The following is a 111,641-nucleotide window of genomic DNA, read 5'->3' on the forward strand; positions in this document are numbered from 1 at the left end:
CCTGCAAAGCGTTGGACCGCAGCGCAGGGGCAAACCTTAACACAAAACAAACACACAAGATCGGACTAGGATCTGGGGCGGTGACGGGGGCTATATCTATCGCGGTCGCATGGACTGTAGAGGTGGGCTCTATTTCGGTCGAGTTGCCGTGATCAGAGTGGACAGCGAGGCACAATCAATATTCGGCGCGGTGGAGCGATTTGAGTTGGTTGTATCCGGGCGAGCTGTCGGAAATGGCTTCACGTTTTCAGGCCATGTCGTAGGCGCAGATCAAATGCGGCTAAGAATGCGGATGCTTTCCGCAAGACGAATGGCTGCTGAATAGCGGTGTCGCCTGACGGACAGTTGGGGCAGGGCTTTGCCTTGCCCCATCCGCGCGCTTAGAATGAACAGGTCAAGGTGGCGCGCTTTGCCGATTTGCCTGCCGAAAAGGCGGCAGTGATGATCGCCGCGATGGCCAAGGCCTTTGCCACACTCTGATCTTTTCAACGGCTGATCCACGCGCTGAGGGCCGTGACCGTCCGCGGGTGGGCGTGCGGCGATTGAACCCCTTGGTTTATGGTGCAGCCCCGAACGACGTCGCGCTTGGCCCAAGGTTGCCATCGCGCCCGCCCGAGGGGGCGGACGGGCGCGGCCCGGCTGGTCGCCGGGCGGGACTTCTGATCAAAGGATCAAGTCAGCTTCAAAGGATGCGCCAAGGATGAACCTTTCCAACAAAACCGCCCTCGTCACCGGCGGCAATCGGGGCATCGGGCGGGCGGCGGCTTTGGCTTTGCTGGGGGCTGGGGCGCGGGTGTCCTATACGACGCGGCGGGCGGGGGAGCCGATTGCCGGGGCGACAGAACATATCTGCGACATGCTGGATGCGCCGGGGATGGACGCTTTGCTGGGGCAGGGGTTCGACATTCTGGTGAACAACGCCGGGGTGATTGGGCCCATCGGGCGGCTGGATCAGGTGGACCCTAACGCATGGGCCAAGAACATCGCCACGAATCTGACGGCGGCCTTTCGGGCGGTGCAAACGGCGCTTCGTGCGCGGGGGCCAAGGGGGTTGACGGTTGTCAACCTATCCTCGGGCGCGGCCCGGCGCCCCTTGGAAGGGTGGAGCGCCTATTGTGCGGGCAAGGCCGGGCTTGCCATGCTGACGCGGTCTTTGCATGAGGAATTTGGCGGGCAGGGTCTGCGCGTCTTTGGTTTTGCGCCGGGGGTTGTCGATACGGGGATGCAGGGTGAAATCCGCGCCTCGGGGATCAACCCGGTGTCCCAAGTTCCGCAGGGTGATCTGGCCAATCCCGCCGAGCCGGGGCAGGCGATTGCCTGGCTTTGCAGCGCTGCGGCAGACCAGTATTGCGGCCAAGAGGTGGATATTCGGGATGCGGCCTTCCGTCAGGCTTGCGGCCTGCCCGCGCTTTAGGGCCGCCCGGCGGGGCCATCGAGGCCCCTTCGTGCGGTGGGGGCTTCCGCCCCCACGGTCACTGCGTTCCCTCCCCCGAGGATATTTTGAAGAAAAGATGAGGGGTTAGGGTGCGGCGCGAAAGGCGGCGGCCAGATCTTCGGGCAGCGGGAATTCCGCCAAAACCCGGGCGCGGCCTTCGGGTGACATTTTGCGGGCGGTTTTCTCGACGATCTTTAGCACCGCCTCAGCGGGATGTTTGGCGGCGAAGGGCGCGAAATACCAGCGGAGGAAGGTGAAGCAGATCACATCCTCCAGCGCCTGCACTTCCGCATCGCGCTTGATCCCCTCTTTCCGCAGCATCACGCCAATGCGCGCCTGATCTTCCGCCGAAAACCCGGCGTCGGCCATCATGCCTGCGACCCGATCCGCATGACGCCGCCCCAGATCGCGCCGCCATGTGAGATAACCCTCTCGCCCTTCGGGGTAAGTTTCCCGCGCCACCTGCCAGCGTTCGACATGCTGCCCGCGCGCTGCGATTTGCAGCAGGGGCGATGCCTCGGGGAACAGGCGGGCCAATTCTGCGCTCATACGCTCACCATAAAGCAGGGCGGCGGGGCGGCCATCCTCAAGGTTCGGATCAAGGGCATTGGCGGCGTCAATGGCGGCCAGGGTGCGGGCGAGGGGGCTTGCTTGGGTCATGGGGCGATGATGCCGGAAGCCCCAAGCCCTGCCAAGCCGATTCCGGCTTTACGGCAGGACGCTGCCGCGCGAAAAGATGCTATGACAAAATTCAGTTTCGACCTGCAAGCCACCGATGGCCGCGCCCGGACCGGCGTGATCCACACCCCCCGTGGCGATATCCGCACGCCCGCCTTTATGCCCGTGGGCACGGCGGCGACCGTCAAGGCGATGCTGCCCGACAGCGTGGCGGCGACAGGGGCCGATATCCTTTTGGGCAACACCTATCACCTGATGCTGCGCCCCGGCGCGGAACGGGTGGCGCGCTTAGGTGGGCTGCACAGGTTCATGAATTGGGACAAGCCCATCCTGACGGACAGCGGCGGGTTTCAGGTGATGAGTCTGGCCGATCTGCGTAAGCTGACCGAAGAGGGCGTGCGGTTCAAATCGCATATTGACGGATCGACGCATATGCTGTCGCCGGAACGCAGCATGGAGATTCAGCGGCTTTTGGGCTCGGATATCGTGATGTGTTTCGATGAATGCCCGGCGCTGCCTGCAACAGAGGCGGAGGTGGCCAAGTCGATGCGCCTGTCGATGCGTTGGGCGCAGCGTTCGCGGGATGCTTTTGGCGACCGTCCGGGTCATGCTTTGTTCGGCATTCAGCAGGGCGGTGTGACGCAAGAGTTGCGGGCGGAGAGCGCAGAGGCGCTGAAGGCGATTGGTTTTGAAGGCTATGCGGTCGGTGGTCTGGCGGTGGGCGAAGGGCAAGAGGCGATGTTTGGCGTGCTCGACTATGCACCCGATATGCTGCCTGCGGACAAGCCGCGCTATCTCATGGGCGTCGGCAAGCCGGATGACATCGTGGGAGCGGTCGAGCGCGGCATCGACATGATGGATTGCGTGCTGCCCAGTCGTTCGGGGCGCACAGGGCAGGGCTGGACCGCGCGGGGTCAGGTGAACCTGAAAAACGCGCGTCATGCCGATGATCCCCGGCCCTTGGAAGAGGGGTGCGGTTGCCCGGGGTGCCGGAACTACAGCCGGGCCTATCTGCACCATGTGGTAAAGGCGCAGGAAATAATCGGGTCAATGCTGCTGACCTGGCACAACCTGCATTACTATCAGGTGCTGATGGCGGGGCTCAGGGCGGCGATTGCCGAACAGCGCCTGGCAGGTTTTGTGGCCGATTTCCACGCGCGCCGCGCCGAAGGCGACATCGAGCCACTGTGAAGGCGGCCTCTTGCCCCCGCCGGGCAACAGCGCCATGATCGCGCATTCGTGGTTGAAACTTTCGGGTTCAGATCACAGATAGAAGCATCCGGGGGAACGAAGGCTGCCGATCATCGGGGCCGGGATTCCTGCCAGAACCAAGGATACGCGAATGAGCGAAGATTTTACCGCCTCTTTCCCCGTGCTGCCTTTGCGCGACATCGTGGTCTTTCCGCATATGATTGTGCCGCTGTTCGTCGGCCGTGAAAAATCGGTCCGGGCCCTGGAAGAGGTGATGGGCGATGACCGCCAGATCCTTTTGTCGAGCCAGATTGACCCGACGGTGGATGATCCGGCGGCGGATGGGATCTACCGCACCGGTGTTTTGGCCAATGTGCTGCAACTGCTGAAACTGCCCGATGGGACTGTCAAGGTTCTGGTCGAAGGCAAGGGCCGGGTGACGATCACTGAATTCGTCGAAAATGCCTCGTTCTTTGAGGCCTATGCCGAGCGGTTGGAAGAAACGCCAGGTGACCGTGCCAGTGTCGAGGCGATGCTGCGCGCCGTGGCCGAGGAGTTCGAGCGCTATTCGAAGATCAAAAAGAATATCCCGGAAGAGGCCCTGGCTGCGGTGTCCGAGGCGCGCGATCCGGCGCGGCTGGCCGACCTTGTGGCCGGGCATCTGGGCGTGAGCGTCGCACAAAAGCAAGAGCTTTTGGAAACGCTGGACGTGGGTGAGCGGCTGGAAAAGATCTTTGGCCATATGCAGGGCGAGATGAGCGTCCTTCAGGTCGAGAAAAAGATCAAATCCCGCGTGAAAAGTCAGATGGAGCGGACACAGCGGGAATACTATCTGAATGAGCAGATGAAAGCCATTCAGAAGGAGCTGGGCGATGGCGAGGATGGCCAGAACGAGCTGAACGAGCTGGAAGAAAAGATCGCCAAGACCGCGCTTTCGAAAGAGGCCCGGGAAAAGGCCGAGGCCGAGCTGAAAAAGCTGAAAAGCATGTCCCCGATGAGCGCCGAGGCGACCGTCGTGCGCAACTATCTGGATTGGTTGCTGGGCGTGCCGTGGGGCACGAAAAGCCGGGTGAAAAAGGATCTTGGGGCAGCGCAGGCTGTGCTGGATGCGGATCACCATGGTCTGGAAAAGGTCAAGGAACGGATCGTCGAATATCTGGCGGTGCAGGCGCGTTCGGCCAAGCTGAAGGGGCCGATCCTGTGCCTTGTCGGCCCTCCGGGCGTGGGGAAAACCTCGCTGGGGCGGTCGATGGCCAAGGCAACGGGGCGTGAATTCATCCGCATTTCGCTGGGCGGTGTGCGCGATGAAAGCGAAATCCGGGGCCACCGGCGGACCTATATCGGGTCGATGCCCGGCAAGATCATTCAGGCGCTGAAAAAGGCGAAGACGACCAACCCGATGATCCTGTTGGATGAAATCGACAAGATGGGCCAGGATTTCCGGGGCGATCCGGCGAGCGCTTTGCTGGAGGTGTTGGATCCGGAACAGAACAACACGTTTGTCGACCACTATCTTGAGGTGGAATACGACCTGTCGAACGTGATGTTTGTCACCACGGCGAACAGCTATAACATGCCGGGGCCGCTGCTGGACCGGATGGAGATCATTCCGCTGTCGGGTTACACCGAGGATGAAAAGCGCGAAATCGCCAAGGGCCACCTGATCCCGAAACAGATCAAGGCACATGGTTTGAAAAAGGGCGAGTTCAGCATTGACGATGCGGCGCTGACCGAGGTGATCCGGGTCTATACGCGGGAAGCCGGGGTTCGGAACCTCGAACGCGAGCTGGCAAAGCTGGCGCGCAAGGCCGTGACGGAAATCGTCAAGGGCAAGGTCAAATCGGTGGATGTAACCGAGGATAAGCTGGAAAGCTTCCTTGGGGTGAAACGCTATCGCTATGGTCTGGCCGAGCTGGAGGATCAGGTTGGTGTCGTGACGGGTCTGGCCTGGACCAGCGTGGGCGGCGATCTTTTGCAGATCGAAGCTTTGCGCCTGCCGGGCAAGGGCCGGATGAAGACGACCGGCAAGCTGGGCGATGTGATGAAGGAAAGCATCGAAGCAGCGGCGTCCTATGTGCGATCGATCAGCCCAGAAATCGGGGTGAAGCCGCCGAAATTCGAAACGGTGGATATCCATGTCCACGTTCCGGAAGGGGCGACGCCCAAGGATGGGCCTTCAGCGGGTCTTGCGATGGTCACCAGTATCGTGTCTGTTCTGACCGGCATTCCGGTGCGCAAGGACATTGCGATGACGGGTGAGGTCACCTTGCGCGGCAATGCCTTGGCCATCGGCGGCTTGAAGGAAAAGCTGCTGGCGGCGCTGCGCGGCGGGATCAAGACGGTCTTCATTCCGGAAGAGAATGAAAAAGATCTCACCGAAATCCCGCAGAACGTGAAGGATGGTCTGACGATCATTCCGGTTCGGCATGTAAAGGAAGTGCTGGCGCAGGCCTTGGTCCGGCAGCCCGAGGCGGTGGAATGGGATGAAGCGGCGGAAGAAGCCGCCGCTGCGGCCCGGAAACTGGCGGCCGACCCGGCCACTGGCCAAACGGCGCATTGATGACCGGGCCGATATGACCATGAACGCGCCGCAGTTTTCTGCGGCGCGTTTTCTTTTGCAAGGGGATGACAGGATGGCGACGAAAAAGAAGGTGGAAGAACCAGTGCAGGCCGAGGGCAAATCAGATGGCGCAGGGGCGACGGTGACCCGAGTGGGCGATCTGATCGACGCCGTGGTCACGGCCACTGGCGCAAAGAAGCCGCAGGCGAAGCCCGTGGTCGAGGCCACCTTGACCGCGCTGGGGCTGCTTTTGGCCGACGGGCAAGAGCTGAACCTGCCGGGACTGGGCAAGCTTCAAGTGATGCGGCGCAAGGAGCGTCCGAACGGTGAGGTTATTATCGTAAAACTGCGTCGCCCCGGTGAAAAGGCTGCTGGTGAAAAGAAGGCGAAAACCCCTCTTGCACCCGCGCCCGAGGAAAGCTAAACCCCGCGCCACGGGCGATTAGCTCAGCGGTAGAGCGCTTCGTTCACATCGAAGATGTCAGCGGTTCAAATCCGTTATCGCCCACCATAATTCTGAAAACGCCAGAGCATTGTCTCTGGCGTTTTCTTTTGCGCTAGACTTTGAAACATACCAAACGTATGGTTTCTTTAAATTTAGGAGATTCCCATGTCGCCCATCCACGCCTATTCAATCCTTTCCGTGGCCATCGTGCTGGAGGTGATCGGTTCCACCTTTCTGGCGAAGTCGGACGGGTTCACAAGGCTTTGGCCGACACTGGGGGTGGTGGCCTTTTATGTTGCCTCCTTCTTCCTGCTGTCGCAGGCACTGAAACTGATCCCGCTGGGCGTGGCCTACGCGGTCTGGTCAGGGGTGGGGATTGTGCTGACGGCGATGGTGGGCACCTTGGTTCTTCGGCAGTCGCTGGACTTTGCGGCGATCGCAGGGATTGGCCTCATCATCGGCGGGGTCTTAGTGATCAACCTGTTCTCGCAGGCCGGGGGGCACGGATGACTGCCGCCCATAGTCGCAAGAAAAACCCTGAGGGTATCCGGCGGGCCTTGCTGGATCATGCCGCACGCTTAGCGGTGGAGCAGGGGCTGCATGCGGTGACGGTGCAGGCAGTCTCCGACGCGGCAGGTGTGACCAAAGGCGGTCTGATGCACCATTTCGCGACGAAACAGGCCTTGGTCGATGCGATGTTTGCCGAACATCTGGAAGCCTTGGGCAAAGTGCTGGCCGACCAGATGCAGGCCGATCCAGAACGCCGTGGCGCCTTTACGCGCGCCTATCTGCGCAGTGTGTTCGAACTGGAACCGACGGAAAAGGGGGGGCCTTGGGCTTCAGTTTATGTGGCGATGCTATCGGATGCGCGGCTGCGCGCTATGTGGGCGAATTGGTTTTCTGGTCAGGTTCAGGCGAATAGCGTGACGGATAGCGATCCAGTTCTGACCATCGTGCGGTTGGCAGCGGATGGGGCTTGGCTTGCCGATATGTCGGATATCGTTTTGTCCAATCGGGCAGAATTGCTGGCGCTTTTGTTGGCCATGACGCGCGGCTAGGTTTTCTCTGGCGCTTTTGTCATGCAAGCGTCACATCCTTTGGGCATGGCCGGGAAAACCCTGGGGGATGCTATGACCGCAACCGCGCTTTTGTTTGATCTGGTGCAGGCCGTGCCGATGCCGATGGTGGCCATCGGGCCGGATGAGCGGCTGATGGCGATGAATACGGCGGCAGGGGCCCTGATCGATCCGGCGGCGCTGGGGCGGCATCATGCGATGGGGATGCGGCAGCCGGGTTTGATGCAGGCGGTAGAGCGTGCTTTGGCGCGGGGGGAACGGGCGGTGGTTCAGCCAATATCGTTTGGCGGTGCCCATGAATCGCTGTGGCGTGTGACGGTGACGCCCTTGGAGCAAAGCGATGGGCGCGGGGCGGTCTGCGTGTTCGAGGATCTGACGGAGCAGGAACAGATAGGGCAGGTGCGGCGCGATTTCGTGGCGAATGTCAGCCATGAACTGCGCACCCCGCTGACGGCGCTGATCGGTTTCATCGAAACGCTGCGGGGGCCCGCGCGGGATGATGCGGCGGCGCGGGAGAGGTTTCTGGACATCATGGAGCGTGAGGCCACGCGGATGACGCGGCTGGTACGCGACCTTTTATCGCTCAGCCGGGTGGAGGCGCAGGAACGGCAGAGGCCAACGGAACAGGTGGAGGTTCAAGCCTCGATCCAAGGGGTGTTGGCGATCCTGCGGCAGACGATCGATGAGGCGCAGGTCAGGGTGGTGCTAGAAGGCTGCAAGACGCCAGTGACGGTGCCCGCCGATTCAGATCAGTTGGGGCAGGTCTGGCAGAACCTGATCGAGAATGCGGTGAAATACGGCGGTGCGGGTAAGCAGGTGACGGTACGTGTCACAACGAATGATCACGATCCGATGCTGCGCGGGCCCTCGGTCCGCGTGGATGTGGTGGATCAGGGCGAAGGCTTGGACCCGGTGCATATCCCGCGTCTGACCGAACGATTCTATCGGGTAGATTCGCACCGGTCGCGGCGGCAGGGCGGCACGGGGCTGGGGCTGGCAATTGTAAAACACATCGTCAACCGGCACCGGGGGCGGCTCAAGATTGAAAGCGCCCCGGGGCAGGGCAGCACTTTCACTGTGATTCTGCCACGTTAGCGGACCGAGTGGGCAAATCTTGCGCCTGCCGCGGCCTGCCAGATTGCGGGCAGAAATATCGCTGAAAAGCCATCTGTCATATCACTGTTACAATACTGTCGCAAAAGCGTGGCCTGCGGGCTTTAGACGCCAAACCCAAGGGGGCGCTGCTTGCGTCGCCGGACCAGGCTGATGACAGGAGTATCCAATGTCGCCGATGAAAATGACCGCCTCGACGCTCGCGCTGATTGCCGCGTCTGCCGTGACCGCCTCTGCCCGTGATCAGGTGCAGGTGACCGGTTCTTCGACCGTGCTGCCCTACGCCACCATCGTGGCCGAGGCCTTCGGCGAGAACTTTGAATTCCCGACCCCGGTGGTCGAAGGCGGCGGTTCGGGCGCTGGCCGCAAGAAGATGTGTGAAGGCGTGGGCGAAAACACCGTCGACATCGCGAACTCGTCCTCGAAAATCTCCAAGTCGGACGTGGAGCTGTGTGCCACCAACGGCGTAGGCGAAATCATGGAAGTGCGGTTTGGCTATGACGGGATCGTCTTTGCCTCGGACGTGAACGGCGCCGAATTCCCGCTGACCCCGGCGGATGTCTACAACGCGGTCGCCGCGCAGGTTCTGAAAGACGGTGCCATCGTCGACAACGCGGCTGCGCAATGGTCGGAAGTGAACGCAGCCCTGCCCGCGCAAGACATTCTGATGTTTGTGCCCGGCACCAAGCATGGCACGCGCGAAGTGTTCGATGACAAGGTCATCGTGAAAGGTTGCGAAGACAGCGGCGCTTTCGAAGCCTTTGCCGCAGCGAACGGCGGTGATGAAGACAAGGCCGAAGAGCTGTGCATGAAGCTGCGCACCGATGGCCGTTCGGTGGACATCGACGGTGACTATACCGAAACGCTGGCCCGTCTGGATGCAGACAAGAACGCCATCGGCGTGTTCGGTCTGTCCTTCTATCAGAACAACACCGACAAGCTGCGCGTTTCGACGATGAACGGCGTGATCCCGACAGTGGAAAGCATCGCAGCCGGCGACTATCCGGTGTCGCGTCCGCTGTATTTCTACGTCAAGAAAGCCCACATCGGCGTGATCCCCGGCCTGAAGGAATATGTGACCTTCTTCGTCAGCGACGAAATGGCAGGCCCGGATGGCCCCTTGGCCGAATACGGTCTGGTGTCGGACCCGGAACTGGCCGCGACCCAAGCGGCTGTTGAGGCCGAAACGCCGATGGCCCCGCTGGAATAAGCTGATCACTGCGGCCCCCGGTTTTATGCCGGGGGTCGCTTTCCCTATCCGAACCGGAAGGTTTCCATGTCTGTTTTCATGACTCTGGTCGTGCTCTTGATCATCGCTGCCACGGCCTTTGTGCTGTGCCGCCAGAGGGCGTTGGCGATGGTAGCGGGCGATGCTCGCAAGCTGCATTCGCTCCCCGGCTTTCACGGTTGGCATGGCGTGGTGATGGCCCTTGTGCCGTCGATCCTGATGCTGGCCGTCTGGCTGATCGCCCAGCCGATGGTGGTGGAACGGCAGGTCTTTGCCCATATGCCGACCGAGATGACTGCCGATGCTTCGGCGGCGCAACTGGTGATGGCCGATGTGCGCCGCTTGGCGCAGGGCTTGGAAACCGCTGTGGAAACCGGGCGTCTTGGGGCAGAACAAGCCACCAGCCCGACGCTGGACCCTGTCACACTGCGTGGCGTTCTGGCCGAAGTGGGCGTGGCGCTGGGGTCGGAAGTGACAGCGCCAATCCTGAACGGCGCGCAGGAGTATCGCAGCCTGCAATCGAATTTTGCCCTTTGGCGTACCATTGTCATTCTGGCTGTCGCGGCCTTGGGCGTCGCTTGGGCCGTGCGGCTCACGCAGCCCGACTTCTGGGCGCGCAACCGGGTGGAAAAGGTGGTGCTGGGTCTGTTGATCCTGGCCTCGACCATCGCCATCCTGACGACCTTTGGCATCGTCTATTCGATGCTGACCGAGACGATCCATTTCTTCCAGCAATATCCCATCGCCGACTTTTTCTTTGGCCTGACATGGTCGCCCAATTTTAAGGGCGGGTCGGAACTGGGGGTTCTGCCGCTGATCTGGGGCACGCTTTACATCAGTCTGGTGGCCATGGTGGTGGCGGTGCCGATTGGCCTGTTCGCCGCCATCTATCTGTCGGAATATGCGACACCCAAGGTCCGTGCCTGGGTCAAGCCACTGATTGAGGTGATCGCCGGGATCCCAACCGTGGTGTTCGGTCTGTTCGCCCTTGTGACCGTTGGCCCCTTGCTGCGCGATTGGTTTGCCGAACCGATGGGGCTGGGCAACAGCGGATCGTCGGTGATGACCGCAGGCATCGTGATCGGGATCATGAACATCCCCTTCATCAGCTCGCTGTCGGATGACATCATCAACGCCGTGCCCCAGGCGATGCGTGATGGCTCGCTGGGGTTAGGGGCGACCAAATCCGAAACCGTGCGTCAGGTGGTGCTGCCTGCGGCACTGCCGGGGATCGTGGGGGCCGTGCTGATGGCTGCCAGCCGCGCGATTGGGGAAACCATGATCGTGACGCTAGGGGCTGGGGCTGCGGCGAAGCTGAGCCTGAACCCGTTCGAGGCGATGACCACCATGACCGTAAAAATCGTCGGCCAGTTGACCGGCGACACCGATTTTGCCAGCCCTGAAACGCTGGTGGCCTTTGCCCTTGGGATGACGCTGTTCGTGATCACCCTTTGTCTGAACGTGCTGGCGCTGATCATCGTGCGCCGCTACCGGGAGCAATACGAATGACCGACGCAACCGCAAACCAGATGCCCGCTTCGGGTCCGGCGGCCAGGTCAAAGCATGGGTCCATCTTGGTGCAGGCGCCCAGCATGCGCGCCCGCAACCGCGCCGAAGCCCGCTTTAAGGCCTATGGACTGGCCGCGATCGTTCTGGCGCTCACGATGCTGGCGATCATGCTGACGACCATCTTGTCGGATGGGCTTTCGGCCTTTCGTCAGGCCAGCCTGACCTTTCCGGTGACGCTGGACGCCGCCACGCTGGACAAGAGCGGCAACCGCGATGTGGCCGAGATGAGCAAGGCGACAACGGTGACCTATGGCAAGGTGATGGCGCAAAGCTTTGTCGCCCATCTGGTGGCGCAGGGCATCTCGACCGAAGGCGTGTCAGAAAAAGAACTGGCCGCAATGCTGTCAAAAGATGCGCCCGCGGCGCTGCGGAATGATGTGCTGGCCAACCCAGATCTGCTGGGGCAAACCATCGAGGTGACGGTTTTGGCGAATGGCCGGATCGACGGCTATCTGAAAGGCCGCGTCACGATGGAAAGCGCGCAAAAGGACAGCAATATCAGCCCAGAACAACTGGTTCTGTCCGATGCCCTGCGCAAGGCAGGCATCCTCACCAGCGGCTTCAACTGGGGCTTTCTGAAGAACCCCGATGCGTCCGACCAACGGCCCGAAGCGGCTGGTCTGGGCGTGGCGATGATTGGTTCGGCATACATGATGGTCTTGGTCTTGATCATCACCCTGCCCATCGGGGTCGCGGCATCAGTTTATCTTGAGGAGTTCGCGCCCAAGAACAAATGGACTGATCTGATTGAGGTCAATATCTCGAACCTGGCTGCTGTGCCGTCGATTGTGTTCGGGATCCTTGGGTTGGCAGTCTTTATCAATTTCGCAGGCTTTCCGCAGTCATCCTCGCTGGTGGGTGCCTTCGTTCTGTCGCTGATGACGCTGCCAACCATCATCATCGCCACGCGTGCCAGCCTGAAAGCGGTGCCGCCCTCGATCCGCGATGCGGCGCTGGGTGTTGGCGCGTCCAAGATGCAGACGGTCGCCCATCATGTGCTGCCCTTGGCCGCACCCGGCATCCTGACCGGCACCATTCTGGGTCTGGCCCGCGCTTTGGGCGAAACGGCCCCGCTGCTGCTGATCGGCATGGTGGCCTTTGTCGATAACTACCCCTCTGCCCCGGCTGAAGGGGTGCTGGATCCCGCCACCGCCTTGCCGGTGCAGATCTACACCTGGGTCCAACGCTCGGACCCGGCTTTCGTCGAACGGTCGAACGGCGCGATCATCGTGCTGCTGCTGTTCCTGATGGTGATGAACGTCACCGCCATCCTGCTGCGCCGCCGCTTTGAACGGCGCTGGTAAAGGGTTAGAAAAATGAATGATATGCGACTGCTGGAGCGCGCTGTGGATACCCAAGTGAACAAGATCACCGCCCGCAAGGTGCAGGTCTATTATGGCCAGAACCATGCCCTAAAGGATGTTGATGTCGACATTCTGGACAAGACGGTGACGGCCTTTATCGGCCCGTCGGGCTGTGGGAAATCCACCTTCCTGCGCTGCCTGAACCGGATGAACGACACGATTGCCGTTTGCCGCGTGGAAGGTCGGATCGATTTGGAAGGGGAGGACATCTACGACCCTCGCGTTGATCCGGTGCAATTGCGCGCCAAGGTGGGGATGGTGTTCCAAAAGCCGAACCCCTTCCCCAAGTCGATTTACGACAACGTGGCTTATGGCCCTAAAATCCACGGTCTGGCTCGCAAAAAGGCCGATCTGGACGAGATCGTCGAAAGCAGCCTGCGCAAGGCGGCGCTGTGGAACGAGGTCAAGGATCGTCTGGACGCCCCCGGCACCGGCCTGTCTGGGGGGCAACAGCAGCGCCTGTGTATCGCCCGCGCCATTGCTACCAGCCCCGAAGTTCTGTTGATGGACGAACCCTGTTCGGCGCTGGACCCGATTGCGACCGCGCAGGTCGAGGAGTTGATTGACGAACTCCGCAGCCAGTTTTCCGTGGTGATCGTGACCCATTCGATGCAGCAGGCCGCGCGGGTGTCGCAGCGGACCGCCTTTTTCCACTTGGGGTCGCTGGTCGAGTACGGCGAAACCGGGCAGATCTTTACCAACCCGAAAGATCCGCGCACTGAAAGCTATATCACGGGCCGGATCGGCTAAGGGGCAGAATGATGAACAACGAAAAACACATCGCCAGCGCCTTTGACCGCGATCTGGAGGCGGTTCAGGCGATGATCATGAAGATGGGTGGTCTGGTTGAGGACGCCTTGCTGGAATCCTCACGCGCTTTGGAAGAGCGGGACGTGGAATTGGCCCAGCGGGTGCGGTCGGCCGACAGTGCCATCGACGCCCTAGAAATGCAGGTGAATACCGAAGCGGCGCGGCTGATTGCCATTCGTGCGCCAACCGCCAGCGATTTGCGCACCGTTCTGACCGTGATGAAAATCGCCAGTGGACTGGAGCGCTGCGGTGATCACGCCAAAAACCTGGCGAAACGCACGCTGGTCTTGTCCGATATGGCCCCGGTTGGCGCCTCGGCGGGTTCCATCCGTCGTTTGGCGAAATCGGTGCAACTGATGCTAAAAGATGCGCTGGACGCCTATATCCGCCGCGATGTCGCCATGGCGCAAGAGGTGCGGCAGCGCGATCAGGAAATCGACCAGATGTACAACGCTTTGTTCCGCGAGTTCCTGACCCATATGATGGAAGATCCGCGTTCGATCAGCGCCTGCATGCACCTGCATTTCATCGCAAAAAACATCGAGCGGGTGGGCGACCATGCCACGGGGATCGCCGAACAGGTGATTTATCTGGTGACGGGCGATGTACCCGATGAGGCAAGGCCGAAACTGGATACGGTCTCGCTGCCTGGTGCAGAGGGATGAATGCGATGACCGGGGTGGGGCAACCTTTGGTTTTGTTGGTCGAGGATGAACCGGCGCAGCGCGAGGTTCTTTCCTATAACCTTGAGGCCGAAGGCTTTCGGGTGGTGCAGGCCGAGGATGGGGAAGAGGCCATGTCCTTTGTGCGCGAGGAATTGCCTGATCTGATCGTGCTGGATTGGATGATGCCAAACCTTTCGGGACTGGAGGTCTGCCGTCGGCTGAAATCCCGGCCCGAGACGCGCAAGGTGCCGGTGATCATGCTTTCCGCCCGCTCGGAAGAGGTGGACCGGGTGCGGGGTCTGGAAACCGGGGCCGATGACTATGTGATCAAGCCCTATTCGGTCGTTGAACTGATGGCGCGCGTCAAAGCGAACCTGCGGCGCGCCCGGCCTTCGACCGTGGGCGTTCTGCTGGAGTTTCAGGACATCCGGCTGGACAGCGAAACCCACCGCGTTCACCGCGGGGAAAAGGTTTTGAAACTGGGCCCGACCGAATTTCGTTTGCTGGCCACTTTTATGGAAAAGCCGGGCCGGGTCTGGAGCAGAGAACAGCTTTTGGATCGTGTCTGGGGCCGCGACATCTATGTCGAAACCCGCACCGTCGATGTCCATATCGGCCGGTTGCGCAAAGCCCTTTGCCAGTTTGGTGGTGAGGATCTGCTGCGCACCGTGCGCGGCGCAGGTTATGCCTTGGGATGATCAATCAGAAGGGGGCGTTGGCCCCCTTTTCTATTTCTCTGGCAACAGCCCCCTTGGGCTGAACCGCAGCACCAGCAGCAGGATCACCCCCAAAGTCAGCAACCGCATATGCGGCGCGGCATCGACCAGATGCGCTTTCAGCGGCCCGTCACCCATGCCGACCGTGACCATCCCCATCAGCGAAGGCCCAAGGCTTTCGGCGATCAGCCATAGCCAGCCGATCAGCAGGCCGCCCAGAACCGCCCCCCAGTTGTTGCCCGAACCGCCCGCGATCACCATCACCCAGATCAGGAAGGTCCAGCCCAAGGGGTTATAGGTCGTGGGCGTCAACTGGCCGTGCATCGAGGTCAGCATCGCACCGCCCATACCCACAATGGCCGAGCCCAGGATGAACACCTGCAAGTGGCGGCGGGTCACGTCCTTGCCCATCGCCTCGGCCGAGACTTCGTTGTCGCGGATGGCGCGCATCATGCGGCCCCAGGGTGATTTCAGCGCGCGTTCCAGCATCCAGATCAGCAGGACGAGAACCGTGCCGAACATGGTGCAATAAACCAATTTGACAAAGATGGAGGAGGCGGTGACCGGATTGGCCCCAAAGGCGGCGGCCAGATTGATGAACCATTCCTGCGTCTGGATGTTCACCTCAAGCGGCACAGGCCAAGGCCGGGGCAGGCTGATCACGTTCTTGACTCCGCGGGTCAGCCAGTCTTCGTTCTTCAACACGGCGACGATGATTTCCGCAATGCCCAGCGTGGCAATCGCCAGATAGTCCGACCGCAGGCCCAAGGCCACCTTGCCGATGCCCCAAGCCGCCAGTGCCGCCAAGACCCCGCCCACAGGCCAGGCCAGCAGCGGGTTGATGCCCAAGCCACCCAAATTCCCCGCCGTCGCGGGATTGAACGCCTCAACCGCCATGACGGCAGGGTCAAAGACCCAGCGAAACAGGACAAAGCCGCCGATCAGAATCGCGGCAACGGTCAAGGCGCGCGCGCGGCCCTTTTCCATGTGGTTCCAGCCAAAGATCGCGGCGGCAATCGACGCGGCCCCCAGAAACAGACCCAGCAAAATGCCCGGCCCACCGGCATCCCACCCCTCGGCCACAGGCTTGGCGGCGACCAGAACCACCGCCAGCCCGCCCAAGGCCGAAAAGCCCATCAGGCCGGTGTTGAACAGCCCCGCATAGCCCCATTGGATGTTCAGCCCCAAGGCAATGATGGTCGAGGGCAGAACAGCGGTCAGGATCGATAGCGCCAAGTTCCAGCTTTGGAAAAAGCCGGTCAGCGCATAAAGGGCAGCAACGCCCAGAAACAGCAGAAAGGTGCGGTTCATGTGGATTTGCCCTTGAAGATGCCCGTGGGCATGAACAGCAGAACGATGATCAGAATGCCGAAACTGACCGCGAATTTGTAATCGGTGGACATCAGTTGCAGCAGGCTGTCTGGGGCCATGCTGTCCGGCAGCACATAGGTTGCCACTTTTTTCCAAGCATAGGTCACCATCACCTCGCTAAAGGCGATGATGAAACCGCCGGCGATGGCCCCCAAAGGGTTGCCCAGACCGCCGACGATGGCGGCGGCAAAGATGGGCAGAAGGAGTTGGAAATAGACAAAGGGGCGGAAGCTCTTGTCCAGACCGTAAAGCACCCCGGCAATGGTGGCGAGGGCAGCGGTGATGATCCAAGTGACGGCGACGACGCGGTCGGGGTTGATGCCCGACAGCAGCGCCAGATCCTCATTGTCTGAAAACGCGCGCATGGACTTGCCTGTGCGGGTGCGGTTCAGGAACCAGAACAGCCAAGCCACACAGATCACCGCCACGACCAGCGTGATGGCTTGCGTTGATTTGATCGCCAGCCCCTCGGCCAGCCCCGTTGCGGCTTTGAAGTCGCCTGCCGAGATCAGGAACCGCCCGCCATCGGCGAAATTCTGTTCCTCAACCCCGATGATCAGGCGAACGACGCCGTTCATCACCAGCATGACACCGAGTGAGACGATCACCAGAATGGCCGGATTTGCCTTTTGCTTGCGGTAAAAGCGATAGACGACGCGGTCGGTGCCCAGCACGAACAGAGCGGTGCAAAGGATGCCAAAGGGCAGGGCGATCAGGGCTGTGGGCAAAAGGCCCGCGGTGATACTCATCGACTGAAACCACCAGGTGAACAGGATCGTCACCATCGTCCCAAAGGCCATGGTGTCACCATGGGCAAAGTTGGAAAACCTGAGGACGCCATAGATGAGGGTTGCGCCCAAGGCCCCAAGGGCAAGCTGCGCGCCATAGGCGACGGCGGGGACGAAGACGAAATTTAGAAAAGCCACAAGGGCGTTCAGCAGGTCCATCAAAGGCCCCCTTCGCTGCATCTTAGGAAACGAACCCAGCCTTCCTTCCGGTCGCTTTCTGGCCGAAAAGTCCATATAGCCTCTTCGGAAGAGAGGGAGGTCAGCATATGGATTTCCTCATTTTCAAACCACATGAGCGGCCCAGCCATCGACATGTTGATCGCATCCTGACCGACACCGTTTAGCAACATCTTGTATTCGCCCACACCGTGACGATCCTCGTTCCCAGAAAACTCAAAGGTATAGTCAGAAGCTTTATCGCGGCATTCGCCGTGAACATCGCATTCTTTTGTAAGTTGACATTCAACCTTCATAACTGCATTCATATCCTCTGACACTTGAGCGGATAGCGTAGCGGGCCAGATTGCCAGCACCGCATATGCCAGAAATTGTGAAGATCTTGGTTTCACCATCGCCTTATCCGGGGCTCTGGCAGGTGCCAGTCCAGTATTCTTCGTGTAGATAGGTTTCTTGCAGGCTGGCGAGCGTCAGCTTGGCCGCCCCTTCCGGCGTGTGGCTGAACCCGCCATCCAGCCCTTCGTGGTCAAAGATCACATAGACGCGCTGCGGTTCGGTCATATGGGTTTTCAGCTCCAGCAGACGGTCGCCGCCACCCGGCCCGATGCCCTTGGTTGCCAGATACCAATTCTCACCCTCGGCATAGATCTGCGCCGTGGCTTCGCTGCCCGTGGGACAAGACCCATCCGTATCCCGCGCCATATCGCAGGCTTGCAGGGTCATGGCACAGGTCAGGTTGTTGTAGTCGGCCAAGGCGGGCAGGGGGGCCATGACCGCGCCCAAAAAGATGAAACGCCCGATCATCACTGGCTCCCTGGAAAATTGCAGGAAGCCTTGATCACTTTTACTGGCTCCGTAGGTGAATAAGCACGGTCTGACGTGACAATTGTCAGGTTTGCTGCATTTTGATTGTCGTTATTGTAGTCATACCATGCGGCCTCGGCTAAGCCATCATATGCGAGCGCTTTCTGCAACGCAGTTTCAGTACTTTCGAAGGGTGCGCCAGCCATTTCTGCGAAAGTGAAAGCCTCAAACCCCATTCCCTCGAATTCGTTGTGATTGTTTTTCACCCAGACACTCACGACTTCGCCGGCAGCACTCACATCAAAGGACATGATGATTTGGGTGGCATCTGATGTCTCGCGACAATCAAGCGGCCATTCCGCTTTGCATGTCGCGTAGACGCTACACGAACCCAGATACATGGTGGATTGTTCCGCATGGGCAGAAAACCCGCCCAGCAAAATCTGTAGCGCGCATGCAAAAAAACCGAGGCTGGAACGCACAGCCATCACATCCCCCCCAAAAAGGTCCGCCGCACGTCCGGATCGGCCATCAGCGCCGCGCCCGTATCGGTATAGCGGTTCGCCCCCTGCACCAGAACATAGCCCTTGTCGGCAATCTCCAGCGCCTGCCGCGCGTTCTGTTCGACCATCAGGATCGAAATACCCGTCCGCGCCACTTCGATGATCCGGTCGAACAGTTCATCCATCACGATGGGCGAAACCCCTGCCGTCGGTTCGTCCAGCATCAGCACCTTCGGCTGCGTCATGAGCGCGCGCCCCACAGCCACCTGCTGCCGCTGCCCCCCCGACAATTCCCCCGCCGCCTGATGCCGCTTGGTTTTCAGGATCGGGAACAGCTCATAAACCTGATCCATCGTCGCGCGAATGTCGTCCCGCCGCAGGAAGGCCCCCATTTCTAGGTTCTCTTCCACCGTCATGGTCGTGAAAATGTTCTGTGTCTGCGGCACAAAGGCCATGCCCTTGGCCACGCGCGCCTGTGGTGACAGCCCGGTGATATCCTCACCCGCCAGCCGCACATGCCCCCCGCGCAGGCGCAGCATGCCAAAGACGGCTTTCATCGCCGTCGATTTGCCCGCCCCATTCGGCCCGACGATCACGGCAATCTCGCCCTTTTCGACGGCCAAGGTGCAGCCATGCAGAATGTCGACGGCCCCATAGCCCCCGGTCATGTTCTCGCCCACCAGAAAGGGCACCGTCCCCGGTTTGTTGTCTTTCACGAAACTGTCGCCATTCCCTGTCATCTTTTCTTGTTTATGCACCGGCAGCCCGGCGCCCGTCAAATTGCAATGGCCCCGCAGAGGGGCCATTGCCTGCAATTCATGCAAGGGTTGTTCAGTCCAGCGCCGCCGTCCGCACGCCCACTGTCACAGCCCCAATCACCGTCAGCGTTTCCGGATCGACAATCGGATAGCTGACTTGGGCGATGTAATCCCCGGTGGAATCGTCGCGTTCTGCCGCACCGTAATCCACCCCTTCCGGCCCTTTGCCGGCCGAGTTCTGAAATTTCGGCTCGTCGCCTTGCCAGAAATCCGAAGGCGCTTGCGTCGCGGCCACGTTCAGCCCCTTGGCGTCCATCACGATCACCTCGGCAATCGCCCCGCCTGAACCTTCGTTCTTTTTGCGCAGGAAATCGGCCAGCTTGCCGCTGATCACCTTTTTGATCAGCGGATCGGTGCCCGCCTCGACCACGGCACGCCATTTTTCATCCAAAGCGATGATTTCGGCCTCAGAGAAATCTTTCGACACCTCATTCTGTTTGCGCACCTCGCCCAAAATCAGCGGGTCTTGCAGCCAGGGTTGGATGTTCAGCTTTGCAAAGCTTGCCAAGGCTTTGGACGAATCTTCAGCCATAGCAGAAACAGGGGTCAGCATGATTGCAAGCAGCAGCCCCTTGGTCAGGTTGTTCAGTTTCATTGGTTCCTCACTCCCACACAACGGCATGGGGCTCATGCCGCACAATCACAAACGCCTTCCTCGGGGCGTTAGGGGCAATGTGATCCGCAATTGTGCTTTTTTAGGGCCGAAGCGGGGCTAGGATAAGATTGCTCAGGCGGTGATCTTGTTCTTCAAACCCCGGCCCAGATAGGCCTCGATCACCCGTTCGTCGTTCTTCACCTGATCCACCGTGCCCTGCGCCAGAACCCGGCCTTCGGCCATCACGATCACCGGGTCACACAGCCGCCCGATGAAATCCATGTCATGTTCGATCACACAGAACGTGTAGCCCCGTTCCTTGTTCAACCGCACAATCGCATCGCCGATGGTGTTCAGCAGGGTCCGGTTCACGCCCGCCCCCACCTCGTCCAGAAAGACGATCTTGGCATCGACCATCATCGTCCGCCCCAGCTCCAGCAGCTTTTTCTGCCCGCCCGAGATATTCGCCGCCTTTTGGTCGGCCAGATGGCTGATCGTCAGAAAATCCAGCACCTCATCCGCCTTGTCGCGCAAGGCCCGTTCTTCCGATGCAATCCGGCCCCGGTTGAAAAAGGCGTTCCACAGCGTTTCACCCGACTGCGCGGCAGGCACCATCATCAGGTTTTCCCGCACGGTCATGGAGCCAAACTCATGCGCAATCTGAAAGGTCCGCAGCAGGCCCTTGTGAAACAATTCATGCGGCGGCAGGCCGGTGATATCCTCACCATCCATGAAAACGCGGCCACTCGTCGGGGGCAGACGCCCCGCAATGACGTTGAACAGCGTCGTCTTGCCCGCGCCGTTCGGCCCGATCAGCCCCGTGATGCTGCCCTTGGCAATTTCAATGCTCGCCCCGTCCACGGCGCGAAAGGCCCCGAAATGCCGGTGCAGGTCTTCAACCTTGATCATGTCGTTCCCCTGATGGTCCGCCACTTGGCCGGGCAGATCCGTCCTTGTGCAAAGGCCCGGCGCAAAGCACCGGGCCTTTCCGTTCAGCAGGCCTTAGCGGAAGCCGACCGTTTCGTTCTTGCCGTCCTTGATCTCGATCTGGCGATAGCGACCTGCGCTTTCACCCGGTCCGATCAGGGTCACAGCGGTCGCCCCTTCATAGTCAATCGCTGTGCCAGCGGCCAAGAGTTCAAGACCTTTCGCCAGTTCGCCCGGATAGATTTTCTCGCCCGGACCGTTGGCGATTTCCATGATCTTGCCCTTGTAATCCGCCGGGTTCGACGATTTGGCGGCCTGCATCGCCAGGGCGATCAGGGCAGCCGCGTCATAGGATTCCGGCGAATAGGCCGAGGTGCCGTCAAAGCCAGCCGCCGCAGCCATCTCTTCGTATTTCTTGGCCCCTTCCGAATCCGAACCGGCGATCTGGCCATAGGAACCCGTCAGCCCTTCGCCAATCGCGGTGGGCAGGCTGTCGCCAATCATGCCGCCCGGCAAGCCAAAGGTGCTGAAAGCGCCAGTGTCGAGCGAGGCCTGGATGATGCCTTTGCCGCCCTGATCCAGATAGCCCGCCACGACCAGAATGTCGCCGCCCGCCGAGGCGAGCGCCGCGACTTCGGCCGAATAGTCGGCCTTGCCGTCTTCATGCGCGGTGTTGATCGTGACCGTGCCGCCCTTGGCGGTAAAGGCCGCGGCGATCGATTCCGCAAGACCCTTGCCATAGTCGTTGTTGGTATAGGTCAGCGCGATGGACTTCACGCCTTTCTCTACCAGAATGTCGGCCATGACTTCGCCTTCGCGCGCATCCGACGGCGCGGTGCGGAAGAACAGCCCGTCATCTTCGGCCGTGGTCAGCGCAGGCGAGGTGGCCGAGGGCGAGATCATGACCATTCCGTTCGGGCGCGCCACGTTTTGCAGGATAGCGCCGGTCACGCCGGAACAGTCCGCCCCCATGATGCCCTTTACCTGATCGGCCGTGATCAGACGCTCCGCCGCCGCCGTGCCCGCCGCGCTGTCGCCGCAGGTCGTGTCGGCGCGCACCGGCACCAGGGTAGAGCCATCCAGGAACTTGCCCGAGTCGCTCAGTTCTTTCAGCGCCATTTCGGCACCGGCGGCCATAGCCGGGGCCAGCGATTCAATCGGGCCGGTGAACCCGATCAGAACGCCAATCTTGACCTCTTCCGCCTGAACGGCACCGGCCATAAGCGCGCTGGCAGCCGTGGCGATGAGCAGCTTTTTCATTCGTTTCTCCCATGTCGGATCATTATCCTGAGCGTGAGCCTAGACCGGGCGAAAACAAAAGAAAAGCAGGGAAAAGCGGGCGAAATACTGCCCATTGCCGGAACAATGATGTGAACAGGGCTGGATTGTCGGGCTTTTGTTCCTAGCTGGGGAACAACAGCAGGAGAAGATGATGCAGAAACTGGGACTGACGGCAGGGCTTTTGTTCATGGGCGCGACCGGCGCTTGGGCCGAGGTGCTGGGCACTTCGCTCGGCGATATGGAGGTCAGCCCCGTGGTGACGGGCCTGACCGAGCCTTGGGCCTTGGCTTTTCTGCCCGACGGGCAGTTTCTGGTGACCGAACGCGACGGGCGGCTGATGCTTTATCCGGCGGGTGGCGGTGAGGGGCAGGCGGTTGAGGGCCTGCCCGCAGTCTATGCCAGCGGTCAGGGCGGCTTGCTGGATGTTCTGATCCCCGCCGATTTCGCCACCAGCCGCGCCGTCTGGCTTTCCTATGCCGAACCGCGGGGCGATGGTGCGGGCACCGCTGTCGGCTGGGGCACCCTGTCACAGGACGGCACCCGGCTGGAAGGCTTTACCCCCATCTTCCAATCGCCCCAAGGCGGCCAGGGCGGGCGACACTTTGGCTCGCGCCTTGTCGAAGGGGCGGATGGGACTGTCTATCTGACCATCGGCGACCGCGGCACCGGCCCTGATGGGCTTCAAGCCCAAGACCCTTCGCGGCCCGAGGGCAAGATCATCGCCCTGACCCGCGACGCCGTTGCCCCCGCCGCCATCGAAGGTGCCCTGCGCGGCGTGCAGACCTTGGGCCACCGTAACCCCCAAGGCCTTGCTGTCGATGCCCAGGGTCAGATCTGGGCGGTGGAACATGGCGCGCAGGGTGGCGATGAATTGAACCGCATTGAACCCGGCAAGAACTATGGCTGGCCGGTCATTTCCTATGGCGAGAATTACGGTGGCGGCACCATCGGCGAAGGAACCGCGAAGGCGGGCATGGAACAGCCGGTCAAGATGTGGGATCCCTCCATCGCCCCCTCTGGCCTGATGGTCTATCAGGGATCAATGTTCCCCGAATGGCAGGGCGATTTCTTTACCGGCAGCCTGAACAGCGACTATCTTTCCCGGCTTGACCCCGAGATGGCCTATGCCGAGGAACGCCTGTCCAGCGCAGAAACCGCCCGCGTCCGCGACGTGGTCGAGGCTCCGGATGGTTCAGTCTGGTTTTTGTCTGTTACTGACGGGACCGTTTATCGTATCGCCCGATGAGAATAACGGTGCGGCCTGCCAAGGCGCAATTGGCCTTGCGGGCCGCCTTTCACTTCTTCACGGCCCGCTACAGGTTTTTGGCAAATTATACGCAAAGGTGATGGCAGCGTCAGGGCTCCGTGTTAGCAAGGGGCAGGAGGGCCCATGCTGAAGGTTCTGAAAACATCTTGGCCGCTGCTGTTGGGCATCTTGCTCTTGATGGTCGGCAACGGACTGCAAGGCTCGCTTCTAGGGATCCGGGGCACGATTGAGGGTTTTACGACCTTTCAATTGTCGATCGTCATGTCGGGCTATTTCGTGGGTTTCCTGTTCGGCGCCCGCGTCACCCCCGGCATGATCCGCAAGGTCGGCCATGTCCGCGTCTTTTCCGCCCTTGCTTCGATGATTTCGGCCGTTCTGGTGATCTATCCCGTCGCCCCCGAATGGCTGGTCTGGACCGGCCTCCGCGTTCTGATCGGCTTCTGCTTTTCCGGCATCTACATCACCACCGAAAGCTGGCTGAACAACACGGCGACCAACGAAACGCGGGGCCAGGCGCTATCGGCCTATATGATCGTGCAGATGCTGGGCATTATCGCGGCACAGGGGCTGTTGAACGTGGCCGAGCCGACGGATTTCACCTTGTTCGTCATTCCTTCGGTGCTGGTTTCGCTGGCTTTTATGCCGATTTTGCTGACCCCCACGCCTGCACCCACCTTTGACACCACCAAGGGCCTGTCGTTCCGGGCACTGTTCCGAATCTCTCCGCTTGGCTGCATGGGCATGTTGCTGACCGGGGGGATTTTTGCCGCGATGTTCGGCATGTCGACCGTCTGGGGTGCGCAGACGGGGCTATCGGTTCGGCAGATTTCGATCTTTGTCGGCGTGATGTATCTGGGCGGCCTGATCCTGCAATATCCCGTTGGCTGGGCGTCAGACAGGATGGACCGGCGCAACCTGATCTTGGGCCTTTCAGCGGTGGGCGGCGTGGTGATGTTGGTGGCCGCCTTGGCCGATTTGCCGTTCTGGGCCTATCTGACAGCAGGCTTGGTTCTGGGTGGGGTGATCAACCCGCTGTATTCGTTGCTCATTGCCTATACGAACGATTTTCTGCCGACCGATCAAATGGCTGGCGCCAGCGCGGGAATGATTTTTCTGAACGGGCTGGGGGCGATTGGCGGGCCCTTGGTGACAGGCTGGGTGATGGGTGTCGTCGGACCTGGCGGATACTTTCTGGTGATTTCGCTGCTGTTTCTGGCGCTAGCGGGCTATGCGGCTTGGCGGATGACGCAACGGGCCGCCCCAGCCGGGACGGCGGGTTTTGCGGGGCTGACGCCCACGGCCTCGGCTGTGGCGGTCGGGGTTGTGGTTGAGGATGAGGGAAGGAAGACCGATGGCAGACCCGCGTGAGGTGCTGGATTTCTGGCTGGGCGAGATTGGCGAAGAAGGCTGGTATAAAGGCGGCGACGAGATCGACCTGCACTGCCGCCTCACCTTGGGGGAGGATGTCGAGGCCGCGGCGCTGGGGCATCTGGACCATTGGGTGGACGGGCCTGCGGCGACCTTGGCCTATCTGATCCTGACCGACCAATTGCCGCGCAACATCTATCGTGGAACGGCGCAGAGTTTCGCCAGCGATCCGCTGGCCCGGTCTGCCGCCCGCAAGGCCTTGGCCAAGGGCTGGGATCTGGACGTGCCCGAACCCGAACGGCAGTTCTTTTATCTGCCGTTCGAGCACTCCGAAAACGCCGTTGATCAGGAACTGTCGGTCAAGCTGTTTACCGAACGTGTTCCCGGCAGCCCAGAAAACATCCTGCATGCCAAAGCGCATCAGGCTGTCATTGCAAAATTCGGGCGCTTCCCGACGCGCAACGCGGCGCTGGGGCGTGCAACGACGCAATCGGAACAGGATTGGTTAGACGCGGGCGGCTATATGGCAGAAGTTCAAGCCTTGAAAGCCTAGCCATGCGTCTGCTGCAAGGGGCCACGGCGCGGGCTGCGTTGCAGCGCAAAGTAGAATAGTTTAAGGCTAAACCAGTTTTTCAGGGAGGAAGACATGGCAGCACAGACCTTCGACATGATCGTGATCGGGGCAGGGCCAGGGGGCTATGTGGCCGCCATTCGCGGGGCGCAACTGGGCCTGAAAGTGGCTATTGTCGAGCGCGAACATCTGGGGGGCATCTGCCTGAACTGGGGCTGTATTCCGACGAAAGCGCTGCTGCGTTCGGCCGAGGTATTCCACCTGATGCACCGCGCCAAGGAGTTCGGCCTGTCGGCGGGCAACATCGGCTTTGATCTGGACGCCGTCGTTCAACGCTCGCGCGGCGTGGCGAAACAGCTATCGGGCGGCATTGGCCATCTGATGAAAAAGAACAAGATCACCGTTTTTATGGGGTCGGCGACCTTGGCGGGCAAGGGTCTTGTCAGCGTCAAGACCGACAAGGGCGCAGAAGAACTGACCGCCAAGTCCATCGTTCTGGCCACCGGCGCACGAGCGCGGGAAATTCCAGGGCTTGAAGCGGATGGCGATCTCGTCTGGTCCTATAAGCATGCGCTGGTCGCCAAACGCATGCCGAAAAAGCTGCTGGTCATTGGTTCTGGCGCGATTGGCATCGAATTCGCCTCCTTCTTCAACACCCTGGGTGCCGATACGACCGTGGTCGAAGTGATGGACCGCATCCTGCCGGTCGAAGACGCCGAAATTTCCGCCTTTGCGAAAAAGCAGTTCGTCAAGCAGGGCATGAAAATTCTGGAAAAGGCGGGGGTCAAAAAACTCGACCGCAAGCCGGGTGTGGGGGTGACGGCCCATATCGAACAAGACAGCAAGATCACGACGCAAGACTTTGACACGGTGATTTCCGCCGTGGGCATCGTCGGCAACGTCGAAAATCTGGGGCTAGAGGCCTTGGGCGTGAAAATCGACCGCACCCATGTGGTGACCGACGAATTCTGCCGCACGGGGATCGACGGGCTTTATGCCATTGGCGACATCGCCGGGGCACCCTGGCTTGCGCACAAGGCCAGCCATGAGGGCGTGATGGTCGCCGAGCTGATCGCGGGGAAACATCCGCATCCGATCAAGCCGAACTCGATTGCCGGCTGCACCTATTGCCATCCGCAAGTGGCCAGCGTCGGCCTGACCGAGGCAAAGGCGAAAGAGGCGGGCTATACGGTCAAAGTGGGCCGCTTCCCCTTTATCGGCAACGGCAAGGCGATTGCCTTGGGCGAGGCCGAGGGGATGGTGAAAACCGTGTTCGACGCCAAAACCGGCGAACTTCTGGGCGCGCATATGGTGGGCGCCGAGGTGACCGAACTGATCCAGGGCTATGTCGTGGGTCGTTCGTTGGAAACCACCGAAGAAGACCTGATGAACACCGTCTTCCCGCATCCGACCCTATCGGAAATGATGCATGAATCGGTGCTCGACGCCTATGGGCGAGCGCTGCACATCTAGCGGCTAATAGCTGCTTTCACCGGGGCATTGTCCCAATTGCTGGCCCATGACGCGCAAAATGGCCGCGTCGCGGGCCAGACCTTTTGCAGTCAGAAAATCTGCTTGCAAAGCATAGGCTTGGGCCTCTAGCCTTCCGTGGCAGTGCATGGGCAGACCGGACTGATGTTGCGCTGCATGGGCCAATTCGTGCAGAAGATAACTTTGGCCATAGGCGCTGCCCAGATCAAGATCGGCCGCTAGGGTAATGACGCCTGTCGCCGGATCATAAGCCCCAGCCTGCGCACGAAGGGCATCGCCTTCGGGCAAGGTGCCGATTTGAATGGGCGGGCAGGCGGCAAGCGCGGGAAGGCTGCTGTTCTGCGCCATCCAAGCTGCCAATTTACTGGCCAAGGCGCAAAGTGTTGTGTCCTGCGGCGTGGAAAAGGCGGGCAGGGCAGGCAGGATCAGCAGGGCAAGGGCGCGGCGGATCATGCAAATAACAATGAACTTTCGTGAAAGATTTGCAAGGCTGTTACGAAACTGTGCCGTTCGCGCGGATGGCTTGGCATTCCGCAGGATGGCGGCTAGGCAGGCGACAGGCAGAGGAGAGCGGGATGCGCAATTTTTGGATCGTGATCGCCATCTGGGCCGTTAGCCTTGGTGCCGCGGCGCAGTTCGGAAAGTTCGCGGTTCTGTTTGACCGCGTGGCGCTGGCCTATCCCGGACAGCCCCTGCCGATGATCGGGCTTGTCGTGTCGACCGTCGGCTTCGTCGGTTTGATCTTTGGCACCACCGCGGGGCTTTTCGTATCGGCCTTGGGTTATCGGCAGGTGTTGGTGGTGGCGCTTTTGGCAGGGGCGGCGATTTCGGCTGTTGAGGCGCTGATGCCGCCCTTGCCCATCTTGCTGGGCCTTCGCGCGTTGGAGGGCCTGTCACATCTGGCGATTGTCGTGGCGGCCCCGGTGATGACGGCGCAAGTCTCATCGCCGCGTTGGCAGGGGGCGGCGATGACGCTTTACTCGTCATTCTTTGCCGTCTCCTTTGCGGCATTGGGACTAATTGGGCCAAGCGTGGCTGATTGGGGCGGTCTGCCTGCAATCTATCTGGGCCATGCCGCCTATATGCTGGCGGGGGCGGTGCTCATGGCGCTTTTGCTGCCGCGCGATTTGCGTGGACCCCTGCCGCGCCTGACGCTGCCTGCGCTCTTGACACAGCATGGTCGCATCTATGCCAGCCCCTATGAGGCCGCACCTGCGATGGGTTTTGTCTGCTATACAATCACCTATGTGGCGTTTTTGACTTTGATGCCGCAGCAGTTTCTGGGGCGGCCGGAACAGGCCGTGCTGGCAACCTTTATGCCATTGGTCAGCGTGGGCATTTCGCTGACATTGGGGGTCTGGGGGCTTTCGCGTTTTGGCGCGGTGCGTATGGTGCAGGCGGGCTTTGCGGCCGGGTTGGCCTTTGCGCTGATGCTGTGGCTCGTCTGGGGTCAGGCGACGCCCACGGTCTGGGCGGCGTTTGGCGTTGCGGCGGCCCTGGGGGTGGTGCAAAGCGCCTCTTTTGCCACCATCCCGCAACTGAACCCAGAACCAGAGGCGCGCGCGCGGGCAGCTGGGGCCATCGCGCAACTCGGCAACCTTGGCACGACCAGTGGCACGCCACTGCTGGTCTGGTTGATTGCGCAGGCGGGCGGCACGGGCCTCGCGCTTTTCTTGGGATTGTTCTGCGCTTTGGGGATCGCGATCCATGCGGCGCAGGCCGCACGGCGGGGTTAGACCTGTTCTACTGGGCCCCCTGCGGCGACCCAATCGGCGAGACCTCCGATGTTCCAGACCGTTTCGTGTCCCATCTGACGCAGCAAATCTGCCGCGCGCCCGGCTCTTCCGCCTGCCGCACAATAGATGGCCACGGGCCGGTCAGTCGCGATTTCGGTCGCCTTCAAGGGCAAAAGCGCCAAGGCAATATGGCGTGCACCTTGGGCTTTGCCGCTGGATTGCAATTCGGACAATTCGCGCACATCAATCAGATGAATTTCCCCGGCCTGTGCCATACGGGCAAGGTCAGTGATCGCAGGGCATTGGGTCATGGTCGCCTCGTTGGTTGTGGTATTATATATATTGCATAATTTGAATATGTAAACACCCGCCAAGAAGTTCACACTTCGTTCACTTTTTCCGGTTGGAGACTCGCCGCCAATGCCCTATCTATAGGCCCGGACCCTGGGGATAGATCATGTCGGAACAAAAGTTCATTTCGGTACGCGGGGCGCGGGAACATAATCTCAAGGGCATTGATGTCGATATTCCCCGTGACCAGTTGGTGGTGATCACCGGGCTTTCGGGGTCGGGGAAATCCTCGCTGGCCTTTGATACGATCTATGCCGAAGGCCAGCGGCGTTATGTCGAAAGCCTTTCCGCCTATGCCCGCCAGTTTCTGGATATGATGGGCAAGCCCGATGTCGATCATATCTCGGGCCTGTCGCCTGCCATTTCCATCGAACAAAAGACCACCTCGAAGAACCCCCGTTCAACCGTTGGCACGGTGACGGAAATCTACGACTACCTGCGCCTGCTGTTCGCCCGCGTCGGCACGCCCTATTCCCCGGCCACCGGCCTGCCGATCACAGCCATGCAAGTACAGGATATGGTCGATGCCGTGATGGCGATGGAGGAGGGTTCCCGCGCCTATCTGCTGGCCCCCATCGTCCGCGACCGCAAGGGCGAGTATAAAAAGGAATTTCTGGAGCTGCGGAAACAGGGTTTCCAGCGGGTCAAGGTCAACGGCGAATTCTACGAGTTGGAAGAGCCGCCAACGCTGGACAAGAAATTCCGCCACAACATTGATGTGGTGGTTGACCGCATCGTGGTGAAGGAGGGCCTTGAGACCCGACTTGCCGACAGCTTTCGCACCGCTCTCAATCTGGCCGATGGCATTGCCGTCATCGAAACCGCGCCCGCCGAGGGCGAACCGCAGCGCATCACCTATTCGGAAAAATTCGCCTGCCCGGTGTCGGGCTTTACCATCGCCGAAATCGAACCACGCCTGTTTTCGTTCAACGCGCCGTTCGGCGCCTGCCCGAAATGCGACGGGCTGGGGGTGGAGCTGTTCTTTGACGAAAGGCTGATCGTGCCAGACACGGCGCTGTCGCTGGTGCAGGGGGCTTTGGCCCCATGGGCCAAGTCGAAATCGCCCTACATCACCCAGACGATTGAGGCGCTGTCGAAACACTATGGTTTTGACAAGAAAGCGAAATGGAAGGATCTGCCAGCCGATGTGCAGAACCTGTTCCTTTACGGCTCGGGCAAGGAAGAGATCACCTTCCGCTATGACGAAGGCGGACGCGTCTATCAGGTAGACCGGGTTTACGAAGGCATCATTCCGAACATGGAACGGCGCTATCGTGAAACCGACAGCGCCTGGAGCCGTGAGGATATGGAGCGCTATCAGAACAACCGCCCCTGCGGTTCCTGTGGCGGCTATCGCCTGAAGGAAGAGGCGTTGGCGGTGAAAATCGCGGGCCTTCATGTGGGGCAGGTGGTCAGGATGTCGATCCGCGAGGCCTTTGATTGGGTGGAAACGGTGCCCGCCAGCCTTACCGCGCAAAAGAATGAAATCGCGCGGGCGATCCTGAAGGAGATCCGCGAACGGCTGGGGTTCCTGAACAATGTGGGGCTGGAATATCTGACCATGGCGCGAAACGCGGGCACGCTTTCGGGCGGAGAAAGCCAGCGGATTCGGCTGGCGTCGCAAATCGGCAGCGGCCTGACGGGGGTGCTTTATGTGCTGGACGAGCCCAGCATCGGCCTGCATCAGCGCGACAATGACCGCCTGCTGACCACGCTGAAAAACCTGCGCGATCAGGGGAATACGGTTCTGGTCGTGGAACATGACGAAGACGCCATCCGGGAGGCGGATTATGTCTATGACATCGGCCCTGGTGCCGGGGTGCATGGCGGGCAGGTTGTCTCGCACGGGACGCCGGCACAGGTGGCCGCCGACCCGGCCAGCGTGACGGGGCAATATCTGTCAGGCAAGCGCGAGATCAGCGTGCCCAAGGTCCGTCGCAAGGGCAGTGGCAAAAAGCTGACTGTGGTGGGGGCCACGGGCAACAACCTACAAAATGTGACGGCGGAATTTCCCTTGGGGAAATTCGTCTGCGTGACGGGCGTTTCGGGCGGTGGCAAATCGACGCTGACCATCGAAACCCTCTTCAAGAACGCCGCCATGCGGCTGAACGGCGCGCATGAAACGCCCGCGCCTTGCGAAACGATCAAGGGCTTTGAGCATCTGGACAAGGTCATCGACATTGATCAGCGCGCCATCGGGCGCACCCCTCGATCGAACCCCGCCACCTATACCGGGGCCTTTACGCCCATCCGCGATTGGTTCGCGGGCCTGCCAGAATCAAAGGCGCGGGGCTATGGGCCGGGACGATTCAGTTTCAATGTCAAAGGCGGGCGGTGCGAGGCTTGTCAGGGCGATGGCGTCATCAAGATCGAGATGCATTTTCTGCCCGATGTCTATGTAACCTGCGAAACCTGCAAAGGGCATCGCTATAACCGCGAGACTTTGGAAATCAAGTTCAAGAACAAAAGCATCGCTGACGTTCTTGATATGACCTGCGAAGATGCGAACGAATTCTTCGCGGCGGTTCCGGCGATCCGCGACAAGATGGCCGCGCTGTGCGAGGTGGGGCTTGGCTATATCAAGGTTGGCCAACAGGCGACGACGCTGTCCGGGGGCGAGGCGCAGCGGGTGAAGCTGTCGAAAGAACTGTCGCGGCGGGCGACGGGGCGGACGCTGTATATTCTGGACGAACCGACAACCGGCCTGCATTTCGAAGACGTGCGCAAGCTGTTGGAAGTGCTGCATTCCTTGGTTGATCAAGGCAATACGGTTGTGGTCATCGAACACAATCTGGATGTGATCAAGACGGCGGATTGGATCATCGACATCGGTCCCGAGGGTGGCGATGGCGGTGGGCAGATCGTGGCTGTGGGCACGCCCGAAGATGTGGCCAAGGTTTCGGCAAGCCATACGGGGCGTTATCTCAAGGATATGCTCAACCCCCGGCGGGTTGCTGCCGAATAGGCGTCTGATGGGTGGCGGGGCTTGGCCTATGGCCGGACCGCCGCCTTGGCAGGCCCTGATGGGGGGTGCATGGTCCGGCCCGAAACAAAACGGGCAGGCTTATGGCAGGGCGAAACGGATCGGCAAAGCTGGACTTTCGCGGCGCTAAGGCGTCTCGGCAAGGAACAGGACGGGGTATGCTGGCAGGCGTGTGGAGCGGGTTTCAGGCCCTGATCATTTTGGGTGTGCTGGCCATTCTGCTGGCGGCTTTGCATGTGCAATTGCAGGGATCGGTCCGATTGGCGGCGCAGGCCGCCGTGCTGATCTGCGGCTTTGGCGTGGCTTTGTGCTGGCATCTGGGGCAGGGGCGCGTGGCCTTTGGCCTGCTGGCCCTGATGCTGGCGGTGGGGGCCGTCTGGTGGCTGACCATCCGCCCGTCAAACAACCGCGACTGGGCGGATGAAGTGGCGCATGGCGTGACCGGGGCCGAAGCGGATGGCTGGGTACAACTGTCCAACGTGCGGAATTTTCAGTGGAAAACGCGCGAGGATTACGTTCCGGCATGGGAAACCCGGCGCTACAATCTGGCGGGGCTGAATAGGCTGGACATCTTTACCTCCGCCTGGGGCAATCCCGGCATTGCCCATCTGATGGTCAGCTTTGGCTTTGAGGATGGTCAACATGTGGTGTTTTCCACCGAAATCCGGCGCGAAAAGACCGAGAAATTCTCTATCCTTGGCGGTTTCTTCAAGCAGTTCGAGGTGGTTTTGGTGGCGGCGGAAGAATCCGACATCATCCGCCTGCGCACCGATATTCGCGGCGAACAGGTGTCGATGTTCCAACTGGACGTGCCGCCTGCGGTGATGGCCGATGCCTTCCGCAACTTTCTGGCGCTGGGGAATGATCTGGCGGAAAGCCCGCGTTTCTACAACACCTTGACCAACAATTGCACGACAATCCCTTGGCGGCTGGCTCGTGAAATCGCACCCGGCAATGTGCCCTTGGATTGGCGCGTGGTGCTTTCTGGGCATTTCCCTGCCTACATGCAGGACATCGGCCTGACGGGGCAGGGGCAAAGCCGCGACGATATGCTGGCTTGGGCCCGTTTGCGTGGGCCGGGGCCAGCGGCGGAGGATCCGCTGGCCTATTCGGCCGGGCTTCGCACCAGCCCCTAATGGGCGGCCTTGGCTTTGCCTGTCACGCTCGCCCAAAGCGGCGTGATCACGCGCGTTGCCACCGGGATAAGCAACAGGCCAAGGATCAAGCCAAACACGCCATCCAACCCCGCCGTCACCGTCCATTCCAGAAAACCTGCGGCCTGCGGGACAGCATGGGCGGCGGCTTCGGCGATGTGGTGGATCTGGTTGTAAAGCCAGCCCCAGCCCAGATCCGATGCCCCATGCAGAACGATTGACCCGCCCACCCACAGCATCGCCGCTGTGCCGACAATCGACAGAAACGCCATCAGCTTTGGCATAAATGCCACCAAACCCCGCCCCAAGGCCCGCCAAGCCGCCGTCCGGCCAGTTGCCGCCATATGCAGCCCCATATCGTCCATCTTGACGATCAGCGCCACCGTTCCGTAGACCGCCACCGTGATCAGCGTGCCGACCACCGCCAAGGTGATCGCTTCCATCCAGAAATTGCTTTCCGGAATTGCCGCCAAGGCAATCGTCATGATTTCTGCCGACAGGATGAAATCCGTCTTGATCGCCCCCGCGACCTTTTCTTCCTCAAGATGTGCCTTGTCTTTGACGTCCATATCGGCGGCGACATGCGCGTCACCATGCGGGAACAGCCAGTGAAAGACCTTTTCTGCGCCTTCAAAACAAAGATAGGCACCGCCCAACATCAGCAGCGGCGTGATCAGCCAAGGCGCAAAGTTCGACAGCAACAGCGCTGCCGGCAACAGGATGATCAGCTTGTTCTTCAAGGACCCCAGTGCGATCCGCCGGATGATTGGCAATTCCCGGTGCGCGTCAAAGCCATGCACATATTTCGGCGTCACGGCGGCATCGTCGATCACCACGCCCGCCGCCTTGGCTCCGGCCTTGGCCGCCGCCGCCGCAATATCATCGACCGAGGCCGCTGCCACCTTGGCAATCGCCGCCACATCATCCAACAGCGCCAAAAGTCCGCTCATACCCATCCCTTTCGTATTTCATCCGGATATAGGGCGGCCTGCCCCTCGCGCAAAGCGCTTTTCCTTTTGCAAAGCACCGCTTATCGTCTGCCCGAAACAGGGGATGGCCACATGACCGACCGTATCGCTTTGGTGCTGGCCCTGATCATCGCGGCGGCGGTCGCCTATGACTATTTCCAAAATGATGGCGAAGTCCTGCTTTTCCTGGCCCGCAAAGCGCTGGACTTTCTGGATTATGTCATCTTCTGGCGCTAGAAGGGCAAAAGCAGCGTTGATTTCGCCGGGAATAAGGTGATGTTAGCGCCAACAGATACATCGAGTCGCAGGAGGGCTTCGCATGACAGTGAAAGTGGCAATCAACGGCTTTGGCCGGATCGGGCGGAACGTGCTGCGGGCGATCATCGAATCCGGGCGCACCGATATTCAGGTCGTGGCGATCAACGATCTGGGGCCGGTGGAAACCAATGCCCATCTGCTGCGCTATGACAGCGTCCATGGCCGCTTTCCGGTGAATGTCACCACCGGGCCGGACTGGATCGACGTGGGCCGTGGCCCGATGCGCGTGACGGCACTGCGCAACCCAGCGGAACTGCCGTGGGGCGATGTCGATATCGTTATGGAATGCACGGGGATTTTCACCTCGAAAGAAAAATGCATGGCGCACTTGGAGAATGGCTCCAAGCGCGTGCTGATCTCGGCCCCCGGTGACGGTGCCGACAAAACCATCGTCTTTGGCGTCAACGACAACACGCTGACCAAGGATGATCTGGTCGTGTCGAATGCCTCTTGCACCACGAACTGCCTGTCGCCCGTCGCCAAAGTGCTGAACGAGGCGATCGGCATTGAAAAAGGCATGATGACGACGATCCACAGCTACACGGGCGACCAGCCGACGCTGGATACGATGCACAAAGATCTGTATCGCGCCCGCGCCGCTGCGCTGTCGATGATCCCGACCTCGACCGGGGCCGCCAAGGCCGTGGGGCTGGTGCTGCCGGAGCTGAAGGGCAAGTTGGACGGTTTCTCGATCCGCGTGCCCACGCCAAATGTTTCGGTTGTCGATCTGAAGTTCATCGCCAAGCGCGCGACGAGCGTCGAGGAAATCAACGCCGCGATCAAGGCCGCCGCCGATGGACCGCTGAAGGGTATTCTGGGCTATACCAACGAAAAGCTGGTTTCGTCCGACTTCAACCACGACCCGCATTCCTCGGTCTTCCACATGGATCAGACCAAGGTCATGGATGGCACCTTTGTGTCGATCCTGTCGTGGTATGACAACGAATGGGGCTTCTCGAACCGCATGTCCGACACTGCCGTGGCGATGGGCAAGCTGATCTGAGAACGGCAAAAGCCTTTGGAAGCACAGGAAGGGGTGGCGCAAGCCACCCCTTTTTCGTTTTCAGACCTATGCAGTGCGCGCATAGCCGCACCGCAGCATTGTGCGTTGTTAGCGGGAACATCAGGGCGCATATTCCGGTCATGGGAACAGCAAAGGCCAACCGGGCCGCGCAGGGGTTCCCCGAGGAACCGAAAGGGACAAGTTATGACTGTTATCGCCAATCTGAAAGAAGCCGCTGCAAAACGCGCTTTGTATCGTAAGACCCGTGACGAAATCGCGCAACTGCCGCTGGATATCGCGCTGGATCTGAACATCTTCCCGGGCGACGCTGGCAAGATCGCCTATGAAGCCGTCTACGGAAAAGCCGCCTAAGGGCAGGCTAAAGCATTGCGCTGAACGCAAGGCGGTCCCATCGGGCCGCCTTTTGTTTATTGAAACTTCGCCTGCAAAGCCTGCTCCACCGCAGGCGGTACGAACTTCGACACATCCCCGCCCAGCCGCGCAATCTCTTTAACCAGCTTCGATGCAATCGCCTGCCGCCGCGCATCCGCCATCAGAAAAACCGTCTCGATACTGCTGTCCAGCGCGCGGTTCATCCCGACCATCTGGAATTCATATTCGAAATCCGCCACCGCCCGCAGGCCCCGGATGATCACCGTGGCCCCCACGTCGCGCGCGCAGTCGATCAGCAGGTTTTCAAAGGGATGAACGACGATCTCGCCCCCCGTCTTGTCGGTGATTGCCGCGCATTCGGCGCGCAGCATGGCCACCCGTTCCTCCAGCGAAAACAGCGGCCCCTTATCACGGTTCACCGCCACGCCAATCACCAACCGATCCACCAAGGCCATCGCCCTTTGGATAATGTCGGTATGTCCCAAGGTCACGGGATCGAACGTCCCCGGATAAAGCCCGATGCGCATGGTCCACTCCCCTTGACCGCCCCTGCCAGACCATCAAATCGGGCAGGGGGATGCAAGGGGGATCAGTGACCCTTCACCATATCTTCCAGCGCATCACGCTCCATCGCCAACTCGCCCAGCCGCATCTTGACCACGTCCCCGATGGAAATGACGGCCACCATCTCGGCCCCGTCCATCACCGGCATATGGCGGAAACGCCCGTCCGTCATGCGCTGCAACACCTCGACGGCACCATCCGTTCGGGTGCAGGTCACCAGCTTTTCCGTCATCACCACCGTCACCGGATCGCCCAGACAGGCCGCCCCCCGCTTGCCCACTTCGCGCACGATGTCGCGTTCCGACACAATACCCAGCGGCACCTTGCCGTCACGCGACACGACAAGCGCGCCGATGCGGCGGGCCGACAGGATTTCGGCGGTTTCGGCGATGGTGGACGTGGGGGGAACGGTATACACCGGGCCTTCCCCCTTGACCCGCAAGATTTTCATCACGGTCATGGTGGTCTCCCTTCCAGCCAACCCAGCGTCGGCCCGATCCCGGATTCTGTCAAGAAATTCCTTCCAGCCGCGCCAGTTCGCGTCTGACCCCATCGGCCAGCGCCGCCGCAAAGCGGTTCAACCGCTCGACCCGCCCATCGCTTTCATGCCGGATCAACCAAAAGGCGCGGCGCAGAGAAACATGGTCGGTCATGACCTTGACCAGTTCCGGGGCCGAGGGCAAAGCGAAGTCATGCACGACGCCAATCCCCGCCCCGGCCCGCAGCATGTTCAACTGCACCGACACGGAATTTGACGCCAGTTGCGCCAAAGGCGCACCGGTTTCGGTCAGATAATCCAGTTCTTTGTCAAAGATCATGTCGGGGATATAGCCGACCATCCGGTGCCCCTGCAGATCCTCGGGCCGCTGCGGCCAACCCATCCGGTCCAGATAGCCCCGTTCTGCCGCCAGATGCAGGCGGTAATCGGTCAGCTTTTGCACCGTCAGCCGCCCGGCGGTGGGGCGGGAAACCCCGATCGCCATATCCGCCTCGCGCTTGGAAAGGTTGAACACGCGGGGCAGGGCGACCACCTGCACCTCAAGCCCCGGATGATCCTGCGCCATCTGCGCCAGAACCGGGGGCAGCAGATAATTCGCGCATCCATCCGGCGCGCCAATCCTGATCTGCCCCGTCAACTCCCCCGTTGCCCCGGTCAACGCCTCTGACGCCCCCTGCATCGCGGTTTCCACTTGTTCCGCATGATCCAGCAGCCGCTGGCCGCTTTCCGTCAGCGCATAGCCCTGCGGACCCTTGGCGAAAAGTTGCGCTTTCAGCGCCTCTTCCAGCCGGGCAATCCTGCGCCCCACGGTGGCCGCATCAATGCGCAAGGCCCGCCCCGCGCCGGACAGGCTTTCAGCCCGTGCCACCGCCAGAAACACCCGCAGATCATCCCAATCCATCGCGTTCCCTTTGCAAAAATGCAAAACAGTGGCGCGATACTTCCTGTTTATCTGGCGTTTCCGCAAGGGTATTGTGCCGCAAACCGAATGGAGGATCAGATGCAAGACATTGGACACTGGATCAACGGCAAGCTGGTGGCAGGCACCTCGGGCCGCTTTGCCGACGTTTTCAACCCCGCGACGGGCGAGGTTCAGGCGCGCGTGGCGCTGGCGTCGCAAGCCGAACTGGACGCTGCCGTTGCCGATGCTGCCAAAGCCCAGCCGAAATGGGCCGCCACGAACCCGCAGCGCCGTGCGCGCGTGATGATGGAGATGGTGCGCCTTCTGAACCGCGATATGGACAAGCTGGCCGAAGTCCTGTCGCGCGAGCACGGCAAGACCATTCCCGACGCCAAGGGCGATATCCAGCGCGGGCTGGAAGTTGTCGAGTTCTGCATCGGTGCGCCCCATCTGTTGAAAGGTGAATTCACCGACAGCGCAGGCCCCGGCATTGACATGTATTCCATGCGCCAGGCGCTTGGCGTGGCGGCAGGCATCACGCCCTTCAACTTTCCTGCCATGATCCCCTTGTGGAAAATGGCCCCGGCGCTGGCTTGCGGCAACGCGTTCATTCTGAAACCCTCGGAACGTGACCCTTCGGTGCCACTGATGCTGGCCGCATTGTTTAAAGAGGCAGGGCTGCCCGACGGTGTCTTGCAGGTCATCAACGGCGACAAGGGCGCGGTCGATGCGATCCTTGACAACGAAACCATCGCCGCCGTGGGCTTTGTGGGTTCCACGCCGATTGCCGAATACATCTATGCCAAGGGTTGTGCCAACGGCAAACGGGTACAGTGCTTTGGGGGTGCCAAGAACCATATGATCATCATGCCCGATGCTGATCTGGATCAGGCGGCGGATGCTTTGGTTGGCGCAGGCTATGGTGCTGCGGGCGAACGCTGCATGGCGATTTCGGTGGCGGTGCCGGTGGGCGACGAAACGGCGGATCGTCTGATCGAAAAGCTGATCCCCCGGATCGAAAAGCTGAAAGTCGGCCCCTATACGGCAGGCAATGACGTCGATTACGGCCCCGTTGTCACCGGGGCGGCCAAGGCGAATATCCTGCGGCTGGTGGAAACCGGCGTTGCGGCGGGGGCCAAGCTGGTCATCGACGGGCGGAATTTCAAACTGCAAGGCTATGAAGAGGGCTTTTTCGTCGGCCCGCATCTGTTTGACCATGTCACGCCGGATATGGACATCTACACCAAGGAAATCTTTGGGCCTGTGCTATCCACCGTCCGCGCCAAATCCTATGAAGAGGCGCTGAAGCTGGCGATGGACCACGAATACGGCAACGGCACCGCGATCTATACCCGCGATGGCGACACGGCCCGCGACTTTGCGGCGCGGGTGAATGTGGGGATGATCGGCATCAACGTGCCAATTCCCGTGCCCTTGGCCTATCACACCTTTGGCGGCTGGAAGAAATCGTCGTTCGGCGATCTGAACCAGCACGGGCCGGATGCCTTCCGCTTTTATACCCGCACCAAGACCATCACCTCGCGCTGGCCTTCAGGGATCAAAGAAGGCGCAAGCCTGAACTTCAAGCCGATGGAGTGATGGATGGGCCATCGGCCCTTCCCCTTCAAAGCAAAAGGGGCGCCCAAAGCGGGCGCCCCTTTTCTCATATTCCACCGATCAATTGTCGGTCGCGGGTTCCTCGACCTCTGGCATCACCACCGGCGTTGTTGCCGCAGGGGTGACAACTGCCGGGGCGGTGCTTGCCATCAGCGCCGGATCCAGCGGCGGGGGCGCGGGCAGGTCTGGCAGCGCCGGCTCCACCACAGCCTCAACCGGTTTCGGCTTTTTCGGCGCCGGCGGCGGTAAGGTCAACTTTGTCGGGCGCGATCCATCACGGTTCAGCACCACAACCTTGGCCCCGATCTGTGCCCGCTCAAACAGGTCGATCACATCCTGGTTGATCATGCGGATACAGCCCGACGAGGCGTTCGACCCAATCGAATTCCATTCGGGTGTGCCGTGAATACGATAGCCGTAGTCCACCCCATTTGTCGTCAAATACAGCGCCCGAGCACCCAGCGGGTTGGTCAACCCCCCCGGTTGGCCCTTGGCCCATTGTGCCAGCGAAGGTTTCCGCTCAATCATTTCTTTCGGCGGCGTCCAGGTCGGCCAGTGCTTGGCCTCAGTGATCAATGCTTCACCCGACCATTCAAAGCCCGACTTGCCAACGGCGATACCATAGCGCAGCGCCTTGTTCTTGCCGGTCACCAGATGCAGCGTCCGTTGTGCTGGGTTGATGATGATCGTGCCCACTGCGTCTTCCGAGGGGAAATACACCTCTTGCCGCTGATACTGCGTGGGCACCTTTTCGGTGGGAATTGCCGGGATCGTAAAGGCCCCGTCTTTTTTCGCGACATAGGCATTCGGAACCAGCTTCGGCTCGGGGGCCTTGACTGCGCCCGACGCCACGAGGGCCGGGTCGGGAACGCAGGCAGGCAAAGCGGCCAAAGCGGCCAAAGTCGCAATGAGTTTCAGTCCATTCAGACGCATGACACAACCTTTTCTGGCCGGAATCGCAGGGCGAAATCCGGAATATTCTGATGCCTTAGCGCAGCATCACGATTCCGTCAAAGGCGGAACATTGCCGAGATCGGCGAAGCGGCGCAACTTTTGGTGAACAGATGACCTTTGCAGCATCACGTCACCGCCGCGCGCACCTTGTATTCCGGCCGGTCCCAGAGACGACCGCGCATCACCTCGGTCAGGATGGCAACGGCTTGGTCAATCTCGTTGACGCCGATGTAAAGCGGGGTGATGCCAAAACGCAGGATATCCGGCGCACGGAAATCGCCGATGACGCCCCGGGCGATCAGGGCCTGCATGATGGCATAGCCTTCGGGGTGGCGGAAACTGACCTGACTTCCCCTTGCGCCGTGGTCGCGCGGAGTCGCCAGTTGCAGCATCGGGCAACCCGCCAGCACGCCGTCGATGAAACGGTCGCCCAGTTCCAGCGCTTTGGCATGAACCGCCGCCGGTTCAACCCCCTCCCACACATCCAAAGCCGCCGAAAGCGCCGCCATTTGCAGAATGGCTGGGGTTCCCACGCGCATCCGGTCAATGCCATGGCCGGGGCGATAGTCGGGGTCAAAGGCAAAGGGCGCTTCATGCCCCAGCCAGCCGGAAAGCGCAGGTAGGGCCATCTGCGCATGTTTCGGCGCAACATAGATGAAGGCGGGGCCACCGGGCCCGGAATTCAGGAATTTATACGTGCAGCCCGCCGCAAAATCGGCCCCCGATCCCGCTAGGTCCACTGCCACGGCCCCGGCACTGTGCGCCAGATCCCAAAAGGCCAGCGCACCCTTTTCATGGGCTAGCGCCGTCAGCGCCGCCATGTCGTGCCGCCGCCCGGTGCGATAATCGACCTCGGTCAGCATGGTCACAGCGACCGTCTCATCAATCGCCCCAGCCACATCCTCGGGTGCAACCGTCACCAGCCGATAGCCATCGCCCAACAAACGTGCCAGACCCTGCGCCATATACAGGTCCGACGGGAAATTTCCGGTATCCGACAGGATCACCCGCCGTTCCGGACGCAGCGCCAAGGCCGCGGCCAAGGCCTGCCAGACTTTGATCGACAAAGTATCGCCCAGAACCACCGTCCCCGGTGCCGCCCCCACCAAGCGCCCGATCCTGTCGCCCAGAACACGCGGCTGATCCATCCATCCTGCCCGGTTCCAGGCGGTAATCAGCATCTGCCCCCATTCGTCCTGCATCGTCGCAGCCACCCGGGCCATGGCCGCCTTAGGCAAAGGCCCCAGCGAATTGCCGTCCAGATAGATCACCCCTTCGGGCAATTCGAACATCTTGCGGGTCACGGCAAAATCAGGGTTCATGCGTTTCTCCTTCGCCCGCAGGCTTGCGCAGGCATCAGCAAGGGTCAAGGGCGCGTTAGCGTTACCATGATTCGATCAAAAGTTGCCATTCCGCCTTTGGGTTGCACAGGGGCCGCGCAAGGCATGACAAATCCGCCGATAGTTCTTTCAGGGCGCGCAAAATCGGCCTTTGCGCCTTGCATCTTGCGGATGGGCACGTTTGAACATTGCCAACGAATTCTTGCGGAGGGGCGGAATGAAAATCGGGGCCTTGGCCGAAACCTTTGACGGCGAAAACCGGGTGGCGATGACACCCGAAAGTGCAACGCAACTGATCAAGCTGGGCCATGCCTGCCTGATCCAGTCGGGGGCGGGCAAAAGGGCCGGTTTCTCGGATGCTTTGTACCAAGCGGCGGGGGTGACGGTTCTGCCTTCGGCCACCGCCTTGGTCGAGGCTTCGGATGTTCTGGTCAAGGTCCGCCCGCCGGAACTGGCCGAGGTAAATGCCCTCAAATCCGGCCAGACGTTGATTTCCTTCTTCTGGCCCGCCCAGAATGCCGAACTGCTGGAGGCCGCCAAGGCCCGTGGGGCCACCGTGGTTGCCATGGATATGGTGCCCCGCATTTCCCGCGCGCAAAAGATGGATGCGCTGTCGTCCATGGCCAATATCGCCGGTTACCGCGCGGTGATCGAGGCGGGGAACAATTTTGGCCGCTTTTTCACCGGGCAGGTGACAGCGGCAGGCAAAGTGCCGCCCGCCAAGGTGCTGATCGTTGGGGCAGGGGTGGCCGGTCTGGCTGCCATCGGCACATCGACCGCCTTGGGGGCCGTGACCTTGGCCTTTGACGTGCGGCCCGAAGTGGCCGAACAAATCGAATCCATGGGGGCCGAATTCGTCTATCTGGATTTCGCCGAACAGCAGACCGACGGCGCGGCGACCGGGGGCTATGCCGCCCCCTCCAGCCCCGAATTCCGCGAAGCGCAGTTGAAAAAGTTCCGCGAACTGGCCCCGCAGGTCGATATCGTCATCACCACCGCCCTGATCCCCGGACGGCCCGCGCCAAAACTCTGGCTGGCCGATATGGTTGCCATGATGAAACCCGGTTCGGTCATCGTCGACCTAGCCGCCGAACGCGGCGGCAACTGCGATCTGACCGTGCCCGACAAAAAGATCGTCAGCGAAAACGGCGTCACCGTGGTCGGCTATACCGACTTCCCCAGCCGCATGGCGGCGCAGGCCAGCACACTTTATTCCAACAACATCCGCCACATGCTGGCCGACCTGACCCCCGCCAAGGACGGCGTCATCAACCATAACATGGAGGATGATGTGATCCGCGGGGCCACCGTCGCCCATGCCGGGGCCATCACCTATCCGCCGCCACCGCCCAAGATCGCGGCCATTGCGGCGCAAAAGCCCAAGGAAAAGACCCGCGAACTGACGATCGAGGAACGCCGCGCCAAGGAAACGGCGGAATTCAAAGCCCAGACCCGCAATCAACTGGCCCTGCTGGGCATCGGTGGCGGATTGATCCTGCTGGCGGGCCTTTACGCCCCTGCCAGCTTCATGTCGCATTTCATCGTCTTCGTCTTGGCCTGCTATGTCGGCTTTCAGGTCATCTGGAACGTCAGCCATTCGCTCCACACGCCCTTGATGGCCGTCACCAACGCCATTTCCTCGATCATCATCCTTGGGGCTCTGATGCAGATCGGTTCGGGCAATTGGCTGGTCGTCGGGTTGGCCGCGCTTTCGGTCTTTATGGCCGGGATCAACATCTTTGGTGGCTTCATGGTCACCCGGCGCATGCTCGCCATGTTCCAGAAATCGTAAGGGGCACGTCATGGCTTATGGATTCACCACTGCCGCCTATGTTGTCGCGGCTGTTCTTTTCATCCAGTCGCTGGGCGGTCTTTCGGGGCAGGAAAGCGCCAAGCGCGCCGTCTGGTATGGTATCGTCGGTATGGCCTTGGCCGTTGCCGCCACGCTTTACGGGCCGGGGGCCGGTTACTGGTATATCTCGCTGGCGATGATCGCGGCAGGCGGGGCCATCGGCTGGTTTGTCGCACAAAAGGTCCAGATGACCGAAATGCCGCAGCTTGTGGCGGCGATGCACTCGCTGGTTGGTCTGGCCGCCGTCTTTATCGGTTTCAACACCCATATCGAAATGACCCGCATCGCCGGCATGGATGAGGCCGCAAAGGCCGCGCTCGATGGCTTTGCCGCCGTCGTCGCCCATAAGACCGGCGTCGAACTCGCCATCCTGCGCGTTGAAACCTTTCTCGGCGTCTTCATCGGGGCCGTGACCTTCACCGGCTCGATCATCGCCTTCGGGAAACTGGCAGGCAAAGTCGACGGCAAGGCGAAAAAGCTGCCGGGCGGCCATTTGCTGAATGCTGGGGCTGCCGCTTTGTCGCTGATCCTGCTGATCGTCTATCTGCAAACGGGCTCCAGCCTTGCCCTGATCGGCATGACCCTCGCCGCCTTCTTCATCGGCTATCACCTGATCATGGGCATCGGCGGGGCCGATATGCCGGTCGTTGTCTCGATGCTGAACAGCTATTCCGGCTGGGCGGCGGCGGCCATCGGCTTTTCGCTGTCGAACGATCTGTTGATCGTCGTGGGGGCCTTGGTAGGTTCCTCGGGTGCGATCCTGTCCTACATCATGTGCAAGGCGATGAACCGTTCCTTCATCAGCGTGATCCTTGGCGGCTTTGGCGGTACCACCGGCCCCGCGATGGAAATTGCGGGCGAACAGATCGCCATTGATGCCGAAGGTGTCGCCGCAGCCCTGAACGAGGCCGACAGCGTGGTGATCGTGCCGGGCTATGGCATGGCCGTCGCACAAGCGCAGGGCTCGGTCTCGGAACTCACGCGCAAACTGCGCGCGGCGGGCAAAGAGGTGCGCTTTGCCATCCATCCGGTGGCGGGCCGTCTGCCGGGCCATATGAACGTGCTGTTGGCCGAGGCAAAGGTGCCCTATGACATCGTGCTAGAGATGGACGAGATCAACGAAGATTTCCCGTCAACCGACGTCGTCATCATCATCGGCTCGAACGACATCGTGAACCCCGCTGCCCAAGAAGACCCGAACTCGCCCATCGCCGGGATGCCGGTGCTGGAGGTCTGGAAGGCGAAACAGGTCTTCGTGTCCAAACGCGGGCAGGGGACCGGCTATTCCGGCATCGAGAACCCGTTGTTCTATAAGGACAACACGCGGATGTTTTATGGTGATGCCAAGAAGTCACTGGATCAGTTGCTGCCGATGATAGACTAGCAAAAACGGGTGTGGGCGATGAAGCTGTGTCTGCCGCTTTTAGTCTATCTCGCCTGCGCAATCACTGCGCAGGCCCAGGAATGCGGAAAGGTGGAATTTGATCGCGGTAGCGGTTTTGCTCAACTTGCCGGGATGATTATTAGCGCAGATGTGCCTGCGACTGGTGTAATTTGTTACTCCGTACCAATCAGTGGAGGACAGGATACGAAGGTCAGGCTTCTGTCGGGTGAGGGTATCATGTGGAGTTGGACAGGATTTGACCCCAGAGAGGGCGTCACCGGACCGATGTCCGCCGACTCGACCATTTTTGAGTTCAAGAACAGGGCGACCCTGTTCATAGCTCAGGTCGAAGGGGCGACGAAAATGCAACGCATCAAGATTTCGATTTCAACGAACCCCGACGATGATTGATTGAATGGCGGCGTGCGTCTCTCAAGAGATGGTTTAGGAATCCTGAAAGCCAAAAAAAACGCCGCGCAGATCACTCTGCGCGGCGTTTTCATTCTGACCAATACTCTCAAAGCATCGCTTTGACCTTGGCCGCAGTATCTTCGGCAGTGATGCCGAATTCCTTGTACAGACGGTCCGCCGGAGCCGAGGCACCAAAGCCCTCCATCCCCACAAATGCCGCCTTGTTTTCGCGACCGCCTTGGCCCAGCAGCCAACGGTCCCAGCCACCAGCGCGCACGCCAGCCTCAATCGCCACCCGCACCGGGCCGGGCGGCAGGATCTTGCGGCGGTAAGCCTCGTCCTGGGCTGCAAACAGCTCCATGCAGGGCATCGACACGACCCGCGTGCCAATTCCCGCTGCTTGCAGCAGGTCACGCGCCTTCAGCGCAATTTCCACCTCGGAGCCCGTCGCCATCAGGATCGCCTGACGCTTGCCCTCGGCCTCAGCCAGCACATAGGCCCCTTTGGCGACCATGTTGCTGTTCGTATGGGTCTTGCGCACCGCAGGCAGGTTCTGCCGCGACAGGGCCAGCACTGTCGGGCGCTTCTTCTCGGTCAGCGCGATTTCCCAGGCTTCGGCCGTTTCCACCAGATCGGCGGGGCGGATGACCAAGGTGCTCGGCGTGCTGCGCGAAATCGCCAGATGTTCCACCGGCTGGTGGGTCGGCCCATCCTCACCCAGACCGATGCTGTCATGGGTCATGACATAGACCACCGGAATCCCCATCAGCGCCGACAGCCGCATCGAGGGGCGGGCATAATCGGTAAAGCACATGAAGGTGCCGCCATAGGGCCGCACCCCGCCATGCAGCGCCATACCGTTCATCGCTGCCGCCATCCCATGCTCGCGGATGCCAAAGTAAACATAGCGGCCTTTGCGATCCTCAGGGCTGAACACGCCCAGATCAGCGGTTTTGGTGTTGTTCGAACCGGTCAGGTCGGCCGAACCGCCCAGCGTTTCGCCCATCACCGGGTTGACTGCTGTCAACACTTTTTCCGAAGCTGCGCGGGTGGCAATTTTCGGAAGCGCTTCGACGGCGTCCTTCTTGACCTTGCGGATGGTCGCAGCCAATTTTGCGGGCGCATCACCCGCAAAGATCCGCGCGAAATCGGCTTGCTTCGCGGGCGAAAGCGCCGCCAGCCGGGTTTCCCAAGACTTGCGCGTCACCGCCCCACGGGCGCCAATCGCCGACCACATGGCCCGCACATCGCCCGGAATTTCAAAGGCGGCATGGTCCCAGCCATAAGCGGCCTTCGTATCGGCAATCAGCTTGGCATCGGTCAGCGCACCATGGCCTTTCGACGTATCCTGCGCCGACGATCCCAAGGCGATATGCGTCTTGCAAGCAATCATCGCCGGCTTTGCGCTGGCCTTGGCCTGCACCAGCGCCTTGTCAATCGCCACCGGGTCATGCCCGTCGCATTCAAACACATCCCAGCCGCTGGCCGCAAAACGCGCCATCTGGTCGGTCACATCGGCAATCGACACCTTGCCGTCGATGGTGATCCCGTTGTTGTCCCACAGTACGATCAGCCGCGACAGCTGCTGCTTGCCCGCCAGCGCAATCGCCTCTTGGCTGACGCCTTCCATCAGGCAGCCATCGCCCGCGATGACATAGGTGTAGTGGTCCACAATCTTGGAACCCCAGCGGCCCCGCAGCGATTCCTCGGCCATGGCAAAGCCCACGGCATTGGCAATGCCCTGACCCAAGGGTCCGGTCGTCGTTTCCACGCCTGTCGCATGGCCGAATTCCGGATGGCCCGCGGTGATCGCCCCCCATTGGCGGAAATTCTTCACCTGCTCCAGCGTCATATCGGCATAGCCCGTCAGATGAAGCAGCGAATAGATCAGCATCGACCCATGGCCAGCCGACAGGATGAACCGGTCGCGGTTCGGCCACAGCGGGGCCGAGGGGTCAAAGTTCAGGTGCTTTTCATAAAGCACGGTCGCCACGTCGGCCATGCCCATCGGCATCCCCGAATGGCCCGAATTGGCGGCGGCGACGGCATCCAGCGTCAAGGTGCGGATGGCAGCGGCCTTTTTCCAGTGATCGGGGTGCTGGCTGCGCAGGGTGGCGATGTCCACTTTGGTGTCCTCTCCCAAGTTCTCCGCAAGTTTCTTATTGGCCAGTATCGGCAAGTTCAAGCGTGCAAGGGGGCAAAGACCAGAAAGGGGGCGCATTTCATGGCTTTGCGCGCTAAAGTTCACCAATTGTCCGGAAAATGCGATTCGCAGCCGGGCCGCAAAGCCCGCAAAGGGCGGCAGATGGGGGCAGGACAGATGTCCGATCTTGATGATTACCAGCGGCGGATCGCCGCGGCCTTGGACCGGATTGGTCAGGCCATGGCGCGGCCTGCGCCCGCCCAAGGCGGTGATGAATTGGCGCGCCTGACCCGTGCCTTGGAAACGGAAAAGGCCAAGTCGCAGCAGTTGGATGAGCGCCTGCGCGCCCTGAAATCCCGCGACGGGGCCGCCTCGCAGGATTTTGAGGAAAAGGTTGAAGTTCTGACCCGGCAGTTGGATGTCCAAGGCCTTGAACTGCAACGCATGCGCAAGACGACGATTGCTTTGCGCGAACAGTTGCGCGCGCTGAATGAGGCGACGCTGAATGGCGGGGCCGAAGGGGCGGCGATCAACAAGGCGCTGCTGGCGGAATTGGAGGCTTTGCGGGCGACGCGGGCCTCTGAGGCAGCGGAACTGGATGAAATCCTGTCGGAACTGACGCCCTTGGTGCAGGAGGCTGTGGAAAATGCCTGATCTTGAAATTCAGATCGGCGGTCGCGCCTTTCATGTGGCCTGCCAGCCGGGCGAAGAACATTTTTTGCGGACGGCGGCGGGTCTTTTGGATGGGGAAGCCCAGCCGCTGATTGCCCAGATGGGGCGCTTGCCCGAGGGGCGGATGCTTTTGATGGCGGGGCTGATGCTTGCCGACAAAATGGCCGCAATGGAGGATGAAGTGAAATCCCTGCGCGCGCGTCTGGCCAGCGGTGAGGTTGGTGTTGCGGCACCTGTGGATCTGTCTGGCTTGTCCGACCTTGTGACACGGGCCGAGGCGATGGCGGCGCAGGCCGAAGCGCGTCAGGTTTGATCCAGCGGATGTTTTTGGCGGGCTTTGGCCTTTATATGGCCTATGGGGCAGGCATGGTCGCCCTGCATCCGTCCTTTATCTATCCCTTTGCGCAAGGCGAATGGCCGCTGCCCTTGACCTATGAGGCCGTGCCACTGCCCGACCGCGAACCCGCCCGGCTGCGCGTGGCGATGGGGGACGGACCGGCTGTTTTGTATTTCATGGGCAACGCGGGGTCGATCGGGCTGTTTGGCACCTCACTGGAACAGCATCGGCGGGCTGGGCGGACAGTGGCGGCGCTGGAATATCGCGGTGGCGGCGGGCTTACGGGCTGGCCTTCGGAAAAGCTGCTGAAAGAGGATGCCTTGGCCGCCTATGACTGGCTGGATGCACAAACGGACCAGCCGATTGTTGTGCATGGCTATTCGCTGGGATCAGGCCTTGCGCTGCATGTGGCGGCAGAGCGGCCCGTCGCAGGCGTGATCCTGGATGCGCCTTTTGCCCGGCTGTGCGAATTGATGGCCCGCGCCTCGGCCTTGCCCGCCTGCTGGCTGCCGGTGCAGCGCTGGGATTCTTTGGCCTTGGTGAATCAAGTAACGGCTCCGGTGCTGATCCAGCACGGTGGGAAGGATGCGCTGATCCCGCCGGAACAGGGCGAACGACTTGCGAAAGCGCTGCAAACAAACGGGGAGCAGGTGGAGTTTCACCTGCTGCCCAAGGCCGATCATCTCGATATCACCAGCGACCCAGAATGGGGTCAGGCGGTGGAGGCGTTTTTGCGGTAGATGAGCCAATGGCCCATCCTACGCGACGGTAGGATGGGCAATCTGCCTATCCCCTAAAATCAACCATTCGCCTCACGGATCTTGTTCGCCGCGTCCTTGTCAAAGGTCACGCCCTTGGCTTCAAACAGCGCGTCCAGCTCCCCCGACAGCGTCATTTCAGTGACGATGTCACAGCCGCCGACGAACTCACCCTTGACATAAAGCTGCGGGATGGTCGGCCAATCAGAGAAATCCTTGATCCCTTGGCGGATTTCGGCATCGGCCAGAACGTTCACGTCCTGAAACTCCACCCCCATAAAGTTCAGCACCCCCGCCACGCGGGAGGAGAAGCCGCAAGAGGGCATCATCTTGGTGCCCTTCATGAACAGCACCACATCGTTGCTGTCGACCACTGCCTTGATTTGCTCTTGTGCGCTCATCTTCGTCTTCCTTGTGCGATGGGGCCAAAGCCCACCAATCCTTATTCCGGTGCCTTCGTCGTCAGGGCCAGTGCGTGCAGCACGCCGTTCGGCCCGTCCATCTTGCCTTTCAGGCTGGCATAGACCGCCCGCTGCTGCTGCACCCGGTTCATGCCCTTGAAACTTTCGTCGATCACTTCCGCCGCCCAGTGGTTCCCATCCCCCGCGAGGTCGGTGATCGTGATCTTTGCCTGCGGAAAACCCTCGCGGATCAGGGCTTCAATCTCGTGGGCTTCCATGGCCATCGGGCATTCTCCATCTCTGACCTTCAAATTAGGCCCGCCCGCGCGCCGCCGCAAGCCTCAGCGCGAAAGGATCATGCGGTTGCCTGCCATCTCGATCCGATAGCGCCGCAGATAGTCCATGCCCAGCAGCGGAATATCCAGTTCACCGTCGTTCACATAGGCCGTGATGCGTTGGTCGTCATAGGGGCCAAGACTCACGTCATCCAGAAACACCCGCGCCGTGCGCACGGCACCGTTGGCGGTGAAGGCTTGGCCGGAATAGTCCAGCGTAGCCAGATCAAAGCCCAAGCGTTCCGCCGCCGCCCGGTTCAGCACCACATCGCTGGCCCCGGTGTCGATCATGAAGTCGACCATGGTTCCGCCAATCTCTAGCGTGGCATAGTAATGCCCGTCTTGGGCCATGGGGAGTTCGATCCGGCCCTGATCATCCACCATCAGGCGGCCGGTTTCCCGCCCTCGTATGTCGTTCCATAGACCGTACCCCGCGGCCACGGCGACAAAGATCGCCCCCCAGGCCATCATCATCCGCATGCCTGCACCAAGGCGGCCCCGATATTCGACCAAGGCCCAGCCGATCAGCGCGGCGGAAAGGATGCCCAGATAGGTCAGGCGCATCAGATCTTCGGTTTCCATCAGCCGACCAGCCCCGTGCCCTTGACGCCATCAATCACGAACTGCACCGAAAGCGCTGCCAGCAACATCCCCAGCAGGCGGGTGATGACCAGGGTTCCGGTGCGGCCCAGCCAGCGTTCGAAGGTGTCGGCGGCCAGCAGGAAAACAAAGGTCACGGCGACGACGACGAACATCAGGCCGATGACCGCCCCGGTCGCTGCCCAATCGCCGCCCGCTTGACCCACTAGCAGGATCATCGTGGCAATCGCGCCGGGGCCTGCGATCAGGGGCGTGGCCAAGGGGAAGACGGAAATGTCATGTTCGGGTTCCGCCTGCTGCCCCTCGCGCCGCTGGGTGCGGCGTTCGAAGAGCATGTCGAGGGCGGTCAGGAACAGAAGGATGCCGCCCGCGATGCGGAAGGCGTGGATGGTGATGCCAATGAAACCCAGGACCGCCTCGCCCGACAGGGCAAAGACGGTCAGGATACCCGCCGCGATCAGACAGCCCCTTTGGGCGATGGTCCGCCTGCGGTCGGGGGACATGCCGCGCGTCAGGGCGATGAACATCGGGACCAGACCGGGCGGGTCCAGCACGACGAACAGGGTGGCAGCGGCAGTGATCAGGAAGGCTGTGTCCATGGGGTAGGTGTAGGGAAGGGTTGGGGCTGGCGCAAGCCGCAGATGAGTTTGCAGGTGCCGGGGGCGTTTGAACGGAGTGGGGTGCGAAGCGGCTGGCGGATTGATTTCACGCGTGAAATGGGTCGTAAATCCATGATATGTCTTGTGTATGCAACTTGTTGAATGTTTTGCAGTGCCAAGAAGACGTCTGAGGAAGTGCGATGAACATGGGCAGCAGACCGGGCGGGTCAGGCTTTACGAACAGGGGGCAGCGGCGGTGACCAGAAATGTTGTGTCCATAGGGTCGGTGTAGGGAGGGTTTGGTCTGGTGCAAGCCGCAGAAGTGTTTGCGGTTGTGAGCGGTATTGGGCAAGGATTGGTGGGCGAAGGGTGGGCGGTGAAGATGAAGAAAAGTAGGGAAATGCGTGAGGAGGAACGGGCGTTTCTGGAGAGGGAGTTGTCCCGTTTAGCCGTGAAAACACCAGACTGGGCGCTGCTGTCTCTTTTCGTTCCTGTTGCTGGGATTCTATCTTTCGTCGTGGGTATTATATTTTTGTTGCTCGCGCGTGTCTTGGGTTTTGATGTGAGAAATGGCGCTTGGATGGAAAATTCAGTGACTTGGTGGGGCATTGTTGCAATTACGGCAGTCGTCGTAGTGGGATTTGCTTGGAGTATTTGGAACAATTATCGTCAAAACCGTCTGCATCGACAAAAGCTAATGCAATCAATACAGCACGAATTGCTTGCTGGAAAAGTTCGAGATGAAATTATCGAAGTATATGACGTTAAGATTCTTCAAGAACCTGAACACGGAATGTGCTGCGTCTTTCTAAAGCTGATAGGAGAAAAAGTCTTTGCTATGATGGATTACGATTCCGTCGGAAACGACCTGCATGTCGAAGACGCGAAACCTTCTATCGTGGTACGGTCTAATCTTCATTTGATCACATTCCCGAAATCTAAATTGCGTAAATGGTCTTTTTCAGGGGATGTTCTGCCTTTGCCTTCACCAACCCCAATGGGGATTGACCCGGACCGATGGCCTGAGGACGAGACATTCCTTCGGGTCAAATGGCACAATATCGAAAAGCATTATGGTGGCAAGAAGCCCCCCACCCCTGACCCCTCCCCACCGGGGGGAGGGGAAGGCTCCCGGATTTCAAAGGGTGGTGCCTGACAATGAAGCGCACCCCGACGCCCTGTGGGGCAGGGATGGGCTGTTGGCGTTACGCCGCCGCTTCCAGCTTTTCCTGTGCTTTCAGCCACATGGCTTCGGCGCGGTCTTGGGCTTCCATCACCTCGGCGTATTTCTTGTTCCAGGTTTCCAGCTCGCCCACGCGGCCATCTTCATACAGCGCCGGATCGGCGAGTTTCGTCGCCAGTTTGTCGCGCATATCGGATATTTTTTGCAAACGTTCCTCACATTTGCGCAGTTCGGCCTTTAGCGCCAGAATTTCATCCCGGCTGGCTTTTTTCGGCTTTTCCACCACTTTCGCGGGTTTCGCCGGTTCATCCCCCGCCAAAAGCATGGCGCGATAGGCGTCCAGATCTTCGGCATAGGGCTCCACCGCCCCGCCTTTGACGAGCCACAGACGATCCGCCACCAAAGACAGCAGGTGCATGTCGTGGCTGACCAGAACAACCGCACCGCTATAGGCCGTCAAAGCCTCCACCAAAGCCTCACGGCTTTCGATGTCGAGGTGGTTGGTCGGTTCATCGAGGATCAGCAGATGCGGCGCGTCGATGGTGGCCAGCAGCAGCGACAACCGCGCCTTTTGGCCGCCTGACAGACGGCCCACCACAGTATCGGCCTGTTCCACCATCAGGCCAAAGCCTGCCAGACGGGCGCGGTTCTTGGGCTGGCCTTCGGCGGGACGCAGGCGTTGGACGTGTTGCAGCGGCGTTTCGTCGAGGTAAAGTTCATCCACCTGATGCTGGGCGAAATAGCCGATGCGCAGTTTCGAATGGCGATGAATCTGGCCGTGCTGGACATTCAGCTTGCCCGCCAACAGCTTGGACAGCGTTGATTTACCTTCGCCGTTGCGGCCCAGAAGGGCGATGCGGTCGTCTTGATCAATCCGCAGCGACAGGTTTTTCAGCACCGGCGGGCCGCCATAGCCAACAGCCGCGCCATCCATATTGATGATGGGCGGTGACAGTTCCTCAGGCTCGGGGAAGGTGAAGACCTGCTTGCGCGCCTCTTCGGGCGCGGTGATCGGCGTCATTTTTTCCAGCATTTTCACGCGGGATTGCGCCTGAACGGCTTTGGAGGCCTTGGCCTTGAAGCGGTCCACGAAGGATTGCAGATGGGCGCGGCGGGCCTCTTGCTTTTTCGCCTCGGCCGCCTGCACGGCGCGGCGTTCGGTCATCTGGCGGACGAATTGGTCATAGCCGCCCTGCCAATAGGTCAGTTTGCGGTTGTCGAGATGCAGAATGCCCTGCACGGCGCGGTTCAAGAGGCCGCGGTCGTGCGAGATGATGATCACGGTATGGGGGTATTTCGCCAGATAGCTTTCCAGCCAAAGCGCGCCTTCCAGATCCAGATAGTTGGTCGGCTCGTCGAGCAGCAGATAATCGGGCTGGGCGAACAGAACGCCCGCCAAGGCGACGCGCATCCGCCAGCCGCCGGAAAAGTCGGAACAGGGCATCAACTGTTCTTCGGCGGTAAAGCCCAAGCCGCGCAGGATGGCACTGGCGCGGCCTTCGGCGCTCCACGCGTCAATATCGGCCAGACGCGCCTGAATATCGGCAATGCGGTGTGGGTCAGTCGCCGTTTCGCTTTCGGCCATCAGCGCCGCGCGTTCGGTGTCGGCCTGCAAAACGGTGTCGAGCAGGCTGGTCGAGGAGGAGGGCACCTCTTGCGCCACGCCGCCGATTTTCGCCCGCTGCGGCAGGCTGATCCCGCCGCTTTCCAGCGCCAACTGCCCCCGGATCAGGCGGAACAGCGTGGTTTTGCCCGCGCCATTGCGGCCGACTAGGCCGACCTTGTGGCCCGTGGGAATGGTGGCCGTCGCCCCTTCAAACAGGGGGCGGCCTTCGACGGAATAGGTGATGTCATCAATCTTGAGCATGGGCAGGCCTTGCCTGATGCCAAAGGGAAGGTCAACGCCCGTCAGGATACTCGGCCGGGCCCTTGATCTCTAGCTTGTTGCCGAAGGGATCGAAGATATAGAAGGAATGCCCCACGCCCCTTGCGCCGCCATGCACCGCCTCACGGTCGATCTGCACGTTGTGGGCGGCAAGATGGGCGCGCATGGCGTCAGGGGCAAAGGGGCTGGTCGCAATGCAAAGGTGATCGACGTTGCGCCCACCCTTGACCGGGGGAATGGCGCTGGTGGCACCGGGATGGGTCACATCCCACAAGACGATCAGGGCCGCGCCGCACCAGACCTGTTCCATGCCCAAGGCGGGATAGGAATAGCCGGGGACACAACCGATGACCTCGCCATAGAATTTCAGAGCGCGGGGCATGTCATCGACAAGGAAAACGACATGATCAATGCCGACAAGGGAGAAGGGGGGCATGGGCTGATCCTTTTTCGGGCAGTGAACCCCGGCCATGCCCACTTTTCAACCCCGGTTCCGCGTGATAGCAGACGCGCGCAATCCGGGGCCTGATGCCCCATTCCCTATGAGGCAAGACATGGCCGTTGAACGCACCCTTTCGATCATCAAACCCGATGCCACCAAGCGCAACCTGACCGGCAAGGTCGTTGCGAAGTTTGAAGAGGCCGGCCTGCGCGTCGTCGCCTCGAAGCGCATCCATCTGTCGGCAGCCCAAGCCGGCGAGTTCTATGCCGAGCATAAAGAGCGCGGTTTCTATGGCGAGCTGGTGGCCTATATGGCGTCGGAGCCGGTCGTTGTGCAGGTTCTGGAAGGCGAAGGCGCGATCCTGAAGAACCGCGAAGTGATGGGGGCCACCGACCCGGCCCAAGCGGCTGACGGCACGATCCGCAAGGAATTCGCTTTGTCCAAGGGCGAAAACTCGGTCCACGGCTCGGACAGCCCGGAAGCGGCGGCGCGTGAGATTTCGTTCTTCTTCTCGGGTCTGGAGCTGGTCGGCTAAGGCCGAAGCGCGACAGATTTGAACGGCAAAGGGCAGGTTTTCCTGCCCTTTTCTTTTGAGCGCCCCTGTCGATCATGCGGCATCGAAACCGCAAAGGATGCGCAAGATGCCGGATTTTCATGGAACGAATTTGCCTGACAATCTGATTGGATTGGAAGGGAATGATCGGCTGGTGGGTTGGAACTCCAGCAATCTGCCGGGCGACGAAGGCCCATCGAATGACAATGACAGCCTTGATGGCCAGGGGGGTGATGATACGCTTTGGGGTGGCGCGGGCGACGATGAACTGGTCGGCGGGCTGGGCAATGACCTGCTGTATGGCGGGGCAGGCGACGACCTTTTGATTGCGGGCCATGGCGCTGACAGCCTGTTCGGTGGCGAAGGGCGGGATCACTTTGTGATGAATGCGCGTTTTTCCGGGCTTTTGGACGGCGGTGCAGGGGTGGATATCTTGCAGATCAGCTTTGCCGATCAGGGGCAAGCCGTGCATCTGAACCTGACAAACCCCGAGCGTTTGCAGAAACTGCCCGGCGGTGTCGGTGTTGTGAATATGGAGCGCGGGTTGGTTTCGGGCGGCGATGGCGATGACCGCTTGATCGGCGGGCAAAGGGCCGATGCTTTTCACGGCGGGCAGGGGGATGACTATCTTAGGGGCGGCAAGGGGAATGACTTGCTGTCTGGGCAGGGCGGGAATGATCGGCTGATGGGTGGGGCAGGCCAAGATCGCTTTCAGGATTTGCAGGGTGAGGATGTGCTGACCGGCGGAGGTGGCGCCGACAGTTTCATCTTCAATGACACTTTCGCGCATGATGGCACGCCCTCCATCACAGACTTCCAGACGGGGGTGGACGTCCTTTGGGTCGGACAGGGTGTCGCTTTCGGGATGAAGCCGGGAAAGCTGGCGGCGGATGCCTTTTGCTTTGGCCCTGCGGCGCGGGACGCAGAGGATCGGTTTGTTTATGACAAGGCCGAGGGCGTTTTGTATTTTGATCGGGATGGTTCGGGTTCGCAGGCCATGGTGCAGGTGGCGCAGTTCAACCCTAGCACGGCGATCCGTCATTTTGATTTCATGATCTTTAGCCAATAGGCCAAGCCAATAATCGAGGGGGAGAGGGCAGGTTTTCCTGCCCTTTTCTTTTTGGCCACCTCTGCAAGGATCAGCCGCAACATCCAACAGACGCGAGGGGCCGATATGGCAAAGATCACGGGGACGAACAAATCCAACACCCTTTTGGGCGGTGCCAAGGGGGATCTGATCCAAGGTTGGGCCAAGACCAACGCGCCCGGCAACCAAGGGCCCGCGACCGATGAAGATACGCTTGTTGGCATGGCAGGCAACGACACGCTGCGCGGTGGCAATGGTCGTGACCTGCTGTTTGCGGGTGAGGGGCATGACCAATTGTTCGGTGGCGCGGGGGCCGATGAACTGCTGGATGAGGCAGGCCGTGACCGGCTGTATGGCGGGGCAGGCGATGACACGCTGGACGTGGGGGATGGGCAGGACCGGGCCTATGGCGGCAAGGGGCATGACCTTTTTCTGGATGGTGCCGGCGGTGACCGCTATTTTGGGGGTGCGGGCCAGGACACCATCGCCTCGGCCTTGGGGCGGACTTGGGCCTATGGTGGGGCGGGCGATGATCGGATGATTGCCCATGCGGGTTTCGCCACCACCCTACTGGATGGCGGCAAGGGTATCGACCTTTTGGAATTGCATCTGACGGACCGCATGCAGGGTGTGGCGATCAACTTGGGCATTACGGGGAAGATACAGAAGACCGTCGGTGGGCTGACCTTTAAAGGGATTGAACGACTGGAGTTCAACGGCACGCAAGGGAACGATACCGTCACTGGCGGCCAATATGACGATGTTCTGGCGGGCGATGGGGGCGACGATCGGCTTTATGGCGGCGCTGGGGATGATTTTGTCTGGGGCGGCAGTGGCAACAATCGCCTGTTGGGCGGTGCGGGCAAGGATACTTTGATCATGAGCCCGGACGGTCGCGGCCTTGTCGACGGCGGCAAAGGCATCGACATGCTGCATATGAACCAAAGCAACAGCACGGTGGCGCTGATGCTGGATCTGTCGAAGCCCGGCACGCTGCAAAAACTGGCTTCGGGTGTGAGTGTAGTCAATCTTGAACAGGGCATCATCACAACGGGCAGCGGCGACGACCGACTGACCGGGGGGCGTTTTGCCGACATGTTCTTTGGCGGCATGGGCGACGACTGGCTGATCGGCGGCGGGGGGAACGATACACTTTCCGGCGATGCGGGGAATGACACCCTGATCGGCGGCGCTGGCAAGGATGAGTTCTTGGGCTTTCAAGGCAATGACCGGCTGACCGGCGGGGCAGGGGCCGACACCTTCCGTTTTGAAAATGTGATCGGCACCGCCTATGCCCCCACCATCACGGATTTTCAGCATGGGGTGGACAAGATCGCCCTGAACCAAGCGGTGGTGAGCACGCTGGACCTTGGAAATGTTCCCGCCCACGCCTTTGCCTTGGGAACCCAAGCGCAGGATGACACCGATCGTTTGATCTATGATGGCGGCACGGGGCGGCTTTATTACGACGCTTGGGGCAATGTCGGTGAACCGCCCGTGCTGATCGCCATTTTCAACCCCGGCACGCAGATTACGGCCAGCGATTTTTCGATCATTGGCGTTTAGGCGGCTTTCCCGCACTGTCGCTGGACAGGGCGGGACCGGCCCTGTAGCCCTAGGCGCAGAATTGCGATGAAGGATACCCGCGATGGCGAAAGTCTATGGAACCAATACGCCTGACAATCTGTTGGCAGCCCCCGGCGGCGACGCGCTTTTCGGCTGGGACAAGAGCAATGCGCCGGGCCGTGAAGGGCCAAGCACCGACCATGATACGCTGACCGGCGGCGCTGGCGACGACACGTTGAGCGGCGGGCAGGGCAATGATGTGCTTTTTGGTGGCGAAGGTCGCAATCTGCTGCTGGGTGGCAATGGCGATGATCGCGTGACGATGCTGCTGGGTTTTGGCCGCGACACGGCCGATGGCGGCAATGGGGTCGATGTTCTGACCATCGACGCCTCGGCCCAGACCAAAAAGATCACCCATGTCTTTGGTGCCGCCGACACCGAAACCGCGCTGGGCGATGGCTCGACCTATATCGGTTTTGAACGGCTGAATTTTCTGGGCGGGAAGGGCGATGACTACGTGATTGCGGGCGCCCTGTCCGACCGGCTTTACGGCGGCGAGGGCGATGACCGGCTGGTGGCGGGCGGGGGGCGCGATCAGATCTGGGGGGATCAGGGCGATGACCGCATTTACGGCGAATTGGGCCGTGACCGGCTTTATGGTGGCGACGGGGCCGATGCGCTGGGCGGGGGCGATGGCGACGATACGCTGATCGGCGGTCTGGGCAAGGACACGCTGTTTGGCCAAGAGGGCCGCGATGTGTTTGTGTTCAACGAGGCGGGCGAGAAAAACTTTGACATGATCGAGGGTTTTGATGGGTCTGAGGACCGGATCCATCTGTCTGCGGCCTTGTTCGACGATCTGGCCAAGGGCGCGCTTCGTTCCGGCCAATTTGTGGTGGGGGCCGAGGCGAAAGACGCCAATGACCGCATCATCTATACCAACGGCACAGGCAAAATCTGGCTGGATGTCGATGGTGCGGGCGGTGCTGAAAAGGTGCTTCTGGCCCAGATCGAAAAGGGCCTGATCCTGAATGCTGGGGATTTCCTGATTATCTAAGGGATCATCCCCCTTGCTCCTTCCGCGCCCTAAGGCTATCAGGGCGCGGTTCGGGTGGTTAGCTCAGTTGGTAGAGCATCTCGTTTACACCGAGATGGCCGGGGGTTCGAGTCCCTCACCACCCACCATTCCCGCGCATCCCTTTGTGACTGTGGCTTTTTTCCCCTTTATCCGGCGGAAAGCTGCGGATTTTTTCCGGCCCATCAACTCTGTCATTGACCCTTTGCCCCGCCTGCCTAGCCTGCGCGCTGCCGGGATTGATTGGTGGGGACTTATTTGTGTCCGGCAAAATCATAAACCGAAGGGACATGGAATATTATGGCGACGCAATACGGAAGCAATGTCAACGACACGCTTTTGGGCTCGGTCGAGGGCGACGAGATCTATGGCTGGGCGCAGGGCAATGCTGCGGGCGATGAGGGCCCTGCCAGCGACAACGACCATTTGGTTGGTGATCTGGGGAACGACACCATTCGCGGCGGCAACGGGGTTGATTACCTTTGGGGTGGGGCGGGTGAGGACCTGCTTTATGGCGGTGCTGGGGATGATTTTGACAACGCTGGCGATCCTGTTGAAGGTGCGCTTTCCGGTGGCGAGGGCAACGACACGGCCTATGGCGGGGCCGGGCGCGATCTGTTGTTCGGCGATACGGGCAACGACTCGTTGTTTGGCGATGCCGGGGACGATGATGCTCTGGGCGGCGAAGGCCATGACTCTCTTTTCGGCGGCGCGGGCAACGACCGGCTTTGGGGCCAGGAAGGCCAAGACAGCCTGATCGGTGGCGAAGGCAACGACTATTTTGAGGGCGGTGATGATTCCGATACGGTCGATGGCGGTATCGGGCAGGACAGCGTCTGGGGTGGCCGTGGGGCTGACCGGGTGATTGGTGGTGCGGGCAACGACCAGTTGGTGGGTGACCGCGGGGCGGAAGACACCGAAGGCGGCAATGATACGCTGCTGGGCGGGGATGGTGATGATTCCATCTGGGGTGAATCCGGGGCTGACCGTCTGGACGGTGGGGCTGGCAAAGACGAATTGGCAGGCGGCATCGGCAAGGACACGTTGTTGGGCGGTGCGGGCGATGATGTGGTCTTTGATGATCTGGGCGACGGGCTGGATTCGCTCAATGGCGGGGCGGGCACCGATTGGCTGGTGCTGGACCGGAGCGGGATGACCACGGGCCTGACTGTCAGCTTTGCCGCGGCAGGCAAGATCGGCAATGCAGACGGGGTGCGTTATACCGGCTTTGAGCGTTTCGCGGTGGATGCGGGATCAGGCAATGACAAGATCACGGGCAATGTGGGCAGCGATGATTTTGACGGCAATGCCGGGAATGACACGCTGACCGGCGGCAAGGGCAATGACGAGATCGAAGGCGGTCTGGGCCGCGATGTGTTGAGCGCGGGTGCGGGCAAAGACTGGTTCATCTTTGCCGATACGCTGGGGGGCAACAACATCGACCGGGTGATCGATTTCGTCAGCAAGGACGATACCTTCCGGCTGGATGATGGGGTGTTCAGCGGTGTTGCCTTGGGCAAGCTTGCGGCGGGGGCCTTCCGCCAGGGCAAGGTGGCCGGTGATGCCAATGACCGCATCATCTATGACAAGGCGGCGGGCAAGCTGTACTTTGACGCCGATGGCAACGGGGCCGGGGCTGCCGTGCAATTCGCCACGGTGAAGGTTGGCACGGCGATCGTCGCCGACGATTTCTTCGTGTTCTAAGGGTGATGTTGCTGGGCCCGGCCAGTCCGGGCCCAGCAAAGGACCACTTCATTCAGCGTCGAGATTTCCTGCCAACCGCGCCGCGCGCCGCGCAGTATCGTCCAAACTCGCACCCATCACTATGCCGGTGACCATAGATTGGCCCTGCGCTGCGGGTAAAAGGGAACCGTCCAATAGCCGCGTTGGCAGGAACCATCCCTCCTCGGCCGCTGGAAGAAATCGATCGATCATATCGGCCAGCGGAAGCTTGCCAGCAAAATGAAAGCCCCGGGCCGCGATAAGGCCTGAACGCTTTGACATTGCGGGATAGAACATTGCCAAAGTTGTCGAAGAGGTAAAACGAAAGTTCGGGTCAAAGACAATTAATCGCCCATCCGTCATTTGTCCAATGTCAAAGCCCGCCAAGCCCCGAAATCCGAGCTTGCGAGCTGTTTCGCCTATTCGGCGTGACAAGGCTTCGCCGTCCGCAGGAAACGGCGCCTGCGGATTGATCACACTGCCTGACAACTTGCCTGGGCTCGCGAATTCCTGTTCGGCCCAGCCTGCAAAGGCGACATCCGTGTCGTTCACAGCGATGCTGGCGCCCCAGCAGTGGTGCACCGGAACATCGTCTTCCAAAATAACGTTCGTGACGCCCGGTAGAGCTGCCAGATCGTTCAGCCCTTTATGATAGGTCACCAAATCAACGCACGGCCGAACCGCGTAGCCCCACCCCGTTGCCTGCATACCAGCGGCCTTCAGCCAGACCGGCCCATTCGGCACATGCGCAGCTGCTTGCGCCAAGGTCATGATCCGCCGCCCGGGCAGGTTTTCCGGCGGCACAAGATCGGCCAAGCGGTCTTTTGCATTCAACTGTTCCCAAAGCGCGGAAGGAATCAGCAACCCGCTTTCAGCGAAACGCCCCTCGGACAAAGGATATGGATAAAGTAGCTTGTGTCCTTTGGATATTAATTGATCCGCCAGCGCTTCCGCTTGCTCACCGCTTTCATAGACATGTAGGTCTTCATCCACCCGCATGCCCATGCGTCGATAGACATCAAGGATCGCCGGTGTCGCGCCCGACCGATGTCGGATGGTGGCCATGCCTGACATCAGGCCGAACAAGAGCGATGTTACGGTGTCCTGATTGACGGGCCGAAAACCGAGCAGGCGGGTTTTCTCCAACGATGTCCGTGCCATGAAAGCGGTCTTTGCTGGGAACATTTGTTCCGTTCGCAGGCTGGGTTCAAGAAAGCTTGTCATAGGTAATCATGTATCCCAGATGCCAGACGACGCAGGCGTGGACTTGCCGGGTCGCCAACAAAGGCCGGTGTCTTGTTGGCATCCAATAGGACGGCCCGACCCTCGTGCATCACGTAGTCAAATTTACCGAAATCGAAACCGTGCATTGCCCGCAGGGCTTCTAAGCCTTCGGGAATGTCTTCAAGGTAGTCATGTTTCACCATTGTCCCACCCTTAGCCAAAGGATGCGTCGAGTAAAGCTTCCAGCCATAGCTTTGCTGGCCCAGAAACATCCAACCCCGCACACAATAATAACCGCTATCGATCTCGGGCAGAAATTTCTCAACGATCAATCGTTTGTCTTCCCACACCCAAGGCGGAACCTTCCGTAGCCCTGACAAAACTGGGTAGTCCTTGAATGGAAGTTCTCTGGCTAGTTGCCAAGAAAATTTGGCGACTTGTGATCTCAACTTTGCTTTCCAGGATGGCTTTTTTCCCTGAGCCTCCGGGATTCCAAAATGGTTCAGATCGGTCTTGATGATGACACGACCGTCCCAGTTGCTTTCTGGCGTCACGAGCAAACTGGAAATGACTCGTTTTGAGATGTCCAAAGCTTTGCCATTCAGCAGTCGCCCACCATTCGGAATTATGGGCACTTCATTTGGTTTGATCCGCGTCTTGTTGAGGTGCAGAAAACCAAGATCCGCCCCTTCGGCCCATTTGCGCCCGGCGCTGACCTTCAAGCCGTCCTCGGCCCAGAGCTTTGCCATGACCGAGACAACATATTTGTCATGCAAGCCGCCCCGGTGATGAATGATCGAAACATGCGCCAATGGATACCTGCCTGTGCTACAAGAATGCACAGCATTTGCGCGGCGTTGGCCGATGGTGTCAACGTCATCCTGCGCTATCTTGCAAGGCAGCAACAGGAGGCACCGATGAGCTGGAACCCCATTCTTGATCCATCCATTCCCTTGGGCGATGCCGTGGACGCCATCGAAACGGTCGTCGTCGCCCGTGCCCGCGATCTGGGCGGGTTCGAGGTGCGTCGCGCGCTGCCCTCGGCCCAGCGGCAGATGGTCGGGCCTTTCATCTTTTTTGACCAGATGGGGCCGGCAGAATTTCTGACGGGGCAGGGCATCGATGTGCGCCCCCACCCGCATATCGGCCTTGGCACGGTGACCTATCTGCTGAAAGGCAAGATGCACCACCGCGATTCCCTTGGCACGGATCTTTGGATCGAGCCGGGGGCGGTGAACTGGATGCAGGCGGGGCATGGCATCACGCATTCCGAACGCACTGACGGCGAAATCCGCAAGGCACCCCATGCGCTGTTCGGTCTGCAAACCTGGCTGGCCTTGCCCAAGGACCGTGAGGATGATCCCGCCGGTTTTGCCCATGTGCCCGAGGTTGATCTGCCCGTGCTGGAGGGCGAGGGCAAAAAGCTGCGTCTGATCCTGGGCCGCGCCTGGGGGGAAAGCGTGCCTTTGGAGATGCCGTCCGAAGTGTTTTACGCCGATGCGATCCTGCAAGCCGGGGCGAGCCTTCCGCTGCCGGATGATCACGAAGACCGGGGTGTCTATGTGCTGTCAGGCTCGGTCGGGCAGGGCGGGCAAAGCTATGGGGCGGGCCAGATGCTGATCTTTCGCCCCGGCGATTCCATTTCGGTCAAGGCGGGCGAGGCGGGGGCGCATATCATGGTGCTGGGCGGGGCCACGATGGACGGGCCACGGCATATCTGGTGGAATTTTGTGGCGAGTTCCAAGGAACGGATCGAGGCCGCGAAAGAGGCTTGGCGCGCGGGGGATTGGATGCACGGAAGGTTCAAACTGCCCCCCGAAGACAATGCGGAATTTATCCCGGCGCCGGAAAGGTGATCGCGTATCGGTTGTGGGCGGGCTAGGGTTGGGGGATGTGATTCCTATATTCTGACCCGAAAGCTGTCCGCATGCGTTTGCGCTTCCTTGCCGTCTTGATGGTTTTTCCAGCTTTGGTGGTGGCAAAGGAACCTGATTTGCTTTGCGCTGGCCGCTACGCCTTGGCGCAAGAAATGCTGGATTCTGCCTACGGAAAGTATGGCACCCTCTACTCTGGCGGCAATGGTGTGCATTCTTCGGACAATGTCGGCGCGACGTTAGATCTTTATCGTCTTTGGAGTGGCCGTCCTGATCAGAAATTTAGGGATACAAATTCCGCCGATGGGATCAGGTATTGGGAGGACATTGAAACCCGCGCGACACACTTGCCAGAGCTTTTGGCGATAGCGCGTGCAACGGAACCCAGCGGGTATTTCGGCCCATCAGCTGTTTATCGCGGAACGGGGCGGGACTGGATCGAAAAGGCCTATCGTGACGTTTTTCCCTTGGCGAGTTCTACCGGACTGCTGGAGATTTCAGATTTTGAAAGACAAACCGTCGCTGCATTTTATGACGTGATTTCATTGCCCTCCCCGCCGGGTTGGTGGCTGGATGATACCAGCGCCCTTTATTCTCCACAAACAAGAGCCACGATTGCACGTTGGTCGGAGGACGATTTTCTGGTGGACTGGCTTCAAGGTATTGCATCCGCGTCAGACGATCCTGACGACGTCATTTCCTATGTCTTGCCCGGTCCTACGATTTCAGAAATGGAGATTCGCGAAAAACTGCTACGTCACTATCTTGCGATCTTTCAGAACACCGGTAACTTGGCGGCAGCGGTCGCCGCGGTTCACTTTGAAACGCCCGGTGCCAAACCTGCATTGCCATTTAGGGAATGGGAGGATGCCGTCATAAACTGCGCCGCAAGCGACGCAGTTTATGCGGCCTATGCAGTGGCGGTTTTTGAACAACGTTTCCAAGATTGGAATGACGGTTCGGAGTGGATGGACCGCCTGTATCGTCTACCGCCCGTCATGCGCGATGTCGCAATTGCGCGCGAAGCGTTGCGGGTTTTCGCGGGAGAATTTCATCTTGGTGACCGGATGGAACTATACCGGCGAGGTGACGCTTGGTCGCGCTTTGACCAACTGGCGTCGATCACCCAAAACGAAGCGCTACGCTCTTGGTTGAATGTCGGGCAAACCTATCTGTCAGATTCAATCGAGCAGGTCATTGCGGCAAACGCCGATGGACCGTTAGATCCACGAACACTTCGCGGCCTTAGTCTGCTTTCATCGCGGGATCTCTACAAATTTGCCAAAAACTTTGAAGGTGACAATGACGTTCTCTTTGACATTTATCGCGTGGCGTATTTGCGTGCCGTCGCCTTGCGAGACGCCGATTTGGCAAGGATAATTGGCAAGGAAATTATCATAAGGATGCCAGAACTTTCCAAACGTTTTTCGGGGTTCGACGAAGGAGCAGCCTCGTCGATTGAACTGGCAAGGTTTGCGCTTAGCCTTCCAGACACGCGACCTTATTTGATCAAGAGAGATGAGTCGTACCTTTTTCAAAGGGACGTTGGGATTGGCCTTCGTGAACAAAGTTTGTATACTTCGGACTTGCCCATCGAATACCGAATGGGGGGCATTTTGCAGCGCGATGTCGAAGCGTGGATGATGCTACCGTCGGGCTGGCAAAGGGCGTACCGCGGGATGCGGGGCTATACGCTGGGTTCCCTAGAGCGCGGTATTCGGCGCGGACTGGCGGAGGATTTCCCGAACCTTTCTATCGTCGCCTATCCGCCGCAAGGGCCGGGTCGTGAGGGCGTTCCGTTCGGCAAGCTGGTTGCCATTCCTGAGCTTCTACGTTTTGGCCCCGAGAATGGTCTGGTGCAAATTTTGAGCGAGGATGTCATCCGATGGGCAGAAACGGCACCTACAACTTGGTCGATCTGGCGCTGGTCATCTTATGAAGAAATGGCCGACGCCCTTGCGAAGATCGTCGCCCTGAACAAGCATAGGAATGTCGGCGAAGTGGACGGGGTTTTCCCCGGCAAGCGTGCTTTTGACCTGTTGCACCAACGTTTTGCTTTTACGGTTGCAGCGCGAAAAACCAAATACTGGCATCTTTGCGAACACGAGCGTTGCGAACGCTGAATATTCTCTTACTCGCGCCGACAAACCCCCCTTGACGTCCCCCGCACTGCCCCCTAGAACGCCCCCACATCCGGGCGGGCCTGGGTGGCGGATGCGGTGGTAGCTCAGTTGGTTAGAGTACCGGCCTGTCACGCCGGGGGTCGCGGGTTCGAGCCCCGTCCACCGCGCCAGCCGCCGCCCGCCCGCCCCGGATGTCTGAAAATGCGCGGTGGTAGCTCAGTTGGTTAGAGTACCGGCCTGTCACGCCGGGGGTCGCGGGTTCGAGCCCCGTCCACCGCGCCATTTTTCCAAAAAAGGGGGCTGTCCTGAACATCGCCGGACCGCAGACCGACCAGAACCGGCGCACCGTTGCCCGTCTGAACCGCATGGCCAGCCTGACTGGGGCCAAGCGCTATCTGGAGGTGGGGGTTTTCAAGGGCCAGACCTTTACCCATCTGCATTTCGTGCAGCAGGATGCCGTCGATCCGGCCTTTCAATTCAACACTCAACTGCATCAGGCCCCCGGACGGCGGTTCTTTCCGATCACCTCGGACGAGTTTTTCCGCACGGGGCAGGCCCTGCCCAGTTATGATCTGATCTTTCTGGATGGGTTGCACACTTTTGAGCAGACCTTTCGCGATTTCTGCGCGAGCCTCGCCCATGCCCATGCGGCGACGGTTTGGGTGATTGATGACACCGTGCCCTCGGATCTGTTTTCCGCCCTGCGCGATATGCAGACCTCGTTGAAACTGCGGGCCGAGGCGGGGCTGAAGTCGCGCAAATGGCATGGCGATGTGTTCAAGACCCTGTTTGCCATTCACGATTTCTTCCCCACCTTTGATTTCCGCACCGTGGTGGATGATGGCAATGAACAGACCATCATCGCCCGCAGTCCGCGTGCCGGGTTTGAACCGCGCTGGAATGATCTGGAGGCGATTTCGCGCCTGTCCTATCTGGATTTTCAGGCCAACCGCAGCTTGCTGAACGAAGTGTCCAGCGAAGAGATGTTCGGCTGGCTGACGGGCCTGGATCTTTCGGCCAAGCGCTAGAATCCGCCGACTCGCGCGGCTTTCGTCCATCCATATTGATCCGACTCGCCTTTGGCGCGATCCTTTGCCTGCCGGAATTTGTCGGCAGTTTTCAGAAATGCATTGGATGGAGCGATAGGATGCCCGTGGAAAATGGCACGATTGGGCCTGACACCCTGTATGGTGGGGCTGGGGATGACACGCTGAATGGTCAGGGCGGTGATGACAGCCTGCTGGGCCAAGGCGGCGCGGATGAGCTGAATGGCGCGGCAGGGAATGACACGCTGCTGGGCGGTGAGGGCGACGACAGCCTGTTCGGCGGCGGCGGGGCTGATTTTCTGGCGACCTATGGCGGTGGTCTGGAAAGCCTGCGCGGCGGGCGCGGCGATGACACGATCCTGATCACCATCGAGGCGGCGGATGGCAGCCTGATGAATGGGGATGACGGCAATGACCTTTTGCAAGTGTTCAGCGTCGCGGATTGGGTGATCCATCTGGGCAATGGCATGGCGGGCTTTGGTGCGACCGCATTTGACATCGCTGGATTTGAATCCGTCGAAGGTGGCTTTGGCGATGATGACATCCGGGGCGGCACCGGGGCGGATTGGCTGGCTGGGTTGCAGGGGGATGATTCCGTTTTTGGCCTGTCGGGCCATGACACGATTGCCCAAGGGGCCGATGGCGACGACAATTTCGCCTATGGCGGGGCGGGCAGCGATCTGCTGGATCTTTCGGATTCGACCGCGGGCTGGAGCCTTTTTGCGAACGGGCAGGGTGCGGCCAGCGACGGGATGACCGAACTGACCTTTTCCGGCTTTGAACGGGTGACGGGCAGCGCGCAAGGCGACACGGTTGAAGAAGGCACCAGTACGGATACGATCCTTGGCGGGGCGGGTTCCGACAGCATTTACATCAACGACCTTGCCTCGATGAACGACCATTTCGATGGTGGGGCGGGGACGGATTATCTGTCTTGCGAGGCGTTCGGGGGCAATCTGCTGATTGACCTAGACGCCGGAACCCTGACCGGCCACGGCGCCGCGCTGAATTTTGAAGGGGCCTCGGGCGGGTCGGGTGATGATACGCTTTTGGGCACCACGGCGGGCAACAACCTTTCGGGCTATATCGGGGCTGACAGTCTGGTGGGTCGGGGGGGGCAAGACACTTTGGCGGCAGGCAGCGCCAATGACAGCGTTTTCGGCGGCGCTGGGGCGGATCTGGCCTATGGTGGCACGGGCGCTGACCAGATCAACGGCGGGGCGGGGGCGGATACGCTTTATGGTTCTGAAGGGGCTGATACCCTTAGCGGTGGGGCGGGTGTCGATGCCTTGTGGGGCAACAGCGGGGCGGATGTGTTTGTCTGGAACACGGCGGGCGATTCCGGCACCGGCAACAACCGCGATGTTGTTCATGATTTTGCGGTGGGGGTTGACCATCTGGATCTCTCGGCCTTGGGCGATCTGACCTATATCGGCGAAGACGCATTCAACGGTGTCGCGGGCGAGGTGTCGTGGAATGTCGAAGAGGGTGCGACAATCCTGCGCGTCGATCTGAATGGCAATGGCAGCGCGGAATTTGCCATTCGCCTAGAAGGTTTGGGCGAGGGGCTGGGGGCTGGCGATCTGATCCTTTGACCACCGCAAGACCGGTTCCGAAAGGCCCTTCTGGCCCGCCGGGATCGGTCAATAGATGTAGCGGATTTGTTCCGTCCAGTAACGTTCCATCCGTTTGAGCGCCTGATTGATATCCTCCATCCCGCTGGCCGCGGTCACGCCGCGTCTGGCCAGCCCGTCGGCATGGCGCAGGAACAGTTCCGACAGCACCGCACGGACGCGCCGCCCCTTTTCTGTCAGCTTGACCCGCACCGAACGGCGATCCACTTCGGACCGCTGATGGTGCATATAGCCCAGTTCCACCAGCTTTTTCAGGTTATAGCTGACGTTCGACCCTTGATAGTAGCCGCGCGATTTCAGCTCCCCTGCCGTCACCTCATTCTCGCCGATGTTGAACAGCAGCAGCGCCTGAACCGAGTTGATTTCCAAGATACGCAGGCGTTCAAATTCATCTTTGATCACGTCCAAGAGCAGGCGGTGCAAGCGTTCCACCAGCGCCAGATTTTCCAGATAGCCCAGCATGAACGCCTTCTGCGTTCCGTCGAGGACCATGTGTTCCTGTGTCATTCATTCCCCTTCGCCCATGGCTGATGGCTCAGCATCGGCGGAAAAGGAAAACACGGGGTAAACTTGGGCCTTGTTTGGCGAAAGTTTTAGCTATTCCGCCGAAAACCGGGCACGGGCAAAGGTGCCGATCAGGGCAATCAGCGCCGCATGCGGGGCAGGGGCTGCCTGCTGGCCCAGCACCCAGGGCAGCAAGTCCTGATCATTCTCGTCCAGCAGCGCCTCATAGGCGTTGAGCATCGGGTCTGGCATTTCCGCCAGATGGGCATCGGCATAGGGGCCAAGGATCAGGTCCATCTCTTTCGTGCCCCGCCGCCAGGACCGCATCTTCAACCGTTTCAGCCGGTTTTCTGCCGTCTCGCCCATCGCCATTTCCCTTGCTCTGACTGCCCCTTGGCCCTAAGACGGCCAGCGCGAAACGTCAACAAAAGTGATCCGATCCATGGCTTTCCTGTCCGATACCCTCGCCCGCGTCAAACCCTCGCCCACCATTGCTGTCACGACGAAGGCAGCCGAGCTGAAAGCGGCTGGCAAGGATGTGATCGGTCTTGGGGCTGGTGAGCCTGATTTCGACACGCCGCAGAACATCAAAGATGCGGCGAAACGCGCCATTGATGAAGGTAAGACGAAATACACCGCCGTCGATGGCATCCCGGAACTGAAAAAGGCGATTTGCGCGAAGTTTGAACGGGAAAACGGGCTGAAATATGCGCCGAACCAGATCACCGTCGGCACGGGCGGCAAGCAGATCCTGTACAATGCGCTGATGGCGACCTGCAATCCGGGGGATGAGGTGATCATTCCCGCGCCCTATTGGGTGTCTTACCCCGATATGGTGCTGCTGGCCGGCGGCACGCCTGTGGCCGTCGCGGCGGGGATTGAAACGCAGTTCAAGCTGACGCCGGAACAGTTGGAGGCGGCGATCACGCCGAAAACCAAATGGTTCATTTTCAACTCACCCAGCAACCCCACCGGCGCTGGCTATACCCGCGCGGAACTGCGGGCTTTGTGCGATGTGCTGCTGCGTCATCCGCAGGTCTGGATCATGTCGGACGACATGTATGAACATCTGGTGTTTGACGGCTTTGAATTCACCACCCCGGCGCAGATTGAACCGGCGCTGTATGACCGGACGCTGACCTGCAATGGCGTGTCGAAATCCTATGCCATGACTGGCTGGCGCATTGGCTATGCGGGCGGGCCTGCGCATCTGATCAAGGCGATGGGGACGATTCAGTCGCAGTCGACCTCGAACCCCTCGTCGGTGTCGCAATATGCGGCGCTTGAGGCGTTGAACGGACCGCAGGACTTTTTGGCGCCGAACCGTAAGCTGTTTGAACGCCGCCGCGATCTGGTGGTGTCGATGCTGAACGAGGCGGCTGGGGTGACCTGCCCCAAGCCTGAGGGCGCGTTCTATGTCTATCCCGATATTTCGGGCTGCATCGGCAAGACCAGTGCCGGTGGGGTGAAGATCACCGATGACGAGGCTTTTGCCACGGCGCTGCTGGAGGAGACCGGGGTTGCGGTGGTGTTCGGTGCGGCCTTTGGCTTGTCGCCAAACTTCCGCGTCAGCTATGCGACGTCAGAAGAGGTGCTGACCGAGGCTTGCAAGCGTATCCAGACTTTCTGTGCTGGGCTGAAGTAGGGCCAAGATGAACGAGCTGCCGGATTATTATTTTCGGGTGCGCGAAAACGGGGCGGCGGTGTTTCGGGTGGACCCGGAAAACCGCGCCCGGCGGATCGACCTGATTGAAATCGCGGCGGTCAACATCAAGAACGGCAATGTCAAAGCGCATGGCGACCGGGCGCTGACCGAGGCGGATCAAACGGCCATCGCCGATTGGATTGCCAAGCGGCAAGCCGAACTCGCCGCGCGCGACATTGACGACATCCTGCGCGCTGTGGACCATCTGAACCTGACCGCCCATTGGGCGAACAGCAAAGCCAGCGATGCCGAGTTGGAGGTGGTCACGGATCGTCTGTTGCTGGCCATGCACGACCTGCGGCAGGTGCTGATCCGCCGCAAGGCAGACCGGTTGGGGCAAGCCGATTGAAGCCAGAAACGCGAAGGGGTTAGAACCAGCCCGCCACGCGGTTCGCCCCGCCCGAGATGTCACGCCCCACGCCATCGACGGTGGCACAGGCGGACAGGGCGGCCAAAAGGGCCAGTGCGGTGATTACCCGGATTCTCTTCATCTGCTTCACTCCTCAGACCACCAGACATCCGGGTTGAATCCCAGAAAATCCCCATACAGCGGCAGTTTTTCAGGATAATGCAGATGTTTCGCATGGGCAATGCGCGACCGGTCCAGATACCACATCGGAATGACATAGCGGCCCGCCGTCAACACCCGGTCCAGCGCATGGACGGCTGTGGTGAAATCTTCCGGGCTGCGCGCGGCCAGCATGGTGGCAATCATCGCGTCGGCTGCGGGGGAGTTCACGCCCATCCAGTTGCGCGTGCCGGGTTCAGTGAACCCTTTCGAGCCCCAATACAGTGTCTGTTCATTCCCCGGAGAAAGCGACAGTGCGCGGATGTAGTGGGTCATGTCAAAATCATAGGCGCCGGTCCGTTCGACATATTGCGCGCCGTCCACCACGGTCAGGCGGGCGTCAATCCCCAAGGGCTTTAACGCCTCGATATAGATATTCGCCGCGTCGATCATGTTTTCTTGGCCCTGCTGTAGCAGGATTTCAAAGGCAAAAACCTCGCCCTTGGCGTTCTTCAGCTTGCCATCTTCGGCCACTGACCAGCCTGCTTCTTCCAGCAGGGCCATTGCCGCCCGCAAAGCCTTGCGGTTGGATTCCGTGCCGTCGCTGGCGGGCAGGGTGTAGCCCTCGAGTGTGCCGGGCGGCAGGTCGGCCTTGAAGGGTTCCAACAGGGCGAGTTCACCGGCGCTTGCCGGTTGTGCCATATCGGCGCCCAGGATCGAGTTGGAGAAATAGCTGGCGATACGCGGCAGTTTGCTGTCGTTGATTGTCTTGTTCACCAGTTCAAAGTTGAAAACCGTGATCAGCGCTTCGCGCACACGCCAATCGGCAAACAGCGGCTTGCGGGTGTTCATCGCGAAACCCTCAATCCCGCTGGGTCGCCCGTGCGGGATTTCCGACTTGACCACCTCGCCCGCCGTCAGCGCCGGGAAATCATATTTGATGTCCCAATCGACTGGGCTCGCCTCGGTATAGGTGGTCAGTTCCCCGGCCTTGAACGCCTCAAAGATTACCGTCGCGTCGCCGAAATATTCATAGCGGATTTCATCGAAATTGTGCAGCCCGCGATAAAACGGCAGATCCTTGCCCCACCAGTTCGGGTTGCGCTGATAGCTGACAAAGACGCCTGCCTTGTAGTCGCCCACGACATAAGGCCCCGAACCGATGGGGGCATCAAAGCCACTGGCGGTGAAATCCTTTCCGTCCCACTGCGCCTTTTTCAGCACTGGCCGCAGGCCCATGATCAGCGGCAATTCCCGGTCTTCGGTGTTGAAGGTGAACTTCACCTTGTTCGGCCCGGTGATTACCGATTTTGCCACCTTGGCCCAAGCCGCCGCATAGCGCCCGTGGCCTTGCGTGCCCAAAGTCTCAAAGCTCCAGATCACGTCCTCGGGCGTCACCGGGCTGCCATCGGCGAATTTCGCCTCGGGGCGCAGGGTGAATTCCACCCAAGTCCGCGCCTCATCCGTTTCCACCGATTCGGCCAAAAGCCCGTAAAGCGTAAAGGGTTCGTCATAGCTGCGGCCCATCAGCGTCTCGACCGTCAGGGCCGCAAAACCCACGGCCGGGTTGCCCTTTTGAATGAACGGGTTCAGCGAATCGAAGGCCCCGCTGGCCCCAAAGACCACCCGACCGCCCTTGGGGGCATCCGGGTTGGCATAGGGCAGCGACACAAAATCCGGTGGGAGGGCCGGTTCGCCATACATAGCTATACCGTGCTGGGGTTCGGCCAGCGCCATTCCCCCCCACAGAATCGCCAAACTGGCCAGCAAACCACGGCGCATCGGGGCGATCAAAGCCTGTCTCATTCCGGCAACATCCCTGTGACTGTTCTGATTGTTGCCGCAAACCATACGCAGGGTTTCCAGCCATATCAAACTTTTAACTTGGCCACCGGCAGGCATCGGCGTATATAGGCCTTACTGCTCGATAGGTTTCTTGCCTGTATGAAACCTGCCTCAAGAACTGAACGCCGGCCTTGTGCCGGCGTTTTTTTATGGCGTTTTCTGCGCTGTGGCGTGATTTTTGCAATTGCAGCGTCTATGTTTGCACAAAGCGAACGGAGACTTTCATGAATCTGACAGGCAAGACGGCCATCATCACCGGATCGACCTCGGGCATCGGTCTGGGCGTGGCAGAATCACTGGCCGCCGCAGGGGCGTCGGTGGTGATCAATTCCTTCAGCGACCGGCCCGAAGACCATGCCCAAGCGGCGGGTTTGGCGGAGAAATACGGTGTTCCGGTCCGTTATATCGCTGCCGACATGTCTGATGGGGCCGCTTGCCGGGCGCTGATCGAAAAGGCCGGGGCCTGCGATATTCTGGTGAACAATGCGGGCATTCAGCATGTGTCCCCCATCGACCAATTCCCGGTCGAAAAGTGGAACCAGATTCTGGCCATCAACCTGTCATCCGCCTTTCATACCACCGCCGCCGCCTTGCCGCTGATGCGGGCCAAGGGGTGGGGCAGGGTTGTCAACATCGCCTCGGCCCATGGTCTGACGGCCAGCCCGTTTAAAGGGGCCTATGTGGCGGCCAAGCATGGGGTTGTGGGCTTTACGAAAGTGACCGCCTTGGAATGCGCGGGGCAGGGCATCACCGCCAACGCGATCTGTCCCGGCTATGTGCTGACGCCACTGGTTGAGGCGCAGATCCCCGATCAGATGAAGGTTCACAACATGGACCGCGAGGCCGTGATCCGCAACGTTCTGCTGGAACGCCAGCCCTCGAAGCAGTTCGCGACGGTGGAACAGGTGGGCGGCACCACGCTGTTTCTTTGCAGCCCCGCCGCCGATCAGATCACCGGCACCACGATCAGCGTTGATGGCGGATGGACGGCCCTGTGACCCGCCTGAACCTTGCGCTGCAGGGCGGTGGCGCGCATGGAGCCTTTACCTGGGGTGTGCTGGACCGCCTGCTGGAGGAAGAGGCTATTGAAGTCGCGGCCCTGTCCGGCACCTCGGCCGGGGCGCTGAACGCGGCGGCTTTCAAGGCGGGCTGGGTCAAGGATGGTCGCGCCGGGGCCAAGGCGGCGCTGGCTGATCTTTGGGCCAAGGTCGGCACCGTGGGTGATCTGCGCATGGCTGAATGGATGAAACCCGTCCTGCCCTTTGCCGCTGCTTGGAACCGCGCGCTGGAAAGCACCTTTGCCCTGTCGCCCATGGGCATTGCAGCGCAACTTACCTCACCCTACGCTTGGGGTTCCGCTTGGCGCAACCCCTTGGCCCGTGTGGTCAAAACGCTTGATATGGGGGCTGTCTGTTCCAGCGAAGGGCCAAGGCTTTATGTCGGGGCGACCAATGTCCGCACAGGCCGTATTCGCGTCTTTTCGGGGGCCGAGGTCTCGCTTCGTGCCATTCTCGCCTCGGCCTGCCTGCCGACCGTCTTTCAGGCGGTGGAAATCGATGATCCCAAAACCCAGCGGCGTGAGGCGTATTGGGATGGCGGCTATACTGGCAACCCGCCCCTGTTCCCGCTGTATGACAAGGGCCTGCCCGACGACATTCTCATCGTCGCCATCAACCCACTGGTCCGCGACGATGTGCCGGATACCGCAGTCGAAATTCAGGACCGCATCAATGAGATCAGCTTCAACTCGGCCCTTATGGGGGAGTTGCGCGCCGTCCATTTCGTCCGCCGTCTGATTGCTGCGGGGCAGCTTTCCCGCGAGGACAAAAAGGATGTCCGCCTGCATCTGATCGCCGATGATCGGCTGATGAACGAACTTTCCGCCTCTAGCAAGATGCTGGCCGAACCTGCGCTGATCGAACGGCTGCGCGCCGCGGGGCACAAGGCGGCCCACGGCTTTCTGAAACGCCACCGCGAGGATCTGGGCAACAGGCCCAGCCTCGATCTGGCGGCGCTGTTCGGCTAAGCCTCGATCACTTTGGGTGTCGGCGTCACCAAACCTGCCGAGACGACCATCTTGGCCGTGTCTTCTGTCGACATGTCCAGCATGATCACATCCTTTGCGGGCACAAAGATCAGCGCGCCCGAGGTAAAGGGCGTCAACGCGACGAAAACACCGATATAATCCTCACCGCCCGGCAGCCGCTCGGCAATCTCGCCCTTGGGCTTGCTCGCCACAAATCCCAATGCCCATGCGCCCTTGCGGGGAAATTCCACCAGACAGGTCTTATCGAAACTTTTTTCCTTGGTGCCAAAGAATGTTTCTGTGACCTGTTTTACCCCGCTATAGACCGACCGGATCACCGGTGTCCGGTCGAGCAACCCTTCGGCCCAGTTGATCACCGACCGCCCGATCAGCCCCTTGGCGATCCAGCCGATGATGATGGTGAAAATCAGAAAGACGATGACGCCCAGCCCCCGCACCGGGAAATTCACCTCGGGTCCGAACATCCGTTCCAGCAGCGCCTCGGGCTGATAGGCGGCGGGGATCAGGGGCAGGATCCAGCCGTCAATCCAGCCAATAAAGGCCCAAGCGATATAGAGCGTCAGGCCCACGGGCAGAACGACAACCAGCCCCGTCAGGAAACTGGCCCGCAGGCTGGCCAACACGCCGCGTTTACGCGGAGGAGGAATCTGAAACTCGGTCATATGGGCATCCTTGGGGCCGGTCACCCTACAGATAAGGCAGCGATCGCATTCGCCGCAATGGGCAGGGTTTGAAAAACTGAGACAGCAGGCGCGCCACAATTCAAAAGAAGGGTGATACTGAGGTTCTTTTGAAGGGAATTGGCTGGGGTGCTAGGATTCGAACCTAGGAATGGCGGTACCAAAAACCGCTGCCTTACCACTTGGCGACACCCCAACCGTGCGGCGGTGTTTAGCGAAGGGCCTAGGAGGCCGCAAGGGGGTTTTCGACAAAAATTCATTGCCTTGCCCGCCGACGCATCGCGGCCTATGCCAAGGCATGGAATCCTATGATGTCATTGTCTTGGGGGCTGGGGCGGCGGGGCTTTTTGCCGGGGCCACGGCGGCGCGGCGGGGGCGGCGGGTCTTGGTCATCGATCATGCGGCCAACCCGGGCGAAAAGATTCGCATTTCGGGCGGGGGGCGCTGCAACTTTACCAATCTGAACACGCGACCGGACCGGTTTCTGTCAGAGAATCCGCGCTTTGCGGCCTCGGCCTTGGCGGGGTTCACGCCGCGCGATTTCCTTGCAAAGGTGGAAAGAGCAGGCATCGCCTATCACGAAAAGACCTTGGGCCAGCTGTTCTGCGATGGTTCGGCGCGGCAGATTGTCGATCTGTTGTTGCGCGATCTGCGCGAGGCGGGGGGCGACTTGCGGCTTTCGACAAGTGTTGAATCGGTGGACCGTGTGGGGGAGGGGTTTAAAGTTCTGACCGGAGCGGGCCTTTTGCAGGCGGGATCGGTGATTGTGGCGACGGGGGGGAAGTCGATCCCCAAGATGGGGGCGACGGGGTTTGGCTATCGTCTGGCCGAACAGTTCGGGCTGCGGCTGGTGGAAACGCGGCCGGGTCTGGTGCCGCTGACCTTTGGGCCGGATCAGTTGGAGCATCTGGCACCGCTGTCGGGCCTGTCTGTGTCGGGGCGGGTGAGCGTTGGTAAGACGCGCTTTGACGAGGCATTGCTATTCACGCATCGGGGCCTATCGGGGCCGGCGATCCTGCAAATCAGTTCCTATTGGCGCGAGGGGGAGGAGATCCTTCTGGATCTGGCGCCCGAACGTCCGGTGGGGGCAGAACTGCGCGAGGCGCGGCAGAAACAGGGGCGGGTGGCCTTGCGGACGGTTCTGGGGGCGTTTCTGCCCGAACGGCTGGCGCGGCTGATGGAGGGGCTTTCGGGGCTGCAAGGCAATCTGGCGGACCAGAACAATGCCAAGCTGGATCAGTTGGCGGGGTTGATTCACGGCTGGCGGCTGAAGCCCACGGGGAGCGAGGGTTATCGGACGGCCGAGGTGACTTTGGGCGGGGTTTCGACCGCCGATCTGGACGCCAAGACGCTGCAAGCGCGGGCGGTGCCGGGGCTGTTCTTTGTGGGCGAGGTGGTGGATGTGACCGGCTGGCTGGGGGGCTATAATTTTCAATGGGCCTGGGCCTCGGGCTTTGCGGCGGGACAGGTGGCGTGACTTTTTTCGCGTGACATGGCAGGCTTCCCGAAAAGCGGGAGGGGGCGATGGCCAAGCGGGTTCTTCTGGGGACGACAAAGGGGGTTTTTCTGCTGGACCCGGCGAAGGGCTATGCGGTCAGCGGGCCGCTTTGCGACGGCTGGCCCATCAACCATGTGATCGGTGATCCGGCGACGGGCCGTCTTTGGGCGGCGGGTGGCGGCGATTGGCATGGGGCGGGGATCTGGCGGTCGGAGGATGGGGGCGAAAGCTGGGTCTTGGCGAAGCTGGCGAATGGCAAGCTGGATGAATGGCTGACGAATGATCCGGCGATGGCGGAGCAGATGGGGGTGCAAGCATCCCCGCCTGCGCCCTTTACGGGGAAGATCAACAATTTCTGGTCGCTGTGCTATGCGCATGGAGTGCTTTATGCGGGGGCGAAGCCCGCGCAGTTGCTGCGCAGTCTGGATGGGGGCGTGACTTGGGAAACGCTGCATGGGCTGACCGATCATCCGAGCGCGGAGGGATGGGAGCCGGGGGCGGCGGGGCTGGTGCTGCATTCGATTCTGACCGATCCGGGGGATGCGCAAAAGCTGTTCGTGGGGATTTCGGCGGCGGGGTTCTTTGCGTCCGAGGATGGGGGCAAAAGCTGGGAACGGCGGGTGAAACGGTCGAATGCCGATGCGGTGCGGACGGGCAATGAGGAGATCGGTTACTGTGTCCACAACATCCAACGGGCGCCGGATGGGACGATTTGGCAGCAGAACCACTGGGGCACCTATCGCAGCACGGATGAGGGGCGGACGTGGAACGAGGTGGGGCAGGGTCTGCCCTCTACCTTTGGCTTTCCCATTGGGGCACATCCGGGGGATGCGTCTTTGGCCTATGTGCTGCCCCTGAACGGCGACAGCATGGGGCGTTTCCCGCCGGATGCGCAATGTGCGGTCTGGCGGACGCAGGATGGGGGCGAAAGCTGGCAGGCGATGCGGAATGGGCTGCCGCAGACGGGATGCTATTTTACGGTGCTGCGTCAGGCGATGGCGACGGATGCGAGTGCGCCGGGTTCGGTCTATTTCGGGACCAATTCGGGGTCGGTCTTTGCATCGCTGGATCAGGGGGAAAGTTGGAGCGAGATCGCACGGCATTTGCCGACGGTTTTGGCGGTGGAGGTGTTGGCGGGTTAGGGACGGGCGCTGAACCACGCCTTGGTCTTGCCCTGAACCCAATCCCATAGGCCTGGCGCGCCGCGGGCGATTTTGTGGCCTACGCGGGCCTCGAGCTGTTCGTAGGTCACGGCATATTCAACCCATGTGCCGCCACCCGAGGCGAGGTTGGCCATGACGGGGGGGAGGCGGTCGAGGGATTTGGCAAAGCGGGCGTCGGGGGTTTCGTTCGCCTCAAACTCATCCCACAGCGCGCGGAAGGCTTGGGCCTGATCGGCAGGCAGCAAACCAAAGAGGCGGTCGGCGGCGCGTTGTTCGGCGGCCTGGGTTTCAAGGCTGGCATGGGCGGCACCATTTGCCGAATGGATGGGCACGTCGCCTGTGTCGATTTCGACCAGATCATGCAGCAAAAGCATGCGGATCACGCGGTCGATGTTCACGCCGGGCGCGGCCTGTTCGGCCAGAACAAGCGCGTAAAGCGCCACATGCCAGGAATGCTCGGCGGTGTTTTCGCGGCGCGAGCCGTCGTGCAAGGTCGTCGCGCGGTAGACGGATTTCAGGCGGTCGGCCTCGGCCAGAAAGGCGAATTGGGCGTCGAGGTCGGCGGGCATCACGTTCCCAGATGGGGATTCGGTTTGGGCGGCACGGGATCATCGCCGAAAGCGGCCATCGCCTCGGAGATCATGCGGGCCTTGGCGGCGGCCGAGACATTGGATTTCGGTTTGGCCTCGGGCGCGGGTTTGGCGGCAGGGGCTGCGGCGGCGACAGCCGGGGCGGCCATCATCACAACCGGTGCGTCATTGCGCGGGCCCATCGTTGCGGCAACCTCTTTGGCGGTCACGCCACGCACGGCAGCCAGGGTTTCATAAAGAAACAGGCGACCGCGTTCTTCGGCGAGATACATCTTGATCGCGGTCATGAAAGCCTCTTGCATCGTGGGCGAGGCGGCCCCCAGAACCTTGCTGACCTTTTCGTGGAAATAGTCGTCGCCCAGTTCTTCGCGCGATGCCAGAACATCGCGCGCCAAACGTTCGCCAAGGTCTTCAATCAGGCTCATCTAACTACCGTGTCGTTTCCGTCAGACGGCGGCGGACGTAATTGCTGACCGTGTCGATCATCGGCTTCATATGCGCCTCTTCGTCACGGAAGAAATGGTCGGCCCCGTCGATCTGCGTGTGGGTGATCGTGATTCCCTTTTGTTCGTGCAACTTGTTGACCAAATTAAGGGTATCTTTGGGCGGCGCGACTTTGTCTGCCGTGCCATTGATCACCAACCCGGAGGAGGGGCAGGGGGCAAGGAAGCTGAAGTCATACATGTTGGCGGGGGGCGCGACCGAGACGAAGCCCGTGATTTCCGGGCGGCGCATCAAAAGCTGCATGCCGATCCAAGCGCCGAAGGAAAAGCCCGCGACCCAGCAATGTTTCGCGTTCTGGTTCTGCGCCTGAAGATAATCGAGCGCCGAGGCGGCATCCGACAATTCGCCAATGCCCAGATCATATTCGCCTTGGCTGCGCCCCACGCCGCGAAAGTTGAAGCGCAGGACGGAGAAGCCCAGATTGTAGAAAGCGTAATGCAGGTTGTAGACGACCTTGTTGTTCATCGTGCCCCCAAACTGCGGATGGGGGTGCAGAACGATGGCGATGGGCGCATCGCGGTCCTTTTGCGGATGATAGCGGCCTTCGAGACGGCCTTCGGGACCGGCAAAGATTACTTCGGGCATAAGTCGAACCTGGTCCTTCGCTCTGGGAAATTGTTGACAATTTCGGTCAGAGAACTTAGAAAGTTTCCAAACCGGCGGAATGCCGATCCGGTGATTGTTTCAGTTAGTCGCGCAGGGGCTGCGCGTCAATGGCCGTAAGGGCGTTGGAGGGGTGGAATGAAGCTTTCGACAAAGGGTCGCTATGCGATGGTGGCTTTGGCCGATCTGGCGCTGGCGCGGGGCGAGGATCTGACGACGCTGGCCGAGGTGTCGAAACGGCAGGACATCAGCCTGCCCTATCTGGAGCAGTTGTTCGTGAAGCTGCGCCGGGCGGGGATTGTAGAGGCCGTGCGGGGGCCGGGGGGCGGTTACAAGCTGGCAAAAGCGCCCGGGGATATAAGGGTCAGCGAGATTCTAGAGGCGGTGGAGGAAACCGTCAGCGCGATGCATACGGGGGCCGGGGCGAGCGGGGGCGTGTCGGGCACGCGGGCGCAGTCGATGGCCAACCGTCTGTGGGAAGGGCTTTCGGCGAACGTCTATGTGTTCCTGCATCAGACGCGGTTGTCAGATGTGATCGGCAATGGGATGAAGCCCTGCCCGGCGGTTCCGGCGCTGTTCCGGGTGGTGGACGAGTGACGGGACGGGTCTATCTGGACTGGAACGCCACCACGCCTTTGCGGGCCGAGGCGCGGGCGGCCATGGTTGCAGCGATGGAGGTGCTGGGCAATCCATCGTCGGTTCATGCCGAGGGGCGGGCGGCGAAGGCCTTGATGGAAAAGGCGCGGGGGCAGGTGGCGGCGGCTTTGGGGGCCGAGGGTGCGGATATCGTCTTTACCTCGGGTGCCACGGAAGCGGCGGCTTTGGCTTGTGCGGGGCGGGGCCTTTTCTGCGCGGATATTGAGCATGAGGCAGTGTCGGCTTGGTGCGAGCCGTCGTTGGTTGTGGATGGGCTGGGGCGTGTGATGGTGAGTGACCCGGCGCAGACGGCCTTGCAACTGGCGAATTCGGAAACAGGGGTGATGCAGGATTTGCCTGAAGGTCTGGCGGTCAGCGATCTGACACAGGGGTTTGGCAAGGTGCCCTTGGCGTTCAACTGGTTGGGCTGTGCGATGGGGCTGGTTTCGGCGCATAAGCTGGGCGGGCCCAAGGGGATTGGGGCGCTGGTGATCCGGCGGGGGCTGGATGTGGCGGCGCAGTTGAAGGGTGGCGGTCAGGAAATGGGCCGCAGGGCGGGGACGGAAAACTTGATGGGCATTGCGGGTTTTGGGGCTGCGGCAGAGGCGGCGGCGCGGGATCTGGCGGATGGGGTTTGGGCGCGGGTGGCCGAACTTAGAAATATTCTAGAACAGGCATTGTCGGCCCCCGGCGATGGGTCTATTTGTGCAGGACTTGGGGCGGCGCGGCTGCCCAACACGTTGAACCTGATCACGCCCGGCTGGAAGGGGGAGACTCAGGTGATGCAGATGGACCTTGCGGGGTTTGCGGTGTCGGCAGGCTCGGCCTGTTCCAGCGGCAAGGTGCGCGAAAGCCGGGTCTTGCGGGCGATGGGATTTGACGGCGTTCAGGCCGCATCAGCGATACGGATTTCGCTGGGGCCGGACACCAAACGGGATGATGTGCTGCGGTTTGCTGATGTCTGGTCGGCGGCGCGGGCGAAACGGTTGAAGGCGGGAGCGTAAGCGATGGACGGGGCAACGGAACTGGAATTGCGCGAAGGCGTGGATCGGGAAACCATCGAGACGGTTCAGGCGATGGCCGGAACCTATAAATACGGCTGGGAAACCGAGATCGAGACGGAATATGCCCCGAAAGGCCTGAACGAAGGCATCGTGCGGTTGATCAGCGAAAAGAACGGCGAGCCGGAATGGCTGCTGGAATGGCGTCTGGCGGCTTTCGCGCGTTGGCAGGGGATGGAAGAGCCGCGTTGGGCGATGCTGAACTATCCGGAAATCGACTATCAGGACCAGTATTACTATGCCAAGCCAAAGAGCATGGGGGTGAAGCCGAAGTCTTTGGATGAGGTGGACCCGAAGCTGCTGGCGACCTATGCGAAACTGGGTATTCCGCTGAAAGAACAGATGCTTCTGGCGGGGGTTGAAGGCGAAGAAGCCCCGCGCAAGGTGGCTGTGGATGCGGTGTTTGATTCTGTTTCCGTAGGGACGACGTTCAAGGACGAGTTGAAAAAGGCCGGGGTCATTTTCTGTTCGATTTCTGAGGCGGTGCGGGAATATCCGGATCTGGTGAAAAAGTATCTGGGGTCGGTCGTGCCGCCCAGCGACAATTTTTTCGCAACCTTGAACAGCGCCGTGTTTTCGGATGGGTCGTTCGTTTACATCCCCGAAGGCGTGCGCTGCCCAATGGAATTGTCGACCTATTTCCGGATCAATGCGGAGAATACGGGCCAGTTTGAACGGACGCTGATCGTTTGCGAAAAGGGGGCCTATGTCAGCTATCTGGAAGGCTGCACGGCCCCGAAGCGGGATACGCATCAGCTTCACGCCGCTGTCGTGGAAATCGTCATTCTGGACGATGCCGAGGTCAAATATTCGACGGTGCAGAACTGGTATCCGGGCGATGAGGAAGGCCGGGGTGGGATTTATAACTTTGTGACCAAGCGGGCCGATTGCCGGGGGGCGCGGGCCAAAGTGATGTGGACGCAGGTGGAAACGGGTTCGGCGATCACCTGGAAATATCCGTCCTGCATCCTGCGGGGGGATGAATCGCAGGGCGAGTTTTATTCCATCGCGATTGCGAACAACGCGCAGCAGGCGGATACGGGCACCAAGATGGTGCATCTGGGCAAGAACACCAAGTCGCGGATCGTTTCGAAAGGCATCAGTGCAGGCCGGGCGCAGAATACCTATCGCGGTTTGGTCAGTATGCACCCGAAGGCCTTGAATTCGCGGAACTATACGCAATGCGACAGCCTGTTGATCGGCGACAAGTGTGGGGCGCATACGGTGCCCTATATCGAGGTGAAGAACACCAGCAGTCGCGTTGAACACGAAGCCACCACGTCAAAGGTGGATGATGATCAATTGTTCTATTGCCGTTCGCGCGGGATGGGCGAGGAAGAGGCGGTGGCGCTGGTGGTGAACGGCTTCTGCCGTGAGGTTTTGCAGGCTCTGCCGATGGAATTCGCGATGGAAGCGCAGGCGCTGGTGGCGATCAGCCTTGAAGGCTCGGTCGGATAACTATGTCGCGCCATGTCCTGTTCACGGCGGTCAAGAACGAGGCCCCGTTCCTGTTGGAATGGATCGCTTATCACAAGGCGATTGGTTTCGACACGGTGATCGTGTTTTCAAACCCGTCGGATGATGGGACAGATGAGCTGCTGGCGGCTTTGGCGGTGGCGGGCGAGATTACGCATGTGCCGCACGAGCCCCCGGTGGGCGTTTCAGCGCAGGGCAATGCGGCGCGTTTGGCCAATGAGATGGGGCTGATCGTCGATGGCGATTGGGTCATGTGGCTGGATGCGGATGAGTTCCTGAACGTGCATGCGGGTGAGGGCAAGCTGGCGGATCTGATCGGCAGGATCGGGGATGCGGCGGGGATGCTGATCCCTTGGCGGATCTTTGGGGATGGCGGAAACAGCCATTTTCCGGGCCGGTTCATTTCAGACGATTTCGTGACGGCGACGGCAAAACATTTCCCCCCGACACGCGAGATAAAGACTCTGTTTCAAGCGTCGCCGAAAACTGCCGGATTCGCGATGTCCGGGATTAACAGACCTATTGTAGCGCCATCTGCAACACCACCACTGTTCCTGTCGGCGGCAGGCACTGCCATTTCAAATTCTGATGTCAATTTGCAATGGCTTGCCGGTCAGGACGTTGCTGCAACAAACAGGGCCAAGCCTGCCGATTTCAGTTGGCGGCTGGCGCAAATCAACCACTACATGCTCCGCACCCCGGAATTCTTTAGATTGAAGCGGCTTCGTGGGCGTGGTTGGGCGACAGGTCAGGCCGGCGCAAGCAACAGTCGCCATACCGACGCCTTTTACGCCAAGATGAATAGAAATGACCGGCAGGACCGCTCCATCCTGCGTCACCGCGCCGCGACGGATATTCAAGTCAAGCGTATACTGTCCTTGGAGGGGGTGGCCGAGGCCGCAGCTTTCGCCGAGCGGGCCACAGCAATGGCGCTGATGCGGGCGGCCTGCCGCCGCGAGGCAGAGGCAAATGTGCAGCCCGAAGATTTCAAGCTGACCCTGCCCGCGCCAGAGGCAGCGCTTTTGCGCGAGACTTATGCTGGGGCCGAAGTGGTGCTGGAATATGGCTCGGGCGGATCGACCTTTGTTGCGGCCCGTAGCGCGGGTCAGGTGACTGCGGTTGAGAACGATCCCGATTGGGCGCTGCGTATGGCCACGGCGTTGGGAAATGGTGGCCTTGGCGGCGTAGCAAGGGTGCATTTCGAAGACGTCGGGTCTGTGGGTGAATGGGCGCGTCCGACCTCGAGCGCGGGGTTTCGGCTGTATCACCGCTATGCCTCGGCGGTTTGGGAAAAGCCTTGGTTCGTTCATCCGGATGTGGTGCTGATTGATGGGCGTTTTCGGACATCCTGCTTGATCAACGCGATCATGCGGGCTGAAAAGCCGATGACGGTGCTGTTTGATGATTATGCCGAGCGACCGAACTATTTCTGGGTGGAGCAGATCGTAAAGCCGCGCCAGATCGTGGGGCGTATGGCGGTTTTTGAGATTGTGCCCGGCATGGCTATTCCCGCCGCCGTGATGGCCCGCGCCCTGGGAAGCTTTACCGATGTCGAATGACGGCCAGACCCTCATCGCCATCCGCACCCACAAATGGGACGAGGACGCGCAGCGCCTGTTCGGGCAATTGCATCCGGTGCTGGGCGATGATCTGGTCGTGGCTTTCCACAATCGGCCCGAGGGGCTGGAGCTGCCTCTGCCGGTGGTCGATCTGAATGACGCCTGGCTGGCGGCGCAGGGTTTGCAGCATTTGCCCGACTGGGGCTGGCGTTGTGGGGATTACTTTCTTTACGCGGTCCGGCAGGTCTATCCGCAGGCGAGGCATATCTGGCTGATCGAGCCGGATGTCTATTTCACCGGCGATCCGGCAGAGTTCTTTGCCAAGGCAGGGCAATCGTCTGCCGATGTGTTGGGGGTGGACGTGCAGCCCATGCCGCGTGGGCATCGGTTTAGCCGGGGCTTACCGGAACTGCCGATCTTTCGGTCAATCTTTGCGCTGTCGCGCTTTTCGGGGCGGGCGGTGGACCGTCTGTTTCCGCTGCGGCAGGCCTATGCAAAGCGCGGATTTGGCCCCCGCTTTTACGCCAATGATGAGGTTTTCTGCTTTTCCCATGCGATGGCCGATCTGGACATGGGCTGCGAAAGCATGACGCGGTTGATGCCGGAATGGCTGGGTCCGGGCCAGATGCAGACCGATCCGGATATTCTGGTCGACACGCTTTTCGCCCATCCGGGGCCGGGGGTGTTTCATCCGGTGCGGGGGCATGCCAGCTTTGCCGGGGCGCTGGCGGGGCGGCTGGTGAACACGATGGCCTTTGTGCGGCATATGGCGCCCTCGCTGGCGGTTTTGACGGCCGAAGAGCGTGCGGGAATCGCTTTGGATGTGGCGCGTCGAACACAGGCACTGCTGGATGGCACCGCCGCGACCCATGCGCGCCGCCAACGGAGGCGGTCATGATTATCGTTGCTTTGCAGGAGGTTGCAGGGCGGGGTTTTGGGTTGCCACATCCTCGACAGATTTCCGCCGTGAAAACTTGCGGGAAATTGCCCGACTTTGATCTACTTCCGCCGCCTTTCGGTCATGCTGTAACGATACAGATGGGGCCGATCAAAGTCTGGGGGACGGATCATGATGAATGTGCAGCAGAACGAATTCGCGGCGCGGATTCAACGGATTCAGAACGCACAGGGTTCGTTCCGTTCGACTTTGTATGTTGGCGACGACCAAAAGCCGATGCCGGGCTTTTCAAAGCGCAAAGCCAAAGAGCAGGCTCAGCAGGCCAACAGCTTTTTGGTGATGGACGAGGATCGACCGCAAAAAAGCAAGGCGACGCGACTGCTTTTGACGCCGCTGGCCTTGGCTTTGGGGGCCGCGACGGTCGTGGCTTTGCGGGCGGTGGATTTTCATGTTCCCGGCCTGACTTTGACTTTTGGCAACGCGGCCCAGACGATGGCTGTCACCTTGGCCTTGGCTACGATGTTTGCGATTTTGGCCGGACAGGCGATCGGTCTGACAAAACCGCAGCACGTTCTGGCGGCGTTTGTCGGCGTTCTGGGGGCGATGCTGGGGATGCACAATCTGGTGCATCTGGCACCCGACCAGTTCGCGACGATCTTTTCGCCGGCCTGGGTGGCGCAGATTCAGGCGACAATGCCGGCGAATTCGGTGGTCGTCGCGGGCGTGGTTCATCCCTTCGGCTGACGCGAGGAGCCTTTACAAAAGGCGGTCCGACAGGCAATTTCCGGGCATTGAACAATGCCTTGGGGGAGTTGGGACATGGCCAAGAAGAAAGACACGACGACCTACGTCGACACCAAGGCTGCCCCGACCTTTACCAAGGGCACGATCTATATTGGCATGAACGAAACGCTGGAGGTTCTGCCGCAGACGCAAGCCAAAAGGCGCGCGCGAGCGGAAAGCCGGGGGCTGTTGTTTCTGCCAGTGACGATTGCCGTGTCGTTGTTGGTGGGCGGGTTGGCCTACGCGGCCGTGCGGTTCGGGCGGTTCCGTTTCATGGCAGAGCAGGGCTTGCCGCCAGAGACCGATACGACGATCTGGTTGCAGAACGGCGGGGCAGCGGCGCTGCTGGCGCTGGTTTTGGCGATGGTGCTGGGGCTGCGCTCGCCCTTCCGGCTGCTGTGCGTGCTGGGGGGCGTGGCGCTGGCGATGGCCGGGTTCCACAATCTGGTGCATCTGTATCCCGACACCTTTGCGCAGGTCTTCTCACCCGAATGGGTAAGCCGTGTGCGCCTGTCAGCGCCGAACGAAAGCTGGCTGTATATGGGCGAATTCAAACCCTTCTGACGCATAAGCGCAGATCACAAGACAAGACCGGGGCCTGCGTGGCGGGCACCCGGCTGAACCTGTTCTAAGGACTGAAAAAATGCTAGAAATCAAGAACCTGCACGTCAAACTGGAAGAAGAGGATAAGGTGATCCTTAAGGGCGTGAACCTGACCATCGAACCGGGAACGGTGCATGCGATCATGGGGCCAAACGGGTCGGGGAAATCGACCCTGTCCTATGTTCTGGCGGGGCGTGATGGTTATGAGGTGACAGACGGCTCGGCCAGCCTTGAGGGCGAGGATCTGCTGACGATGGAGCCAGAGGAACGGGCGGCGGCGGGGCTGTTTCTGGCGTTCCAATATCCGGTGGAAATTCCGGGCGTGGGCAACATGACCTTTTTGCGGACGGCGTTGAATGCGCAGCGGAAAGCGCGGGGCGAGGCAGAGTTGAGCGCGGGCGATTTCCTGAAACTGGCGCGCAGCACGGCGGCAAGCCTGAAGATCGACGCGGATATGATGAAGCGGCCGGTGAACGTGGGCTTTTCGGGCGGCGAGAAGAAGCGCAACGAGATCATGCAGATGGCGCTTTTGCAGCCGAAGATGTGCGTGCTGGATGAAACCGACAGCGGTCTGGACGTGGACGCGATGAAGCTGGTGTCGGAAGGGGTGAACGCGCTGCGGGATGCGGGGCGGTCGTTTCTGGTGATCACGCATTATCAGCGCCTGCTGGACCATATCAAACCGGATGTGGTGCATATCATGGCCGATGGGCGGATCATCCAAACGGGTGGGCCGGAACTGGCGCTTGAGGTGGAAAACAACGGCTATGCCGATCTTCTGGCCGGGGGCAAGTGATGGGGGCCTTGGTTGAGGCAAAGCAGGCGGCGCTGGCCGCGCTTCTGGCGGGGTTGGGCGATATGCCCGCTTTCGCGGGGGCGGCGCGGGCGGCGGCCTTGGCGCGCGTGCAGGGGCAGGGCTTGCCTGTCAAACGCGATGAATACTGGCGCTATAGCGATCCATCGCGGTTGACCACGCCCCAGGCCAAGGCCGGGGTGGCGGTGGAGGATGCTGGTTTTGAAGGCATCGATGCGCTGCGGATTGTCTTTGTGGATGGTGTCTTTGACGCCGGTGCCTCGGATGATCTGGGCAGCGCGGGGGTAGAGATCACGCTGCTGTCGAAGGCCGGGGGCGATCATTGGGCCGGGGCCGATTTCGGCGTGCTGGAGGCGGAGGGGCAAGTGCCGGTGGCGCGGCCTTTGGCGGGCCTGAACACGGCTTTCGCGGCTGAGGGCGTGCTGATCCGTGCCACGGGGGCTGCAAGCCGCCCGGTGGCTTTGGTGCATCGGCAGACGCGTGCGGACAGCGATGTGATGCTGCACCATGTGATCCGGGTGGAGGAGGGCGCGAGCCTGACCCTGCTGGAAAGCGGCACGGGCGGGGCGCGGTTCAACCATGTGGCCGAGGTTCTCGTGGGCGAGGGCGCGGCCTTTCATCACATCCGCGTGCAGGGGCGCGATGAGGCCCGCGCGGCGCTGACGCACCTTTTTGCCCGGGTTGGGGCAGAGGGTCTGTTCAAAAGCTTTACCCTGACGATGAATGGCAGCCTGACGCGGAATGAGGCGATCCTGACGCTGGCGGGCGATGATGGTGTGGCGCATGTCGCCGGTGCGGCGATTGGCGATGGGGCTTTCCATCACGACGACACCGTGTTCGTCACCCATCAGGCGCTGCGTTGCGAAAGCCGTCAGGTCTATAAAAAGGTGCTGAAAGGCGGCGCGGTCGGGGTTTTTCAGGGCAAGATCCTTGTGAAACAGGGTGCACAAAAGACCGATGGCTATCAGATCAGCCAGTCGCTTTTGCTGGACGACGACAGCCAGTTTCTGGCCAAGCCAGAGCTGGAAATCTATGCCGATGATGTGAAATGCAGCCATGGTTCGACCAGTGGCGCGATTGACGAAACGGCACTGTTCTATCTGCAATCGCGGGGCGTGCCGGAACCTGTGGCGCGGCATTTGCTGATCTTGGCTTTCCTCGCCGATGCGATGGCGGAGATTGAGGATGAGGCGATTGCCGAGCATCTGGGCAGCCTGCTGCGCCGTTGGCAGGGGATGGCAGAAGACTGATGTCGATTGTCGATGACATTCTGGCCAGCTATCGCCGCCCACGCCAAGTGATCGCGCGCAAGCTGGCCGATGGGCCGCGTGAAGACCGGGCCTTGGCCACGGTCATGGGGGCCTGCGCGATGGCCTTTGTTGCGCAATGGCCCAGCCTGTCACGCGCTGCCGCGCTGGACCCATCGGTGCCCTTGCAGGCGCGGATGGGGGCGGCGCTGTTGGCCTCGGTCTTTCTGCTGCCGCTGATCCTTTATGCGCTGTCGCTGATCAGCCATGGGGTTGCCCGATCGGTTGGGGGTAGGGGCAGTGCCTTTGCCTCGCGTATGGCGCTGTTCTGGGCGATGCTCGCCATCGCGCCGCTGATGTTGCTGCACGGGTTGACGCGCGGCTTTCTGGGCGATGGTCTGCAAGCGGGTGTGTTGGGCGTGCTGGTGCTGGCGGTGTTTCTTTGGATGTGGCTTTCCATGCTGATGCAGGCGCATAGGGGGGCGTGATGCCGGTCGGGCTGATCCAGTTGGCAAGACTGACCTGGACCGACCCGGCCTTGGCCTTTCGGCAATTGTTGGCCTTGCGCTTGCCACCCGCCGCGATCTGGCAGGCGACGATTGTGCTGGCCATCCTGTTGGTTGCGATCAACCTGCTGCCGGGGCCGATGCCAGTGAAATATGCGCCGGACGGGTTGCCAGCGCCTTTCGTGCAATTTGCGTTGCAATTGCTGTTTCTGGTGGTGCCAGCCGTCATGATGCAGGCCGTTGGCCATGCCTTTGGCCGCACGGCCGCCTTGACCGATTGCCTTTTGGCGATCATCTGGGCGCAGCTTGTCGTGTTGCCAATTCAGGCGCTGTTCGCCTTGACGCTGTATCGCGCGTCCGGGCTGGCCGGGGGCTTTGTGTTGGTATTGATCATCGCGACGCTGTGGTTTCTGACGGTCTTTGTCACGGAACTGTTCGGCTATAGCTCTCGCGGGCGGGTTTTGCTGGCTTTGCTTGTTGCCATGATGCTGATCAGCGCGATTGCGCAAAGCGTTGTGCCGCCGGGCATGATCTGAAGGAGTTGAAAAATGTATGATGTCACGCAGATCCGTGCCGATTTCCCCATTCTGTCGCGGCAGGTGAATGGCAAGCCGCTGGTCTATCTGGACAATGGCGCCTCGGCCCAAAAGCCGCAGGTGGTGATTGATGCGATGACGCAGGCCTATTCGATGGAATATGCCAATGTTCACCGGGGTTTGCACTATCTTTCAAACCTTGCGACCGACAAGTATGAGGCCGTTCGCCAGACCGTCGCGCGTTTTCTGAATGCGGGTTCGGAGCATGAGATCGTCTTTACCACAGGTTCGACCGAGGCGATCAATCTGGTGTCTTATGCTTGGGCCGCGCCGCGTTTGCAGGCGGGGGATGAGATCGTTCTGTCGGTGATGGAGCATCACGCGAATATCGTGCCTTGGCATTTCCTGCGGGAACGCCAGGGCGTGGTGCTGAAATGGGTCGAGGTGGACGCCAAGGGCGATCTGGACCCGCAGGCGGTGCTGGATGCCATCGGGCCGCGCACCAAGCTGGTGGCCGTGACGCATATGTCGAACGTGCTGGGCACGGTGGTGGATGTGGCGGCGATCTGCCGGGGGGCGCGGGAAAAGGGCGTGCCGGTGCTGGTGGATGGGTCGCAAGCGGCGGTGCATATGCCGGTGGATGTGCAGGCCTTGGGCTGCGATTTCTATGCGGTGACGGGGCATAAGCTGTATGGGCCCAGCGGGTCGGGGGCGATCTATATAAGGGCCGAACGGCAGGCCGAGATGCGGCCCTTTCTGGGTGGCGGTGATATGATCCGCGAAGTGTCGCGCGACCGGATCACTTGGGCCGATCCGCCGATGAAGTTTGAGGCGGGGACGCCGGGGATCGTGCAGCAAATCGGGCTGGGCGTGGCGATTGACTATATGATGGGCCTTGGGATGGAGAATATCGCGGCCCATGAACAGGCGATCCGCGATTATGCGCGCAGCCGTCTGGCCGGGTTGAACTGGCTGAATGTGCAGGGGAATTCGGACACGAAGGGCGCGATCTTTTCCTTTACCCTGCAAGGCAGTGCCCATCCGCATGACCTTTCGACCGTGCTGGACAAGCGCGGCATTGCCGTGCGGGCGGGCACGCATTGCGCGATGCCGTTGATGGAACATATGGGCATCACGGCCTCTTGCCGGGCCTCGTTCGGGCTTTACAACACGGTGGAAGAGGTGGACGCGCTGGTTTCGGCGCTGGAATTTTGCCACGAACTTTTCGGCTGATTTCCCGTTGCAACCCGCCCGGCTTTGCCCTATCTGGGCAGGCGAAGCACCCGTAGCTCAGCTGGATAGAGCGCTGCCCTCCGAAGGCAGAGGCCACACGTTCGAATCGTGTCGGGTGCGCCAAATCTTTCATGATTAACCTCGCGGTAACCCTTCGCTGTTAGGGCTGGTTTAACCAGTTCGGGGCGCGGGTTATGACGACGGGATATGGCGGCACGATCATTCTGGGGCCCGAGGCGGGGGCTGGTTTTGGCAGTCGGGTGGCCGCGATCGGTGACATCAACGGCGACGGGCATCAGGATTTCGCCGTCTCGGTACCGACAGCCAGTGACGGCTATGCCGAGACACCGGGTTTGCTGGCCACGGGGCAAATCTTTGTCTTCTACGGTGGCAATGGCGATCTGGCGCGACAGATCGATTTGGCCTTTGCAGGCGGGCTGCCTCCCGACGGACAAATCTTTACGGCTATACAAGGCGATATCGCCAATGCGGGTATCGGTGGCGTCGTCGCTGCCGCCGGTGACGTCGATGGGGACGGGCTTGACGATCTTCTGATCGGAGCATCCGATTACGGTGGAACTGGCGCGACCCGACAGGGATACATCCTCTATGGTCACTCTGGTGGGTGGGGCGACGTGGTATCGGCGGCAGCACTGCAACCGGGACAGGCCACCAAACTGATCCTGCCAGAAGGGGTGGGCGGCGATTTCACCTTGGCCGGTTTGGGCGATATCAACGGCGATGGGTATCGAGACATTTTGGTCGGAGATCCCGCCGGCACGCAGGTGCATGTCTTGTTTGGCGACGGTGCACGTCACCCTGACAGTCTTAACCTGCTGGTAAGCCCCTTTTCTGGCAATGATGTTTATCAGAATGCGACGGGCGGTTTTGCTGTTGGCGATCTCAACAAGGACGGGCTGGCCGATCTGGGTCTGCGGACGACGGCGGGCTTGATCGTCGTCTTTGGTGCGGCCGCGATGGGCGGTCGGACCAAAGACGCGCAAGGTCTGCCAATGGGGGCAGGCTTGGGTTTCAACGTCCCTTTGGCAGAACTGACGCGGGTCGAGCGGCTGTTTGACATCAATGGCGACGGGGTCGACGATCTGCTGATCGAAGGGCGCGAAGATAGTCTTTCGGCGCAAACCACCAGTTTCGTGTTGTTTGGCAGGACGACCGGTTTCGCAAACAGCGTGGATCTGGCGGCGCTGGATGTCAGCCAAGGTTTCCGGATGGAGGGGGCGGGCGTCAGCCTTGCCGCCGGAGGGTATGGTGACGCGAATGGCGACGGTCTGCGGGATTTTTTGGTGGCAGGCGGCGACCGGGTCGATCTGGTTTTCGGTCAGGCGCAGGGTTCGGCCGCAAGTCTTAATCTGGCGAACCTCGACGGCAATCGGGGTTACATCATCGAAGGTCTGGTTGGCGATCAGGCGGGTGGCGGTCAACTTGCGGATGTCAATGGCGATGGTTTCGCGGATCTCATACTCGGACTGCCGGGCCGCGAAGGGGCCGCGATTGTCTATGGCGGGCCGCGGCGGATGGCCGCCTTGGATGCCGCGGACGGCATATTGGATGGGGTGCTGCATTTGGCGCAAATTGGGTCGCTGCTGACCTTTACCGAACCGGACCCTGTGCCCGTGGGCGGTGGAAACGCGGGCCATGCCGCACCGACCGCCCTGAACGACACTTTGTTGGGCACCGCGGGGGACGATCTTGTCGATCTCTTGTCTGGCCACGACAGTTATGCTGGCTTTGCCGGCGATGATACCGTCCAGGGCGGCGCGGGTCGGGATTCCATTTTTGGTGATACCGGAAATGACAGCTTGCAGGGCGGCAGCGATGCCGATCTGCTGTCAGGTTCCACCGGCGACGATTGGCTGGATGGCGGCGCAGGCAATGATACCCTTGAAGGCGGTATGGGGGATGACACCTTTGTTGTGGACGGCCTGGGCGACGTCCTTTTGGAAATTGTTGGTGGCGGTCACGATACGGTCATTTCCGATGTGGACTGGATTCTGGATGCCGGGTTTGAGCAACTGCGACTGGTCGGCAGTATTGCCCGGTCGGCGGAAGGCAACGTTGATGACAACCGTCTTCAGGGAAACGATATTGGCAATATGCTCAAAGGGTTTCGTGGACGAGACACGCTGTGGGGCAATGATGGTGCCGACACGCTGGTCGGTGGCGGCGGGCGCGATATCCTGTATGGGGGACAAGATCTTTTCGCTGATCGGTTCGTTTTCCAGACGCCCAAAGACAGCCGTGCCAGTCATATGCGTGATGTCGTGCATGACTTCACAAAATTGGTGGACGAGATTGATTTGCGGTTGATCGACGCCAACATCCGAAAGGATGGCGACCAGAAATTTGTCTATTCTGGCGCCAAGCCTCAAGCCTTTTCGGTCTGGTGGGCCGATGTGGGTCGTGACATCTTGCTGCTCGCCGATGTGAACGGCGACAAGAAGGCTGATCTGGAAATCCGCATCACCAAAATGGCCAACTTTGCCAACAATGATCTGCTGCTTTAGCCATCAAATTCGGATTGGATTGGCCTTGGCCAAGTGGTCAAAATCCATCAGACTGTGTACCAAGGCACCCATCTGATCCAGTCGGATCATGTTCGGTCCGTCCGACGGCGCATTGTCTGGATCCTGATGCGTTTCAATGAACACACCGGCAATGCCCAGCGACACGGCGGCCCTCGCCATGACCGGCGCGAACTCTCGCTGCCCGCCGGATGATCCACCCTGACCACCCGGTTGCTGGACCGCATGGGTGGCATCCATCACCACAGGCCAGCCGGTCTTTGCCAAAATTGGCAAGCTGCGCATGTCGGTGACAAGCGTGTTGTAACCAAAGCTGACCCCCCGTTCCGTCAAAAGGATATTCTCGTTGCCGGTCGAGGCCACCTTGTCGGCCACATTCGCCATATCCCAAGGGGCCAGAAATTGCCCTTTCTTGATGTTGATCACGGCCCCTGTCTGCCCCGCCGCCAGCAAAAGATCAGTTTGTCGGCAAAGAAAAGCTGGAATTTGGATCACATCAGCCACTTCCGCCGCCGCTTTGGCTTGTTCGATGTCATGAACATCCGTCAGCACTGGCAGACCCATCGACCTGATTTTGGCCAGGACTTGCAGCCCGGCCTCCATTCCCAGGCCGCGCCGCCCCTTCAGGCTGGTGCGGTTGGCTTTGTCATAGCTGGCCTTGAACACGTATTGCGCCCCGGCGGCTTTGCAGACTTCGGCCATATGCCCGGCGATCATCTGCGCATGATCCAAGCTTTCTAGCTGGCAGGGACCAGCAATAACGAGCAAAGGCTGATCATTGCCGACCGTCAGGCCGCCGATGTTTACGTTTTTCATTGCCAACTCTATCCTGAAACTTGCTCCCGCAGGATGTCTACGGTCATTGCCAACATCAGGTAGATACCCGCAAAAATTAGAAGCGCAACCAGCGTGTTCTCAAAAGCGCGTGGATAGGCCGCGGCGTCTGGTTGGATCGGGTGGACGGAAACCGACAGATAGCGGGTCTGGCGGTTCGCCTCCACTCGCGCTGTCTCCATCGACTCTACGGCCTGCGTCACCAGAAGTTCCCGCCGGCGCACTTCCGCCTCGGCCATCAAAAGTTCGCCCTTGATTTTGGCCAAAGACTGCGCATCCGCTGTGCCCTCCGTCAACTTGGCGCGCAAATCATCAATCTGGTTTTGTAGCGTCACGATCCTTTGCTTGATCGGCTCAACCCGCGCTTCATTCGGGGTAGGGTTTGACAGCATCTGCGCCAAAGAAAGCCGTTCGGTTGTCATTTGGGTTTCCAGTTGACCAATCTGTGCGGTGATCAACTGCACCTCGATATCCGACGAAAGCACACTCAATCCCTCTTGCAGATCGACAAGACGACGCTGGGCTTCCACCAGTTTTCCTTCGGCATCAGCATAGCTATCCTGTGCCCCCTGCATCTGATCGCCGCGCATCCGCTGGGTGAGTTCGTCGACCTGCTCTTCCGCATAGCTGATCAGCGCCTCGTTAAATTGAACCGCCGTCGCTGGGTCAGTGGCCATCACCTCCATCTTGATGATGCCTTCGGTCGAGTCATAGGAAATGCGCACCTTGTTTTGATAGACTTTGTAGGCGGCCTCCATGCTGGCACCGGGCTGCAAACGCTGCAATTCGTCAACGCTTGGCGCGCTGAAATGTTCGATGAAGTCTAAATCCTCGTCCAGCCGCAGCATCGCCTCACGGGATTGCAAAAACCCCTGAACCGCGATCGAATCTTGTTGGGTTGCCATCGGGCTGCCGCGCAGCAGACCTCCCATGCCACCGGCCATGACGTTTTCTGACTGTTGAATCACGAATTCGGATTTTGCCGAATACAGCGGTGTCGCCACGACATAAAAGTAGTAGCCGGCGATGACAGCGGGTAGCATCACAAAGACAAACAAGCGCGCCATCAGCAAAGCGGATTTGCGACGACGGCGACGACTGATGTCGCGCTGAATCTGCATCAAATCCGACAGGTGCGCTTGCTCGGCACGCTGTTCGGTGCTGGGAAGAGAAACGGGGCGAATGGTTGTCGGTAGGCGCACGCCGTCCGATGGAACGGGTCGCGCTGGGATCTCATTTTCAACGGCAGGCTGGGCTTCGGCCTTGAGTTCGGCGGTCGGATGAACCAATTCGAGCAGGCGCCCGCGCTGGAATGGATCAATGCCCGCAAGGCGCAGCAGACGCACCGCGTCAAAATCAGAAGTTGGGTTCATGCCGCGCCGTGACGCCAGACGACGGGCCAGACGCAGTTGGCGACTGCTTAGCCCTTCGGCCTTGATGGCGTCGATGTCGACCGGCCCCTTAGCCCCTCGCTTGGGCGCGTCAGATGGCGTCGCGGTCCCGCGGGCCGTTTCAAAACGCTGTTCGCCAAAGCCGTCGTCGAAGTTGTCAAACAATCCGTTCGAACCGGGTTGCGTCGCGGCTGCCCCGGGGGAGAGCGACTCTTCGGCCGCCTGCGCCACTTTGTCCGCAGAGACCGTCCGTGTGCGATAGCGGCTGACACTAAGCTTCATAGGCATACAAGCGCTTGGCTTCCTCAAGATTGTCGAACATGTAAAGCTGTCCATGCCGCAAAACGGCGGCCGAGCGGCAAAATTTTTCCAGAGTCCTGGGTTGATGTGACACCACAATCACCGTGGCCCCGCGCAGACGGTCGCGCAAGACGTTGCCCGCCTTGCGATTGAATTCAACGTCGTTCGTGGCGGGCATACCTTCGTCGATCAGATAGATGTCAAATTCCAACGCCAGAAGCAGCGAAAGACTGAACCGCGACCGCATTCCGGCCGAGTAAAGGCCAACTGGGCGGTCGAAGTACTCCTCAAGCCCACAAAGCCAACGTGAGAAAGCCTCGACATAATCGGGATCAAGGCCGTAAAGCTTGGCGATGTAACGGGCGTTTTCATTGGCAGTCAGGCGGCTGATAACACCGCCCATAAAGCCAAGCGGAAAGGAAATACGGCTGGTTCGGACGATCCGACCCTCATCCGGTTGTTCAAGGCCCGCCATCATATTGATGATCGTGGTTTTTCCGGCACCATTCGGGGCAAGAATCCCCAGGGAATTGCCCAGCTCGACCCGAAAGGACGCGCGGTCGAGGATCACCTTGCGGCGAACCCCGGTCCAGAACGACTTGCTGACCCCTTCGAATTCGATCATGCCCGGCCTTGCAACTGCTTTATGTTCCCGTTGCGTTCCGAAACGCTTCTACTCTGCCCGACTTAACCAATAGTGACCATCCGCGCCAGTTTGAAGGCAAAGATGGGGCCGCACGGGGATGTGATCCTAGCGTTTGCGGCGGGTTGATCGGAGAATGCGGCCAAGAAAGATCGCGAAAATACCCATCAAAAGCGATAGCGCCAATCCGAAACGGGCGGCTTCCTGCAAATAGCCGCCGGGCAGGCTTCCATCCATGGTCAGGGTGGGAAGCGTAAACCCCATGCCGCAAAGCAATGCGATAAACCCCAAATGGCGACGTCGCAAATTGGGCGGCAGGCGATAGCCCAAACGCGGGGCCACGATCAGCGCGCCCGCAAGAATGCCCAAGGGTTTGCCAAACCACAAAGCGCCCAGAACAGCCAAACTGACGGGGGCAAACGCGGCTAGGTCGATGCCACCATGCGTAAAACCAAAAAGCGCCATCGTCACGACCAAGGGCCAGACCAAGGCATGGGCAATGCGGTTCAGCGGATCATGCAGCAGTTCTTCGGCCTCGGCGAACATGCCAAAAGCATGGTTCGCATGGGGAATTAGCGGCAGAATCGGCAATAAGCCCAAGGCGGGCGGTAGGCCGCTTGCGGCGACACCCAACCAGCTTGCAAACATGGCCAGCAGATAGGGCCAAAGCCGCAACGCGCGCTGCCGTTCCAATTCGCTCTGTGGATGGTTGCGGTGTCTTGCGGCAAAGACCCAAACCGCCCAAGCGGCAAGCAACGGCAAAACCAGCCAAAGCAGACGCGGTGCCAAGTCGACTGTTGCCAATCCGAAAACCAAAAGCCCGCCAATATCCATCACGATCGTGAGCAGCAGCAGAACATGCAGCGCGGGGCTGTTGGGACGAAACAGCAAGCGGCCAAACATATAGGTCAGTACCACGTCACTGCCCAGCGTAAGGGTCCAGCCGGTTGTGGCGTCAATCCCTTCTTCCATCGGCCAAAGACTGTTCAAAACCACCCAGACAAGCGCCGCCCCGATCATCCCACCGAGACCACCCAGAATTGGGATTCCCCCGCGTTTGCGTCGCATGGCGCCACGTTCCAAACGCAGTGCTTCCCACAATTCCTTGGCCAGATAGAACAGAAAAAGCGGCATCAAGGCAAAGGCCACAAAATGACGCAGGGTGTAGATTGCGTCGCTGCGGCCCGATAGGCCACGCAGCGAAAGCACGCGATATTCGACGATGTCGTAATAGCTGGCCGGGTCGATGTTCAGCCAAATTGACGCAAGAAGGCTGCCCGAAATCAGGGCCCAAGCGAAATGCTGCAAAAAACTTGAAACGCGATACATGATCCTGACCGGGTAGGGGTTCCCTGTCGGTCAAAGCATAGCTTTCAGGGGGAAGGGGGGCAATGCTGCGGCTGCGGCAGGCGGCAGACTGTTGCCCGGGTGCCGATCTCTGGGCTTGCGGTCCGCTTTGTGGAGGACTACCGCGGTTTTGACGAAACGGGGCGGAGGCGCGCATGACCAGCAACATCGATCTCGCCTTTCAGGCGATGCTGGCAGCTGATGAGGATGCGGCAAGACTGTCTTATTATGGCGCCGTCGCCGACACCGAATGGTATCTGCTTTTGGCATCAGAGGCCGAGGGGCAGAATCTTTCGCCCAAGGTTTTTGACCTGGCCGAAGGCTCGGTGGTTCTGGCATTTGATAGCGAAGAACGCCTTGTCGAATTCACCGGTGGCCTGTCAGACTATGCCGCGCTCCCCGGTCGGGTGATTGCCGCGCAGTTGGCAGGGCAGGGGATCGGCCTGGGGCTGAACCTTGGGGCCCCCAGCCAGTTCATCCTGCCGCCCGAGGCGATGGAATGGCTGGCTGACCTACTTACCCAGGCCCCCCAGGATGCCGCCGATGCGCCGCGCCGTTTTCATGGGCCGGGGGCATTGCCGCCTGCTCTGATCGCCCAACTGGGCCAAAAGATCGCGGGTTTCCACGGCCTGACGACTGGCGCATGGCTGGCGGGCGTTGAGTATGCCAGCGGTCGCAAGGGGCATCTTCTGGCCTTTGTCGGGGCGGCCGAGGCTGCCGAACCGGCCCTTGCCCGCGCGGCCCAAGAGGCGCTGGTGTTTTCCGGCGTCGAGGCGGGCGAGATGGATGTCACCTTTGTTGCCCCCGATGCGCCGGTTCTTGCGCAGTTTGTGCGCGTCGGGATGCAGTTTCCGGTGCTGGCACCCAAAGCCGCCGAAGTCCTTGCACCGAAGGCCCCCGGCATGGACCCGGACAAGCCGCCCCGGCTGAAATGATTGGGGTATATTAATACCCCATCGTTAATGTATTGTTTTTAAATGGATAAAACTTCTGTAGATGCCTTGACTTGATCGCCTGGTCAGAGGATATACCCCCATCCGAGATTCCGGGGGGAAACCCTCGCCCTATCTGATGGTTCAAACCGATGAAAACCTTTACCGCAACGCCTGCGGACATCGACAAGAAATGGATCCTGATCGACGCCGAAGGCGTTGTTCTGGGCCGTCTTGCGACGATCGTGGCGAATGTCCTTCGGGGCAAGAACAAGCCGACATTCACGCCGCACATGGATATGGGCGACAATGTCATCGTCATCAACGCCGACAAGGTGCAGATGACCGGCAACAAGCGTGACGACAAGCGTTACTACTGGCACACGAACCACCCGGGCGGGATCAAGTTCCGCACGGCGCGTCAGGTGCTGGAAGGCAATCACCCCGAGCGCGTGGTGATCAAAGCGGTTGAGCGGATGATCACCCGCAACAGCCTGGGCGCACAGCAGATGTCGAACCTGCGGGTTTATGCCGGTGCTGCGCACCCGCATGAAGCCCAGCAGCCCACCGTCCTTGACGTCAAGGCGATGAATCCCAAGAACACGCGGAGCGCCTGATCATGGCTGATATCAAATCCCTCGACGATCTGAAATCTGCCGTTTCGGGCACCGCTGCGGCCCCGGCTGAAATCGCTGTTGCTGCACCGCGCGTCGCTGTTCGTGACTCGCTGGGCCGTTCCTATGCCACCGGCAAGCGGAAGGATGCGGTCGCCCGCGTCTGGATCAAGCCGGGTTCGGGCAAGGTTGTGGTCAATGGCAAGACGATGGGCGAATACTTTGCTCGTCCGGTGTTGCAGATGATCCTGCGTCAGCCCTTCACCATCGCGGGTGTTGAAGGCCAGTTCGACGTGTTCGCCACCGTGGCCGGTGGTGGTCTGTCGGGCCAAGCGGGTGCCGTGAAGCATGGCATTTCCAAAGCCCTGCAACTGTATGAACCCACCCTGCGCGGTGCGCTGAAAGCGGCAGGCTTCCTGACCCGCGACAGCCGTGTTGTCGAACGGAAGAAATACGGCAAGGCCAAAGCCCGCCGCAGCTTCCAGTTCTCCAAGCGCTGATCTGGTTGGACAGTTTTCGAAAGGGCCCGCGATTTGCGGGCCCTTTTGGTTTGTGGCGGGGACTGAGATTGTCAAGCTTCGATCATGCGGCGGGTTATGCAGTGCGACGCGAGCTTTTCAGAATGTTACCGGGGATGGCGATGGAAATTGATGACAAACTCTATAGTGCCATAGAGGCAGCATACATCAAGAGTGCGGAAGCCGTCGAATGGGCCTATGTGCACTGGGCGCTCGACGCTGGACTCGAGAGTGCTTTGCGTGATGCGATGGGTGAAGACGTATCGGAATCGGTGATCGACCTCTTGGAGGCAGTGGAAGCGCTTCTAAGCGACGGTAGGGGGCCACCGAATCCGAAGCTGGCCTTGCGTGCAAAGGATCATGGTCCAGAGGATGTATCCACCTAAATAAAAATTGGGCCGGGAAACCCGGCCCAGTCAGGGGAACCTCTGGTGGGATCAGTCCCGCCAGAAAGGTTTGGCGCATTCTGCATGGGCGTCATTCTGGTTCAGACCGATGTCGCGCAGAAGATGGGGGTCAAGGCGTTTCAGGGCGCCCCGCGTCTGTTGGCGGGCGGCCCAGGCCGTGACAACCTTCGACACGCGGGCGCCTTCCAGCGCTCGGAAGACGAGGCGAAGGGGTTGCGTGAAGACGGTGGTCATGGCTTTCTCCTTTGTGTTGATACAATCTTGCAATTCCGATAAAGAGAAGATACATTATGTCAGTGATACCCGCCAGAGAAGTTTTGTGATGAATACAATCTGGAAACCTGATTTGGCACAATTTGACGGGCCAAAGTTCTTGGCCCTGTCCCGCGCCCTGCGACAGGCGATACAATCTGGCGAATTGTCCCCCGGCCACAAACTGCCGCCGGTGCGGGATCTGGCCTATGATCTGGGCATCACCCCCGGCACCGTCGCCCGCGCCTATCAGGTGGCGACGCAAGAGGGGCTGTTGTCGGCGACGGTCGGGCGCGGCACCTTTGTCGCCGCCGCAAGCCCGCGCCTTGGGCCGACGCAGCCCCTGTATATGGACATGGGCCATTTGAAAGGGCAGGGAAATTTCCTTGATCTGCGCGCGCCAGTGGTGCCGGATGTCGGGCAGGCGGCGGTGTTCAGTGAGATTCTGGCCGAAATGTCGGCCAAGATGCAGGGCGAATGGTTTGACTATACCAGCCAGCGGGATGAGGCCCCCTTGCGGGCCGAGGTGGTGAAATGGCTGTCCTACCGGATGTTGGGTTCGGTGACACCCGAGGACATTGCACTGACACAAGGCGGACAATCCGCGATCCTGACCATCCTATTGTGTTGCTTGCGGGGCGACCGCCCGGTGGTGCTGACCGAAGAACTGGCCTATCCCGGTTTCCGCCATGCCGCCCGTCTGGCGCGCGCCGATGTCATTGGCGTGGAAATGGACGATCAAGGCATCATCCCCGAGGCGCTGGAAGCGGTTTGTCGCAAGACGCGGGCGCAGGTTCTGTGCCTGACGGTGGTGGCCCAGAACCCCACAGCGGCGCGGATGGGGGCGGAACGCCGCGCTGCGATTGCTGAGATTGCCCGGCGACATGATCTGCAAGTGATCGAGGACAATTGCTATGCGACACCCGAACATGATCTGCCGGCGATGCGCGCCCTGATCCCAGAACGCTGCTGGTATATTGGGGGTTTTGCCAAGACGATTTCGGCGGCGCTGCGCTTTGGCTATATCGTCTGCCCCACCGGCATGGGCGAAACCGCGCGCCTGACGGCGCAGCATTCGTTTTTCGCCCTGTCGCGCCCGTTGCACCAGATGGTGCTGGCCCTGCTTCAATCGGGCGAGGCCCACCGTATTCGCAAAGCGGTGGGGGCGGCGCTGGCGGAACGCGCCCATGCCTTGGTCAACCATCTGGGCGCGCATGATCTGGGCTGGCAGCCGGGGCTGCCGTTTATGTGGGTGCGCCTGCCTTCGGGGTGGCGGGCCTCGACCTTTGCGCGCATGGCCGAAGGGCAGGGGGTTTTGCTGCGCTCTGCTGATGAATATGCGCTGATCCACGGCCGCGCGCCCCATGCGGTTCGGCTGGCGGTGAACGGCAGTCTGTCGATTGCGGCGATTGAAGAGGCGGGCGACCGGCTTGCCAGCCTGCTGCGTAGCCCGCCCGGCGAAAGCTATGTCTGACTGTTGCACGGCGGACTCAATCGCGGGGCTCAATCTGCGGGGGCGATGCACTAAACGATTGACCGATTTGGAATAATCGGATCAACCTGCCATCAGAGGCAAAAATGCCCAATCGAGCAGTGAAAATAAAAGGGCCCAAAAATGGGACATCAGGCAGCGTTTCACGCGCCCCATGGGGGCGCGGACTTTTTGGCAATGCGCAAGAATCGCGCCGGGGCGACCGAGATCGTCTATGACGACGGCGTGGCGCGCCGCATGGTTTGGCGTGTGGATGGTCAGCAGGTGAACGAAGAACGGCTTTCTGATGCGCTTCGTGCCTCGGTCTGCGCTTTGCGGGTGGTGCCGACCCTGTATGAGGAATTGCGCAAGCGGGCCATTGCCGTTGAAAAGGTCATGGGCTAACGCGCCTTTCGCCCAAAAAATGATCAAATCCGATCCCCTTGTTCTGCAAGGGGATTTTTCGGTTTGCTGCAACTGAAACAATCATTTCTGCCGGGCGGCGGGGCTTTGCCCTCTTTTCAGACCCGCTTTTCCATGCCACAAAACTGGGAAAGAAAAGCCTTCAGGGGGGCGACAATCATGGGAAAAGCACGATGAGTGGCTCGGCCTGGGAACGTTTCCGCCGGTCAGAGGCGGCATCGGGCTATCTGTTGGTCAGCCCCCCGGCCATCTATGTGATGCTGCTTTTGGCGGCGCCCATGGCGACGGTGTTGTTCTTTTCCTTTCTGACCTCGACCGGGGGGAGTGTATCGACCCCCTTTACCTTGCAGAACTATGCCGAGGTCTGGTCGGGCCGGATTTATCAGGCGATCATGATGCGTTCGCTTTGGGTGTCGATGTCGGTGACTTTGGTTACGGTTCTGCTGGCCTATCCCATCGCCTATTTCATCAGCTTTAACGTCAGCCCGTCGAAAAAGTCGCTTTGGCTGTTCCTGATCACCATTCCCTTCTGGACCTCTTATGTGATCCGCGTTTCGCTGTGGCGGGTGATCTTGGGCTATGACGGCATCGTCGACAGCACGCTGATGAGCGTGGGACTGGCCTCAGAACCCGTGAACATCCTGTCGAACGGGGTTTTGTCCATCGTGATTACCCTTGCCCATGCCTATGCGCCCTTTGCGATCCTGCCGATCTTTGTCAGCCTGGAAAAGGTGGACCGTTCCCTGCTGGAGGCCGGGCAGGATCTGGGCGAAAGCCGGTTCGTGACCTTCCTGCGCGTGACTTTGCCGCTGACCATGCCGGGGGTGATTGCCGCGGTGCTGATCGTCTTTATCCCGACGGTGGGCGATTACATCACGCCAGAGCTGATTGGCGGCGGCAAGGTGCCGATGATTGCCAATGTGATTGAAAGCCAGATGCTGAAACAACGCGATCAGGCGATGGGCTCGGCCCTGGCCATGACGGTGATGCTGATCGTTGCCGCGGTCAGTGTGGCCTTTGTGCTGCTGAACCGCCGTTTCCTGGGGGCCCGCAAATGAAATTCCCCATCCTGCGCAGCTATGCCATTATCTATCTGCTGTTCCTTTACGCGCCGATCATCCTGCTGCCGATCTTTGCCTTTAACGACAGCAAGATCGTGGCTTTTCCGCTGTCAGGCTTTACCACGGAATGGTTTGGTCAGATGTGGGCTGACAGCCAATTGCGCATTGCGGCCAAGAACAGCCTGACGATTGCCGTTGTCACGGCGACGCTCTCAACGATCCTTGGCATCTTTGCCGCCCGGGCTTCGGTTCGATATGACTGGAAGGGCAAGGGGCCGATCATAGGCTTGATCACGCTGCCGCTGGTGCTGCCCGAGATGATCGTTGCGATGGCGCTTTTGACGGTGCTTTTGTCGATGGGCATTTCCCTGTCGATCTGGACGATCATTCTGGGCCATGTGCTGGTTTGCACGCCTTTTGCCGTGGTTATCCTGACCGCCGCTTTCCAGTCGTTGGACCGGTCGTTGGAAGAAGCGGCCTATGACTTGGGCGAGTCTGCGGCGTCAACCTTTCGGTTGATCATCCTGCCCTTGGTCATGCCCGGCATTCTGTCGTCGTTCCTGATCTGCTTTACCATCAGCATCGATGAATTCATCATCGCGAACTTCTTAGGTTCGGGGCAACCGATCCTGTCGGTCTATATCTTCGGCAACTTCCGTTTCCCTGCCCGTGTGCCGTCGATGATGGCCTTGGGAACGGTGCTGGTGCTTTTGTCGATCACGCTGCTGATCATTGCTGAATATTTCCGCCGCCGTGGCATCGCCAAGACGGGTGGCAAGGATACCGGAGGCTTCCTGTGACCAATACCGCGACCACCGACCGCCCGGACATGATCGAATTCCGTGATGTCCACAAATATTACGGCGATTATCACGCCCTGCGCGGCATCACGGCCACCATCAAGGCGGGCGAGTTCTTTTCGCTGCTGGGACCATCGGGCTGCGGCAAGACGACGCTTTTGCGCACCATTGCGGGGTTTGAAAGCATCTCGTCGGGTGTTGTGCTGATTGACGGCAAGAATATGGAAGGGGTTGCGGCGAACGTGCGGCCCACGAATATGGTGTTCCAGTCTTACGCCATTTTCCCGCATCTGAGCGTGGAGGAAAACGTCGGCTTTGGCCTGCGGCGTGACCCGATGAGCAAGGCCGACAAGGCGAAAGCTGTGGCCGAGGCTTTGGAGATGGTCGGGCTGAAGGGCTACGGCAAGCGGGCGGCCCATGCGCTGTCGGGCGGGCAGCGGCAGCGGGTGGCCTTGGCACGGGCGCTGATCTTAAAGCCGAAGGTGCTGTTGCTGGACGAGCCGCTGTCGGCCTTGGACAAGAAGATGCGGGAACAGATGCAGGTGGAGTTGATCCGGCTGCAACGGCAGGTGGGGATCACGTTCATTCTGGTGACGCATGATCAGGAAGAAGCCCTGGTCATGTCTGACCGGATCGCCGTGATGTTTGAGGGCCAGATTGCGCAGCTGGCGGACCCGGAAACGCTGTATCGCAGGCCAAACAGCCGGAAGGTGGCCGATTTCATCGGGACGATGAACTTTATGCCCGCCAAGATCCTGTCAGAAAACGGCAAGGTCGAGGTGGAGGCGATGGGCTTTGGCCGCGTCGAACTGGATGCGAGCCAAGTGATGGGTTCGGGTTCCGGTGAGGTTTCGGTGGGGCTGCGGCCGGAAACCCTGACCATCCTGTTCGAGGGGCAGACCGCGACCGACCGCGAAAGCATGGCGACCGTAGAAGAGGTCGTCTATTACGGCGACATGACCTATTACGATCTGCGTCTGGATGGGGCCGATCATCCGGTGCGGATTTCGATGCGCAACGTCTTTGGCCGCCCGGTGCTGGACATTGGCGCGCGGACGCGTGTGGCCTGGTCGCCGGGGGCTTTGGTGCTGTTCCGCTAATTAGATCGACAACCGCACGCCCGGCATCCCGCCCTGACTGCCCCGCTCACGGTAGGGCGTCGTGTTGTATTGCGACCGATAGCACTTGGAAAAATGCGACGGGCTGGCAAAGCCGCAGACCAGCGCCACGTTGATCACGCTCATATCTGTCTGCATCAGCAGATTTCGTGCCTTTTGCAGGCGGATTTCCATGTAATAGCGTTTCGGGCTGCGGTTCAGGTAGCGTCGGAACAGCCGCTCCAACTGCCGTGTCGACATGCCGACCTCTTCCGCCAGATCCGAGGGGCTGATCGGATCTTCGATATGCGCCTCCATCATCTGAATGACCTGCGACAGTTTCGGATGCCGCACGCCTATGCGGGTGGGGATCGACAGGCGCTGGCTGTCCTGATCGGTGCGGATCGAGGAATAGATCAGCTGATCGGCGACGGTGTTGGCCAGATCCTCCCCATGATCCGCCGCGATCAGTTTCAGCATCAAGTCGAGCGAGGCCGTGCCCCCCGCGCTGGTCATCCGGTTGCCGTCGATCACAAAGACCGATTTTTGCAGCTTCACCTCATCAAAATCCTCGGCGAAACCGTCCTGATTTTCCCAGTGGATCGTCGCTTTCTTGCCGTCCAGCAGACCAGCCTTGGCCAAGGCCCAAGCCCCGGTGCAAAGCCCGCCCATGATGGCCCCGCGCCGCGCCTCACGCCGCAGCCAGCCGACAACGCCCCGCGTGGCGGCCTGTGGCGCATCCAATCCGCCGCAAACCAGCACTGTATCGTCGCGGTTGACCTCCTCCAGCCCCATATCCAGCGTAAAACTGGCCCCATTGGAACTGTGGGCCAAACCGCCCTTGCCGGGCTCGCCCGCCAGTGCCCAGGAATAAAGCCGCTCACCGGCGACATAATTGGCAATGCGCAGCGGTTCGATGGCGCTGGAAAAGGACAAAAGCGTGAACTTGTCCAGAAGCAGAAAGACGAAACGCCGTGGATGCGATTCTTCGGGCAGGCGGGTGGCGCGTGGCGAGGCCATGTTGCGACCTATTTGTGTCGGTTATGGGCTACCTTTGCACCTTATCTGCACATCTGCAAGGGCCAGCCTGCGCTTTCGCCCTTTGCAGATGCGGCACGAATCCCCTATAGAACGCAGATTAACCTGATCGGAGAATGACCCATGACCAAGGGATGGACAAAAGCTGACTGGCGCGCAAAGCCCCGGGTGCAGATGCCCGATTATCCGGATCAGCAGGCGCTTTATTCGGTCGAGGCGCAGCTTTCGAAATATCCGCCGCTGGTCTTTGCGGGCGAGGCGCGTCGGCTGAAGAAATCGCTGGCGGCGGCGTCTGAGGGCAAGGCCTTTCTGTTGCAGGGCGGCGATTGCGCCGAAAGCTTTGCCGAATTCAGCGCGGACAACATCCGCGACACCTTCCGCGTGCTGTTGCAGATGGCCGTTGTGCTGACCTATGGGGCGAAGGTTCCGGTGGTGAAAGTGGGCCGCGTGGCGGGGCAATTTGCCAAACCGCGTTCGGCGGCGATGGAAGTGATCAATGGCGTCGAACTGCCCAGCTACAAGGGCGACATCATCAATGGCTTTGATGCGACACCCGAGGCGCGGATCCCCGATCCGAACCGGATGCTGCAAGCCTATACCCAAGCGGCAGCCAGCTTGAACCTGCTGCGCGCGTTTTCGACGGGCGGCTATGCCGATATTCACCGGGTTCATTCTTGGACCCTTGGCTTTGCCGAACATGACAAGGCAGAACGCTACCGCGAACTGTCGAACCGGATCAGCGACGCGCTGGACTTCATGGCGGCGGCCGGGGTCGATGGCGACACGGCGCATCAGCTTGCGGCGGTCGACTTCTACACCAGCCACGAGGCGCTGCTGCTGGAATATGAAGAGGCGCTTTGCCGGGTCGATTCTGTGACCGGCCTGCCGGTCGCGGGTTCGGGTCATATGCTTTGGATCGGTGACCGCACGCGGCAGCCGGACGGGGCGCATGTCGAATTCTGCCGCGGGGTGCAGAATCCCATTGGTCTGAAATGCGGGCCGACGACGACCGCCGAAGATCTGAAAGTGCTGATGGCGAAACTGAACCCGGAAAACGAGGCCGGGCGACTGACCCTGATCGCGCGTTTCGGGGCGGGCAAGGTGGGCGACCATCTGCCGCGCCTGATCCAGACGGTGCAAGAAGAAGGCGCCAAGGTGCTGTGGTCCTGCGACCCGATGCATGGCAACACGATCAAGGCGGCCTCGGGATATAAGACGCGGCCGTTTGACTCGGTCCTGCGCGAGGTGCGCGAATTCTTTGCGATCCATGCCGCCGAAGGCACGGTTCCGGGGGGCGTGCATTTCGAAATGACCGGGCAGGACGTGACCGAATGCACCGGCGGTCTGCGGGCTGTGACGGATGAGGATCTGTCCGACCGTTACCACACCGCCTGCGACCCGCGCCTGAACGCGAGCCAGGCGTTGGAGCTGGCTTTCCTCGTGTCCGAGGAGCTGACAGCGCAACGTCAAGCCGGTCGCCGCGCCGCGATGTAAGGGGACCAACCCGTAGAATGAAAAAGGCGGCCCTAGGGCCGCCTTTTGTTTGGCTTGTGGTCGCGTTCAATATCCCCGCCAGACCCATCCGCCGCCCAGAACGCGGCTGCTGTCGGGCTGATAGAACACGCAGGCCTGCCCCGCCGACACCCCATCTTCGGGCGACAGCAGTTCCACCGTCGCCTCATGCGCCGAAATCGGCCGCAGGATGGCGGCGCGCGGCGGGCGCGTCGAGCGCACCTTCACCTCGATATGCCATTCCGCCTTTGAGGTCAGATCGACGTCGCCCAGCCAGTTGATCTCGCGCAGGGGCACCATCCGCGTCGAAAGCGCCTCTTTCGGACCGACCACCACACGCTTCATATCCGCATCCAGCCGCACCACATAGATCGGTGTCTCCAGCCCCCCGATGCCCAGCCCTTTGCGCTGGCCGATGGTGTAATGGATCACCCCGTTGTGCTGGCCCAGAACATTGCCTTCCAAATCGACAATCTCGCCCGGCTCGGCGGCCCCAGGCCGCAGTTTTTCGATCACCGCTGCGTAATTCCCGTTGGGCACAAAACAAATGTCCTGGCTGTCCGGCTTATCCGCCACGGGCAGCCCGTATTTCGCAGCCAAGGCCCGCGTTTCCGCTTTGGAACCCAGATGGCCCAGCGGAAAGCGCAGAAAGTCCAGCTGATCTTGCGTTGTCGAGAACAGGAAATAGCTTTGATCCCTGACCGCATCCGCCGCCCGGTGCAGTTCGGCCCGTCCGCCCATTTTCCGCTGAATATAATGCCCCGTCGCCATGCAATCAGCGTCCAGATCCCGCGCTGTCGCCAGCAGATCCTTGAACTTCACCCGTTCGTTGCAACGGATACAGGGCACCGGCGTCGCCCCTGCAAGATAGGCATCCGCGAATTCCTCGATCACCGCTTCACGGAAGGTGTTTTCATAGTCCAGCACGTAGTGCGGAAAGCCCATCGCCTCGGCCACCCGCCGCGCGTCATGGATATCCCGGCCCGCGCAGCAGGCGCCCTTTTTCGCCAGCGCCGCCCCGTGGTCATACAATTGCAGCGTCACACCCACCACGTCATAGCCCTGCGCCTTTAGCTCCGCTGCCACGACAGAGCTGTCCACGCCGCCCGACATGGCCACGACCACGCGGGTTTCCGAAGGAGGTTTGGGTAAGCCCAACGAGTTGAGCGGGTGATCAAAGGCCATGATTGTCCGGGGGAAGCGTTGTTTCGTTCTGAATATATGAAAATCCTATCTACTCTCAACCCCCGGCCTTCACCACTGGTTAAGCGTGATCGTGCATGGTCGCACAGACGAACGGCGAAAAGGGTTGGATCATGTTCCTGAAGAAAGTCGATGGCCCCCGGCAGATTGTCCTTCCGGACGGCAGCCGCCTTAGCCGCGCCGACCTGCCGCCAGCCGATACCCGGCGCTGGGTGGCCAGCCGAAAGGCGGTGGTGGTCAAGGCGGTGATATACGGCCTGATTCCGGAATCTGAGGCTTTGCAACGCTATGCCCTATCGGCTGAGGAGTTCGCGCTTTGGCGCGGTGCCGTGGAAACGCATGGTGTGCAGGCCTTGAAAGTGACGGCCATTCAGAAATTTCGTCAGCCCTAGATTGTTTTTTGTCGAGCATATGCCACAGTAACGGGTAATTAACCAATGGGCGGCATGGTGAAACCAGCTTAACCCTTGGGGACGAGGAAACCCGATGCGTATTTTGTTGGTGGAAGATGATCCTGCAACCTCGCGCAGCATTGAATTGATGCTGACCCACGCGAACCTGAACGTCTATTGCACTGATCTGGGCGAAGACGGAATCGATCTTGCAAAGCTTTATGACTATGACTTGATCCTGCTGGATTTGAACCTGCCGGATATGAGCGGGCATGAAGTGTTGCGCCAACTGCGCCAGTCGCGGATCGACACCCCGATTCTGATTCTGACCGGTTCAGACGATACGGAAAACAAGATCAAAGGCTTTGGTTTTGGCGCAGACGACTATCTGACCAAACCCTTCCATCGTGAGGAATTGGTGGCCCGCATCCACGCCATCATCCGCCGCTCCAAGGGCCATGCCCAATCGGTGATCCGCACGGGCCAAGTGAACGTGAATCTGGATGCCAAGACGGTGGATGTCGAAGGCAAGCCCGTGCATGTGACCGGCAAAGAATATCAGATGCTGGAACTGCTTTCCTTGCGCAAGGGCACCACGCTGACCAAGGAAATGTTTCTGAACCATCTTTACGGCGGCATGGATGAGCCGGAACTAAAGATCATCGACGTCTTCATCTGCAAGCTGCGCAAGAAACTGGCCGAGGCAACAGGGGGCCAGAACTACATCGAAACCGTCTGGGGCCGCGGCTATGTACTGCGCGATCCGGCGGCGATGGATATGCCGCGCCGCCTGGCGGCCACAGCCTGACCCTTAGCCAGACTTTACCATTGCCTCGCCCCTGCCTAAACCTGTGAACAGGCGATGGGGGCGGGCATGACGATTCCGGTGGATGAATTGACGGCAGAACGGGCGCGGCAAGAACTGGCCGCGCTGGCCGAGCAAATCGCAAAGGCGAACGCTGCCTACCATACGCTGGACGCGCCGGAAATCTCGGATGCGGATTACGATGCGCTGAAACGGCGGAATGCCGAAATTGAAGCGCGTTTTCCAAGCCTGAAACGGCCCGACAGCCCGAGCGATCAGGTGGGGGCCACTGTGGCCGAAGGCTTTGGCAAGGTGACGCATCGCGTCGCCATGCTGAGCCTTGAGAATGGATTTGCGGATGACGACGTGACCGATTTTGAGGATCGGGTTTGCAAATACCTGAACCTGCGCGGCCCCTTGACCTACACGGCTGAACCCAAGATTGATGGCCTGTCGCTTTCCCTGCGCTACGAGGGCGGCCACTTGGTCAAGGCCGCGACGCGGGGCGATGGAGAGGTGGGTGAAGATGTCACCGCAAACGCCCGAACAATAAACGATATT

General features: G+C 60.4%; 114 protein-coding genes and 6 tRNA genes (1 of these 120 running past the window's edge). 77 read left to right on the plus strand and 43 right to left on the minus strand.

The features are described from left to right. The first annotated feature begins 700 nt into the window (after positions 1-700). Positions 701-1,414 (plus strand): SDR family NAD(P)-dependent oxidoreductase, encoded by a 714-nt coding sequence (locus IE095_RS00010; protein ID WP_189409284.1) that lies wholly within the window; start codon positions 701-703, stop codon positions 1,412-1,414. A gap of 105 nt (positions 1,415-1,519) precedes the next feature. Here the strand turns inward: IE095_RS00010 and IE095_RS00015 are convergent, their stop codons facing one another. Beyond that, positions 1,520-2,095: a DUF4202 domain-containing protein gene (locus IE095_RS00015; RefSeq protein ID WP_189409286.1), complete on the minus strand. Its 576-nt coding sequence runs from the start codon at positions 2,093-2,095 to the stop codon at positions 1,520-1,522. 81 nt (positions 2,096-2,176) lie between these two features. Between IE095_RS00015 and tgt the strand changes: the two genes are divergently transcribed. The 13 genes from tgt to phoB all read left to right on the plus strand — a co-directional run bounded on the left by tgt (position 2,177) and on the right by phoB (position 14,832). Continuing rightward, positions 2,177-3,304: a tRNA guanosine(34) transglycosylase Tgt gene (gene tgt, locus IE095_RS00020; RefSeq protein WP_189409288.1), complete on the plus strand. Its 1,128-nt coding sequence runs from the start codon at positions 2,177-2,179 to the stop codon at positions 3,302-3,304. A 151-nt stretch (positions 3,305-3,455) separates the two neighbouring features. Then, positions 3,456-5,864: an endopeptidase La gene (gene lon / locus IE095_RS00025; RefSeq protein WP_189409290.1), complete on the plus strand. Its 2,409-nt coding sequence runs from the start codon at positions 3,456-3,458 to the stop codon at positions 5,862-5,864. Between the two features lie 13 nt (positions 5,865-5,877). Beyond that, positions 5,878-6,288, plus strand: a complete 411-nt coding sequence (locus IE095_RS00030; RefSeq protein ID WP_229804373.1) for an HU family DNA-binding protein — start codon at positions 5,878-5,880, stop codon at positions 6,286-6,288. Between the two features lie 12 nt (positions 6,289-6,300). After that, positions 6,301-6,375 (plus strand) — tRNA-Val (locus tag IE095_RS00035). Positions 6,376-6,474: 99 nt separating this feature from the next. Further along, entirely contained in the window at positions 6,475-6,819 is a 345-nt protein-coding gene (locus tag IE095_RS00040; RefSeq protein WP_189409294.1) for a DMT family transporter, read from the plus strand. Beyond that, positions 6,816-7,367, plus strand: coding sequence for a TetR/AcrR family transcriptional regulator (locus IE095_RS00045; protein WP_189409295.1), 552 nt, complete (start codon positions 6,816-6,818; stop codon positions 7,365-7,367). The genes IE095_RS00040 and IE095_RS00045 overlap by 4 nt, the downstream gene beginning before the upstream one ends. A gap of 72 nt (positions 7,368-7,439) precedes the next feature. Beyond that, on the plus strand, positions 7,440-8,480 hold the full coding sequence (locus IE095_RS00050) for a sensor histidine kinase (protein WP_189409297.1): 1,041 nt from the start codon (positions 7,440-7,442) through the stop codon (positions 8,478-8,480). Between the two features lie 187 nt (positions 8,481-8,667). Beyond that, complete coding sequence (locus tag IE095_RS00055; RefSeq protein WP_189409299.1) at positions 8,668-9,708, plus strand: substrate-binding domain-containing protein; 1,041 nt, start codon at positions 8,668-8,670, stop codon at positions 9,706-9,708. 66 nt (positions 9,709-9,774) lie between these two features. Continuing rightward, positions 9,775-11,235, plus strand: a complete 1,461-nt coding sequence (pstC, locus tag IE095_RS00060; RefSeq protein ID WP_189409301.1) for a phosphate ABC transporter permease subunit PstC — start codon at positions 9,775-9,777, stop codon at positions 11,233-11,235. Further along, a complete protein-coding gene (gene pstA, locus IE095_RS00065) occupies positions 11,232-12,599 on the plus strand; it encodes a phosphate ABC transporter permease PstA (RefSeq protein ID WP_189409303.1) in 1,368 nt (455 codons plus the stop codon). The genes pstC and pstA overlap by 4 nt, the downstream gene beginning before the upstream one ends. A 12-nt stretch (positions 12,600-12,611) precedes the next feature. After that, entirely contained in the window at positions 12,612-13,409 is a 798-nt protein-coding gene (gene pstB / locus IE095_RS00070) for a phosphate ABC transporter ATP-binding protein PstB (RefSeq protein ID WP_189409305.1), read from the plus strand. An 11-nt stretch (positions 13,410-13,420) separates the two neighbouring features. Continuing rightward, a complete protein-coding gene (gene phoU, locus IE095_RS00075; protein WP_189409306.1) occupies positions 13,421-14,134 on the plus strand; it encodes a phosphate signaling complex protein PhoU in 714 nt (237 codons plus the stop codon). 5 nt (positions 14,135-14,139) lie between these two features. After that, complete coding sequence (gene phoB, locus IE095_RS00080) at positions 14,140-14,832, plus strand: phosphate regulon transcriptional regulator PhoB (protein ID WP_189410103.1); 693 nt, start codon at positions 14,140-14,142, stop codon at positions 14,830-14,832. A 30-nt stretch (positions 14,833-14,862) separates the two neighbouring features. On the opposite strand, the gene IE095_RS00085 is transcribed toward phoB, so the two are convergent. From IE095_RS00085 to IE095_RS00125, 9 genes are all read right to left on the minus strand, one after another. Next, positions 14,863-16,161, minus strand: coding sequence for a branched-chain amino acid ABC transporter permease (locus tag IE095_RS00085; protein WP_189409308.1), 1,299 nt, complete (start codon positions 16,159-16,161; stop codon positions 14,863-14,865). Continuing rightward, positions 16,158-17,168: a branched-chain amino acid ABC transporter permease gene (locus IE095_RS00090; protein WP_189409310.1), complete on the minus strand. Its 1,011-nt coding sequence runs from the start codon at positions 17,166-17,168 to the stop codon at positions 16,158-16,160. The genes IE095_RS00085 and IE095_RS00090 overlap by 4 nt, the downstream gene beginning before the upstream one ends. Further along, positions 17,168-17,581, minus strand: a complete 414-nt coding sequence (locus IE095_RS00095; protein WP_189409312.1) for a hypothetical protein — start codon at positions 17,579-17,581, stop codon at positions 17,168-17,170. The genes IE095_RS00090 and IE095_RS00095 overlap by 1 nt, the downstream gene beginning before the upstream one ends. A 4-nt stretch (positions 17,582-17,585) precedes the next feature. After that, on the minus strand, positions 17,586-17,990 hold the full coding sequence (locus IE095_RS00100; RefSeq protein ID WP_189409314.1) for a hypothetical protein: 405 nt from the start codon (positions 17,988-17,990) through the stop codon (positions 17,586-17,588). Then, positions 17,990-18,478: a hypothetical protein gene (locus tag IE095_RS00105; protein ID WP_189409315.1), complete on the minus strand. Its 489-nt coding sequence runs from the start codon at positions 18,476-18,478 to the stop codon at positions 17,990-17,992. The genes IE095_RS00100 and IE095_RS00105 overlap by 1 nt, the downstream gene beginning before the upstream one ends. Continuing rightward, positions 18,478-19,233: an ABC transporter ATP-binding protein gene (locus IE095_RS00110; RefSeq protein ID WP_229804374.1), complete on the minus strand. Its 756-nt coding sequence runs from the start codon at positions 19,231-19,233 to the stop codon at positions 18,478-18,480. Before IE095_RS00110 ends, IE095_RS00105 begins: the two co-directional genes overlap by 1 nt. 91 nt (positions 19,234-19,324) lie before the next feature. Further along, entirely contained in the window at positions 19,325-19,906 is a 582-nt protein-coding gene (locus IE095_RS00115) for a hypothetical protein (RefSeq protein WP_189409317.1), read from the minus strand. Between the two features lie 132 nt (positions 19,907-20,038). Next, positions 20,039-20,815: an ABC transporter ATP-binding protein gene (locus tag IE095_RS00120; protein WP_189409319.1), complete on the minus strand. Its 777-nt coding sequence runs from the start codon at positions 20,813-20,815 to the stop codon at positions 20,039-20,041. Between the two features lie 93 nt (positions 20,816-20,908). After that, entirely contained in the window at positions 20,909-22,093 is a 1,185-nt protein-coding gene (locus IE095_RS00125; protein WP_189409321.1) for an ABC transporter substrate-binding protein, read from the minus strand. A gap of 172 nt (positions 22,094-22,265) precedes the next feature. On the opposite strand from IE095_RS00125, the gene IE095_RS00130 reads away from it, so the two are divergent. The 4 genes from IE095_RS00130 (at position 22,266) to lpdA (ending at position 26,793) form a co-directional block, all read left to right on the plus strand. Next, positions 22,266-23,360, plus strand: a complete 1,095-nt coding sequence (locus IE095_RS00130) for a PQQ-dependent sugar dehydrogenase (protein WP_308428858.1) — start codon at positions 22,266-22,268, stop codon at positions 23,358-23,360. Between the two features lie 144 nt (positions 23,361-23,504). Beyond that, positions 23,505-24,749, plus strand: coding sequence for an MFS transporter (locus tag IE095_RS00135; RefSeq protein ID WP_189409325.1), 1,245 nt, complete (start codon positions 23,505-23,507; stop codon positions 24,747-24,749). Further along, entirely contained in the window at positions 24,733-25,302 is a 570-nt protein-coding gene (locus IE095_RS00140) for a DUF924 family protein (protein ID WP_189409327.1), read from the plus strand. Before IE095_RS00135 ends, IE095_RS00140 begins: the two co-directional genes overlap by 17 nt. Before the next feature lie 93 nt (positions 25,303-25,395). Continuing rightward, entirely contained in the window at positions 25,396-26,793 is a 1,398-nt protein-coding gene (lpdA, locus tag IE095_RS00145) for a dihydrolipoyl dehydrogenase (RefSeq protein ID WP_189409329.1), read from the plus strand. A 3-nt stretch (positions 26,794-26,796) separates the two neighbouring features. Here the strand turns inward: lpdA and IE095_RS00150 are convergent, their stop codons facing one another. Further along, on the minus strand, positions 26,797-27,264 hold the full coding sequence (locus IE095_RS00150) for a DUF6647 family protein (protein WP_189409331.1): 468 nt from the start codon (positions 27,262-27,264) through the stop codon (positions 26,797-26,799). 122 nt (positions 27,265-27,386) lie between these two features. On the opposite strand from IE095_RS00150, the gene IE095_RS00155 reads away from it, so the two are divergent. Continuing rightward, entirely contained in the window at positions 27,387-28,547 is a 1,161-nt protein-coding gene (locus IE095_RS00155; RefSeq protein WP_189409333.1) for an MFS transporter, read from the plus strand. On the opposite strand, the gene IE095_RS00160 is transcribed toward IE095_RS00155, so the two are convergent. Beyond that, a complete protein-coding gene (locus tag IE095_RS00160; protein WP_189409335.1) occupies positions 28,544-28,858 on the minus strand; it encodes a rhodanese-like domain-containing protein in 315 nt (104 codons plus the stop codon). The genes IE095_RS00155 and IE095_RS00160 overlap by 4 nt on opposite strands. A gap of 146 nt (positions 28,859-29,004) precedes the next feature. Here IE095_RS00160 and uvrA point away from each other — a divergent pair, with 146 nt between their 5' ends. Together uvrA and IE095_RS00170 are read left to right on the plus strand one after the other, a co-directional pair. Further along, positions 29,005-31,863 carry an excinuclease ABC subunit UvrA gene (gene uvrA, locus IE095_RS00165; protein ID WP_189409337.1) on the plus strand — a complete coding sequence of 953 codons (2,859 nt, stop codon included), beginning with the start codon at positions 29,005-29,007 and terminating at the stop codon, positions 31,861-31,863. Between the two features lie 176 nt (positions 31,864-32,039). Further along, complete coding sequence (locus IE095_RS00170) at positions 32,040-33,017, plus strand: Lnb N-terminal periplasmic domain-containing protein (RefSeq protein WP_189409339.1); 978 nt, start codon at positions 32,040-32,042, stop codon at positions 33,015-33,017. Here IE095_RS00170 and IE095_RS00175 read toward each other — a convergent pair. Further along, positions 33,014-33,985, minus strand: coding sequence for a DUF808 domain-containing protein (locus IE095_RS00175; protein ID WP_189409340.1), 972 nt, complete (start codon positions 33,983-33,985; stop codon positions 33,014-33,016). The two genes, IE095_RS00170 and IE095_RS00175, sit on opposite strands and share 4 nt — an antisense overlap. A gap of 111 nt (positions 33,986-34,096) precedes the next feature. Between IE095_RS00175 and IE095_RS00180 the strand changes: the two genes are divergently transcribed. The 3 genes from IE095_RS00180 (at position 34,097) to IE095_RS00190 (ending at position 35,696) form a co-directional block, all read left to right on the plus strand. Then, a complete protein-coding gene (locus IE095_RS00180) occupies positions 34,097-34,240 on the plus strand; it encodes a hypothetical protein (protein ID WP_189409343.1) in 144 nt (47 codons plus the stop codon). Positions 34,241-34,322: 82 nt separating this feature from the next. Further along, complete coding sequence (gene gap / locus IE095_RS00185; protein ID WP_189409345.1) at positions 34,323-35,324, plus strand: type I glyceraldehyde-3-phosphate dehydrogenase; 1,002 nt, start codon at positions 34,323-34,325, stop codon at positions 35,322-35,324. 204 nt (positions 35,325-35,528) lie between these two features. Continuing rightward, positions 35,529-35,696 (plus strand): hypothetical protein, encoded by a 168-nt coding sequence (locus IE095_RS00190; protein ID WP_189409347.1) that lies wholly within the window; start codon positions 35,529-35,531, stop codon positions 35,694-35,696. A gap of 56 nt (positions 35,697-35,752) precedes the next feature. Here the strand turns inward: IE095_RS00190 and coaD are convergent, their stop codons facing one another. From coaD to IE095_RS00205, 3 genes are all read right to left on the minus strand, one after another. Then, positions 35,753-36,244, minus strand: coding sequence for a pantetheine-phosphate adenylyltransferase (coaD, locus tag IE095_RS00195; RefSeq protein ID WP_189409349.1), 492 nt, complete (start codon positions 36,242-36,244; stop codon positions 35,753-35,755). Positions 36,245-36,306: 62 nt separating this feature from the next. Beyond that, positions 36,307-36,741 carry a CBS domain-containing protein gene (locus IE095_RS00200; protein ID WP_189409350.1) on the minus strand — a complete coding sequence of 145 codons (435 nt, stop codon included), beginning with the start codon at positions 36,739-36,741 and terminating at the stop codon, positions 36,307-36,309. A 49-nt stretch (positions 36,742-36,790) separates the two neighbouring features. Continuing rightward, the gene (locus IE095_RS00205; protein ID WP_189409352.1) at positions 36,791-37,681 is read right to left on the minus strand and encodes a LysR family transcriptional regulator; all 891 of its coding nucleotides are present in this window, start codon (positions 37,679-37,681) and stop codon (positions 36,791-36,793) included. A 99-nt stretch (positions 37,682-37,780) separates the two neighbouring features. Here IE095_RS00205 and IE095_RS00210 point away from each other — a divergent pair, with 99 nt between their 5' ends. Then, a complete protein-coding gene (locus tag IE095_RS00210; RefSeq protein ID WP_189409354.1) occupies positions 37,781-39,280 on the plus strand; it encodes a CoA-acylating methylmalonate-semialdehyde dehydrogenase in 1,500 nt (499 codons plus the stop codon). Between the two features lie 78 nt (positions 39,281-39,358). Here IE095_RS00210 and IE095_RS00215 read toward each other — a convergent pair whose 3' ends face one another. Together IE095_RS00215 and kynU are read right to left on the minus strand one after the other, a co-directional pair. Continuing rightward, the gene (locus IE095_RS00215; RefSeq protein WP_189409356.1) at positions 39,359-40,231 is read right to left on the minus strand and encodes a L,D-transpeptidase; all 873 of its coding nucleotides are present in this window, start codon (positions 40,229-40,231) and stop codon (positions 39,359-39,361) included. Between the two features lie 146 nt (positions 40,232-40,377). Then, complete coding sequence (gene kynU, locus IE095_RS00220; protein ID WP_189409358.1) at positions 40,378-41,574, minus strand: kynureninase; 1,197 nt, start codon at positions 41,572-41,574, stop codon at positions 40,378-40,380. A gap of 235 nt (positions 41,575-41,809) precedes the next feature. On the opposite strand from kynU, the gene IE095_RS00225 reads away from it, so the two are divergent. From IE095_RS00225 to IE095_RS00235, 3 genes are read left to right on the plus strand one after another with little or no spacing between them, the layout of a single operon-like run. After that, complete coding sequence (locus IE095_RS00225; protein ID WP_189409360.1) at positions 41,810-43,384, plus strand: Re/Si-specific NAD(P)(+) transhydrogenase subunit alpha; 1,575 nt, start codon at positions 41,810-41,812, stop codon at positions 43,382-43,384. 10 nt (positions 43,385-43,394) lie between these two features. Further along, a complete protein-coding gene (locus IE095_RS00230) occupies positions 43,395-44,828 on the plus strand; it encodes an NAD(P)(+) transhydrogenase (Re/Si-specific) subunit beta (protein ID WP_189409362.1) in 1,434 nt (477 codons plus the stop codon). A gap of 18 nt (positions 44,829-44,846) precedes the next feature. After that, positions 44,847-45,239, plus strand: coding sequence for a hypothetical protein (locus IE095_RS00235; RefSeq protein ID WP_189409365.1), 393 nt, complete (start codon positions 44,847-44,849; stop codon positions 45,237-45,239). Between the two features lie 106 nt (positions 45,240-45,345). Here IE095_RS00235 and tkt read toward each other — a convergent pair whose 3' ends face one another. Continuing rightward, the gene (gene tkt / locus IE095_RS00240) at positions 45,346-47,364 is read right to left on the minus strand and encodes a transketolase (RefSeq protein ID WP_189409366.1); all 2,019 of its coding nucleotides are present in this window, start codon (positions 47,362-47,364) and stop codon (positions 45,346-45,348) included. Positions 47,365-47,559: 195 nt separating this feature from the next. Here tkt and IE095_RS00245 point away from each other — a divergent pair, with 195 nt between their 5' ends. Genes IE095_RS00245 through IE095_RS00255 form a run of 3 tightly spaced genes read left to right on the plus strand, consistent with a single transcriptional unit; the run spans position 47,560 to position 49,131 of the window. After that, positions 47,560-48,036: a hypothetical protein gene (locus IE095_RS00245; protein ID WP_189409367.1), complete on the plus strand. Its 477-nt coding sequence runs from the start codon at positions 47,560-47,562 to the stop codon at positions 48,034-48,036. Then, positions 48,029-48,367, plus strand: coding sequence for a cell division protein ZapA (locus tag IE095_RS00250; RefSeq protein ID WP_189409368.1), 339 nt, complete (start codon positions 48,029-48,031; stop codon positions 48,365-48,367). Before IE095_RS00245 ends, IE095_RS00250 begins: the two co-directional genes overlap by 8 nt. An 8-nt stretch (positions 48,368-48,375) precedes the next feature. Further along, positions 48,376-49,131, plus strand: a complete 756-nt coding sequence (locus IE095_RS00255) for an alpha/beta hydrolase (protein ID WP_229804375.1) — start codon at positions 48,376-48,378, stop codon at positions 49,129-49,131. 59 nt (positions 49,132-49,190) lie between these two features. Here the strand turns inward: IE095_RS00255 and grxD are convergent, their stop codons facing one another. From grxD to IE095_RS00275, 4 genes are read right to left on the minus strand one after another with little or no spacing between them, the layout of a single operon-like run. Beyond that, the gene (gene grxD, locus IE095_RS00260; RefSeq protein WP_189409370.1) at positions 49,191-49,550 is read right to left on the minus strand and encodes a Grx4 family monothiol glutaredoxin; all 360 of its coding nucleotides are present in this window, start codon (positions 49,548-49,550) and stop codon (positions 49,191-49,193) included. A 41-nt stretch (positions 49,551-49,591) separates the two neighbouring features. Then, a complete protein-coding gene (locus IE095_RS00265) occupies positions 49,592-49,834 on the minus strand; it encodes a BolA/IbaG family iron-sulfur metabolism protein (RefSeq protein WP_189409371.1) in 243 nt (80 codons plus the stop codon). Between the two features lie 57 nt (positions 49,835-49,891). Beyond that, complete coding sequence (locus tag IE095_RS00270; RefSeq protein WP_189409372.1) at positions 49,892-50,467, minus strand: retropepsin-like aspartic protease family protein; 576 nt, start codon at positions 50,465-50,467, stop codon at positions 49,892-49,894. Next, positions 50,467-51,084 (minus strand): MarC family protein, encoded by a 618-nt coding sequence (locus tag IE095_RS00275; RefSeq protein ID WP_189409373.1) that lies wholly within the window; start codon positions 51,082-51,084, stop codon positions 50,467-50,469. The genes IE095_RS00270 and IE095_RS00275 overlap by 1 nt, the downstream gene beginning before the upstream one ends. Positions 51,085-51,391: 307 nt before the next feature. On the opposite strand from IE095_RS00275, the gene IE095_RS00280 reads away from it, so the two are divergent. Then, on the plus strand, positions 51,392-52,240 hold the full coding sequence (locus IE095_RS00280; RefSeq protein ID WP_189409374.1) for a hypothetical protein: 849 nt from the start codon (positions 51,392-51,394) through the stop codon (positions 52,238-52,240). Between the two features lie 49 nt (positions 52,241-52,289). Here IE095_RS00280 and IE095_RS00285 read toward each other — a convergent pair whose 3' ends face one another. Both IE095_RS00285 and IE095_RS00290 read right to left on the minus strand, forming a co-directional pair. Next, positions 52,290-54,134: an ABC-F family ATP-binding cassette domain-containing protein gene (locus IE095_RS00285; protein ID WP_189409375.1), complete on the minus strand. Its 1,845-nt coding sequence runs from the start codon at positions 54,132-54,134 to the stop codon at positions 52,290-52,292. A gap of 31 nt (positions 54,135-54,165) precedes the next feature. Beyond that, positions 54,166-54,588, minus strand: a complete 423-nt coding sequence (locus IE095_RS00290) for a VOC family protein (protein WP_189409376.1) — start codon at positions 54,586-54,588, stop codon at positions 54,166-54,168. A gap of 118 nt (positions 54,589-54,706) precedes the next feature. Between IE095_RS00290 and ndk the strand changes: the two genes are divergently transcribed. The 6 genes from ndk (at position 54,707) to IE095_RS00320 (ending at position 60,579) form a co-directional block, all read left to right on the plus strand. Beyond that, entirely contained in the window at positions 54,707-55,129 is a 423-nt protein-coding gene (ndk, locus tag IE095_RS00295) for a nucleoside-diphosphate kinase (protein ID WP_189409377.1), read from the plus strand. A 106-nt stretch (positions 55,130-55,235) separates the two neighbouring features. Then, positions 55,236-56,216 (plus strand): calcium-binding protein, encoded by a 981-nt coding sequence (locus IE095_RS18670; RefSeq protein WP_189409378.1) that lies wholly within the window; start codon positions 55,236-55,238, stop codon positions 56,214-56,216. A 105-nt stretch (positions 56,217-56,321) separates the two neighbouring features. Continuing rightward, the gene (locus IE095_RS18510) at positions 56,322-57,800 is read left to right on the plus strand and encodes a calcium-binding protein (RefSeq protein WP_189409379.1); all 1,479 of its coding nucleotides are present in this window, start codon (positions 56,322-56,324) and stop codon (positions 57,798-57,800) included. Positions 57,801-57,882: 82 nt separating this feature from the next. After that, entirely contained in the window at positions 57,883-58,857 is a 975-nt protein-coding gene (locus IE095_RS00310; protein ID WP_189409380.1) for a calcium-binding protein, read from the plus strand. A gap of 52 nt (positions 58,858-58,909) precedes the next feature. Then, a tRNA-Val gene (locus IE095_RS00315) sits at positions 58,910-58,985 on the plus strand. A gap of 190 nt (positions 58,986-59,175) precedes the next feature. After that, positions 59,176-60,579, plus strand: a complete 1,404-nt coding sequence (locus IE095_RS00320; RefSeq protein ID WP_189409381.1) for a calcium-binding protein — start codon at positions 59,176-59,178, stop codon at positions 60,577-60,579. A 48-nt stretch (positions 60,580-60,627) separates the two neighbouring features. Here IE095_RS00320 and IE095_RS00325 read toward each other — a convergent pair whose 3' ends face one another. After that, entirely contained in the window at positions 60,628-61,821 is a 1,194-nt protein-coding gene (locus IE095_RS00325) for a hypothetical protein (RefSeq protein WP_189409382.1), read from the minus strand. Next, the gene (locus IE095_RS00330; RefSeq protein WP_189409383.1) at positions 61,818-62,570 is read right to left on the minus strand and encodes a hypothetical protein; all 753 of its coding nucleotides are present in this window, start codon (positions 62,568-62,570) and stop codon (positions 61,818-61,820) included. The genes IE095_RS00325 and IE095_RS00330 overlap by 4 nt, the downstream gene beginning before the upstream one ends. Positions 62,571-62,738: 168 nt before the next feature. Between IE095_RS00330 and IE095_RS00335 the strand changes: the two genes are divergently transcribed. From IE095_RS00335 to IE095_RS00360, 6 genes are all read left to right on the plus strand, one after another. After that, entirely contained in the window at positions 62,739-63,677 is a 939-nt protein-coding gene (locus IE095_RS00335; protein ID WP_189410105.1) for a pirin family protein, read from the plus strand. A 71-nt stretch (positions 63,678-63,748) separates the two neighbouring features. Beyond that, positions 63,749-65,818, plus strand: coding sequence for a hypothetical protein (locus IE095_RS00340; protein ID WP_189409384.1), 2,070 nt, complete (start codon positions 63,749-63,751; stop codon positions 65,816-65,818). A 93-nt stretch (positions 65,819-65,911) separates the two neighbouring features. Continuing rightward, positions 65,912-65,988, plus strand: a tRNA-Asp gene (locus IE095_RS00345). Between the two features lie 35 nt (positions 65,989-66,023). Next, a tRNA-Asp gene (locus IE095_RS00350) sits at positions 66,024-66,100 on the plus strand. An 83-nt stretch (positions 66,101-66,183) separates the two neighbouring features. Then, the gene (locus tag IE095_RS00355) at positions 66,184-66,846 is read left to right on the plus strand and encodes a class I SAM-dependent methyltransferase (protein WP_189409385.1); all 663 of its coding nucleotides are present in this window, start codon (positions 66,184-66,186) and stop codon (positions 66,844-66,846) included. Between the two features lie 119 nt (positions 66,847-66,965). Beyond that, positions 66,966-68,459: a calcium-binding protein gene (locus tag IE095_RS00360; RefSeq protein WP_189409386.1), complete on the plus strand. Its 1,494-nt coding sequence runs from the start codon at positions 66,966-66,968 to the stop codon at positions 68,457-68,459. A gap of 48 nt (positions 68,460-68,507) precedes the next feature. Here the strand turns inward: IE095_RS00360 and IE095_RS00365 are convergent, their stop codons facing one another. Continuing rightward, positions 68,508-69,005: a MarR family winged helix-turn-helix transcriptional regulator gene (locus IE095_RS00365; protein ID WP_189409387.1), complete on the minus strand. Its 498-nt coding sequence runs from the start codon at positions 69,003-69,005 to the stop codon at positions 68,508-68,510. A 90-nt stretch (positions 69,006-69,095) separates the two neighbouring features. Next, complete coding sequence (locus tag IE095_RS00370) at positions 69,096-69,368, minus strand: FAD assembly factor SdhE (protein WP_189409389.1); 273 nt, start codon at positions 69,366-69,368, stop codon at positions 69,096-69,098. A 76-nt stretch (positions 69,369-69,444) separates the two neighbouring features. Here IE095_RS00370 and IE095_RS00375 point away from each other — a divergent pair, with 76 nt between their 5' ends. Both IE095_RS00375 and IE095_RS00380 read left to right on the plus strand, forming a co-directional pair. Continuing rightward, positions 69,445-70,647 (plus strand): pyridoxal phosphate-dependent aminotransferase, encoded by a 1,203-nt coding sequence (locus IE095_RS00375; RefSeq protein ID WP_189410106.1) that lies wholly within the window; start codon positions 69,445-69,447, stop codon positions 70,645-70,647. 7 nt (positions 70,648-70,654) lie between these two features. Beyond that, positions 70,655-71,056 (plus strand): hypothetical protein, encoded by a 402-nt coding sequence (locus IE095_RS00380; RefSeq protein WP_189409391.1) that lies wholly within the window; start codon positions 70,655-70,657, stop codon positions 71,054-71,056. Between the two features lie 19 nt (positions 71,057-71,075). On the opposite strand, the gene IE095_RS00385 is transcribed toward IE095_RS00380, so the two are convergent. Then, positions 71,076-71,198 carry an entericidin EcnA/B family protein gene (locus tag IE095_RS00385; protein ID WP_189409393.1) on the minus strand — a complete coding sequence of 41 codons (123 nt, stop codon included), beginning with the start codon at positions 71,196-71,198 and terminating at the stop codon, positions 71,076-71,078. Positions 71,199-71,203: 5 nt separating this feature from the next. Then, positions 71,204-73,021 (minus strand): extracellular solute-binding protein, encoded by a 1,818-nt coding sequence (locus IE095_RS00390; RefSeq protein ID WP_373295383.1) that lies wholly within the window; start codon positions 73,019-73,021, stop codon positions 71,204-71,206. A gap of 263 nt (positions 73,022-73,284) precedes the next feature. On the opposite strand from IE095_RS00390, the gene IE095_RS00395 reads away from it, so the two are divergent. After that, positions 73,285-74,058 carry a 3-hydroxybutyrate dehydrogenase gene (locus IE095_RS00395; RefSeq protein ID WP_189409395.1) on the plus strand — a complete coding sequence of 258 codons (774 nt, stop codon included), beginning with the start codon at positions 73,285-73,287 and terminating at the stop codon, positions 74,056-74,058. Next, positions 74,055-75,086 carry a patatin-like phospholipase family protein gene (locus tag IE095_RS00400; RefSeq protein WP_229804376.1) on the plus strand — a complete coding sequence of 344 codons (1,032 nt, stop codon included), beginning with the start codon at positions 74,055-74,057 and terminating at the stop codon, positions 75,084-75,086. Before IE095_RS00395 ends, IE095_RS00400 begins: the two co-directional genes overlap by 4 nt. Here IE095_RS00400 and IE095_RS00405 read toward each other — a convergent pair. Next, positions 75,083-75,769 carry a DUF502 domain-containing protein gene (locus tag IE095_RS00405; RefSeq protein WP_189409398.1) on the minus strand — a complete coding sequence of 229 codons (687 nt, stop codon included), beginning with the start codon at positions 75,767-75,769 and terminating at the stop codon, positions 75,083-75,085. The two genes, IE095_RS00400 and IE095_RS00405, sit on opposite strands and share 4 nt — an antisense overlap. Before the next feature lie 139 nt (positions 75,770-75,908). Beyond that, positions 75,909-75,983 (minus strand) — tRNA-Gln (locus tag IE095_RS00410). 102 nt (positions 75,984-76,085) lie between these two features. On the opposite strand from IE095_RS00410, the gene IE095_RS00415 reads away from it, so the two are divergent. Then, positions 76,086-77,264 (plus strand): BaiN/RdsA family NAD(P)/FAD-dependent oxidoreductase, encoded by a 1,179-nt coding sequence (locus IE095_RS00415; protein ID WP_189409400.1) that lies wholly within the window; start codon positions 76,086-76,088, stop codon positions 77,262-77,264. Between the two features lie 47 nt (positions 77,265-77,311). Beyond that, positions 77,312-78,427, plus strand: a complete 1,116-nt coding sequence (locus IE095_RS00420) for a WD40/YVTN/BNR-like repeat-containing protein (protein WP_189409402.1) — start codon at positions 77,312-77,314, stop codon at positions 78,425-78,427. Here the strand turns inward: IE095_RS00420 and IE095_RS00425 are convergent. From IE095_RS00425 to IE095_RS00435, 3 genes are read right to left on the minus strand one after another with little or no spacing between them, the layout of a single operon-like run. Next, positions 78,424-79,017 carry an HD domain-containing protein gene (locus IE095_RS00425; protein WP_189409404.1) on the minus strand — a complete coding sequence of 198 codons (594 nt, stop codon included), beginning with the start codon at positions 79,015-79,017 and terminating at the stop codon, positions 78,424-78,426. The genes IE095_RS00420 and IE095_RS00425 overlap by 4 nt on opposite strands. Next, complete coding sequence (locus IE095_RS00430) at positions 79,017-79,463, minus strand: hypothetical protein (RefSeq protein WP_189409406.1); 447 nt, start codon at positions 79,461-79,463, stop codon at positions 79,017-79,019. The genes IE095_RS00425 and IE095_RS00430 overlap by 1 nt, the downstream gene beginning before the upstream one ends. Positions 79,464-79,467: 4 nt before the next feature. Then, on the minus strand, positions 79,468-80,127 hold the full coding sequence (locus tag IE095_RS00435; protein ID WP_189409408.1) for an alpha/beta hydrolase: 660 nt from the start codon (positions 80,125-80,127) through the stop codon (positions 79,468-79,470). 156 nt (positions 80,128-80,283) lie between these two features. Here IE095_RS00435 and iscR point away from each other — a divergent pair, with 156 nt between their 5' ends. The 14 genes from iscR (at position 80,284) to IE095_RS00505 (ending at position 94,022) form a co-directional block, all read left to right on the plus strand. Further along, positions 80,284-80,742: a Fe-S cluster assembly transcriptional regulator IscR gene (gene iscR / locus IE095_RS00440; protein ID WP_189409410.1), complete on the plus strand. Its 459-nt coding sequence runs from the start codon at positions 80,284-80,286 to the stop codon at positions 80,740-80,742. After that, entirely contained in the window at positions 80,739-81,785 is a 1,047-nt protein-coding gene (locus IE095_RS00445; protein WP_189409412.1) for a cysteine desulfurase family protein, read from the plus strand. The genes iscR and IE095_RS00445 overlap by 4 nt, the downstream gene beginning before the upstream one ends. 3 nt (positions 81,786-81,788) lie before the next feature. Beyond that, the gene (sufB, locus tag IE095_RS00450) at positions 81,789-83,300 is read left to right on the plus strand and encodes a Fe-S cluster assembly protein SufB (RefSeq protein WP_189409413.1); all 1,512 of its coding nucleotides are present in this window, start codon (positions 81,789-81,791) and stop codon (positions 83,298-83,300) included. 2 nt (positions 83,301-83,302) lie between these two features. After that, positions 83,303-84,877, plus strand: a complete 1,575-nt coding sequence (locus IE095_RS00455; protein WP_189409415.1) for a glycosyltransferase family 2 protein — start codon at positions 83,303-83,305, stop codon at positions 84,875-84,877. Then, entirely contained in the window at positions 84,867-85,775 is a 909-nt protein-coding gene (locus tag IE095_RS00460) for a component of SufBCD complex (protein WP_189409417.1), read from the plus strand. Before IE095_RS00455 ends, IE095_RS00460 begins: the two co-directional genes overlap by 11 nt. A gap of 171 nt (positions 85,776-85,946) precedes the next feature. After that, positions 85,947-86,519 (plus strand): hypothetical protein, encoded by a 573-nt coding sequence (locus tag IE095_RS00465; RefSeq protein WP_189409419.1) that lies wholly within the window; start codon positions 85,947-85,949, stop codon positions 86,517-86,519. Between the two features lie 75 nt (positions 86,520-86,594). Then, on the plus strand, positions 86,595-87,122 hold the full coding sequence (locus tag IE095_RS00470; RefSeq protein ID WP_189409421.1) for a hypothetical protein: 528 nt from the start codon (positions 86,595-86,597) through the stop codon (positions 87,120-87,122). A 79-nt stretch (positions 87,123-87,201) separates the two neighbouring features. Beyond that, a complete protein-coding gene (gene sufC / locus IE095_RS00475) occupies positions 87,202-87,957 on the plus strand; it encodes a Fe-S cluster assembly ATPase SufC (RefSeq protein WP_189409423.1) in 756 nt (251 codons plus the stop codon). An 8-nt stretch (positions 87,958-87,965) separates the two neighbouring features. After that, positions 87,966-89,225 carry a Fe-S cluster assembly protein SufD gene (sufD, locus tag IE095_RS00480; protein WP_373295389.1) on the plus strand — a complete coding sequence of 420 codons (1,260 nt, stop codon included), beginning with the start codon at positions 87,966-87,968 and terminating at the stop codon, positions 89,223-89,225. After that, a complete protein-coding gene (locus tag IE095_RS00485; protein ID WP_189409427.1) occupies positions 89,225-89,710 on the plus strand; it encodes a YIP1 family protein in 486 nt (161 codons plus the stop codon). The genes sufD and IE095_RS00485 overlap by 1 nt, the downstream gene beginning before the upstream one ends. Then, positions 89,710-90,264 (plus strand): YIP1 family protein, encoded by a 555-nt coding sequence (locus tag IE095_RS00490; protein ID WP_189409429.1) that lies wholly within the window; start codon positions 89,710-89,712, stop codon positions 90,262-90,264. Before IE095_RS00485 ends, IE095_RS00490 begins: the two co-directional genes overlap by 1 nt. 12 nt (positions 90,265-90,276) lie before the next feature. Continuing rightward, entirely contained in the window at positions 90,277-91,497 is a 1,221-nt protein-coding gene (locus tag IE095_RS00495) for a cysteine desulfurase (protein ID WP_189409431.1), read from the plus strand. A gap of 46 nt (positions 91,498-91,543) precedes the next feature. Continuing rightward, a tRNA-Arg gene (locus IE095_RS00500) sits at positions 91,544-91,620 on the plus strand. A gap of 71 nt (positions 91,621-91,691) precedes the next feature. Continuing rightward, positions 91,692-94,022, plus strand: coding sequence for a M10 family metallopeptidase C-terminal domain-containing protein (locus IE095_RS00505; protein WP_189409433.1), 2,331 nt, complete (start codon positions 91,692-91,694; stop codon positions 94,020-94,022). 3 nt (positions 94,023-94,025) lie between these two features. Here IE095_RS00505 and kdsA read toward each other — a convergent pair whose 3' ends face one another. From kdsA to IE095_RS00525, 4 genes are all read right to left on the minus strand, one after another. Further along, positions 94,026-94,856: a 3-deoxy-8-phosphooctulonate synthase gene (kdsA, locus tag IE095_RS00510; RefSeq protein WP_189409435.1), complete on the minus strand. Its 831-nt coding sequence runs from the start codon at positions 94,854-94,856 to the stop codon at positions 94,026-94,028. A gap of 8 nt (positions 94,857-94,864) precedes the next feature. Then, positions 94,865-96,547, minus strand: coding sequence for a KpsE/RkpR family capsule polysaccharide export protein (locus tag IE095_RS00515; protein WP_229804377.1), 1,683 nt, complete (start codon positions 96,545-96,547; stop codon positions 94,865-94,867). Then, positions 96,537-97,190 carry an ABC transporter ATP-binding protein gene (locus tag IE095_RS00520; RefSeq protein WP_189409439.1) on the minus strand — a complete coding sequence of 218 codons (654 nt, stop codon included), beginning with the start codon at positions 97,188-97,190 and terminating at the stop codon, positions 96,537-96,539. The genes IE095_RS00515 and IE095_RS00520 overlap by 11 nt, the downstream gene beginning before the upstream one ends. A 126-nt stretch (positions 97,191-97,316) precedes the next feature. After that, a complete protein-coding gene (locus IE095_RS00525) occupies positions 97,317-98,537 on the minus strand; it encodes a Na+/H+ antiporter NhaA (RefSeq protein ID WP_189409441.1) in 1,221 nt (406 codons plus the stop codon). Positions 98,538-98,710: 173 nt separating this feature from the next. On the opposite strand from IE095_RS00525, the gene IE095_RS00530 reads away from it, so the two are divergent. The 4 genes from IE095_RS00530 (at position 98,711) to IE095_RS00545 (ending at position 101,005) form a co-directional block, all read left to right on the plus strand. Then, positions 98,711-99,490: an SseB family protein gene (locus IE095_RS00530; protein ID WP_189409442.1), complete on the plus strand. Its 780-nt coding sequence runs from the start codon at positions 98,711-98,713 to the stop codon at positions 99,488-99,490. Between the two features lie 149 nt (positions 99,491-99,639). Continuing rightward, positions 99,640-100,104: a 50S ribosomal protein L13 gene (rplM, locus tag IE095_RS00535; RefSeq protein ID WP_189409444.1), complete on the plus strand. Its 465-nt coding sequence runs from the start codon at positions 99,640-99,642 to the stop codon at positions 100,102-100,104. 2 nt (positions 100,105-100,106) lie between these two features. Next, the gene (rpsI, locus tag IE095_RS00540; RefSeq protein WP_189409446.1) at positions 100,107-100,601 is read left to right on the plus strand and encodes a 30S ribosomal protein S9; all 495 of its coding nucleotides are present in this window, start codon (positions 100,107-100,109) and stop codon (positions 100,599-100,601) included. 68 nt (positions 100,602-100,669) lie between these two features. Continuing rightward, a complete protein-coding gene (locus IE095_RS00545; protein ID WP_189409448.1) occupies positions 100,670-101,005 on the plus strand; it encodes a hypothetical protein in 336 nt (111 codons plus the stop codon). 51 nt (positions 101,006-101,056) lie between these two features. On the opposite strand, the gene IE095_RS00550 is transcribed toward IE095_RS00545, so the two are convergent. Further along, complete coding sequence (locus IE095_RS00550) at positions 101,057-101,260, minus strand: DUF1127 domain-containing protein (RefSeq protein ID WP_189409450.1); 204 nt, start codon at positions 101,258-101,260, stop codon at positions 101,057-101,059. 88 nt (positions 101,261-101,348) lie between these two features. Between IE095_RS00550 and IE095_RS00555 the strand changes: the two genes are divergently transcribed. From IE095_RS00555 to IE095_RS00575, 5 genes are all read left to right on the plus strand, one after another. Continuing rightward, the gene (locus IE095_RS00555) at positions 101,349-102,752 is read left to right on the plus strand and encodes an aminotransferase-like domain-containing protein (protein WP_229804378.1); all 1,404 of its coding nucleotides are present in this window, start codon (positions 101,349-101,351) and stop codon (positions 102,750-102,752) included. A gap of 195 nt (positions 102,753-102,947) precedes the next feature. After that, entirely contained in the window at positions 102,948-103,154 is a 207-nt protein-coding gene (locus IE095_RS00560) for a hypothetical protein (protein WP_189409453.1), read from the plus strand. Positions 103,155-103,345: 191 nt separating this feature from the next. Next, positions 103,346-104,230 (plus strand): ABC transporter permease, encoded by an 885-nt coding sequence (locus tag IE095_RS00565; protein WP_189409455.1) that lies wholly within the window; start codon positions 103,346-103,348, stop codon positions 104,228-104,230. After that, positions 104,227-105,033: an ABC transporter permease gene (locus IE095_RS00570; protein ID WP_189409457.1), complete on the plus strand. Its 807-nt coding sequence runs from the start codon at positions 104,227-104,229 to the stop codon at positions 105,031-105,033. Before IE095_RS00565 ends, IE095_RS00570 begins: the two co-directional genes overlap by 4 nt. 29 nt (positions 105,034-105,062) lie before the next feature. Continuing rightward, positions 105,063-106,133, plus strand: coding sequence for an ABC transporter ATP-binding protein (locus tag IE095_RS00575; protein ID WP_189410108.1), 1,071 nt, complete (start codon positions 105,063-105,065; stop codon positions 106,131-106,133). Here the strand turns inward: IE095_RS00575 and IE095_RS00580 are convergent, their stop codons facing one another. Further along, positions 106,134-107,150, minus strand: coding sequence for a GlxA family transcriptional regulator (locus IE095_RS00580; protein ID WP_189409459.1), 1,017 nt, complete (start codon positions 107,148-107,150; stop codon positions 106,134-106,136). Between the two features lie 141 nt (positions 107,151-107,291). Between IE095_RS00580 and IE095_RS00585 the strand changes: the two genes are divergently transcribed. After that, a complete protein-coding gene (locus tag IE095_RS00585; protein WP_189409460.1) occupies positions 107,292-108,662 on the plus strand; it encodes a class II 3-deoxy-7-phosphoheptulonate synthase in 1,371 nt (456 codons plus the stop codon). Between the two features lie 66 nt (positions 108,663-108,728). Here IE095_RS00585 and mnmA read toward each other — a convergent pair whose 3' ends face one another. Next, positions 108,729-109,865: a tRNA 2-thiouridine(34) synthase MnmA gene (gene mnmA / locus IE095_RS00590; RefSeq protein WP_189409463.1), complete on the minus strand. Its 1,137-nt coding sequence runs from the start codon at positions 109,863-109,865 to the stop codon at positions 108,729-108,731. Positions 109,866-109,996: 131 nt separating this feature from the next. On the opposite strand from mnmA, the gene sciP reads away from it, so the two are divergent. The 3 genes from sciP to ligA all read left to right on the plus strand — a co-directional run. Continuing rightward, entirely contained in the window at positions 109,997-110,275 is a 279-nt protein-coding gene (gene sciP / locus IE095_RS00595; protein WP_189409464.1) for a CtrA inhibitor SciP, read from the plus strand. A gap of 94 nt (positions 110,276-110,369) precedes the next feature. Further along, positions 110,370-111,083 (plus strand): response regulator transcription factor CtrA, encoded by a 714-nt coding sequence (gene ctrA / locus IE095_RS00600; RefSeq protein ID WP_189409466.1) that lies wholly within the window; start codon positions 110,370-110,372, stop codon positions 111,081-111,083. 66 nt (positions 111,084-111,149) lie between these two features. Continuing rightward, positions 111,150-111,641: the 5' end (the start) of an NAD-dependent DNA ligase LigA gene (ligA, locus tag IE095_RS00605; RefSeq protein ID WP_189409468.1), read on the plus strand. 1,626 nt of this gene lie beyond the right edge of the window; the window shows 492 of its 2,118 coding nt (coding positions 1-492); the start codon lies at positions 111,150-111,152; the stop codon falls past the right edge of the window.

Origin of the sequence: Neogemmobacter tilapiae (assembly GCF_014652215.1) — a bacterium.
Classification (GTDB): domain Bacteria; phylum Pseudomonadota; class Alphaproteobacteria; order Rhodobacterales; family Rhodobacteraceae; genus Neogemmobacter; species Neogemmobacter tilapiae.

Coding starts and splice junctions, on each gene's coding strand:
- IE095_RS00010 (WP_189409284.1), top strand. CDS start 701: ATGAACCTTTCCAACAAAACCGCCCTCGTCACCGGCGGCAATCGGGGC.
- IE095_RS00015 (WP_189409286.1), bottom strand. CDS start 2,095: ATGACCCAAGCAAGCCCCCTCGCCCGCACCCTGGCCGCCATTGACGCC.
- tgt (WP_189409288.1), top strand. CDS start 2,177: ATGACAAAATTCAGTTTCGACCTGCAAGCCACCGATGGCCGCGCCCGG.
- lon (WP_189409290.1), top strand. CDS start 3,456: ATGAGCGAAGATTTTACCGCCTCTTTCCCCGTGCTGCCTTTGCGCGAC.
- IE095_RS00030 (WP_229804373.1), top strand. CDS start 5,878: ATGACCATGAACGCGCCGCAGTTTTCTGCGGCGCGTTTTCTTTTGCAA.
- IE095_RS00040 (WP_189409294.1), top strand. CDS start 6,475: ATGTCGCCCATCCACGCCTATTCAATCCTTTCCGTGGCCATCGTGCTG.
- IE095_RS00045 (WP_189409295.1), top strand. CDS start 6,816: ATGACTGCCGCCCATAGTCGCAAGAAAAACCCTGAGGGTATCCGGCGG.
- IE095_RS00050 (WP_189409297.1), top strand. CDS start 7,440: ATGACCGCAACCGCGCTTTTGTTTGATCTGGTGCAGGCCGTGCCGATG.
- IE095_RS00055 (WP_189409299.1), top strand. CDS start 8,668: ATGTCGCCGATGAAAATGACCGCCTCGACGCTCGCGCTGATTGCCGCG.
- pstC (WP_189409301.1), top strand. CDS start 9,775: ATGTCTGTTTTCATGACTCTGGTCGTGCTCTTGATCATCGCTGCCACG.
- pstA (WP_189409303.1), top strand. CDS start 11,232: ATGACCGACGCAACCGCAAACCAGATGCCCGCTTCGGGTCCGGCGGCC.
- pstB (WP_189409305.1), top strand. CDS start 12,612: ATGAATGATATGCGACTGCTGGAGCGCGCTGTGGATACCCAAGTGAAC.
- phoU (WP_189409306.1), top strand. CDS start 13,421: ATGAACAACGAAAAACACATCGCCAGCGCCTTTGACCGCGATCTGGAG.
- phoB (WP_189410103.1), top strand. CDS start 14,140: ATGACCGGGGTGGGGCAACCTTTGGTTTTGTTGGTCGAGGATGAACCG.
- IE095_RS00085 (WP_189409308.1), bottom strand. CDS start 16,161: ATGAACCGCACCTTTCTGCTGTTTCTGGGCGTTGCTGCCCTTTATGCG.
- IE095_RS00090 (WP_189409310.1), bottom strand. CDS start 17,168: ATGGACCTGCTGAACGCCCTTGTGGCTTTTCTAAATTTCGTCTTCGTC.
- IE095_RS00095 (WP_189409312.1), bottom strand. CDS start 17,581: ATGGTGAAACCAAGATCTTCACAATTTCTGGCATATGCGGTGCTGGCA.
- IE095_RS00100 (WP_189409314.1), bottom strand. CDS start 17,990: ATGATCGGGCGTTTCATCTTTTTGGGCGCGGTCATGGCCCCCCTGCCC.
- IE095_RS00105 (WP_189409315.1), bottom strand. CDS start 18,478: ATGGCTGTGCGTTCCAGCCTCGGTTTTTTTGCATGCGCGCTACAGATT.
- IE095_RS00110 (WP_229804374.1), bottom strand. CDS start 19,233: ATGACAGGGAATGGCGACAGTTTCGTGAAAGACAACAAACCGGGGACG.
- IE095_RS00115 (WP_189409317.1), bottom strand. CDS start 19,906: ATGAAACTGAACAACCTGACCAAGGGGCTGCTGCTTGCAATCATGCTG.
- IE095_RS00120 (WP_189409319.1), bottom strand. CDS start 20,815: ATGATCAAGGTTGAAGACCTGCACCGGCATTTCGGGGCCTTTCGCGCC.
- IE095_RS00125 (WP_189409321.1), bottom strand. CDS start 22,093: ATGAAAAAGCTGCTCATCGCCACGGCTGCCAGCGCGCTTATGGCCGGT.
- IE095_RS00130 (WP_308428858.1), top strand. CDS start 22,266: ATGCAGAAACTGGGACTGACGGCAGGGCTTTTGTTCATGGGCGCGACC.
- IE095_RS00135 (WP_189409325.1), top strand. CDS start 23,505: ATGCTGAAGGTTCTGAAAACATCTTGGCCGCTGCTGTTGGGCATCTTG.
- IE095_RS00140 (WP_189409327.1), top strand. CDS start 24,733: ATGGCAGACCCGCGTGAGGTGCTGGATTTCTGGCTGGGCGAGATTGGC.
- lpdA (WP_189409329.1), top strand. CDS start 25,396: ATGGCAGCACAGACCTTCGACATGATCGTGATCGGGGCAGGGCCAGGG.
- IE095_RS00150 (WP_189409331.1), bottom strand. CDS start 27,264: ATGATCCGCCGCGCCCTTGCCCTGCTGATCCTGCCTGCCCTGCCCGCC.
- IE095_RS00155 (WP_189409333.1), top strand. CDS start 27,387: ATGCGCAATTTTTGGATCGTGATCGCCATCTGGGCCGTTAGCCTTGGT.
- IE095_RS00160 (WP_189409335.1), bottom strand. CDS start 28,858: ATGACCCAATGCCCTGCGATCACTGACCTTGCCCGTATGGCACAGGCC.
- uvrA (WP_189409337.1), top strand. CDS start 29,005: ATGTCGGAACAAAAGTTCATTTCGGTACGCGGGGCGCGGGAACATAAT.
- IE095_RS00170 (WP_189409339.1), top strand. CDS start 32,040: ATGCTGGCAGGCGTGTGGAGCGGGTTTCAGGCCCTGATCATTTTGGGT.
- IE095_RS00175 (WP_189409340.1), bottom strand. CDS start 33,985: ATGAGCGGACTTTTGGCGCTGTTGGATGATGTGGCGGCGATTGCCAAG.
- IE095_RS00180 (WP_189409343.1), top strand. CDS start 34,097: ATGACCGACCGTATCGCTTTGGTGCTGGCCCTGATCATCGCGGCGGCG.
- gap (WP_189409345.1), top strand. CDS start 34,323: ATGACAGTGAAAGTGGCAATCAACGGCTTTGGCCGGATCGGGCGGAAC.
- IE095_RS00190 (WP_189409347.1), top strand. CDS start 35,529: ATGACTGTTATCGCCAATCTGAAAGAAGCCGCTGCAAAACGCGCTTTG.
- coaD (WP_189409349.1), bottom strand. CDS start 36,244: ATGCGCATCGGGCTTTATCCGGGGACGTTCGATCCCGTGACCTTGGGA.
- IE095_RS00200 (WP_189409350.1), bottom strand. CDS start 36,741: ATGACCGTGATGAAAATCTTGCGGGTCAAGGGGGAAGGCCCGGTGTAT.
- IE095_RS00205 (WP_189409352.1), bottom strand. CDS start 37,681: ATGGATTGGGATGATCTGCGGGTGTTTCTGGCGGTGGCACGGGCTGAA.
- IE095_RS00210 (WP_189409354.1), top strand. CDS start 37,781: ATGCAAGACATTGGACACTGGATCAACGGCAAGCTGGTGGCAGGCACC.
- IE095_RS00215 (WP_189409356.1), bottom strand. CDS start 40,231: ATGCGTCTGAATGGACTGAAACTCATTGCGACTTTGGCCGCTTTGGCC.
- kynU (WP_189409358.1), bottom strand. CDS start 41,574: ATGAACCCTGATTTTGCCGTGACCCGCAAGATGTTCGAATTGCCCGAA.
- IE095_RS00225 (WP_189409360.1), top strand. CDS start 41,810: ATGAAAATCGGGGCCTTGGCCGAAACCTTTGACGGCGAAAACCGGGTG.
- IE095_RS00230 (WP_189409362.1), top strand. CDS start 43,395: ATGGCTTATGGATTCACCACTGCCGCCTATGTTGTCGCGGCTGTTCTT.
- IE095_RS00235 (WP_189409365.1), top strand. CDS start 44,847: ATGAAGCTGTGTCTGCCGCTTTTAGTCTATCTCGCCTGCGCAATCACT.
- IE095_RS00245 (WP_189409367.1), top strand. CDS start 47,560: ATGTCCGATCTTGATGATTACCAGCGGCGGATCGCCGCGGCCTTGGAC.
- IE095_RS00250 (WP_189409368.1), top strand. CDS start 48,029: ATGCCTGATCTTGAAATTCAGATCGGCGGTCGCGCCTTTCATGTGGCC.
- IE095_RS00255 (WP_229804375.1), top strand. CDS start 48,376: ATGTTTTTGGCGGGCTTTGGCCTTTATATGGCCTATGGGGCAGGCATG.
- grxD (WP_189409370.1), bottom strand. CDS start 49,550: ATGAGCGCACAAGAGCAAATCAAGGCAGTGGTCGACAGCAACGATGTG.
- IE095_RS00265 (WP_189409371.1), bottom strand. CDS start 49,834: ATGGCCATGGAAGCCCACGAGATTGAAGCCCTGATCCGCGAGGGTTTT.
- IE095_RS00270 (WP_189409372.1), bottom strand. CDS start 50,467: ATGGAAACCGAAGATCTGATGCGCCTGACCTATCTGGGCATCCTTTCC.
- IE095_RS00275 (WP_189409373.1), bottom strand. CDS start 51,084: ATGGACACAGCCTTCCTGATCACTGCCGCTGCCACCCTGTTCGTCGTG.
- IE095_RS00285 (WP_189409375.1), bottom strand. CDS start 54,134: ATGCTCAAGATTGATGACATCACCTATTCCGTCGAAGGCCGCCCCCTG.
- IE095_RS00290 (WP_189409376.1), bottom strand. CDS start 54,588: ATGCCCCCCTTCTCCCTTGTCGGCATTGATCATGTCGTTTTCCTTGTC.
- ndk (WP_189409377.1), top strand. CDS start 54,707: ATGGCCGTTGAACGCACCCTTTCGATCATCAAACCCGATGCCACCAAG.
- IE095_RS18670 (WP_189409378.1), top strand. CDS start 55,236: ATGCCGGATTTTCATGGAACGAATTTGCCTGACAATCTGATTGGATTG.
- IE095_RS18510 (WP_189409379.1), top strand. CDS start 56,322: ATGGCAAAGATCACGGGGACGAACAAATCCAACACCCTTTTGGGCGGT.
- IE095_RS00310 (WP_189409380.1), top strand. CDS start 57,883: ATGGCGAAAGTCTATGGAACCAATACGCCTGACAATCTGTTGGCAGCC.
- IE095_RS00320 (WP_189409381.1), top strand. CDS start 59,176: ATGGCGACGCAATACGGAAGCAATGTCAACGACACGCTTTTGGGCTCG.
- IE095_RS00325 (WP_189409382.1), bottom strand. CDS start 61,821: ATGACAAGCTTTCTTGAACCCAGCCTGCGAACGGAACAAATGTTCCCA.
- IE095_RS00330 (WP_189409383.1), bottom strand. CDS start 62,570: ATGGCAAAGCTCTGGGCCGAGGACGGCTTGAAGGTCAGCGCCGGGCGC.
- IE095_RS00335 (WP_189410105.1), top strand. CDS start 62,739: ATGAGCTGGAACCCCATTCTTGATCCATCCATTCCCTTGGGCGATGCC.
- IE095_RS00340 (WP_189409384.1), top strand. CDS start 63,749: ATGCGTTTGCGCTTCCTTGCCGTCTTGATGGTTTTTCCAGCTTTGGTG.
- IE095_RS00355 (WP_189409385.1), top strand. CDS start 66,184: ATGGCCAGCCTGACTGGGGCCAAGCGCTATCTGGAGGTGGGGGTTTTC.
- IE095_RS00360 (WP_189409386.1), top strand. CDS start 66,966: ATGCCCGTGGAAAATGGCACGATTGGGCCTGACACCCTGTATGGTGGG.
- IE095_RS00365 (WP_189409387.1), bottom strand. CDS start 69,005: ATGACACAGGAACACATGGTCCTCGACGGAACGCAGAAGGCGTTCATG.
- IE095_RS00370 (WP_189409389.1), bottom strand. CDS start 69,368: ATGGGCGAGACGGCAGAAAACCGGCTGAAACGGTTGAAGATGCGGTCC.
- IE095_RS00375 (WP_189410106.1), top strand. CDS start 69,445: ATGGCTTTCCTGTCCGATACCCTCGCCCGCGTCAAACCCTCGCCCACC.
- IE095_RS00380 (WP_189409391.1), top strand. CDS start 70,655: ATGAACGAGCTGCCGGATTATTATTTTCGGGTGCGCGAAAACGGGGCG.
- IE095_RS00385 (WP_189409393.1), bottom strand. CDS start 71,198: ATGAAGAGAATCCGGGTAATCACCGCACTGGCCCTTTTGGCCGCCCTG.
- IE095_RS00390 (WP_373295383.1), bottom strand. CDS start 73,021: ATGAGACAGGCTTTGATCGCCCCGATGCGCCGTGGTTTGCTGGCCAGT.
- IE095_RS00395 (WP_189409395.1), top strand. CDS start 73,285: ATGAATCTGACAGGCAAGACGGCCATCATCACCGGATCGACCTCGGGC.
- IE095_RS00405 (WP_189409398.1), bottom strand. CDS start 75,769: ATGACCGAGTTTCAGATTCCTCCTCCGCGTAAACGCGGCGTGTTGGCC.
- IE095_RS00415 (WP_189409400.1), top strand. CDS start 76,086: ATGGAATCCTATGATGTCATTGTCTTGGGGGCTGGGGCGGCGGGGCTT.
- IE095_RS00420 (WP_189409402.1), top strand. CDS start 77,312: ATGGCCAAGCGGGTTCTTCTGGGGACGACAAAGGGGGTTTTTCTGCTG.
- IE095_RS00425 (WP_189409404.1), bottom strand. CDS start 79,017: ATGCCCGCCGACCTCGACGCCCAATTCGCCTTTCTGGCCGAGGCCGAC.
- IE095_RS00430 (WP_189409406.1), bottom strand. CDS start 79,463: ATGAGCCTGATTGAAGACCTTGGCGAACGTTTGGCGCGCGATGTTCTG.
- IE095_RS00435 (WP_189409408.1), bottom strand. CDS start 80,127: ATGCCCGAAGTAATCTTTGCCGGTCCCGAAGGCCGTCTCGAAGGCCGC.
- iscR (WP_189409410.1), top strand. CDS start 80,284: ATGAAGCTTTCGACAAAGGGTCGCTATGCGATGGTGGCTTTGGCCGAT.
- sufB (WP_189409413.1), top strand. CDS start 81,789: ATGGACGGGGCAACGGAACTGGAATTGCGCGAAGGCGTGGATCGGGAA.
- IE095_RS00455 (WP_189409415.1), top strand. CDS start 83,303: ATGTCGCGCCATGTCCTGTTCACGGCGGTCAAGAACGAGGCCCCGTTC.
- IE095_RS00460 (WP_189409417.1), top strand. CDS start 84,867: ATGTCGAATGACGGCCAGACCCTCATCGCCATCCGCACCCACAAATGG.
- IE095_RS00465 (WP_189409419.1), top strand. CDS start 85,947: ATGATGAATGTGCAGCAGAACGAATTCGCGGCGCGGATTCAACGGATT.
- IE095_RS00470 (WP_189409421.1), top strand. CDS start 86,595: ATGGCCAAGAAGAAAGACACGACGACCTACGTCGACACCAAGGCTGCC.
- sufC (WP_189409423.1), top strand. CDS start 87,202: ATGCTAGAAATCAAGAACCTGCACGTCAAACTGGAAGAAGAGGATAAG.
- IE095_RS00485 (WP_189409427.1), top strand. CDS start 89,225: ATGTCGATTGTCGATGACATTCTGGCCAGCTATCGCCGCCCACGCCAA.
- IE095_RS00490 (WP_189409429.1), top strand. CDS start 89,710: ATGCCGGTCGGGCTGATCCAGTTGGCAAGACTGACCTGGACCGACCCG.
- IE095_RS00495 (WP_189409431.1), top strand. CDS start 90,277: ATGTATGATGTCACGCAGATCCGTGCCGATTTCCCCATTCTGTCGCGG.
- IE095_RS00505 (WP_189409433.1), top strand. CDS start 91,692: ATGACGACGGGATATGGCGGCACGATCATTCTGGGGCCCGAGGCGGGG.
- kdsA (WP_189409435.1), bottom strand. CDS start 94,856: ATGAAAAACGTAAACATCGGCGGCCTGACGGTCGGCAATGATCAGCCT.
- IE095_RS00515 (WP_229804377.1), bottom strand. CDS start 96,547: ATGAAGCTTAGTGTCAGCCGCTATCGCACACGGACGGTCTCTGCGGAC.
- IE095_RS00520 (WP_189409439.1), bottom strand. CDS start 97,190: ATGATCGAATTCGAAGGGGTCAGCAAGTCGTTCTGGACCGGGGTTCGC.
- IE095_RS00525 (WP_189409441.1), bottom strand. CDS start 98,537: ATGTATCGCGTTTCAAGTTTTTTGCAGCATTTCGCTTGGGCCCTGATT.
- IE095_RS00530 (WP_189409442.1), top strand. CDS start 98,711: ATGACCAGCAACATCGATCTCGCCTTTCAGGCGATGCTGGCAGCTGAT.
- rplM (WP_189409444.1), top strand. CDS start 99,640: ATGAAAACCTTTACCGCAACGCCTGCGGACATCGACAAGAAATGGATC.
- rpsI (WP_189409446.1), top strand. CDS start 100,107: ATGGCTGATATCAAATCCCTCGACGATCTGAAATCTGCCGTTTCGGGC.
- IE095_RS00550 (WP_189409450.1), bottom strand. CDS start 101,260: ATGACCACCGTCTTCACGCAACCCCTTCGCCTCGTCTTCCGAGCGCTG.
- IE095_RS00555 (WP_229804378.1), top strand. CDS start 101,349: ATGAATACAATCTGGAAACCTGATTTGGCACAATTTGACGGGCCAAAG.
- IE095_RS00560 (WP_189409453.1), top strand. CDS start 102,948: ATGCGCAAGAATCGCGCCGGGGCGACCGAGATCGTCTATGACGACGGC.
- IE095_RS00565 (WP_189409455.1), top strand. CDS start 103,346: ATGAGTGGCTCGGCCTGGGAACGTTTCCGCCGGTCAGAGGCGGCATCG.
- IE095_RS00570 (WP_189409457.1), top strand. CDS start 104,227: ATGAAATTCCCCATCCTGCGCAGCTATGCCATTATCTATCTGCTGTTC.
- IE095_RS00575 (WP_189410108.1), top strand. CDS start 105,063: ATGATCGAATTCCGTGATGTCCACAAATATTACGGCGATTATCACGCC.
- IE095_RS00580 (WP_189409459.1), bottom strand. CDS start 107,150: ATGGCCTCGCCACGCGCCACCCGCCTGCCCGAAGAATCGCATCCACGG.
- IE095_RS00585 (WP_189409460.1), top strand. CDS start 107,292: ATGACCAAGGGATGGACAAAAGCTGACTGGCGCGCAAAGCCCCGGGTG.
- mnmA (WP_189409463.1), bottom strand. CDS start 109,865: ATGGCCTTTGATCACCCGCTCAACTCGTTGGGCTTACCCAAACCTCCT.
- sciP (WP_189409464.1), top strand. CDS start 109,997: ATGTTCCTGAAGAAAGTCGATGGCCCCCGGCAGATTGTCCTTCCGGAC.
- ctrA (WP_189409466.1), top strand. CDS start 110,370: ATGCGTATTTTGTTGGTGGAAGATGATCCTGCAACCTCGCGCAGCATT.